Below are 115,343 nucleotides of genomic sequence, written 5' to 3' on the forward strand. Positions count from 1 at the left end.
TGCAAAGCTTAACAATTCAAGCATTCAAGCTGAGATCGTGGAATACGACAGAGGTTACTTGTCTTCTAATGTCACCACTCGTGTAACAGTGACGGATGAAAACCTGAAAGAGCAACTTGCGATTGATGGCTTACCCAGTGAGTTTGTCATTAATAGTGCGGTTAGCCATGGTTTAGTAAGCTTAAACGCGCTATCAACGTTTGAGAACGCTGACATTCTGCCTCTTACTCTAACTACCAGCACTGAACTAAACGGCAACACGGATTTCAACTTCGAGTTAAGCCAGTTCAATCATCAAGGTTCTGATGAGAATGGTACTTCGGTGTCTATCACGAAATCGAACCTGTCTGGCCACGCGACTGTGCTAGGCCAAGTGGATTACGAGCTTTCTATCCCATCGGTTCAAATTGATTTTGAAACGGGTGAAGAGGTAACACTGTCTAATCTGAAAGGCGTTGGTTCAGGCCAGCAAGCGAAAGGTTACTGGCTAGGTACACAGAACTTTACGATTGATAGCTTCCTGGTTACAGATTCAACAATGCAACCATTCATGACGATCGAAAACTCTAAGTATGATTTTGAATCGCACCTAGACGAAGCGACGAAGCGCCTGCGCAGTAACCTTAAACTGGATATCGCAAACATCGAAACCAACGAAGGCCAGCTGAATAACCTAAACGTTGATTTTGAAATGTCGAAACTGGACAGCCAATCGTTTGAGAAGATCTTTGAGATCTACCAATCGAATCCAGTTATGACTCAAGAAGACGTTGCTGAAATCATTCCATTCATCGACGTACTGTTTGCTAAAGGCTTCGACCTTTCAATGAACAACATGTCGTTAGAATTGGGCAAGGGTCAATTTGAATCTAAATGGTTGGTGAGCGTACCGGAAGGCACAGAAAACATCAGCAGCAACCCTTCAATGATTGTTCCTGCACTGACTGGTAATGTTCATTCTAGTTTCTCAAATGAGTTGGTTGAAGAATACCCATTCATTCGCGAAGGCATCGATGAGTTAATCGTGATGGAAATGATCAAAGAAACCGAAAGTGGTTATGAAATCAGTGCTGACCTAGAAAATGGAAACCTAGTGTTTGAAAATGGACAAGAAATTCCATTAATCGCGCTACTTATGCCTGCTTTTGTTCAATAAACAGAGCAAAGGTTAATACTGATAGGGTGATTTAGCGGATTAAGTTTAAACATTTTATACGGTACAAAACAAAAGAGGTCTTAAGACCTCTTTTGTTGTTTTTATGTTGGGTAAAACATGGTATTACTTGCATAGTTATTATTTAGCAGGAGCAATGATCCCCATGGAACTTACATTAGATAACGTATTCAACTTTAGTGCTGGCCCAGCGGCACTGCCTAAACCGGTAATGAAACAAGCACAAGCTGACTTCATTGATTGGAATGGTTTAGGTACTTCCGTTATGGAAATCAGCCATCGCAGCAAAGAATTTATTCAAGTTGCCGATGAGTCTGAGCAAGACCTACGTGATCTTCTGAACATCCCAGACAACTACAAAGTGCTTTTCTGTCAGGGGGGCGCTCGTGCTCAATTCGCTGCTGTTCCTCTAAACCTTCTAGGTGATGCAACAAAGGCGACTTACATTGATGCTGGTTACTGGGCTGAAAGTGCAGTAACTGAAGCAAGCAAGTACTGTGAAATCGACGTATTTAACGCTAAGACGTCAATTGACGGCAAAGCGGCTGTTGTTCCAGCTAAAGATTGGAAAATCGACCCAGAAGCGGCATACGTGCACTTTTGTCCAAATGAAACAATCGATGGTATTGAGATCAGTGAGCTTCCACAAACGGACAAACCAATCGTAGCGGATATGTCATCTAACATTCTGTCTCGCAAGATTGATGTCTCTCAGTACGGCGTTATCTACGCTGGCGCTCAAAAGAACATTGGCCCGGCGGGTATCTGTATTGCCATCGTACGTGATGATCTTTTGGAGCTTGCGAACGAAGTATTGCCAAGCATCCTGAATTACAAAGTGCTTGCTGAAAAAGACTCAATGTTTAACACGCCACCAACCTATGCTTGGTACCTATCTGGCTTAGTTTTCAAATGGTTGAAAGCTCAAGGTGGTGTAGAAGCGATGGAGCGTGTTAACCAAGAAAAAGCAGCGCTACTTTACAACGCCATTGATGATTCTGCTTTCTACAAGAACGACGTTCACACAGCAAACCGTTCAAGAATGAACGTGCCATTCCAACTAGCGAAACCAGAGCTAGACGGTAAATTCTTAGAGTTGGCGGACGCAGCGGGTCTTAAATCACTAAAAGGCCACAGAGCGGTGGGCGGCATGAGAGCTTCGCTTTACAACGCGATGTCTCTAGAAGGCGTTCAAGCTCTTGTAAGCTTCATGAAAGATTTCGAAGAGAAATACGCTTAATCAATGACAAGACTTTGATTGATACATCGCTTATTTGCTTTGTATCGTGTCGAATGTCCTAAACGAGATGAATGCCGCTTTTGCGGCATTTTTTTTTGCCTGAGAATATATAAAGGGTATGATGTGTTGCACTTTGTCGTTCAGAGTGAAGCGAATGACAAAGTGCTTAGTTGTTATCGGGGGAGAGCAACTTTGCATCCATAAAAATAACTAATAAAAATAGCCAATAGAAAGCGTGGTTTTTCTGTTTATTATTGACCTTTTACTATATAACGTCTTTCCCCAAAATAACGATGAACTCCAACAGCCAATACCGTCTCTACTCTTGATGGTTTCTGGCGTCACTTCAATAGATGATACTTTTCGCCAAGAGGAATTAGGTGTGAGATTTTTGAGTATATTAGCGGCTTTGTTCCCTGTGCTTACTTACGCTTCTACCCTCGAAATATGGGCTGGTATCAATTACGAAACGGCGGATTACGTCAAAGAACACATCGAGTCGATGACTGAGCATCGTGTTGAAATACGTCCATTCGACATCAATAGCATCCGCTCTGAGCTTCTTGTGGCTGACCCTCGAGACAATACCTTCCCTGATGTTATTTGGGTGCCTTCGGATTTCTTAGGGCTGACGGAATATATTGAACTGGCAACGTTACCTTCTGCATGGGTCGATACCTCGCGCTATGAGAATAAGGCTCTTGATGCCGTAATGATTAATGGTGAGCTTAAGGCGCTACCGGTAGGAATCGGCAACCAGTTGGTCCTGTATTCGAACAAGCCACAAGACCATGCCATCAGCTGGGAAGAGTTGATTCAACAGTCTTCTGAGTCGAAGCGTACCAGTGTTCTTTTCCCAAATCCGAACATGTACTTCTATCTGGCGTTCTTCCAATTGTTTTCACAAGACATGCTTTCATCAAGGAATATCAATGGAGAGGGTTTAGTCTCAATCTTTGAATTCATCGATAAACTTGAGGATACAAAAACAATTGAACCATCGTGCAATGAGATATGTGCAAGACAGCGTTTTATTGACGGCGAGGTCGAGTTTTTGATTGATGGGGATTGGGCTTTCGGCGAACTAGACCAAGCGTACGGCGAGCATTTACACGTCAACTCTTTGCCTACCTACCGTGGCAAAGCGATGTCTTCGTTCAGTGGCGCGAAGATTTTTGCAATCACCAAGAAAGGGATGAACAACCCAGAGAAAAGAGAAGCACTCAAAGAGGTGGTTCAGTATTTACAGTCGAACAGCTTTACCTATTTAGCACACTCAAACGCAATGATCTCGCCATTTAGAGAAGCGAATCAACGTCGTGTTGAAGAAGGAAATACCACCTTCTCTAACATGTACGATGAATTTCAATCATCACAAATGATGTCGAGTGATTACAACATGGCGATTGTCTGGGAAGCCTCCGCAAGAGCCTATGAGCGATATAAGTCGGGCATGCCGAAGCACGAGCTGCACAAATTTTACGATGACTTTGTGGAGTACTACTCAGCGAACATGAGGTCAAGCGATTGAAACTCTCTTTGAAATACACCATGGGTTTGGTGTTGCTGGCTTGCTCGTTATTCCCAGTTTATCTAGCGGGTCAACTGATACTGAATAAGCAGAATGAAAGCTCTCTTGAACAAAAAGAGATCAAGCTTGCCAATTCAACGGCAGGTATTCAGCAAACAGTGCAGGAGCAAATCAACCTTACGGCCAGCCTTACACAGTGGTATTCGCAAGATCGCTCATTGATTAAAGCGGGTGGCAATATCTTCTTCTCAAGTGTGGTCTGGGACAAGATGGATAGCTTTAACGCGCTAGCAGATAGTGTGTCGGCGACTTATATTCTGGATAGTCACTGGAAGCCTATTTATGACAGCAAAGGCAGCCTTTATCACTTTGAACAAAGTCAGTTACTTGAAGACTTGAAGCGCCCACAGGCTGCGTATAAGCAAGGCAAACTAGTTCATACCGAATTCACAGAGCCAGAGATCGCTGATAATGCGGATTCAGGTCTTGTTTTTGTTGCCCCAATTCTGCCGTATCGTTTGATCGAAGGTTCTAGCTATACACCGCAAGGCTATCTTGTGGTGTTAATGGGGTACGACCGATTAGAGTCTAAAGTAGCGCCTTTCCTATATGACAAAGAGTTTGTCGAGTTTGATTATTTGGCTGCCGCGAGTGAGCAACACGCGGAAACCGATGCTAAGTTAATCACTAATGACAATAAGCTGTTTTCAGAAGCGTTAACATTGACGCTGAAACATCATGTGTCGGACAGTGCTCGTTTACAAGAGATGCAGCAATCCCAAGTTGTGTTTGTTCGAATCCTATTTGTGACACTAGCCGTCGCGATCGTCTTTGCGCTGTTGTTGAATCGCGCCTTTTCAAGACAACTTAACCTACTGACTGGCTCGGTAGAGTCATACTCAAATAACCAGCCACCTACGCACAACGCAGATGAACATCGTTTTACCGAGTTCACTACATTCAGCCGTTTGTTGGAAAAAATGTGGTCTCGTATACAGCGTCAGCTAAGTGAACTGACAGTGCGAAATGATCAGCTGAGATCCGCTTACCAGCAGATCAAAGAGAACAACCTCAAGCTTGAAAGCTTTAACACACAGCTAGAGCAAACGGTTGAAGAGAAGACGAGTAGATTAACGCATTCACTGGCTCGTGAAGAGGCACAGAAAAACCGTATTCTGAAGATCGTTAAGTTCGCGTCCATGAGGCAAAGTGTTGAATACCGATTGATTCCAGAACACGTGAATCGACAACTGAAATCGTTACTTCCGGACTGCCTAATAGAGTTCAGTTTTAACTCCGTATCTTGTAGAGAGGTTGCTGATGGCGGCAATGCTGACAGTGATATTGCTGTCAGCGACATGACTAACAGCTGCAGGGTTTTAAAAGACTCGAAAGAGACAACGATTGGCTACTTCTATTCTCAGAATTTTACTTTGTTGAGCGAAGAAGACCTGTTGATTTTCGACTTATACCAAAAGCAGTTGGCTGGCTGGATAGAACTCGAAAACATGAATCGTATCAACATGTCGACAGGCTGTTACAACCGCAAAGCCTTCGATGAAGATTTAAACTTCTCTAAACAGCGCGCTACTGAGAACAAAGACAACTTGTCTCTGCTTATCATTGATATTAATGGATTAAAGGCCGCCAACGATCAGTATGGTCATGCGGTGGGTGATGAGCTGATAAAAGGTTGTACGGATGTCATTCGCAACCGGTTATGCGGTGCAAGCAACTTGTATCGACTAGGTGGTGATGAGTTTGCCATTCTTACTTTGATGCCTGCTGAACAACCAATGCAAGAGCCCCAGAAACTGGCTGAACGACTCTATGCTGATCAAATTGACCAAACAGTCGAAACGCAAGTTGGCGTGAGTATCCCGGTTCGATTTTCGATTGGTGTCGCGTCAACAGAGTCGACAGATATCGATGAGTTGTTCTCTCAAGCGGATGAAGATATGTACCGCCAAAAGCGTCGTTATTATCAAGATCTAACGGCAGTAGGCAAATAGTTGGCTCGCACTACCTTTGGCGACCATTAAAGCGAAACTGCTGTGGTGTGACATCAAACGTCGCCTTAAAGGCTTTGATGTAAGACGAGTCATTTTGATAGCCGACTTGGTCAGCAATACTCTGGATTGAGAGCTCTTCATCGAGTAAAGACAATGAGTAAATCAGTCGGATTTGTTGTCGCCAACGTTGGAATGACGTGTTGAATTCTTTTGAGAATAAACGCGACAAGGTTCGTTCCGATGCTCCGACTTTCTCTCCCCATTCCTTCAGCGATAAATCCAACGTTGGTGTCTCTGTCAATTCTTCAAATATAAGCTTCAAGCGTCTGTCTTCCGGTAGCAATAATTGAAAGGTCTGAACATTGTCTTTCATGATCTGGTCGTGCAATACCGAGAGTAAGCGCGACACCTCTCCATCACTCACTAACCCTTCACACTGCCTACGGATCTCCTGCAATAGCTCATTTAAAAATGGCGTCAATGTAATGGTTCGCACTAAAGGCTCATATTCTGTGCCGAAGGCAGGATTGAGATAGATGCCGACAAACGTCGTATGGCTTAAAGCAATAGATTCATGTTGAATACCCGCGGGTACAAACAAAGCAGAAGTTTGAGGAACAAGGTGCTGATAATGCTCGGTTTTCGTTTGTAATAGACCTTTGATTGGAAATATCACTTGATGCCACGTATGTTGGTGCATTGCATCGATATAGCCTTTGGGCATGTCGATGGTCTTCACCAATGCAGGTGATTCAGGATTAGCGACCATCATCTCATTTGAAGTCATTACTCCTGAGTGAGAATCTATTTGGCGGGTAGGCATGGTTAAGTGTCCTTATATCCCTATTCTGACGTGGCGCGACTAGGCTATCATGCTCGGTAATATGAATGAAGCCGAGCAGCAGTGTCGTACTATTTCATGCAGTTCAACAAGTATGTTTCAGTAAGAGAGTTTCCAGTAAGAAGGAAGGGATATGAAGAAATTAGGCGTAGTAAACAGTGTATTGGCAGGCAAGATCGTAGCTTTTGCACATGGAGCAAACAGTGCTATTGATAAGCAGGTTTTATCGGAGCGTCAGCACGCCACAGAGCTAGGTTTCACAAATGATGAGCAAGGCGACCCTCGCTTTCATGGTGGCATCCAAAAAGCGCTTCATATCTATCCAAGCGAGCACTACCCAATTTGGAAACAAGAACTGGGCGACAAAGCAATCTTCCAATCTGCTGGTGCATTCGGTGAGAACATCAGCTCAATGGGCGTAACCGAAGAGTCGATTTGCTTGAAAGATAAAATTCGTATCGGTTCAACATTGTTGGAAGTCTCACAGGGACGTATGCCTTGTTGGAAACTTAACGTACGATTCCAACAAAATGACATGGCGAGAAGGCTACAAGACACGCTTCGCACAGGTTGGTACTTCCGTGTATTAGAGGAAGGCGACATTGGTGAAGGCGACGAGATTACTCTGTGTGAAAGACCTTATCCAGATTGGTCGCTTGCTCGCATTATGGGCGCAGTTTTCACGGGAAGCTTAGATAAAGAACTGCTGAGTCAGATGACGGAATTGCCATTGGTTGAGTCTTGGGGCGTACTCGTTGCTCGTCGTCTTGAAACAGGTGAAGTTGAAGATTGGGAAATGCGATTAGTTGGGCCAACAGCAGAATAAGCTCGGACGGTAAAAATAATAAAGCCCACTAATGGAAGTTAATGGGCTTTGCGTTTAGGTCACTGATGTCTAGCTTACTTAACTCAATTAGAGCCAGAAACTCTTCAACGGCATCTCAGAGTCAAAGTGATGAGCGATCTGTGCTTGGAGTAGCTCTGCAGTCGCAATAGCATCGGTTAGTGCGTGGTGAGGTGTGTAGTCGGGTAGGTGGTAGCGACGACGGCTCTGACCAAGCCTCACAGATGCTGGCTTCTTACCTTTCAGTTTATTCCACAAGCCGCCCGCCAGTTTGTTCTGGATTTGAGATTCGATTTCTAACGTGTCGAGCACTGGAAATTCAATCCCTTCACCAAGTCGTACTTTTAAAGCGTTATCTAAGAAGTCGCGTTCGATACGACGATAGTGGACGACTGGGATGTGTCCCGCCATAGACTCAAGAATCTCGTCTAACACTTCGCTAAGATCGGGCGCGTCAATGATGTCATTGTGAGTAATACCATGAATCACCACGGACTCTTCTTCCAACTTCTGCTTTGGTCTAAGAGTCCAGTGTTTCGCTTGTCGCAAGTAGATGCGATTGAGCGTAAACGGCACTAAACCAATGGTAATGATGCCGTCTTTGTTTGGATTTAACCCCGTTGTTTCAAAGTCGACAGCCAAGAAGGTCACTTCTGAAATTGGCGTATCAGGCGCAGGAAGAGGCTGGCTATAAAAATGCTTTAAGCGTTCATCTCTCGCACGCTCAAGCTTTTGAGCAAACTTAAATGGCCAGTCAACCGCAGGTGATCTAAATAGTTTGTTCATAGGCCCTACTTAAACTTGTTGCTAGCTTGGTAACGGAACTTAAGGAAGTTCTGCGCATTACTTAAAATCTGGAATGCATCCTTCAAGTTACGTCGTTCAAAGTCAGACAAGTTCTCCGGTTCGATGTTGTTATCTGGCTCGACATTGTTATCAACATCGTGCGCTTGGTGACGAATACGAACCAAGGAGATGAATTCCATGGCATCTTTCAGATCTTGTGCTCTGCCTTTTGGCAAAATACCCGCGTCGATAATGTCATCCAAACGTTCAAAAGAGTTCTTTGAACGAGACGCGACAGCCAAAGAGTGAACACGAATCAGATCGGCTAGCGGTGCAGTTCCACGACGCTTAAGGTTGATCGAGTTGTTATGACGGCCATCTTTCTCCATCACGAAATCTTTGAAGAAGCCCAAAGGCGGAGTACGGTTGAGCGCGTTACGAGCAAGACACGCTAAGAAGCGGTTGTTCTTACGTGCACGTCTTACAATGAAGCTGTTCAGTTGCTCAGCCCATTTTAAGCGGCCATAGACACCATCTAAGTCAAAGAAGATAGATGCGTTCAACAAAGCTTTCGGGTTGGGATCATCAATCCAATCAGCAAAGCACTCTTCCCACTGTCGACGTGTCATACGCCAAGTTGGGTTAGTTGCCATGATGTCGCCAGTACAGTAAACATAACCACACTGGTCTAAGCCGTCACAAATAAACTTTGAAAGCTCTTCAAAGTACTTACCGTGTTTTGCTTCGTCGTATGTGTCATCAAGAATAATGGCGTTATCTTGGTCGGTAACCAGTAGCTGTTCGTCACGTCCCATCGAACCTAACGCAAGGAAACAGTATGGAATTGGCGATTTACCTAACTTCTCTTCGCCCAGTTCGATAATACGCTGTTTGAAACTACGGCCAATTACCGACATTGCGGTACCTACCATGTGAGCATTGGCATCTTCGTTAACCAAACGTACAAAGCTGTCTTTCACTTGTTCGGAAAGCACTTTCAGATCTTCAATACTTTGCTGTTGGAAGATACTACTTACCAGTAACAGTGAGTTTTGAGACTCATAACGGACGATGTCAGTCGCTTCGATAATACCGATTGGCTTTTTATCTTTGAGTACAGGCAAGTGGTGCACGTTGTAGCGAAGCATGGTCATCATGGCTTCGTAAACATAAGCATTGTGGTCAAGTGAGATAACCTCTGGTGTCATTACACTAGAGACTTCATCCGACGGGTCTAGGCCTTCAGCGAGTACACGAGTACATAAATCTCGGTCGGTGATGATGCCGATCACGGGTGTTGAGTCGTCTTCATCGTCTTCAACGATTTCTGGGTCAATGATCAGCAGGGAAGAGACGTTGTCTTCAGCCATCATGGTCGCGGCTTGTTGAATCGTACGAGTCTTCTCGATCATCGGTGCTTCGCTGGTCAGCAGCGTTTTTACCTTGGATGTCGTGAGATCGTTGGCATCGTTATTACTTGAGTTTGCTTGACGAAGACGCGCGTTATCTTCTACTTCTACGAAATCTGCAAAGGAGTCGTAGTTGTCATAGAGCTCTTGGAAAATTGGCTCAGGAATGCAGTAGAGCAGGGTATCTTCGGTCGCTTTGACTGGGAAACGAACCTTGTTGTTGGTTAGTAGACCCATTTGGCCGAATAAGTGGCCTTCATCGAGGCGGTTATAGAGTTCGCCTTTACGGCGATAGACTTCTACTTCGCCGCTTCGAACAATGTAGAGGTCATGAATTTGGTCACCAAAGTGAATGATAGGTGTGTCTTGGCGGTAATAAGAAATTTCCACGCTACTGGTCACTTTCGCCAACATCTCCTCAGGGAGTTCTGTGAAAGGGGGGTATTGTGCCAGAAAGTTTTGAATCTCTAATAACTCAGCATCCATAATGATCATCCATTAGTTTGTATGATTTCATGGTACAACATTTGATAATAATTTGCCGTCACAAATCAATCTGTGAGCTAAAACCTTTTTAAAGTCTTAGGGATAGACTAACCTTTCAATTAATGGAGTGACAGTTTAAGGATGATAGGAATGTCGAAGTGGAAGCTTAGTTTTGTATCTGCAGTTTTTATGTTTTCTCCAAGTTTGTGGGCAGCCACTGACGGTGTGGATATTCTCGATTATGACCATATATACGCAACCGCTCATTCGGGCAGTTTGAATGAAGATGCGGGTGGTAATAATAACGCCTCCTCGTTTGGTTTAGGGGTGAGTTACACCATGACGGATGATTGGTTGTTGCTCGGTGATTATAGCGCTCGCTTTATTCACCCTGATGAAAGCACGACTCGAATTGATACCTTAATGGCAGGGGCAGGGTATCGTTACAGTATTAAGAAAGACTTAGATATTGTGGCTTCTTACTTGTTGGGTGTTACCAAAGGTGAGGTTGAGCTTAACGGCAGCAATGAAACCTTAGAATCGGATACTGAATTTGTCCAAGGCGTTAAAGCAGAGCTTAACTATGGTTTTGCAAAGCGCTGGATTGCCAATGGTAGCGTTCAGGTAAACCGCAGTGATTTGTTCGACGAAGAGATTTATCACCTAGGTTTGCGTTATCTCGTGACCAACAAATTTGCAATTGGCGGCTCTTATCAGCACCGAGATGGCGAGGGCAGCAAAGGTGGAAGTGAGAGAACCAACGAATTGGGTGTTGAGTTTTTCCTAGAGTACTAACCTAGTTAAACCTAACACGTTATAGACAGGTACAAAAAAGCCAGCTTAATCGCTGGCTTTTGCATATCTATCGGTCTGCAAGTGCAGGTTCTTGTCTGCAAATACAGGTATAGCTTTACGATTAAAGAACCGCAGCGATACCTTTACATAGAGGACCCATGTTTGACTTAGTCATGCCCGCAACGCTGATGCGACCAGAGCCAACAATGTAGATAGCGAATTCATCTTTCAGACGAGTTACTTGCTCTTTGCTTAGGCCAGAGAAAGAGAACATGCCGTTTTGACGTTCGATGAATGTGAAGTCTGCATCAACACCTTCAGATTTCAGCGTTGTTACGAATAGCTCACGCATCTCTTGGATACGGTCGCGCATCTCTGCTACTTCCGCTTCCCATTCAGCACGTAGATCTGCATCGCCAAGGATGTGAGTTACTACAGCACTACCGTGCGCTGGTGGGTTAGAGTAGATAGAGCGGATGATGCTCTTAACTTGAGAGAATGCTGTTGTTGCTACGTCTGCAGATTCAGCAACCAGTGTGAATGCACCAACACGCTCGTTGTACAAGCCGAAGTTCTTAGAGAACGAGCTCGCTACTAGGATTTCTTTGTTGTACTTAGCAAAAACACGTAGGCCAGCAGCATCTTCTTCAACGCCTTTTGCAAAACCTTGGTAAGCAAAGTCGAATAGAGGAAGCAGTTTCTTCTCAGCAACAAGCTTAGCCAGTACTTCCCACTCTTCAGCTGTTGGGTCGATACCTGTTGGGTTATGACAGCAGCCGTGAAGAAGCACGATATCACCTTCAGAAGCTTTCTCTAGGTCAGCAACCATGCCTGCGAAGTCTTTGTCTTTTGTTTCAGCGTTGTAGTAGCTGTATTGAGCTGTTTCGATACCTGCAGCAGCGAAAACGCCGTTGTGGTTAGCCCAAGTTGGGTTACTGATCCAGATTTTTACGTCACCCAGTTGGCGCTTGATGAATTCACCCGCTACGCGAAGTGCACCTGTGCCACCTGGAGCTTGTGCTGTTTTAGCGCGTTGAGACGTTACGATCTCTGCTTCTGAACCGAAAAGCAGTTTCTGAACCGCTAGACCGTATTCAGCTGTACCTTCAATCGTTAGGTAAGATTTGGTTTTTTCGTTTTCAAGAAGTGCAGCTTCTGCTTTCTTTACTGTTTTAAGTACTGGTGTTTGACCATCTTCATTTTTGTAGATGCCAACACCAAGGTTGATTTTCTCTGCACGAGAGTCTTTTTTAAACTCTTCAGTAAGGCCGAGGATAGGATCGGCGGGAGCAGCTAACACTTTTTCAAACATAATCTTCATCCATGTCAATTGAGAGGGGATAGTATCTATGGGTAGTTATACCTGTATGGAATTTTTAAGACAATACGAAGTGAACAGAAAGACCAAAAAAAATCCATTTCAATCAGATTTATTGACTAAAGAGGGTATTTGATAACAAAACACCCTACGGATTAACCTATAGGGTGCAAGAAGTTAGTGGTTTTTGAAAGGATTATGCGGGCTGAGCAACAAGGCTTTCACGCTCGAGTTCGCTAGCGATGTTTTTGCCATCTTTATAGGTCGCGGCAATTGAAACAAATGCTTGTTCAACCGCTAGAAATGCGTCGACAACTTGCGGATCAAAATGCGTCCCATTGCCCTCTAAAATGATCTGTTTAGCTTGCTCATGAGTAAAGGCTGGTTTGTAGACTCGCTTCGAAATGAGTGCATCATAAACATCGGCTAATGCCATTAAACGACCCGATAGTGGAATATCTTCACCGGACAGCTGATTTGGATAGCCACTGCCATTCCATTTCTCATGGTGAGTCAGGGAAATCTCTTTTGCGACTCTCAAGAAAGAGCTGCTTCCTAGTTGCTTCTCTGCAATAGATAAGGCTTCTGCACCAATCGCAGGGTGACCTTTCATTATCTCAAACTCTTCGTCAGTCAATTTCCCCGGTTTTAATAGCACGCTATCAGGAACACCAACCTTACCGACATCATGCAGTGGTGCAGACTTATAAAGCAGTTCGATATAGTTTGGAGTTAATAAGGCTGAATGGCTTTCCGATTTGCTAAGTTCTTGTGCGAGTACCTTAACGTATTCTTGGGTTCTAAGGATGTGCGCGCCTGTTTCATTATCTCTCGATTCGGCAAGCGCAGATAGGCTGACAATCGCGACGTCGCGTGTGGTTTTTACTTCGTTTTGCGCCGTCTCTAGGCTATCGAGCATGGTGTTGGTCATTGAGGCCATTGAACCAAGTTCGTTGTAACCGAAAATAGGTAAACGAACACCTTGCTCGCCATTGGTTACCTTATTCAATGCGCACTCTTGGCTGAGGAGAATACGTTTAATCAGCTTACTCCACAGTGTCATGATGGTGATCGCGTATCCACCCAGTACCAGAGCCAGATAAATAAACTCTTTAATCACACTGATCTTGCCTGTGCCATCAAGCAAGCGATCTGGGTTGTGCTCGAGCCAGAAAATATCTTTAACGGCAATCATTGTTAACATGGTTGTGAGTGTGACTAAAAGCACCATCACCAAGCCAATCATCTGCTTTACCAGAGAGCTTCTTTCGCCAATCAGTTGGAAATCAAACTGACCCGTTGCTTCCATCTTATCCATTTGATTGAGCTTGGCGCTTAATTGAAGAATCGTTCCAGTAAAGAAACCAAATAAGCTCATACCGAACAACACTTTCAAATTGCTATCAATGGTGAATTCGTAGCTTAGGTTGTAATAGAGCGCGAAAGGGACACTTGCAGCAAAAAACAATAAGGTATCAAGCTGAGCAAACCGACCTTGTTTGACTAAAGTGTGTTGCGCTAATAGGTAATGACGGACCAGCCAAAGTAAGACGAAGACGATACTAACTTGAGTAAAAATCTCTAACGTCGTTAAGCTTTCGAGCATAGGGCATACCCGACTGCCATAAGTCCCAAATAGCACACCAGCAATGAGATATAACTTAGTCGTTAGCGATTGATTGTAGTTCGAATTATCCATCAATAAGCCTTTATTCTCAGGTTCAAAAATTTGTTTTTTAGATCTACATAACTGTTATAGATTCATGCAACTTTATAGATTCATACAATTTTACTGATTCACGATTTGTTGAATTACACGCAATTTGTATAGCTGACGTGAATAAGACCGGAAATTCTATCGATAGCTTTCGTGGATTGATACAAGAAAGTGGTTGATGTTGGGTTTTTGTTAGCTAGGTGAGGATTATTACAGCGTTATTATGAAGAGGTTTGAATAGCCTCGGTTGAGATACGAGGCTATTCCGTCGATGTGCTTACTGGAATCGCGAGTAGTTAACCTTGCGAGAGCCAGTACACAGAATCACTTTTTCAGATTAATCTCAGCTTCAATTGAGCCTGTTTCAATCTCAGGGTGCGATGCTAATTTATCAGCTGCCCATTGGTTAATGTGTTTTAGAATTGCAGACACCGCGTGCTTTTCTGTTGGTGCTTGGTCTTGGTCTTGGTCTACATCGAGTTTCTGTTTTGGATGTGAGCCCGTTGCGTCTTCCGCAATGTGTAGCCAGTCTGGATGCCAGTAGTATGGCTGGCCGCTCGGTGTTGTCCAACTATGAACACCGTTTGACTCTCCTTTATAACTTAATTGGTCTGCTTCTATTTTTTTCATTGTTATCTCGCATGTTTTTGGATTACATCAAATTATTGAGGCAGAAAGCCAACTTAGCTCCTGCCTTGGGTACAAACTTAGCAAAGCTTACAAAGTTATCTGTGAACTAATTCACACAATTATAGAAATTAGGTGCAATCATATGGATAGCAGCAATAGTTGATGGCGTTAGTGATAAAATCTCCGGCCAACAAAATTTCTCTAGGTAGTACAATTAGATGGCGCGTTATGAAGAGCTTGCAAAGGATATTCGAACTCAGATCGCTAATAACACATGGCGTTCAGGAGAGAAGATCCCTTCGGTACGCATGAGTTGTCGCAATTACAACGTCAGCAATAGTACTGTCTTACAAGCCTACCAACTGCTTGAAAGTGAAGGTTGGATCATCGCTAAACCGCAGTCGGGTTATTTCGTGGCGCCAAGAGTGGATGGTGTTGATTATGATCTGCCATCAGCTCTTGAAAAGAAAGCCATCAATGATCGCTTATTCGATTTCTTGAAATCTAGCTCTGCAGAGGGTGTGATTCCTTTTGGCTCGGCATTTCCTGACCCAGATTTGTTCCCTTTACCGACGTTGACTCGTAATCTAGCCAGTGCAGGCAGAAAGATGACTGGTGCCAGTGTGATTAATAATCTGCCACCGGGAAGTGAGTCCTTAAGAAGGCAGATAGCACAGCGTTATCTACAGCAAGGAATTACGGTTAATCATCAAGACATCGTGATTACGTCAGGCGCGATGGAAGCGCTGAACTTAAGCCTACAGACTGTCACTAAGTCAGGTGACAATGTGGTGATTGAGTCACCTGCGTTCTATGGAGCTTTGCAGGCTGTTGAGAGGTTAGGGCTTAACCCTATTGAAGTGGATGTTTGTCCTATTAACGGACTGAATATCGAACAGTTTGAAAGTGCCTTAAAAACACAAGACGTGAAAGCGTGCTGGCTAATGACGACCTTTCAAAACCCGACGGGAACCAGCCTTACTGAAGAAGCAAAGCGCCGCGTCGTGGAGATTGCTGAGCAATATAATACCTGCATTATTGAGGATGATGTCTATGGTGATCTTTATTACGAAGGGCATAAACCTAAGCCATTAAAGGCCTTTGATAAAACCGACTCTGTATTACTTTGTGGATCTTATTCAAAAAGCCTTTGCCCCGGTTATCGTGTCGGTTGGGTGGTGAACACACGTTTCAACGATGCCATTCAAAAGCTTCAGCTTCTTTCTACGCTATCAAGCAGTGCGCCTGTCCAGCTCGGGGTTGCACACTTTCTTACTCATGAAAGCTACGATAATCACCTTCGTAAACTGCGTAAAAACCTGTTGCTCAGAAAAGAGCGCTTTATTGGTGTGATTAAACAGTACTTCCCGCATTCCATTGAGATTGAAGAGCCCGCTGGTGGATACTTCGTTTGGGTTCGTTTTTCTGAAAAATTCGACAGTCAGCAATTGCATCAATTAGCGATTGCCGAAGGTATAAGTGTCGCGTCAGGAGACTTGTTTAGTGAGCAGGGCAGGGTAGAGAACGCGATTCGGTTGAACTTCTCTTACGAGCTTACCGAAGAGAAAGAGCAAGCCCTGATCTTACTAGGCAAGCTTGCACATCAACTTACGCACTCGTAAAACCTTAAGTCGCTCATAAAACAGAAAATGATTGCAACTGTACGGGTTGTTTGTGGCGTAACTGTACGCCTTATAGAGCAGAGAGTTGTGATTCAATAACGGTAGACTAAATATTGGAGATACCGTTATGTTGAAAATGACCATGGGAAACGAAGTTAAGCTAATCATCGTTGCTATTGTGTGTGCTCTTCTGCTTATCCTCGGCCATGTACTACTCGCAAAAGCTTTCGCTGATATGGCTTGGGCAGAATACACAACCGCAGCAATCCCATTCGTTATGATGGCAATTTGCGGTCTCGCGATAAAGTACGCTAGCGCTCAAGATGTTGATTGAGCTTTGCTATATCGACTAAGCACTGAAATGCCAATTAAGCTCTGAATAGCTAGTTTTTGTCAGCGTTATACCGTTAGCCTTAATCGTTTAATTTATCCCGAATATAAAAAAACCTCCGCAATTGCGGAGGTTTTTATTTGTTCTTAACTTTTAATTTCGACTAAGTATCGAATTAGAAGTTTGCAGAGCGTGGTGTACGTGGGAACGGGATAACGTCACGAACGTTGCCCATACCTGTTACGTAAGATACTAGACGCTCGAAGCCAAGACCGAAACCAGCGTGTGGCACTGTGCCGTATTTACGTAGGTCGCGGTACCAGCTCATGTGCTCAGGGTCGATACCCATAGCAACCATGCGCTCGTCTAGAATGTCTAGACGCTCTTCACGTTGTGCACCACCGATGATTTCACCGATGCCTGGTGCAAGTACGTCCATAGCTGCAACTGTTTTGCCGTCGTCGTTTAAGCGCATGTAGAAAGCTTTAATGTCTTTCGGGTAGTTCTTAACGATAACAGGAGCTTTGAAGTGCTCTTCAGCTAGGTAACGCTCATGCTCAGAAGACATGTCGATGCCCCACTCAACGTCAAACTCAAATTTCTTACCAGAGTCTAGTAGGATTTGGATTGCGTCAGTGTAGTCAACTTGTGCGAAATCAGCGTCTACGAATTGCTCTAGACGAGTGATTGCTTGCTTGTCGATGCGAGAAGCGAAGAACTCAAGGTCGTCGCGGCGCTCTTCAAGAACAGCAGCGAAAACGTACTTAAGCATGTCTTCAGCTAGTTTTGCTACATCGTTAAGGTCTGCAAACGCAACTTCAGGCTCAACCATCCAGAACTCAGCTAGGTGGCGGCTTGTGTTTGAGTTTTCAGCACGGAACGTAGGACCGAACGTGTAAACTTTGCTTAGTGCACAAGCGTAAGCTTCAGCATTAAGTTGGCCAGATACTGTTAGGAAAGTTTCTTTACCGAAGAAATCTTCGTTGAAATCAACTTTGCCTTCGTCAGTGCGAGGTAGGTTTTCCATGTCTAGCGTAGATACGCGGAACATTTCACCTGCGCCTTCAGCATCAGAAGCAGTAATAAGTGGAGCCGAAGTCCAGAAGAAACCTTGCTCGTGGTAGAAACGGTGAATCGCTTGCGATAGACAGTTACGTACACGTGCTACTGCGCCGATCACGTTAGTACGTGGACGTAGGTGAGCAACTTCACGAAGGTATTCGATAGAGTGACGTGTCTTAGCCATTGGGTAAGTGTCAGCATCTTCAACCCAGCCAACAACTTTAACGTCAGTTGCTGCTAGTTCGAAATCTTGACCTTTTGCAGGAGACTCAACAATCTTGCCAGTTACTTCAACAGAGCAGCCAGTGGTTAGCTTTAGTACTTCGTTTTCGTAATTATTAAGATTATTAGGGACCACGGCCTGAATCGGGTCGAAACAAGAGCCGTCATAAATGGCAAGGAAAGAGATTCCAGCTTTGGAATCACGACGTGAACGGATCCAGCCGCGAACAGTTACTTCACTGTCTACCGCTAGCTTGCCGCCAAGTACGTCTGTTACAGGCGCGTAAGTCATGTTGGTTTCATTCTCCATTGAGGGACAAATTCAACGCAATGTTTGCAACCGATTGTTTATAGTTCGCTAAATTCTGAACAAAAAACAGTCGAAACATTGGGTTGTATAAACTTTTTAAATCAATGGAACATATTACCTGTCATACAGAGAGCTTCAACCTTTATTCTTGCTTGTGGAAAGAAATATTTCGAATCAAAGCGAGAAAAATCATTAAGGGTTGGTTTTTTGTTCAATCTCACAAGGTTCTATCTCTGAAAACAGGGAATAGATATCAATACCCAGCGTGTTAAAGCAAGAGAACAAACAACGAATCAAGAGCTTATTAACGGCGAATCAATGCACACGAATCTACATTGAGCCACACTGGTGAATTGATACACAATCGCAATCTTTGTTTTCGATAATGACTGTGTGATTGGGCTCAGACTCGCTCTATATTGGCGCGGCTTTAGCCCACTTTGTTTAAGTTCCATCTCTTGGAGCTGAACCAATTAAGCGGTGAAGCCGATTTCCCATCACTGAGCTGGCTACCAGCTTATTTAGAAACTCAATGAACAACCCACTAGAGGAGTTTAATATTCACGTGTTAATTACGCCGCCTTAACCCCTGCATTCTCTCTACACCCGCACTTTTCGAGCGCTCGCTCATTCATGAAAAACAGTCGATCAAATTATGTCTGAACAAGGCAGGACTGGCTGTACAAGTAAAAGAGAATTACATGCTTAATTATTTAAAAAAACACTGGTTATCTAACGTTAAAGGAGATTCATTATCTGGGATTGTGGTTGCACTCGCATTGATCCCTGAAGCCATCGCATTTTCTATTATTGCAGGCGTCGACCCTAAGGTCGGCTTGTATGCTTCATTCTGTATTTGTGTGGTCACCGCCTTAGTTGGCAGTCGGCCGGGAATGATATCCGGAGCAACAGGCGCAATGGCGCTGCTTATGGTCACGCTAGTGAAAGACTACGGACTCGAATATCTACTCGCCGCTTCATTTTTAGCTGGTATTATTCAAATTGCAGCGGGTTATTTAAAGCTGGGCAACTTGATGAACTTTGTTTCGAAATCGGTGATCACTGGTTTTGTTAACGCACTCGCTATTCTTATCTTTATGGCTCAACTCCCTGAGTTAATTAACGTTCCTTCGAGTGTTTACCTATTAGTTGTTCTCGGCTTAGCCATTATTTATCTGCTTCCTTATCTTCCTAAATATGGCCGTGCGATACCTTCACCTCTGGTAGCGATTGTTGTGCTTACCATCATCAGCTTGATGCTTGGTCTAGATGTTAGAACGATTGGTGATATGGGTAAGCTCCCAGATTCAATGCCTGTGTTTTTAATCCCGAACATTCCATTCACGCTTGAGACATTCGAAATCATACTTCCTTACTCCATTGCTCTTTCTGTTGTTGGTATTCTGGAGTCTTTGATGACAGCAACGATTGTCGATGACCTGACTGATACCGAAAGCAACAAGAACAACGAATGTAAAGGGCAGGGCGTAGCCAATATTGTGGCTTCACTGTTTGGTGGTATGGCTGGCTGTGCCATGATCGGCCAATCGATTATCAACATTAAATCTGGCGGATTAACCCGACTATCAAGCATGATCGCCGGTGTGGTTTTGCTGCTGATGGTGGTGTTTGCGTCTGACTGGTTGAGATTGATTCCCATGGCGGCATTAGTGTCCGTGATGATTATGGTTTCAATCGGTACCTTCTCTTGGCGTTCTATTGTTGAACTTAAGGATCACACGCTTCCTACCAACGTGACTATGTTAGCGACGGTTGTTGTGGTGGTGTTTACCCATAACCTAGCGATTGGTGTTGCGGTGGGCGTGGTTCTGTCTGCATTATTTTATGCCCATGCAAGCAAATCGATGGTGTTTATATCGGATGAAGTGGTCACTAATAAGCTGCACACTATTCATCGAGTGAAAGGTCATGTGTTCTTTGCCTCTTCTGATGCGTTTGTTGACTTGTTTGATTACGACAATGCAACGTCGCTGGTGACAATCGATATTACCGATGCATCTTTCCTCGATAACACTTCGGTTGAAGCACTCGATAAGGTGGTGTTCAAGTTCCGTAAGAAAGGAGCCTATGTTGATGTCTCGGGAATGGATACTGTGAGTGCAAACCTCATCTTCAAACATGCGATGTACCATAAGCATAAAGACTTAACGGCGGTTTCAATTACGCACTAGTCACTGTTTGGTTTGAGTCCGATCTCTAACTCTCAGCAAAGACAGCTAAAGAAGACAAAGCGCTCATGAAGGAGCGCTTTTTTGTTGATTGGCAGTCACGTAACTCTATCAACTTAAGATTTGATAATTGTCTCCGAGATCGGTTTTGAGTTCATCTTTGATTGAGACAAGGTGAATTGATTGATCAGCGATTCAAGATGATCAGACAGCTCTTCTAGGTCATTGCTGATGTCACGGGTATCAGCCGCAGATTGTGATGTGTTATTCGCATGAGAAGTGATGGTTTCGACTTTATGCTGAACATCTTTAGTCGCCTGTGTAGTGGATTGCGTTTGTTGCTGAATGTTCTGTGCATGTGCCAATACTTGCTTCATCTCTTCCACCACACCATTCATTTCAACAGATAGAGCATCGATATCGCTTGAGCTTTGATGTGCTTGTTCGCAAACATGGTCAGCAGAGGTCAACGACTCTTCACTGCCTTGCTGGAACTGATGGATAATCGATTCAATACTGCCTGTTGCTTCTGCTGTGCGTGACGCAAGATGACGGACTTCATCTGCAACGACGGCAAAACCACGACCTTGTTCACCGGCACGTGCGGCTTCAATGGCTGCATTGAGTGCTAGAAGGTTGGTTTGATCGGCAATGCCACGAATCACACTCAATATTGAAGAAACTTCTCCGGTTTGCTCGTTGAGTGTCTGGATTTTATGCTTCACTTCTTCAATGCTGGTTACTAGGTTCTTGATTTCACTGCTTGCATCATGTGCTTGGGTGGCACTTTTGAATGCCACATCGGCGGTGTGATTGATGAGGTCGGATGCGGTTAACGTCGCTTGTTCTACATTAACCTGTTGAGCTTGTATCCCTTCAACATTGTTTTGTACTTCCGCTGTTTCATGTTGCTGATCGCTCGCCGCTTGTTCGGTAATTTGTGCAACGCTGGTCAGTTGGTTGGCAGACGCATTCAGTTTGTGCGAAGTATCTTGTACCTTCTCTAAACTCTCAGAAACTGTGCCCATGAAGGAGTTAATCGAATTGGCGAGTGTACCAATTTCATCTTTGCTTTGCGCTGGTAAGCGGGTTGACAGGTTTTTGTCGCTGCTAACTTGCGTCATAAAACGAGAAGTCTGTTGAAGAGGGCGAACGATGATCTTACGAATCAGCCCCATCGTCAGGACAAAACCTGCAAAGGAGATCACCGCCATAATGCCAATCGCGGCCATGGTTTGAGTGTTAATCAGCGAATTAACGTGGCTAAGGTTGTATTCCAAGCGAATAGCACCTAACACTTCACCTTCTGGCGCCATGTGGCATGCCACACAATTGGTGCCGCGATAGTTTTCGCTCGACTTCATTGGCAGGGCAATCACTAAGCCTTTACCCCAATCGGCAGAGAATGGTTCGATGACGGTTTCACCAGCTAGCGCGCGCTTATCAATATCATCAACGGGAGTTTGGTTGTCATTACCTGGGCCGTAGAGTTTGCTCACAGTATCGGCGCGTAATACACGAACGTCTTCAATACCTTCTTGTGCCAATGCTTTCTGACGCAGGGTTTCTTTCTGTGCCATGGTGCCAGTCAGCATCATCATATTGAGACTATCGAAATAGTTACTCGCTTTGTCGTGTAGCTGTTCACTCAGTACGGAATTAACCAGCTGTTTTTGCTGTGAATATTGAAAATAGGTCGATATTGCGAGCAAAAAAGTGAACACGATGGCGAGGGCCACTAGGATTTTAAAAGTGATTGTTGAGCGCATAAGGTGTTTGTTTTTATTAATTATAATGACGCGCATACTTTACGTGTAAGAGACCCTACTACCTATGGGGTATAGTGAATTGTGTGACCACACTCCGGTTGTGGTTATGTTTCTGTGATGTAGCGAGTTTGTGTTGTAATTGATTCTACATTTGATGTTTGAATTAGCTCGCGTCTACTTTTGGTCAATTACTAGGTCATTGACAGCGAATTGTTTTGGTAAGAAAGCCACTTTTGCGGCTGTCATGTGTTTTTGAATGTTCTTTGTACAGGCATTGTGGTTAATGGTGTCGGTGAATTTATCGTTCTGATTTTTATCAGTAATGATTATTGTTTTATGTGGTTTGGTGGTTGATTTATGTCCAAATGGCTTTTTTGTTCAATTTAATAGCAAAAAGTGTGGTTATAGCGTTGTGTTTCGAGTCCCATTCGATAAGATGAAACGACCTCTAATGCTAGAGGTAGGGCAGCAACGGATACGCTGCTTCAAATACTATGGAATGTGAATCAATTATTGGACACATACATGAAATTCAAGATTACATCGCCGATTATTGAACCTACGGAAGGTTCACCACATCAGTTAACGCTTACTCACGCTTCTCGTTTTACCTCTTTTAAGACAAGCTCCCCTTTGAACGCCCTGTTCGACAACGTCTCTGCACGCTTCTTTACCGCTTATCGCTCCTATTGTTATTCGTTTTATAACTTTATTTCTATCTGAATTCCTTTGTCATCCACTTGATGCACGAAGACTCACACCTATAAAAACTAAACAAATAAGTTAAAAATAATGAATATTAAAATGATGGGTAGCTCCCTAATTATCGCTGGTACCGCTCTCGGTGCTGGTATGCTCGCGATCCCAATGGTATTAGCTCAATTCGGATTGCTTTACGGCACGTTGCTTATGGTTCTGATCTGTTTCGGTACCACTTATGCAGCTCTATTACTTCTAGAAGCGACCATCAAAGCCGGTGGCGGTCTAGGGTTGAACTCTATTGCTCGAAAAACCTTGGGCAAACAAGGCCAGTTGCTTACCAACGGCCTGCTTTACGCGTTATTAATCTGCCTATTAATGGCTTACATTTTGGGCGCGGGTGACTTGCTGAGTAAGTTATTGTCTAACTTTGGTGTAGACATTACCGCAACGTCTAGCCAAATCACGTTTACCTTGCTTGCCGGTGCCGTTGTTGCAAGTGGCACAGGTATGATTGATAAACTGAACCGTGCATTGTTCTTCGTGATGTTAGCAAGCTTGTTTGCAACCATGGCGTTTTTGGCGCCAAGCATGACGCAAGAAAATTTGATGCAGGTAACCAGCCACAATCACGTTGATCTGATCAAAACTAGCGCAATTCTGTTCACCAGCTTTGGCTTTATGGTCGTGATTCCTACCTTGGTGTCTTACAACCACGAAGCGACAGACAAACAGCTGCGTAATATGGTGATTGTTGGTTCTATGATCCCACTAGTGTGTTACTTGTGTTGGTTGTTTGCGGTGGTAGGTAACCTGAGTGAAGAGCAATTCCGTAGCTTTAAGAATGTTTCTGATTTGATGGCGGCGTTTGAAGCTCAATCTCCTTGGGTGGGTAATGTGCTTTCTACCTTCACAGGTTTGGCGTTGTTGACTTCTTTCTTTGGTGTGGCGATGGCATTGTTCAACCAGAATAAAGACATGTTCAACCAAAACACGGCGGTGACTTACTGCATTAGCTTCATCCTGCCGCTAGCGGGTTCATTGCTTGCTGCAGACAAGTTCCTACAAGTGTTGAACTACGCAGGTATCATCTTAGTGTTTTTAGCGGTATTCGTTCCTCTAGTGATGGTTCATAAGCAACGCTTTATGAAAGTCGCGGAAGACAGATACAGCGCGGAAGGTGGCAAGCCGATGATGATTTTCTCATTGCTGTTTGGTTGCTTCTTGCTTATCTCGCAAGTGATTTAATACAACAATTTGGTCGGTTGAATAATTAGGGCGTGTTGACCTTTCGTGGTTAAATTTTGTTCGAGATAAAAGCGTTTTAATCGCGGCGAGGGGGAAGTAGCCTAGTCACTCTAAGCAAATCCCCCTCAACAAAGAGTAAAACGCTTTTTGCGGGGGCGCCCAGCTCGAACCCTTCGGGCAGCGTTTGCTGGTCATTTCTACTACGTTATCGGCTTCTCATGTAGGCTAGCTACACATCGACGCCTCTGCCTTGTATAAATACCCAGCAACTCGCTGCAAAAATCAGCTCGAAAGATCAACACGCCCTAGTCACCAAGCTTTAGCTCCAAAAGCTTCAGATACAAAAAAGGAACGCATCGGCGTTCCTTTTTTATTATCGGTTTATTAATTCAGAATGATTAACAAACAACCTTAACAGCCAAACCGCCTTGAGATGTCTCACGGTATTTAGCGTTCATGTCTTTACCTGTTTCTAGCATCGTTTCGATAACTTTATCGAGAGAAACAGTAGGAGCAGAAGAACGACGAAGTGCCATACGAGCAGAGTTGATCGCTTTCACTGCAGCAATACCGTTACGCTCGATACATGGTACTTGTACTTGGCCTGCAACTGGGTCACATGTAAGACCTAGGTTGTGTTCCATGCCAATTTCCGCAGCCATACATACTTGCTCAGGGCTACCACCCATAAGCTCAGCAAGACCAGCAGCAGCCATAGAACATGCCACACCAACTTCACCCTGACAGCCAACTTCAGCACCAGAGATAGAAGCGTTACGCTTGTAAAGACCACCGATCGCGCCAGAAGCTGCGAAGTAACGAGTGTAGTCTTTCTCTGTCACTGTTTGGATGAACTTATCGTAGTAAGCCAGTACAGCAGGGATGATGCCACATGCGCCGTTTGTTGGAGCCGTTACTACACGACCGCCCGCAGCGTTTTCTTCGTTTACTGCGAAAGCAAACATGTTCACCCAGTCAACAACCGTCATTGGATCGTTCGTTGTTTTTTCTGAAGTGATCAGCTGTTGGCGAAGTGCTGCAGCACGACGAGGTACACGTAGTGGACCAGGCAGGATACCTTCAGTATTCATACCGCGATCCATACACTCACGCATCGTTTTCCAGATGTTTGCGAAGTAAGTACGAGACTCTTCGTCTGAGTGGAAAGCCGCTTGGTTTTTCATAACCAGTGTACTGATAGAAAGACCGCTTTCTTTACACTGATTAACCAGCTCTTCAGCTGTTGTAAATTCGTAAGGTGCTTTGATTGGGTTTTCTTCTTCTTTGCCGAAGTTCTCTTCGTCAACGATGAAACCGCCACCAATTGAGTAGTAAGTTTTTGAGTATGCTACTTCGTCGTCAACCCAAGCGTGAATGCTCATGCCATTCTCGTGTAGAGAAAGGTTGCTAGTATGGAAGTTCATACCGCCATCGCGTGGGAACGATACTGTATGACAGTGCATGCCAACAGGAAGGCGTTCAGTTTCTTCTACGCGAGCAATGAAGCCAGCAATAGAATCGATATCAACACGCTCAGGAGTATTGCCTGCAAGACCCATGATGATTGCGATATCTGTGTGGTGACCTTTCCCTGTCAGTGATAGTGATCCATATACGTCCACGGTGATTTTAGTGATGTCGCGCAATTTTCCCATTGAACGTAGGTCATCAATAAATTCTTTACCCGCTTTCATTGGTCCAACTGTGTGTGAGCTCGATGGACCAACACCGATTTTATAGATATCAAATACACTAATCATAGCGATTACCTCAAAAAGAGAGCCTCCCAAGGGGAGTAGGGAGGCTCATTTATTATCATTATATTTTGTGTCTAATCTCGCGATATAAGATGAAAGCCATCTTATAAAAAGTGCTTAAGATTAAAGAGCGCCGTAGATTACAGAACTAATAGCCGCTAGACCACATAAAGCTGTAAAGATTTGTACAGGTGCTGAAGTTTTGTACTTAGCCATTGCTGGTACTTTTTGCATCGCAAATACAGGCATTAGGAACAGGATAGCTGCAATCATTGGAGCACCCATTGTTTCAATCATACCCAGGATGCTTGGGTTAACTACCGCAACAATCCAAGTTGTAACAACGATGAACGCTAGAGATGCTTTTTCGATAGTGCTTACTGAAGAACCAGAGCGAGACTTGATTAGACCAACAAGACCTTCGTGAGCACCTAGGAAGTGACCGAAGTAGCTTGAAGTAATCGCTGCGAACGCTACTAGAGGACCCATGTAAGAGATAAGTGGAGACTCATGTACGTTTGCTAGGTAAGAAAGAACAGAGATGTTCTGTGCTTGTGCTGTTGCTAGTTGCTCTGGAGATAGAGAAAGAACCACAGAGAATACGAAGAACATTACAAAACCCATCAGCATCATTGCTGCGCCGCCGGTGATAGCGTCAGTTTTCTTAACTGCGTTTTCACCGTATACACGACGTTGCTCTTTAGAGAACTGTGAAATGATTGGGCTGTGGTTGAAAGAGAACACGATGATTGGAATTGCAAGCCAGATGATAGAAGGCATTGTTGACCATTCTGGGCTTACGTCCATCATTGAAGTGTTCCAATCAGGAACTAGGTAGAAAGAAAGTGCTAGTAGGATGAATACTAGTGGGTAAACCATCGCTGACGTTGCTTTCAGCATTAGATCTTTACCGAATACAACACCTGCTGTCATAGCTAGGATAAGTGCACCAGAAAGAAGAGGACGTGGAATAGATTCCATACCCATTTGGTTTACTAGGAAAGAATCAACTGTGTTTGTGATACCAACACCGTAGATAAGAACGATTGGGTAGATAGCGAAGAAGTAAGCGAAAGTAATAATGTTTGCGCCAGTCTTACCGAAGTGTTCTTCAACTGTGTCTGTAATATCTGCTTCAGGGTTTTTAGCTGACAGTACGAAACGAGCTAGAGATTTGTGTGCGAACCAAGTCATTGGTGCCGCGATTAGAGCTAGGATAACTAATGGCCAAAAACCACCCGCACCTGCTTTGATTGGAAGAAATAGTACGCCAGCACCAACTGCTGTACCGAATAGTGATAAACACCAGGTAAAATCTTTATAGTTAAACTTGCTTGAATCTTTAACGGCATTTGCCGAAGAAGTTGTTGTGTTCATGTTAAATTACTCATTTTTTGGGAACAGGAAATAAGTCGGGGCTAATTCTGCAGAATTTTCGTCTGCAAAAAATAGATCTAAATCATGTAATGAAACGGCGTGTCACATGATATGCGAAAAACGGATTTTTGATCACGAAAATAGCGTGCCACAGGTGATTTATGTTTATGCTTGGCATTAGTTTTTTTTATGCGAAAGGGCGGGTTGTATAGATCTATAGCAGGTAAACGTTTGCGTAAAATTGCATTAATAATTCTGTTCCATACAAAGCTTGCGATTTGTTAACAGAGATTAAACAAAACGTAGTTGCTATGTAATTTGTTGCACTACATGCTGCTGCAGTGATTGGATGATTTGAGCCGTAACGCCCCAAATTAGGTGCTCTTGGAAGGGCATGGCAAAAACGCGATGCTTGATTTGTTTAAAGTTGACCATATGGCTGTGTAATTTCGCTTGGTCTAAAACATAAGTGGCAGGAACCTCAAAAATAGAGGCCACTTCGTTCTCATCGATGATGGGTTTATAGTCAGGATCAACTAATGCGACAATCGGCGTAACAGAAAATTTACTAATGGTACTCAAGGCGGGTAATTGCCCAACAATTTTAACCTGATCCGATCGAATTCCGACCTCTTCGTGCAGTTCTCTTAGTGCAGTAAATTGCATAGATGGGTCGGAAAGCTCATGTTTGCCACCCGGAAAACTGACTTGGCCAGGGTGGTGCTTAAGATGTGCTGCTCTTTTAGTAAAAATGACATGTAAACCATCCTCTCTTTCAACTAAACCTACTACGACTGCTGCCTTACGAAGTTCTTCTCCACTGATGTGAGAAACACGCTCGACAGACTCAGGATGGTAGCCAACGGCTGGGTTAAGTTGAAACTGTTGAAGGAAGTTATCTCGGTTCATATCATGCCAATATATTGATTATTATGCCTTTAAGTATAGGCATAACCCGTAAGCTAACGCCAATCTTGGTGTAAATCAGACCTAATTAGTTAACAAAGCGGGTCTGTTTGAGTATAAAACCTGTCTATCTTATAAGTTAACCGCTTATGAATCGGGCTTTTGTTTCAAATTCTCACTTTTTGCTATATTCAATATGGGCATATGAGTAGGTAACCGTTATCAATGTCATAAAATTGAGCAATAAAACGCATCTTTTTTGATTAAGAATTTGATAACAACAACTTAGTGGCTCATTCTAAAAAGAAATAGATCAAAAGGTATGAAATGAAAGGAATCATATTCACCGAATTCTTAGAGCTTGTTGAAGATAAGTTCGGCTTAGAGCTTTTGGAAGAAGTTTTAGAAATGTCGGAAGATGAGGGGATCTATACATCGGTTGGTAGTTACGACCACAAGGATCTCGTAAAACTCATCATTAACCTCAGTAAAAAAACAGATATTGATGCGGCCAGCCTCCAGCGTGTGTTTGGACAGTCAGTATTTAAGAACTTACTGGCCTCTTTACCGAATAAAGCGAGCCTTGCTCATAGCAATACCACCTTCCAATTTATTCAGCACGTAGAGCGCTACATTCACGTAGAAGTGAAGAAGCTCTATCCAGACGCTGAGCCACCAGAATTTAGCTTTATCACCACAACAGAAGCACAGCTTGTTTTTGACTACAAAAGCGCAAGATGTATGTCTCATGTTTGTTTAGGGCTTATCGAAGGGTGCGCTGAATACCACGGTGAATCTATTGCGGTGGAGATGACGCCACAAAATGATGACCAGAGCGTGGTTAGGTTTAATCTCAAAGTAGAAAAGTGATATGGATCCGGCCTCAGCCCTAGAGAAAAAACTTAAACGCCAAATTGCTGCGCGAAAAGCAGCAGAAGCTTTGTTGGAACAAAAGAGCCTTGAACTTTTTGAGGCCAACCAACAACTCGAGCTTGCACTGCGTCAGTTAGAGAAGCGTTCCAATGCAAACATACGTCGCATTGAATTCCAAGAACAAATCGACAACCTGTTGATTGATTTCGGACGCGCTTTTCTGAGTAATGATCTTGATGACGTCATGTTGTCACAATTGACGACAAGTGTGACCAACAGTTATCTGATTGAAGCCAGTCGTTTGATTTTGCCTCCCAAGCTGCTCCCTCAATTACACACTTATGACTATGGTGATGAAACCGTCGAGGTGATAGAGCAAGATATTCAAGAGCCTCATTGGCAAGGCAACCACCTTACCGTGCCATTAGAGGTTGAAAAAGTCATAGTCGGCGCGTTAATTGTGAAGGTCAGGGTGTTAGACCAAGATTTCGAATTCATCCAAAGCCAACTGTTGTTAGTTACCGACCTTATTTGTAGTGCCTTAACCCACCAGCTTGCTATCAATCGAAACATTGAATCACGTAAACGAGCAGAAGAATCTGAAAGAGCAACGCGTGACTTTGTCGCAATGATCAACCACGAATTAAGAACCCCGCTTAATGGCCTACTAGGTAGTGCCGAATTGATCAGCGATACCGAACTGAATAGCTCTCAACGTGAAATAGTGAACAACTTAAGTCAATCTGGAGAGTTTCTCAGAACCATCATTAATGACCTATTGGATTACAGTAAAATCAACGCGGGAATGTTGGAGTTAATACCGAAGAAGTTCGCGCTTCATGATTTGAGAAATACTATCGATAGTATCTTTACCAATCGAGCACTTGAAAAGCAGCTTAAGTTTGATGTTGATGTAGACAAAGGTGTACCGAGCCATTTCTATGGTGACTTAGAGCGTATTACTCAACTGTTCGTAAACTTGATTGGAAACGCCATCAAGTTCACGGATAAAGGACATGTGAGCGTTGAGATTAAATGGTTGAGAGACCAATTTATTTTTTCCGTAGAGGACACTGGAGTTGGGATCGCTCAATCCTCTCATAAGACACTGTTTGAACCTTTTACTCAGGCGGATAATTCAAGTAGTCGAAACTACGAAGGGACTGGGCTTGGTCTCGCCATCTGTCGTAAGCTAGTAGGTTTGATGCACGGTGATATTAGCGTGACCAGTGTTGTTGGCTCAGGCACGACTTTTACCATCTCGATTCCTCTTCAAGTTGTCGATGTGCCAGCAGAGAATGACAGTGTCACTAAAGGCTTTGAGTCAGAGGCGGAATTGTCACTGCTTAAAGTGCTGGTGGTTGATGATATTAAGATGAACCAGATCATCATCCAGCAAATGCTACGCAAATACGAGATAGAGCCTGCTATTGCCACTAATGGAATCGAAGGGCTAGAGCTTGCTTCAGACAACGAATACGACATCGTATTTATGGATTGCAGAATGCCCGTCATGGACGGCTTTGAAGCGACAGAAAAGCTCAGAGAGAAAGGTTACGCCAAATCGATTGTGGCACTGACTGCCGGAACCACGTTGGAAGAGCGAGAGCGTTGTATCAAGTGTGGGATGGATGACATTCTAAGTAAGCCATACACCGCAAATGATCTAAAAGAGATGCTTAAAAAATGGGGCATGACACCGTCCAATGCCGCCTGATCGTATCCATATATAATTTGAGATACTAAAAAGCCGAAGTGATCACTTAGATGACTTCGGCTTTCTTATGCTTTTAGCGTTTCCTTAACTTAGCACTCTTCAAGCACAGGTAGGATACGGCTTAGCTTGTCTAGCGTCTCTTGGTATTCAGAAGCGCTATCACTATCAAACACCACACCACCGCCAGCCCAAGCATAAAGCGTGTTGTTCTCTGCTACTAAGGTACGAATGGTGATGCTGGTGTCCATTCTGCCATTTCGGCTGATGTAACCAATACTACCGCAATAAGCAGAGCGACGATGAGGCTCTAACTCTTCAATGATCTGCATGGCGCGCACTTTAGGAGCGCCAGTAATCGAACCGCCAGGGAAACAAGCTCTCAATAGATCCGTCGCTGAGTACTGGTAATCTAGGTCTGCTCGTATTGTGCTCACTAGGTGATGGACAGCGGGAAAGCTTTCAATATCGAACAGTTTCGGTACATGAACTGTGCCCGGTTTTGCTACTCGGCCTATGTCATTACGAAGTAGGTCAACAATCATCAGATTTTCAGCCTGATCTTTATCGGCACTCGCTAAGTCTTGAGCGTTCGCATCATCAATCACGTGGTCGTTAGAACGAGGGCGTGTGCCTTTAATCGGCTTAGTCTCAATCACGTTGTCTTTAAGTTCTAAGAAACGCTCGGGTGAGACACTGATGATGGCACTGTCGGCCAAACGGATAAAACCGGAAAAAGGCGCCGAGTTATACTGCTCAAGCTTTTCATAGGCCAGCCATTCGCTGCCTTGATATTTGGCATTGAAGCGCTGAGCCAAATTGATCTGATAACAGTCGCCAGATAGTAGATATTCTTGAACGCTATCGAACTTGTCCGCATAGCTCTGTTCGCTCATGTTCGATAGCCATGGTGTCGTTAGGCGAAATTCAGCTGCGTGAGACTTGTCTTGCTGCTCAGATAACCAATTCCAGTGCGCTTCGATGTTCTGTCCAACAACACACGCTGTCTTAAGCTTGTGATCAACCACGATAGCCCATTCATAAAGACCCACCGCCATGTCGGGTGCTTCAATATCACGCTTTGCCAGAGACGGAAGTGTTTCTACTCTCCGGCCTAAATCGTAGCTAAAGTAGCCCAATGCGCCGCCAACGAATGGCAATTCAGGATGGTCTTTGGTTGCAGGCAATAATTGCTGCTGATATTGGTCGAGTAGTTCGAAAGGATCAGACTCTGAAACCTCGCACGTCTCATTAACATTAACGGTGGTTTTTGCACCGATCGTTTCAAAGGTGGCGATGGGTTGAGCAACTAAAATGTCGTATCGACTATCAACGTGGCTTTCTGAGGCAGAGCGTAATAGCATTGCCCACGGCAGGCTTTCAATATGAGAAAACAGCTGTTTAGCTAAAGTTGATTGATATTCAAGCGGCTTGATTTGGATAGAGCGAAATTCGTTGTTATTCATTTGTTTAATTTGTGACAAAGAGTTCGATCACTGCATGGCGTGTGAGAGGAAGCAAGAGTATCATAAATTGAAAATAAAATGGGTTCTTGATTAGAACGGAGTAATCCAAGTGGTTTAGTTTACAGCTATGCAAGCGATTGCTAAAGCAACTAAATACAGCTCAACACAATAAAAAGCTAAACCCACTAATTCGATTCGGCATAAAAAGCCAAACCGTGAACCCACATGGAACCAGAACAATAAAGAGGCATGCAATGACGGTTATTCGTAAGCAAGATGTGATCAGCAGTGTCGCTGACGCACTTCAGTACATTTCTTATTATCACCCTTTAGACTTTGTCCAAGCCCTAGAAAAAGCGTACGAGAAAGAAGAGAGCCAAGCAGCAAAAGATGCGATCGCTCAGATTCTTATCAACTCGCGTATGTCTGCGGAAGGCCATCGTCCAATTTGTCAGGATACGGGTATTGTTACTTGTTTCGTGAACATCGGTATGGATGTTAGGTGGGAAACGGATCAGACAGTACAACAGATGGTTGATGAAGGCGTTCGTCAAGCTTACAACAACCCAGATAACCCATTGCGTGCATCTGTCCTAATGGACCCTGCAGGTAAGCGTATTAATACTAAAGACAACACGCCAGCGGTTGTTCACATTAATATGGTTCCGGGTAACAAAGTTGAAATTCAAATCGCGGCAAAAGGCGGCGGTTCTGAGAACAAAACTAAGATGGTTATGCTAAACCCTTCTGACGATATTGCAGAATGGGTAGAGAAGACGCTACCTACGATGGGTGCGGGCTGGTGTCCACCGGGTATGCTAGGCATAGGTATCGGCGGTACAGCTGAGAAAGCAGCGGTACTTGCGAAAGAATCTTTGATGGAACACATCGATATCCAAGAGCTTATCGAGAAAGGTCCTGAGAACGCAGAAGAAGAGCTTCGTCTAGACATCTTCAACCGCGTAAACAAATTGGGTATTGGTGCACAAGGTCTTGGCGGTCTAACGACTGTGGTTGATGTGAAGATCAAAACAGCACCAACACACGCAGCATCTAAGCCAGTTTGCCTAATTCCGAACTGTGCAGCAACGCGTCACGTTCACTTCACACTAGATGGCAGCGGCCCAGCAGAGCTAACGCCACCTAAGTTAGAAGAATGGCCAGACATCACTTGGGAAGCGGGCGCAAACACACGCCGTGTTAACCTTGATGAAGTTACCAAAGAAGACGTACAAGAGTGGAAGACAGGCGAAACTGTTCTTCTATCAGGTAAGATCTTAACCGGCCGTGACGCAGCACATAAGCGTATTCAAGGCATGCTAGAAAGCGGCGAAGGCTTACCAGCTGGCGTTGATTTCAAAGGCAAGTTCATATACTACGTTGGTCCTGTTGATGCAGTTGGCGATGAAGCGGTAGGTCCTGCAGGTCCAACAACGTCAACACGTATGGATAAGTTCACAGACATGATGCTAAACGAAACAGGCATCATGGGCATGATCGGTAAAGCCGAGCGTGGTCCTGCAACGGTTGAGTCAATCAAAGAACACAAAGCGGTTTACTTGATGGCAGTCGGCGGCGCAGCTTACCTAGTAGCGAAAGCAATCAAAAAAGCACGTGTGGTAGCGTTTGAAGATCTTGGTATGGAAGCGATTTACGAGTTTGAAGTTGAAGACATGCCAGTAACGGTTGCGGTTGATTCAACGGGTGCTAACGCACACCAGATCGGCCCTGACACGTGGAAAGTGAAAATTGCTGAAGCTGAAAAAGCTTAATTGAACGAAGCCAAAAAATCGTAATTGATGTTGGCTTCACTGTTTGAATTGCAAATTTTGACAGAAAGTTAAAGACAAAAGTGCAGCATTATCTGCACTTTTGTCTTATTATCAATGATATAGTGATAAACACATCGTTTGATATAAGAACATAGGAGAGAGGAATGCCTCGTTTTATTCAGATCCTACAGATTATCTTGGCAGTGGTGATTGGTAGTTTCATTGGTTACGATTTGATCTTGCACGGAATCAGCATCTTTAACGAAAAATACGTAACTATCACATGTGTATTGTGGTTGATTTCTGAGATAACACTGTTTGTTATCTACAAGCTGATAGAAGACGATTAGTCCGACATCAACGAAAAAATTCAAAGCCCCTGATTATGAATGTAGTCAGGGGCTTTTATTCATCTAGCATTAAGAATGGGTATGGCATACTCACCAACATAAGCAAAAGAAAAGCAAAAGCATACAAACAATCCCAACAGGGAAAGAACATAGGCTTGCCTCTCTATTATCATAATCAGCTAGCCTATTTATCACGGAGTCGTTCAAATGAAACACCTAACTCAAGAAATGAGTGACTTTATAAGCAGAGGAACAGATTCTCACATTCGAGTAGCGGTCACGGGTTTGTCTCGTGCCGGAAAAACAGCTTTTATTACCTCGTTGGTTAACCAGCTTCTTCATACCTCTACTCACAAAAATTTACCGCTTCTTTCATCAGCGAGAGATGGAAGGATTATTGGGGCAAAGCGTATCCCTCAGCACAACATGATGATTCCCCGTTTCTCGTATGATGAAGCGATGGAGTCACTCACTTCTCAGCCACCAGAATGGCCAGTGCCGACGCGTGATGTCAGTGAAATTCGATTAGCGATCAAATACAAGCCGGCTAAAGGTGCAAAGAAGCTACTGAGCAAAAACAGCACACTTTATCTCGATATCGTTGATTATCCGGGCGAATGGTTACTCGATTTGCCACTGCTAGATATGGATTTCGATACTTGGAGTCAGTCCCAGTTCGCAGCATTGAAAGGCGAAAGAGAAACCTATTCGCAAGAGTGGAATACTCTGCGTGGTGATATCGACTTGTTAGCCGAAGCCGATGAAAAGAAACTGGTCGCGATTGCCGATAGCTACACTCAGTACCTTCATACTTGTAAAAGTAACGGACTGCACTGGGTACAACCGGGTCGATTCGTCTTGCCGGGTGAGCTTGAAGGCGCGCCTGTGTTGCAGTTTTTCCCGTGTGCTGCACCGGAAGGTAAGCTCTCGAAAACAAGTAATTATGCCGTGCTAAAAGCGCGTTATGAAGAGTACCAACAGAAGGTCGTAAAGGCGTTCTATAAGAATCACTTTGCGACGTTCGATAGACAAATCGTGCTGGTGGACTGTTTGCAGCCACTCAATGCAGGTTATGACTCTTTCATGGATATGCGTGGCGCACTTGAGCAGTTATTGAAGAGCTTTAAGTATGGTCGAAGCAATATCTTAAGACGCTTGTTTGCGCCGAAGATCGACAAGATCTTGTTTGCAGCGACCAAAGCCGACCATGTAACACCAGATCAGCATCCAAACTTGGTGTCACTGTTACAACAGATGGTACACCCTGCGTGGCAACAGGCAGCGTTTGAACATATCGATATGAGCTGTATGAGCATCGCGTCTATTCAAGCGACCAGTGCAGGTTATATCTCTTCAGGTTCAGATAATGTGCCTGCGCTGCAAGGTGTCACCTTGGATAACGTGCCTCAAACCATGTATCCGGGTGAGGTGCCACGTAAGCTGCCGAACAAACAGTATTGGGAAACCAACCAGTTTGATTTCACGAGCTTTAGGCCAATGGAACAACACTCTGATGAGCCTTGCCAGCATTTAAGAGTCGACAAGGTTTTAGAGTATCTCATTGGCGACAAGTTGAAGTAATTGAGGCAATTTAAATGAGTGAATTAAAAACAAAGCAGGTCTTTAATGAACCGTTGAAGACCTCTTTTGATGAGCAAGATAAGAGCGAAGTTGGTCCTGATTTAGGCGCTCAACAACTGTTTACAGAGCAAGAGAAATTTGTTCCCGTAGCACCGCAAGTGGAAGACGATCTTGATGGTGAAGCTGAGCAACAATTGGAACAAGTGATTCGACCGAGCAAAAAGAAAAAGTGGTTGGGCTCAGGCTTACTGGTTGCGTTTTCTGGCTTAGTCGGCTGGCAAGCGATTGATTCTGTCATCACAGCTATTCAATCAGCTGACTGGCTTGCTCTAGGTTGGGCGGGTTTCATCGCTGCTATTGCTTCGTTGGGCTTAGGCGCAATAGGCAAAGAATTGTGGAAACTGCGCTCGCTGAAAGATCACTTCAGTGTGCAAGTGCAGAGTGAAGAGCTACTGCAAAGCCAAAGTGTTGGTAAAGGCAAAGCATTTTGTGAAAACATCGCTAAGCAGGGCGGCATTATTGCCGAGTCTCCAGCTTACGATAAATGGCGAAACAGCATTAACCCTGCACACAGTGATGCTGAAGTATTGGATATGTACGATGCACTCGTCGTGAGCCAACAAGATAAGGTGGCGACTCAAATCGTGACTAAGTTCTCGACGGAATCTGCGGCCTTGGTTGCGGTGAGCCCTTTAGCGGCGGCAGATATGTTGCTGGTGGCATGGCGTAACTTCACCATGATAGACAAGCTCGCTGATGTGTACGGCATTGAGCTTGGTTACTGGTCGCGCATTAAGTTGTTCAAGTTGGTGTTAATCAACATGGCGGCAGCGGGCGCGAGTGAACTGGCTATTGATGCGAGTATGGACTTAGTTTCGATGGATCTTGCAGGTAAAGTCTCAGCACGAGCAGGGCAGGGGCTAGGGGTTGGTATTCTGACTGCACGACTGGGTTTAAAAGCCATGACACTGCTTCGCCCAATGCCTTGGCATAACGAGCGCAAAGTAAAACTGGCCGATATGCGAAAAGCCGTCCTTTCTGAAATAAAACGAATCACGCTGAAATAGCACATACCACTTTGAAACAAAATGTATGACATTGAGTGGTTTGCGAGCGAAGAGTAAACATATGTTTACTCTTCTTCTTGACTGAACTCAGACCTTAATTCACACTACTGTCAACTTATCCTGACACCTATAATAGGACTATTTGTGCGTCTTGAAGTATTGTGTGAAGACAGACTCGGCTTAACGCGTGAGTTGCTCGATATCTTGGCCTCAAAAAGCATTGATTTAAGAGGAATCGAAATTGATGTTAAAGGCATTATTTACCTAAACTGCCCTGATATCGATTTTGATGCTTTTAGTGAACTTATGGCTGAAATTCGCCGAATTTCAGGTGTAAAGGATGTACGTAAAATCCAATTTATGCCAAGCGAAAGGCATAACACAGAGCTGATTGCTCTGCTGGCTAACCTACCTGATCCTGTGATTGCGATTGACCTTAAAGGCTCAGTCGACATGGCGAACCACGCTGCATTAAATCTATTCAACAAGCAAGAAGACGAAGTGATCGGTGAACCGCTATCGACATTCGTGCCTAGCTTTAACTTTGCTCGTTGGATCGAAGGCGATGTGACTCGTCATCGTGAAGTTGTGGTGTTGGATGGTTTAGATTTCTCGATTGAGATCCTACCTATTTATCTTGGTGGCGACGTTAACGAAGCAGTGCTAGCTAGTGCCGTAATGACGATTCGTTCTTGTAATCAAGAGATGAACACGCCAGATGCTATCCCAGAACAGAACAACCTTGGTTTTGAACACTTTGTTGGTGTCTCTAATCGCCATAAGGCCTTGATCAGCCAAGCTAAGAAATTGGCGATGCTGGATCAACCGCTATTAATTGAAGGCGATACAGGTACGGGTAAAGAGATGCTAGCTAAAGCGTGCCACAACCGCTCAAACCGATCGTCTTTCCCATTCTTGATTCTAAGCTGTGCATCGATGCCAGATGACGTAGCAGAAACTGAATTGTTTGGTCATGCTCCGGGTTCATTCAACCATGAACAAGGTCATAAAGGTATTTTCGAGCAAGCGAACGGCGGCACGGTATTTTTAGATGAGATTGGCGAAATGAGCCCGCATCTACAAATTAAACTGCTGCGTTTCTTACAAGATGGTTCATTCCGCCGTGTCGGTGAAGAAGAAGAGATGCACGCTGATGTTCGTATTATCGCATCAACGCGTCACCGCCTTTCTGAACTTGCCGATTCTGGTTCATTCCGTGAAGACTTGTTCTACCGCTTGAATGTACTGACTCTGTCTATTCCAGCATTGCGTGAACGTTCTAACGACGTAGCACCATTATTGGAGCTGTTTGTTGCTAAGTACGCACAACAGTTAGGCATGTTAAAACCGAAGCTTACTCAAGAGCTGATCGACCAGCTTGGTAACTACCAATGGCCGGGTAACATTCGTCAATTAGACAACATGGTTCTACGCGCGCTAACAGAGTTGGATTCAGATACCTTAACGGTTGAGCAATTCCACTTGCCTCAGTTAGAAACTATGACGGCAGGAATGGCGAACCTAAGCTTAGATGGTTCTCTAGACGAGATCATGAAAGACTATGAATCTCAGATTCTAGAGAAGCTTTACCAGTCGTTCCCATCAAGCCGTAAACTAGCAAAACGCTTGAATGTTTCTCACACCTCAATTGCCAACAAACTGCGCGATTACGGTATTAGAAAGAACTGATCGAATAAGAACAAGATTATGGAAGATTTGAGCACACCAGAACGCATTTATAAGCGCGATGGAAACCTGATTCTACGCACCGCTGAGATAGACGATGCGAACATGATCAGCGAGTACTTTCAAACTAACCGAGAGTACCTTAAGCCTTGGGAACCGATTCGCGAAGATGCGTTTTTTGATAGGACGGGTTGGGCGCAGCGCCTAATTAAGTTAAACGAGCTTCATAAAATGGGGCTTGGCTACTACTGTTTATTGATTAATGCAGACTCTAACGAAATGTTAGGGACGATTTCGTTCAGTAACTTGTCCCGTTTCCCGTTCTACGCGTGTAACGTTGGTTATTCACTTGCAGAGCGCGCTCAGGGCCACGGTTACATGCGCAGAGGCTTAAACATGGCGAAGGACTACATGTTTGATGTGCAGAACATGCATCGCTTAATGGCGGGTTATATGCCTCACAATGAGCGAAGTGCTGGTGTGTTGGAACATCTTGGTTTTGTTCGCGAAGGTTTTGCGAAAGACTACCTACAGATTAACGGTAAATGGGAAGACCATATACTGACCGCGTTAGTTAACCCGAACTGGGAAGACAGACGTAATACTTAGATGTCGTTGTATTTACGAATAAGCGCACTTAAGTAAAAAAGCTAATAACGAATTTAAAGGCAGCGAATATCAAGCGAACTCTAATCGCCGCTGCATCAAAAAGAACATATAGGCATGGTAATCCATAAGCCTGAGAAGAAATTTGAGGAATTTTGATGTCATACACAACTTTGGACGAATACCAAAGAAAATGGATTTTCACTCACCAGTCGATGCCACTACCCGCTGAGGACTTGGAAAAGATTAAGCCAATGACACAGGCAAGAGCATCTCAGTTCTGGAAAGAGAACGTAAGCCCTCAAAGCCCAGATGCAGAAAGACTAAGCTCGCAAGACTGGCCGAGCAAAGCATCGAACTGGAATGAAGAGATCAGCTGGATGGCACATTGGGAAGCAGATGAGCCAGAAATGCCAGAAGAAATTTTGAACTTCATTGATTGGCAAGATGACGTAACTGTTTATTTTTGCTACGAAAAATACAATGTACTTGAGACCAAGTGGGCGATTTTCAAGAAGCATTGGAAGAACTTTTTGTTCTACGATGATGGCCCGATTTTACTAGGTCGTCGTCGTTCAGAAGCACTGTGGTTTGCAACAAACGGGACCGTGAAAATCGGTAACCGAGCATAATCTGACAACGAATTTTAAGCTGAAAAAAGCGAGCATCGAGCTCGCTTTTTTTGTGCCTGTGGATCTTTGAAGATCGTTGCGAAATACCCACTGTTTTAACCTGAAAATTGAATCGAGTTGCTACTCGTTTAAAAACGGAAATTTACGAAATTGAGATCGCTATCTCATTGGCTTAGTTGAAGTTTTATGCCATTGGACTATCTTTATAGTACTGCCTTAGTGGAGGTGAAGTATTATGATTTGGGATACTCTCGAACGTGTAAATAAACTTCGCAAGGAAGCAATGGAGGATCCAGATTTTTTGGATTCAGCGAAAATGCATGAGGAATGGCTTTTAAGCGAAACTCATAATCAATCTCAGAAAGGAGTCAAAGAGAAGAAACCGAAAAAATTGTCCGATATTTATGAAAACACGGATTTTCCTATCAACCCAACTGGAACGAAACATTAACAATGATTAACTGCAACGCGGCTGAGGCTCTTAACCCGAAAGCTGATGATCAACGACACATACCAGCCTTAAGCCACCAATAAAAAAGCCACTTTCAACGAATCGAAAGTGGCTTTTTCTTTTAAAGTGGCTTTTTCTTTTCTTGTTAGCTTCTTTACCATTAACAACGAAAGCTAATCGTTTCTAAACCTAGTTATTGATTAGGCTTAAGCCGCTTGGTAATGCATCACCAAACACACGCTTAGACTCACTTTCAGAAAGCTCAGTTACTTCACTGACGAGTGTTAACCAAGACTCTGGCACCTTGCTTTGCTTCAGCTTCTCAACAACTTGATTACGGTAATCGTCAGAGATATCAAACTGTCGGTCGCCGGTCTTACGACAAATCATCACAGCAGCGAAGGCAATCATCTGCTCTTTCTGCCAGTTCTGCTCAAGCAGTTTGGGTAACCATTGTTCTGCTTGCTCGCGAGGAATCACGCTGTGTTGGCTGCCATACAAAGGCGTTCTTGAAGCCAATCGACCCAGAGCCCACCAGTGCGCTTGCTCAAACTGATTATGGTTAATCGCTTTGCTTAAGAACCATGTTGCTAGCAGTACCTTGTCTTCCACTTCCAGTTGCTCAAGCGATGCAGCCAATCGCACCATGGCTTCATAGCCATTGTCTTGTGCATCTTTGGCCGTTTTAGGATTCTTCATTGCTCCGGGATGAAGGTACTTCGCAATGTCGGCCAAGATAGTCTCTTGCTGCTCTTGGTTTAAACCGCCTGCAACACGACGCCAGAATACCCACCAGTCCGTCCAACCTTGGTGATTCTTAAACTGGATGTTTTGTTGGTAAAGGCCCCAAATCTGCTCAATCCGCCATGAGTCCGTTGGATCACCAAAGCCAGGACGCAGCGAGTAACCCGCCAAACGTAGCCAGTTCTTCTCGTGTGCCTCTGAGCGGCGGCGGCGCTTGCGACCTAATGAGAAGCTATCGAACAGGTGACGAAGGGTCGTGAAGTCCCATTCATCGCGTTTACCGAGTCGTTTCTCAAGATCTTTAGACAGAGTCTTGATCTCTTTCGATTCAGCACTCTTTTTATTGCCGCTGTACAGGCGAGAAATCAGTTCCTTACACTCATCCAATCTCGGATGAAGTTTAGAGCTATCGGATTCATCACCTTGCTTGTTTCGTACTTCAAATTCTAACAACCAACGTTTAGAGTCATCTTCTGTGCTCACACACTCCATTTTCAGTGTGCCGACTTCGGTTAACTGACAGGCGAGTAGCACTTCAACACGTTCTTTTTGGTTAGCTTGAAGAGCTGCTGTACCTGAGCCTTCCAGCGTCGAGATGTAAGGTGGAAGAGGGGAGAACAGATCGGCATCCACATCCACCATCACACCGTTTTGGATTGCAGTATCATGGGCAATTTGATCGTGTGTTGAAGTCAGTAGGTTAAAACGAACCGGTTCGCCCAGCGTCAGTGAGAAACGTCGGCTGTTCAAACGGATTTCTTGACCTTCTTCAGTACCTTTGGCAAGCAGACACAGTGCCTTACCCATCTTGTTCTTTTCTTGAAGATGTAAGAAGTAAGAACGAGCAGCACCACCACCGATTTTAAGTTGTGCACCACGGCGTGCCTTACCAAACGCAACCGCACCTAATGCTACAGACCAATCTGGGTGAGGGTTATCTAGTACTGTGATTGGAGCGCCGTTCCAGTTACCTAGGAGCTGAGTAATACGCTCTGTAACAAGTTCACTGTTAAACACACCACCGTTAAGCAGTACACCGACAGGGATAGCAGGCTTGGTGTCATCGAACTCAATAGAGTCAGAGTTTTCCAGTGCAGCTTTAGACACTTGTTGGTGTGTCGTTAGGAACTCTGCAACGTGCTTGCTGACCGCAGGATCAGCAACGTAAGGCAGGCCGAATTCAACCACGGCGCTGCGACGTTTGTCTGGTGTTTCCGTAAATTCAGAAAGAGGGAAGAAGCCTTCCAAAGCGATTTGATGAACTTCTTGCTTGGTTAAGCCAATACTTTTGGTGCCACCTAACAGCTTAGAGCCACTACCGAGCATGGTGATCTTTACATCGTCAGGCGCATTAGCAGAAAGTAGGCTCTCTTTTGCAGCGCGAGTTTGTTGAATCAGCTTGGTGAGGCTAGAGGCATTCAGCTTCTTGTTTTGATTGAAGCGCTGTTCAGCTAGATGAGCGAGGGCTAAATCTAGGTTATCACCACCCAGCATTAAGTGTTCGCCAACGCCGATACGGTCGAGTGCTAGCTCGTTATGACCAGCGTTACTCGCATCGTTATTTGCATCGAACTTGGCTTCAATTAAGCTCAAGTCGGTGGTACCACCGCCGACATCACACACTAAGATCAATGGGATCTGTTGTAGCTCTTCCGCAGCCGTTTGTTGGTGACGAGCATACCAGTCGTAACAAACCGCTTGAGGCTCTTCGAGTAATAGAATTTTACCTAAGCCAGCAAGTTCTGCGGCTTCAAGTGTCAGCTTACGTGCTGTCTCATCGAATGATGCAGGAACCGTTACAACAACATCTTGGTCTTCAAGTTTGTTGCTTGGATTACGATAGTTCCATGCTTGGCGAATGTGGTTCAGGTAGCTCGCGCTCGCGACAACCGGCGATACTTTATCGACATCCGCTGCGCCAGCCCAAGGGAGAATATCTGAGCTACGATCCACCGCTTGGTGAGATAACCAACTCTTGGCACTCGATACTTGGCGGCCTTCTACCTTAGCGCCTAGTTCACGTGCCCATTCACCGACGATAACGTTTTTGATATCGCCTTTTACTGGGCTTGGTTCCCACGGCATCGTCAGGTCAGAAGGGGAGATTTGACCTTGTGCTGGGTGGTAACGAAATGATGGAAGTAGGGGCTTACGAACCACTTCACCGGGGCCGATGAGCTGATCGATATCGAAAAGAGAGACGGGAGCGTGTTGTAGGTCGTCGTTGATTTCACAGTAGGCAACCACAGTGTTGGTTGTGCCTAAGTCAATGCCGACTAAAAAACGAGGAGTTGCCATACAAAACCTTATTCTTCCAGAGTGATGACCAGTTTGCTGATGCTTTGGTCTTATTGTTGTTATTCGTAAACGTCATTCCTGAGATACAGGCAGGACTAGGTTGGGAACGGTACTGATAAAGTAACGGCACCCGCTAAGGTGCCGTTGATTCATTATGCTTCTTCGCTTGAGTCGTTGTTCGAATCTTCACGAACGTCGAACTCAACGTGCCATTTCTGACCATTGTCAGTGGCAATCGCTTCTAGGTATAGAGTACCTAGCTCAGTAACGCGAGAAGCCAAAGTAACCGGAACCACTTCACCTTCGCGACGACCTTCAGAAACAGGCAGCGTCACTTGGATTTCCGGAAGCTCGTCTAGTTCTTCTGGTGCCCAGTGATCAAGGTGAGTACCGGCTTCATCTTCACGGCGTGTCGTTGAACCGAAGAATTGGAAGTGAACTGGCTGACCAATCACTAGACCGAACTCTTGGCTAGGCACTTGCACGCTTGAACCTTCTTCCATACCAAACGGAGCAACACACAGTGCTTCCATAGGCGGAGCCATACCTGGGATTGCTGGCATCGCGCTCTCGATTCCTACGTAGTAAGAAGATGCGATACCACCGCGGATACGAACGCCTTGACCACGACGTACAGCGCCGTAGTAAGAAGCACCACTTGCAACCGCTAGGTCTAGGTCTAAACCTGAAAGCTGTTTAGCAAATTCTGCATCAGCATTGATCAACCACTCGTTGATAGTGTCAGAAAGACGATCTGCAAGTAGGTTAGATTTTAGAACACCACCGTTGAACAGGATTGCTGTTGGCTTGATGAAGTCAGCTGCAGGCGCTTCTGCACCTGGCATACCAGGCATGTTTGCAAACGGGTTGAAATCTTGTTGAGCGGCTTCGCTATTTCCAGAAAGCGCGTTTGCTTGCTTAGAAAGGAATGCAGCAATGTGACGAGTGATGCCCGCATCTTGAGCGTAAGGCAGACCCATTTGAGTCAGTGCGCCACGCGTCTTTTGTACAGGGTGCTCAGTCACAGCAACTTTAGGGAAGAAGCCGTCCACTAATGTTTGTTGAACTTCTTGCTGAGTCAGTTCTGTTTTCAGTGTCGCGCCAAGCAGTTTAGAGCCACGGCTTGGTACAACGATTGGCACAGATTGCAGTTCAGCATCGTTAAGTAGCGCTTCTTTAGCATCGCGACACGCGTGAGTCATCGCTTGAACTTGCCAAGGTGCCAGTTCCTTGCCGTCTTGCGCCAGTTTCATCTTCAAGCGGTAAGCAAGAGCTAAGTCCATGTTGTCGCCGCCCAGTAGGATGTGTTCACCTACTGCGATACGGTTCAGGCTTAGGTTGCCGTCGTCTTGCGTTACTTCAACTAACGAAAGGTCGGTAGTACCACCACCGATATCAATAACAAGCACGATGTCGCCAACGTCAACTTCGTCGCGCCATTTGTCATCGCTGTTATCGATCCAGCTGTAAAGAGCAGCTTGAGGCTCTTCAAGAAGCGTTAGATGAGTGAAACCAACATTACGTGCAGCTTCTGCGGTTAGGTCGCGAGCGGCTGGATCAAACGAAGCTGGAACCGTGATTGTTACGTCTTGGTCTGCCAGTTTGTGTTCTGGGTTCGCGTGGTTCCAAGCATCTTTAAGGTGCTCAAGGTACAGTTCAGTGGTCTTAAGCGGAGATACTTTTTCCACTTCTTCGGGGCTACCTGCAGGAAGGAATGCATCACGACGGTTAACACCACCGTGGCATAGCCAAGATTTTGCACTTGCTACCAAACGAATAGGGGTTTTTGAACCAAGGTTACGAGCAATCGCACCAACTAGGGCTTTTGGCTCAGAAGACCAAGGAAGAACGCGAGAACCCGCATTCATTTCATGTTCGTGTGGCTGGTATAGGAACGAGCCAAGTTGGCTGCGAGTTTCTACTGTACCTGGAGCCGTCAGTTGAGGGATTGGCATCACCTCAACGCGAGCGTCTTCATTGGTTGTGTCGATGAAAGACAAAACGCAGTGTGTAGTACCTAAATCGATACCAACACTGAACTTAGGTGCCTGAATTTGCTCTTGAGAAGATAGCTCTTGAGCTGAATGACTTTGGTGTTCCATTATAGCTCCACCTCTGCCGGTGCAATCACAGATGCATCGTAGTTCTCAGCAAGTTTTGGAAGGTTCATGTCAGTTGCTTTCCAACCTTTGTGAACAAGTGTGCCGTTGAATGGTGCATTACCCGTTACATTGCCTGTTAGGCGGATTTCTTGCGGGTTGAAACCTTCAGCTACCGTGATACGAGTCTCTTCATCTTCACTGCGGATGTGAGAAAGCGTTACGTAGTCTGCTAATACTTTTTGGCCGCCAGTGTGAATAACACGTGCTGCTGCGCCAACTTCTTCGTCAGAGAATGACGTTAGGTCTTCTTTTAGGAAGTCGATTAAGCGCGCTTCTTGCTGCATGATAGACAGAAGTTGCATTGCAGAATCTGTTGGTGCTGTAGCCAGTTTAGATTCAACTTCGACTACTTTTTCGATCACTTTTTCAACTTCAACAACTTTCTCTACTTCGACAATTTTTTCAACTGGCTTTTCAACTTCAACGATCTTCTCTACTGGTTTTTCTACGACTTTCTCAACCACTTTGGATTTACGAGAAACGGCAATAAGCAGTAGTAAAACGCTTGATGCAGTTAAGCCTGCGTGAAGCATATCAAACGTTTGTGGGATTAGGTTCAAATCAACGATCATAGTGATTTCTCTTTAAAATTGATTTAACGGTATATTCGTCGGTTCAAAGGAATATACAGGTTGGAAAGGAACGCAATGGCACAAGGCCGAAATGGTCACTTTCAAGCTATAAATATGGATGGATACTAGCATATTCAAGGCTTAAGAGTGGTATTTAATGTTTTCAATCAAGTGTGTTTTTGGTGTGTTAGCTTGAAATTTAGTCGAGATTTGCCTGAATATTGGCCGCTGATGTAAGCGAGAGGTAAACAATGCCCGTTATATGTCAGTTTTAAGACGAAACAGAAATGGAGCATGAATCCCTTCCGTTATATACTTTTAGCTCATTAACGCCTAATTGGAACATCTATGCCGCACACTACCGACCCTCTAACAGGGTTGAAGAGACGAACTCTCCCATTGGTCGTATTTTCGGTCAGCTTTTTGATTACTGTGTTGTGTTTTATATTAGTCGCGCTGAACCAAAACCGCGCCCTGAATATGAATTTGAATAGCTTTGCTACTCACCAGACTCTGAGCTTGGAAGCGTTTATCGATAATGATGTGGCTTACATAGGTTCCGGCGCCAATTTCTTCTATTCGAATGATCCTGAGAACTGGGATAAATTCGACCGTTTTGCTCAGCAAACCATTAATGATTCAAAGAGCCTAATCGGTTTGCAGTGGATGCAAAAAGTGGAGCCGGATGAGATTGCTGAACACACGGCTCAGATGAAAGAAAAGTATCCATCCTATAAGCTGTTTACCATCCCGAAGCATGAAGCAAAAACCTATGGCTACATCTTAGACGGTGAGCCGGCTTTTATTGCGACTGACTTGTATCCCAATACTGCTGCTAACGACAAGGTACTTGGCTTTTACTCTTCTCGTGAGCGATTCAAACGTGTTCTAGAAAACATTAAACAGACCCGCGAAGCGAATATTTCAGACAAGGTGCGTCTGATACAAGACGGCCTAGATCAAGATACCCCAAAGAGCGGCATGTTGGTTTACCACCCAGTATTTGAAGGCGAAAGTGACAACTTACTCGGTGTTGTAATTGGTGTGGTGCGCACCACTTATTATTTTGAAAACCTTTTGGCGTCAGCGGTGGGTGATATGGATGTGTATATTCGTGTTACCGATACCGGGTTCGAGGCAGAGGATTCGCCAATCTTATTTGAAACCGAAGGTTATGAAGCGGTATCTGGGCACCATATTACTAAAACGATCGCACTGACTAATCGTGACTGGAAGATCGACTACAAGATCGATTCATGCATCTCTTTTTATGGTTACCTTGTATTAACCGGAATCGCTTTGGTTGGCACAACCATCTCTTTACTGTTGGCGTATATCGTTAACATGCAAATCAGAGAAAAAGAGCGCCTGTATGCAATGTTGGATAAAAGGACAGAGGAGCTTCGCTTCTTAGCTGACCACGACAGCCTGACTGAAATTTATAACCGACGCGCTTTCAATAAGAAGCTCGATAAGGCGATTGAACGAAACCAGCCTTTTAGCTTGATTGGGTTTGATATCGACAAGTTCAAAGGCATTAACGATGAGTTTGGGCACCCGGCAGGCGATGCTTTGTTGATTCATGTCATCAAGTTGATTTCTGTGAACCTTAAACAAGGGGACGACCTGTTCCGTTTAGGTGGTGATGAGTTCTGTATTATCTCTAGCATTTCAAATCATGAAGCTTTAAATCGTTATTTAGAGTGCGTCCTGAATACCGTGAGTCACTCTCATTGTGAACACAAAGGTCGACAACTTAGTTGTACCCTGAGTATTGGTGCTGCCATTCGTAGCGTTGAGGACTCTGAAGAGATCATGCAAAAAGCGGACAGCATGCTCTACCAAAGTAAGTCAAATGGCCGAAATCGAGTCACAATTGCAGGCTAAATGAGCACTTGATACAACTGGGGTCGAGTTCTTTATTGGGCTCATGTACAATTTCACGAAATTTTTGACGAGAGAATTAGGCGACGTATGAATCACAATCGAGTGGTGTGTTTCGATTTGGAAATGTGCTGTTGGAGCGAAGACGGTGTAGGGACAACAGGGGAGATCATTGAAGTTGGTCTTGCTGAGATTGATCTCGCATCCGGTACTATCGTGAAGCGCGCACAATATTACGTTAAGCCAGAGAAAGACGAAGTCTCTCTGTTCTGCGCCGAACTCACGGGCATTACACCGCGCAAGATCGAAAAGCAAGGTCGCCCGCTAGAGTCTGTCATCAAGTCGATGATCAAGAACTTTGGTGGTCCAAACAAGATCTATGCAGCCTGGGGACGTGATGACCTTATATTACACAAAGAGTGTATAGAAAAAGGCATTGAACCTCCGTTTAGCGAGTTCTTAAACATCGCAACGCTTTACCGTGTCCAGAATCGCTTGAAAGACAAACGCATTGGCCATCGTGCCGCTCAAGAAGCCAAAAACATTGAGTGGGAAGGTCGTCAGCACTCGGGTTATGTCGATGCCTATAACCTTGCGAAACTCACATTGACCATGCTTTAGCAATAAGCTGATATTAATATTTGCTCCGAATTATAAAAAGCCACCTAAACAAGGTGGCTTTTTTTAACCTTCTGGCCGAATGTTGTCAGAATTAAATAAATCATCACCGTTCGCGTATTAAGGGATTTATTTCCCTAACATCACCTTGAGCTTATCGCCTTTATCAAAAAAGTGATGCTTCACTGCCCCTAGTATATGTAATGTTACCAACGATATAAAAACTTTAATCGCAGTAGCGTGAATCAAAAACAGCAGAGAAAATACTTCTCTAGAGGTTGCACTATCGCTAAATGCCCATGAGTACACGCTAAATAATGGTGTATTAATCAGTGCCATGCTTAAACCTGATATAGCGATAAAGGTTAATGTCACTGCTTGAACAAATTGAACCACTTTAGGCAAGGTGAACTTGCGTTGCTCTGGCTTAACTAACATTCTTGCAATCAATATATTGATGAGAACAAGGACAATTGAGCCGAGTATCTGATGAATTAAAATCGTTGGATACTTGTCAGAGAAAGGCAGAATTCGGCTTGATATAATGCCGAGAGTTAACGTTAGCATTACCCCACCAAACATCCCCCAGTGAAGAAAATCGACTTTATTAGTGAGGTTATTTTTTTCTCTATTATTTGATAGTTTTTTTAACATCATGAGTTCCATTATTAGCGTGTGAAAAATCTATTATATTTCTCATCGCTTTGTTATGGATGTGTTTGTCCAATGTTTAATATTAATAATCGGATAGCCATTTAATTAATATTAAATCGTTAGCTTGGCTCTTGATGACTCTTTTATCTCTGTTAGCGTGTGCAACATCTAACCAACGGAGGTCCTATGAAGCGGTTTATTAAAAGTTCCATCGCATTGAGCTTATTAAGTATTAGTTCACTAGCGTTTGCACAGCCCGTTGTGCTTATCAACACATTTTCAGTTGAAGCAAGCAAAGACGCCGAAACGTTAGCGTATTGGGAAAGTGCTAGAGATGTACTTGTAGAGCAACCAGGATACATCTCAACCACATTGCATCGTTCGCTGAGTGCAGATGCGACCTATCGATACGTGAATGTTGCCAATTGGGAGAGCCAGAAGCACTTCTTAGATGCGATCTCTGTGATGAGGAATCAGCTGCCAGCACTCGATATTGAGGGTGTGACTGCCGATCCTAATCTTTACGAAGTTATCCGCCATTAATTGAGAGTCTGTTCAAATGAAAGATGTACCACGATTGTTTTTAGTTCTTTTTAGCTTTTTATTCTCCGTCAGCAGTTATTCTGCGGCTTATGGTGTTTCCGTTGCGTGGAAAACACAGGATGCCCAAGCGGTATTTGATGCGATGCCGAATCAAAAAAAGGCGTTCGCCAATTTGATTGATGCAGGGTTAATTCACGACATGTTTGTTTCTGAAAGCTTTATTGGCGACCAAGCATTTCCAATCATTAAATTTGTTATGGAAGCAGACAGTGAAGAAGAAGTAATACGTGTTATTGGCAACCTTCCTTTGCAATTTAAAGAGTTAGCTGAAATAACAGAAGTGAGAGACATTGGTAGTAAGTGGTTGGATACGGAAGTCGTGTTTACCAATTATGCGATTGAGTTGTGTTGGAAAGAGCCAGAAGACCAATTAATTGCAGACAAAATAATCAGTGTGGATTTACAAAAAGTGGTCGATTGGAGTGCTCAAGGCGTTATTACTTCGGCTTATTTAAAGAACCAAGCGATTGCTGAATCTCAACCAAATCAAACCGCTATGATCAGGCCAATATATTCTATTGCTGTGTTAGCTCGAAATGAAAAACACGCACTCGAAATTGCTAACGATCTTAATGCCGTTAAGCTAGGCTTCGCTACTGTAAATATCAGCGAATTAGGTTTTAAACTCGCGCTGTGATTTTGAAATAAAGTAAATTCTCATGCTATTCTAAGGTGAGTTATTTAACACTTTTAACTCGCCTTATGAATAATAAAATACAAGAATATAACTTGGTTATTGACCTTGATAACCGCCAATTGCTTAATCTTTCTGTTAATAAGCACATCACTTTATCACCGTCAGAATGTTTGCTTTTAAAGCACTTGATGGACAACTGCGCACAAACCATAGGACGAGAGTTTCTGCTGACACATTGTTGGCCGGGAAGGGTGGTAACCAATAGCTCACTCAATGTAGCGGTTAAGAATGTTCGTACTGCGCTTCGAACTGTTGGTTCTGATTGTAAGGTGATTACTGTCCAGAAGGAGGGATACTGCTTTGTCGCGCCTGAAAACGACGTGGCTAATGTGGATGAGCTTATAGATAGCTCAAGTGACGGTACGACAGAAACCGTAATCGATGTCTCTGAGCCCCCAATCACTAACGACTTGAAGACTGATCACGATGCGATTGAGGTGTCTGATTCTAAGCATCACTCATTGCTTGGTTTTTTCAATGGCAAAGGTAAACCTCATCTAGTACCGCTAACGGCAGGTATCGTTGTGAGTGCTTTGTTAGTCGTCGTGCTCTCTTACCTCGGTTTATTCATGGAAAGAACGTCCATCAATGGAATTGCGGTGTACCACGATAGCGTCAACTTAGATTCGATGCTGGTGGAAGACTTAACATCGATTGCTGAACCTGGAGTCGAAGCAATATACCTGCATCGCATGGGGATTGATTGCGGCGCCATACAAGTGGTGATACTGAACCAAAGTGGCTGGAAAGACATCAGCTCAAGCTTTGAATTAACGCACTGTAACGACGCGCAAGCCGGGCTCTTCGAGATCGAACCCATTAATAGACTGGGACTAAACCAAGCAACAGAAGGAACGGTCGATGAAGCGTAAGTTTTGGCTACCTATCGTGGTTACCTTGTCCGCTATTTTACTGTTTGGTGTCATTTCCGGTGTGATGACCCGTGGTGCTTATCAGTTTGAGGGCATTTATGAAAACGTCGGTTATGAAGTGCTGACGCTAGATCTGAAGAATGGCCGTTCCAAGATGCGTTATGTTGGCTATGATATCAACGGTCAAGTCGTGCAGACCAAGCAGTTTTTTGGCGTGTTCTTACGTTGGGGCAATCACTACTATTTCTATCAGATTGAACAAGACCAAGCTCACGGGCAGCAGACCTTTAATGTGAAGAATTTTTTCATTCAGCATCACAACAACAGGCGTAGCGTAATGGTGTCGGATCAGCGTGGCGCTTACGTGACCAAAGATGGGAAAATTCTGGAACTGAAAGGGATTCTATATGGACGAGCACTTCGCTAAATTGTACTAGGTTGTAAGCTCTCTGAGTTATCCAGTCTTATTTGATATAAAAGCGACGGCCTATTGAGCCGTCGCTTTTTCGCTTTTTCGCTTTGTCGTTTGTTCGTTTAGTCAGAGTCTAATCTTCGCCTAGAACGCTCAATTTACTTTTGATGAAATCTTTGTGGTCAACGTAAAGCAGTTCAGCAGTTTTGCGGATAACGGAATCTTCAAGTGGATCAATCTCTCCATCGGCATGCGCGACTTCCCACATAGCTTTAATCAAATCTATGCGAACTGGCTGCGACAGCTCTCGCAGTTGAGAAGTGAAGTCATACAGAGAAACAGATTGTTCAACTTGAGGCTCAGCTTGTGCCAATAAGTCTTTTGATTCTTCTTCGGTTATGCTCAACAAACGTTGTAGCAAGTGAAGCTTGGCTTCTTGCTCTGATTCGTTGATCGCGTGGTCTGCACCAGCGACTTCACATAACAAGCTGGCGATAGCTAAGTTAGGTGAGGCAATGGGTGTTTTACCTAAATCAGAGCCTTCAACTAATTGTTTAAATAACGAGGTCAGTGAGTTAAACATAAGAGCATTCCAGTTATGGTGAATATTATTACTATTGGGCCTACAGAGTGTGATCGCAAGCGTCTTTACTTAAAACTGACATTACGAAGACGCGAGCAATAAGGAACAGTTGTCAGGGCGTGTTGACCTTTCGCGGTTAAATTTTGTTCGGATGGGGACGCCTAGTCAAAAGCGTTTTAATCGCGCGAGGGGGAAGTAGCCTAGTCATTCTAAGCAAATCTCCCTCAACAAAGAGTAAAACGCTTTTTGCGGGGGCGCCCAGCTCGAACTCTTCGGGCAGCGTTTGCTGGTCATTTCTACTGCGTTATCGGCTTCTCATGTAGGCTAGCTACACATCGACGCCTCTGCCTTGTATAAATCCCCAGCAATTCGCTGCAAAAATCAGCTCGAAAGATCAACACGCCCTAATCCGGCTCTGGAAAACGCGTGACTTTGCCATCGCCACTTAGCGTTGTGATGGCTTGTGGTTTTCCTTCGCTATCCAACCTGAGCTCACCAATCGCACTGCGGTTTGAAAGGCGATAGAAGGTTTGGTTGTCTGGGCTACGTTTCTCGATTCTTAAGCGCTTACGTTTAGTGAAGTAGTTGAGCACCGAGCGCGGGCTATACAATAATCGGTCACATACATCGCAGAATTTCAGCAATGGAGCAGGGAACTGATTCTTGATGCCACTACAAGTAATTTGGTAGATGTTCGGACTGTTTCGGCGATACCTAAGCTTTATGTCGTAGGCGAAGGAGTAATGCACATCACCTGAAAGCACCACGAAGTTGGTTGGCGTTTTGGTGTGAGTAAAGATGCTGATGAGGGTATTAGCACTGCCTGGGTGCGCCATCCAGTTCTCGGCATCAATCACCAGTGGTTTACCTAGGGTGGTCATCATCTTCTGCAGCGTTTCAATGAACTTAACGCCGAACATTGGTGCGGCAGACACAATCACCACTTTCTCCTGATTGATTAACTGGTGCTGAAATTCAGTCAGGGCTTCCCAGTCCATCAAACCCGATGGTTTATTCATGCGTGACTCAGAACGCCAACGACGAGTGCGTGTATCCAACACAATCACTTTTGGTGACGTGTTGATGGTGTAGTGCCACTCTTCGAAGCGATCCAGCATCTCAATGTATTGTTTATGTCGTGTTGGCTCTAGCTGCTCAATGACCGTTTCAGTAGTTTCTGCCAGTTCAACCGTTTGTTCGCTTGAGTCTCCCAGACCAACATCTTGGCTTACTAATTCCGAGAAAAGCTGTTTGGTTTGTTCCATGAAATCGCGGTTGAAGTTCTCTGGTGCGTTACCCCAGCCCTGGCACATCCAATAAGCCGCAAGACCGTTACCAATAACTTGTGTCGCGAACTGGTTTTGATCGACCGCGTGCTCCCAGCCAACTGTAAGGTTCCAATCATCCGTGACATCGTGGTCATCGAAGATCATGTAAGTTGGGATATGAGCGAACAGACGCTGTACTTGTGGCAGGCCAGCGATGAAGTCATCAATAATGATGCTCTCATCACGCCACTGTTGCTGCTCGGAAGGCGTTAATTGTCGGCCACCGTGCATGAAGTCGTTTTCGATTAATCGTTCGCGGTTGATGCATTGCCACAAAGTTGGAGACCAAACCAGCAAGTACATCGCGATGAATTCAGACAGCGTGACTAAATGGTTCTCACAATCTGTCGAACTGAAGATAGGGATCCCACGTTTAGGGAATAACTTATCGAGCAGCGAATCTGATGTGTTGTGGTGTGGCAGTAAGTGATCACGTTGGTAAAGGTGATAGTCGCTGTTAAACAGGGCTTCACTACTGCTGATTTTGCTGTCCAGTGAGTCTGTCGGCAAGCTTTCACCGACTAACCCAAGCAGTTGAATCACTTGCTGAATCGCATCTAATGTTGGACCCGCCACGTGATCGGCGTAGATTTGGTCACCGCTCATCATCAACATATCCGGTCGCTCAACAACAGCTTGGGTGGCGATCTTGTTATCTGCCGCTACGAGGCTGTCTTTGCTTGGATGGTGAGGGTTACGACAAGAGCCATGCAAGATGTAGTCAGCCGTTGTCGATATCTTAAATTCGATTCGAGCGTTGTCACTGTTGGTTCGCTTGTCAGCGTAAACCAAGTGCGGCGCCAGTTCCGTTAATGAACCTTGGTCGGTCTCTATTTGATACTGCAACGGAACGTTGGTTGGAAACTCTCCCTGCAAATGAATCAAAGTTACCCAAGCGTGTGCACCCACTTGAATCGATTCTTGTTCACCCAGTGGCGACGTAAAGAAAGGCGTTTCTTGCTCTGCATTGAATAATTCAGTTGTACCCGAAAGTGGGGCACTGGTGACTACCCAAAGTACCACCTCAGTTGCGGTGGTTTTTCGTAGAATTGGGCCTGCGAGCAATAAGGGAAGAGTTGATGTCGTCGAGCGTTTCAATACGGTTCCTAAATCGTTGGAGGTGTGTCGTTGAGTTGTTGTGTTTCGAGCGCAGAGGTGTCGAGTTCCGATGTGTCAGGCTCGTGAGTTTCAACAGCTGTTGTTCCCAGCTCTGGAGTTTCAGGCACTGTTGTCTCTAGCTCTGTCATCTCACCTTCTGTCGTTTCATCTTCCGTCATCTCAAGGACTTCGATAACTTCGGAGCTAGAAAGTTCATGACCCATCAGAAATATCGCCAATAAGGCATCGGCTTTGGTTTTAGTATCGGAAGGATCGTCTAATACTTGTTCAAGCTTTTCTCGGATCATGGCAATTTCGTGCTCTACAAAGCCACGGCCTTCGTCATCCCCTTGGTTTTCTTCAGGGGCATTATCGAACTCCATAAACAGCAACTCACCGTCTAACTTTGTGTTAACCAGTCGCTCTGGCAACCATTCCTCACCCATAACGATATCTGGGTCGGAATCATTGGGTAAGTGGTCTATAATGTTTTGTAATTCTGAGACTTTCACAATACTTTCATTTAACCGAGAATATCCTTCATTGTAACGGTCAATTCCAATCAAACCTAAAACTAGTTGGCTGGAATGGTCAATAAATGTCTATTCAGTTACACAATATTTATTACAAAGAGTAATTACACAAGAATGAAGCACAAATTTTCACCGAAGCTCATCTCGTATGGGGCGGTTTTATTAAGTAACGCTTTTTTAGGTAACTGCGTGGCGTGGGCTGCGGAAGAGCAGGAGTGGGGCGTTGCAGCGATGTTCCGAACTGCGAGCATTCCTTACGACACCTCTGGTGGTGACCAGTCGGTTAACACATTTGTCCCGATGTTATTCTTCAAGAACGATTACGTGTTTATCGACGGTACAGAAATGGGCGCTTACCTGTATCAAACCGAAGATGAAAAATGGTCATTTAACGCTATTTCTCGTATGCGTTTTATTGATATTCCAGCTTCAGAACAAAATGCCATTGAGGGCGATACCGCCGATTTCGGTGCTCAACTGACTTACCAACTTGATGACCAATGGGCTGCCGAGACGGAAATTATGAGTGACAGTGAGTACAACTTCCACGGTAACCTGCGCGCCAAAGCCAAGTATGAAACTGGTGATTGGGAGTTTTCTCCAAGCGCGACGCTGCGTTATAAGAGTGCCGATTTCAACAGCGAATACTATTCAGCATCCAATGAAACCATTGGTGCAGGCGTTGACCTAAATGTCGGCGTAGAAGCGCGTTATCACGTATTTTCAAACCTTTATCTATTGGGGTCGACCAGCGTAACCCGCTTGGATGACAATGCTTACGATTCTGCGATTGTGGAAGACCGCTATCAAGGTGAACTCTACCTTGGCTTTGGTTTCTTCAATGATAAAGAGAAAGCACCTAAACCTAAGTTAAGTAACGCACCTTACCTGCGTGTTGCACACGGTTGGGCAACGCCATCGAATATTGGCGACATCATGAAGTTCAACGCGGAGAAAGACGAGTACAACAACCAACTCACATCGTTCTTTTATGGTCACCCTTTAACTGATGAGATCTTTGGTTTCCCGTTGGATATCTACCTAACGCCGGGTATTGCGCATCACTGGAGTTCAGACGTTCAATCGAGCAGCACGGAATACATCATTGCAATCAAGGCTTACTACACGTTCAACTGGCCGACACAGTGGCGATTCGGTGTCGCAGAAGGTATGTCGTACATTGATTCGATTACCTATATCGAAGGCTCTGAGATGGACCGTAAAGGCTACACCGCAAGCCACTTGTTGAACTACCTAGACTTCTCATTCGATGTGAATGTGGGCGACTTGATTGGTAAGAATGACCTGAACAACTTGTGGTTCGGTTACTCTTTACACCACCGTTCGGCAATCTTTGAAAACGCCTCTCAGTTTGGTCGTATCAAAGGCGGCAGTAACTACAACACCGTTTATTTCCAATATGAGTTTTAACAACTGATTTAGGTGCTGATTGAACCTGAGATAAGAAGCCTGATAGCCATTGTGGAATTGCTGAGTTTTTAAACGTTAGCGCAGTTTTCACATAGCTCTCAGGCTTTTTTATTGAATACTTGTGGTACAATCGCGCGAGTTTATATAAGAGAAAGAATAGGACACGCTGTGACTTCGTCTCCGGAAAAAGCAGACCCAAATAAGCATACTGCGAATAAGCAGAACCATGACGCGAATTCAAACGCGACATCTGACTCCTCTGCTAATCAAGCTAAGCAAAACCCAAAACAAAACCAAAAATCAAAGCAGCAAGCTCCCAAGACTAGCGCATCTCAAAATAGCCCAGCCTCTCTTCGTAAGGCCTTAAATGAGTGCATGATGCGCGACCGCTTCCGTTTAAGTAAGCGTATCTCTGGTGCAAGCCGCATTAAGAACGAACAATCTAAGCATGCTGTTTTCGATGAAATCGCATTAGATATTGCCAAGTCGATGATGACGGCAACCCAGCGTGCTGCGCAAAAACCAACGATTGAATACCCTGAAATTCTACCTGTTAGCCAAAAGCGCGACGACATCGCGAAAGCCATTGCTGAAAACCAAGTGGTTATCGTGGCGGGTGAAACGGGCTCGGGTAAAACCACTCAATTACCAAAAATCTGTTCTGAGCTTGGCCGTGGCCGCTTTGGCCTAATTGGTCACACTCAGCCACGTCGTCTTGCTGCGCGTTCGGTTGCGAACCGTATCGCTGAAGAGATGGAAACACAGCTGGGTGAGTTTGTTGGTTATAAGGTTCGATTCAACGACCAGATTTCTGACAACACACAAATCAAATTGATGACTGACGGTATTCTACTGGCGGAGATTCAACACGACCGTTTCTTAAACCAGTACGACACCATCATTATCGATGAAGCGCACGAACGTAGCCTGAACATCGATTTCATCATGGGTTATCTGAAAGAGTTGCTGCCAAAGCGTCCTGATCTGAAAGTGATCATCACGTCTGCAACCATCGACCCAGAGCGTTTCTCTAAGCACTTCAACAATGCACCAATCATTGAAGTGTCTGGTCGTACTTACCCAGTTGATACGCGTTATCGCCCGCTAGGTGGTGATGAAAGTGATTCAGACCGTGACCAAATCGAAGGCATCTTTGAAGCGGTGGATGAGCTGTGTGATGAAGGCCTTGGCGATATCTTGATCTTCATGAACGGTGAACGAGAAATTCGTGATACCGCAGATGCACTGAGTAAACGTAACCTACGTGATACTGAGATCGTTCCGTTATACGCTCGTTTATCGGCGGGTGAGCAAAACCGAATCTTCCAGTCTCACACTGGTCGACGTATCGTTCTGGCGACTAACGTGGCTGAAACCTCGTTAACTGTTCCGGGCATCAAGTATGTAATCGACCCGGGTACGGCGCGTATCAGCCGCTACAGCTACCGAACTAAAGTACAACGCCTACCGATTGAGCCTGTGTCTCAAGCGAGTGCAAACCAGCGTAAGGGTCGTTGTGGTCGTGTTGCGGAAGGTATCTGTATTCGTCTGTACTCTGAGGAAGATTTCGAGTCACGCCCAGAGTTTACTGATCCAGAGATCCTGCGTACTAACCTAGCGTCGGTTATCCTTCAGATGACAGCGCTTGGCCTAGGCGACATTCAAGCATTCCCATTTGTTGAAGCGCCAGATAAGCGCAACATTCAAGATGGTGTAAGGTTACTTGAAGAGCTTGGTGCGATCGCGACCGTTGAACCGTCGGCGAACAAAAACAAGAACCAAGGTGACGATAAGAAGAAGCTCACGGCGATTGGTCGTAAGCTAGCGAAGCTGCCTATCGATCCACGTTTAGCGCGTATGGTGATTGAAGCGCCACGTAATCGCTGTTTGCATGAAGTGATGGTTATTGCGTCTGCACTATCGATTCAAGACCCGCGAGAGCGCCCATCAGACAAGCAACAATCGTCTGACGACAAGCACAAGCGCTTCTTCGATAAAGAATCTGATTTCATCACGTTTGTGAACTTATGGGATTACATCAAGCAGCAGCAAAAATCGCTGTCGAGTAACCAGTTCCGCAAACAGTGTAAGCAGGATTACCTGAACTATTTACGTATTCGTGAATGGCAAGATGTGTACTTCCAAATTCACCAAGCGATGCGCGAATTGGATACCAAGCTGAACACTGAACCGGGTAGCTACGATGGCATTCACATGTCTCTACTATCAGGTCTGCTTTCGCACATCGGTATGAAAGACCAAGAGAAGAATGAGTATCAAGGTGCACGTAATGCGCGCTTCCATATCTTCCCTGCGTCTGGCCTATTTAAGAAACAGCCTAAGTGGATCATGTCTGCTGAGCTGGTGGAAACCTCAAAGCTGTGGGGCCGTGTTATCGCTAAGATTCAACCGGAATGGATTGAACCGCTAGCGAAACACCTGATTAAGCGCAGCTACAGCGAACCACATTGGTCGAAGAAGCAAGCGGCTGTAATGGCACACGAAAAAGTGATGCTTTACGGAATTCCAATTGTACCTAAGCGTCTTGTGAACTACGGAGCGATTGACCCAACAGTCAGCCGTGAGTTGTTTGTGCGCAGCGCGTTGGTAGAAGGTGAGTGGGAAACCAAGCACACCTTCTTCAAGCAAAACCGCAAGCTACTACAAGAAGTGGAAGAGCTTGAGCACAAGTCTCGTCGTCGTGACATCTTGATCGATGATGATGAGCTGTTCGATTTCTATGATCAGCGTGTGGGTGAAGAAGCGGTTTCAGGCCGTCACTTCGATACATGGTGGAAGAAGACCAGCCAGAAAACACCAGAGCTGCTTAACTTTGAAAAGTCGATGCTATTCAGAGGTGATGCTAGCCACGTTACTGATTTGGATTACCCGAACTTCTGGCACCAAAACGGCATTAAGCTGAAGCTCAGCTACCAATTTGAGCCGGGCGACGACAACGATGGTGTAACGGTACACATTCCGCTGCCTATCTTGAACCAAATCGATCAGAACGGTTTTGATTGGCAGATCCCAGGCCTACGTCAGGAATTGGTGATTAGCTTAATTAAGTCGCTACCTAAAACGCTACGCCGTAACTTTGTACCTGCGCCAAACTACGCAGATGCGTTCTTGGCTCGTGTTACACCGTTAGAAGCGCCGCTGTTGGATTCTCTTGAGAAAGAGCTGCGCCGCATGACAGGTGTGGAAGTAGTTCGTGATGACTGGAAGTTAGACCAGATTCCAGAGCACTTAAAGGTAACATTCCGTGCCGTGGATCATCGTAAGCGTAAGCTGAAAGAGCAGAAAGACCTGCATGAACTGAAAGAGAGCCTGAAAGACAAGGTTCAAGAAACACTTTCTAAAGTTGCAGACGATGATATCGAACAGCAGAACCTGCATACGTGGAGCTTTGGTGAGTTACCAAAAGTCTACCAACAGAAACGTGGTGGCTACGATGTAAAAGCCTTCCCAGCGCTGGTGGATACCAAAGACAGCGTAGAGATCAAACTGTTCGAAACCGAGCAAGAGCAGATCTCGGCAATGAAATCGGGTCAGCGCCGTTTGATCTTGTTGAACGTGCCATCGCCGATCAAATACTTGCACTCTAACTTGCCGAACAAATCGAAACTTGGCTTGTACTTCAACCCATACGGACAGGTTCTCGATCTTATCGATGACTGTATCGCTTGTGGTATTGATAAGCTGATTGAAGAGAAGGGTGGTTTGGTTTGGGAACCAGAGCAGTTTGAAGCACTGAAAGAACACGTGCGTGCAGAGCTGGGTGATACCGTGGTTGAGATTGCTCAACAGGTTGAAACCATCTTGACCACGGCATTCAGCATCAGTAAGAAGCTGAAAGGGCGCGTTGATCTTTCTATGGCATTCGCACTTTCTGACATAAAAGCTCAAGTAGAAGGTTTGATTTTTAAGGGTTTTGCCACAGAATGTGGATGGAAACGCTTGCCAGATATTCTACGCTATATGAAGGCGATAGAACGTCGCATGGAGAAGCTGCCTATTGACCCGAACAAAGATCGATTACACATGATCAAAGTTGAGTCAGTAATGAATGATTACAAAGAGCTGTTGAATAAGATTCCAAAAGGGATCGCGGTTCCAGAAAACGTAAAAGAGGTGCGTTGGATGATAGAGGAGCTTCGTGTAAGCTTCTTCGCACAGCAGCTCGGTACGCCTTATCCGGTGTCAGATAAGCGTGTTAAAAACGCGATTGATGCTTGCTAAAGGAATATAGTTAGACGCAATGGCAAGATTTAGGTATAAATCTTGCTTGTTGCATGAGTAATTGAATAGTTATTACATACAAGGCGACTTGGTGGCAATTTATTACCACTCAAGGCCTGCCACTAGGACGAAAAGGTCGAATATGAAAAAAACGTTATTGGCACTAGCACTGCTAGGTGCATCTTCAACAGCTATGGCTGATTCTTGGTTGTACGGCGGCGTAATGGGTGGTCAAAACTCATTCGGTAGCGAAGAAGAAACGGCGATGGGTATCCACGTGGGTACAGGCATCCTGCCATTAATCGGTGTTGAAGCGGGTTACTGGGATCTAGGTTCTTTCGATAGCATTAAATACGGCAATCGTGACCTAACTAACATGGATGCAAGCACTGCTTACCTAGCAATCAAACCAAGCATCGACTTCGGTCCTCTACATGTATACGCGAAGGGTGGTCTTCACTCATACGAGCTTAAAGCTGATAACTTTAAGCAAGACGATGTAGACGTAATGTTTGCAGTTGGCGCAGAATACTTCATCTTTGGTCCACTATCTGTAGGCGCTAGCTACCAAAACTTCAAAATGAAAGATGACGACTCAGGCGTTTTCTCTCTAAACGCAACTATCCACCTACTGTAATTAATCAGTAAGGCGATCGTAAATAACGGTCGATTAGTCGCTAAAGAGTTCGTAAGAATTCATAAAAAATGCCAGCTTAAGAGCTGGCATTTTTGTATCTGTTAACCGTGTTGTCTTTGTTCTGTTTTCTTATAACAGATAGCGCTAGAAGGCTACTTCTTACTGTTAAGAATCTGTTGGATACGCGGGTTCAGTGCTTTGCCATGTTGGCTTTCGTACTCTTCGCGTTTCAAATCGTTCAAGTTCTTCACTGAGTTAGCGGCAAGAAGGAATTGCGGCAATTCCGTTTCTAACATGCCTTTCTCGTCTAAACGTTTTGCTTCCAAGTAGTACTTCTTAAACAGGCCATCAAGCTTGTTTTCCGCAGTGCGCTTCAAATCGTACAGCTTATTTTGAATCAGCCATTTTTCAATCTTGTTCACGGCAGTACGAGACAACACTCGAATACGGCTGTCTAGCAGTTCTTCTTCCGTCAAAGAATCCTTTAGAATCCAAAGCTCACCCATTTGCGGCGGCCAGCTGTTGCCAAGCTGAATACGTTCATGACAGTGCATTAGCACGCGGTTAAGGCCATCAGAATCAACAGAGTTAGCAAACTCAATGAACTTACCACTTGGCTCACTACCGTATTGGTATTCCCACTGTGTTTCGTACACGCTCAAGAAAGAGCCGAACACGTGAATACACCAGTCTGTTAGCTCAAGTTCTGCTGGATCTTGATCAACAACAGGCACTTGCTGAGACACACCACTGCTAGCAGCGTTTGGTGTCGCTACTTCAGTGTTCTGCGATTCAATAACGTCAGGTACTACGGGATCTTTAGGCAGCACTTCCGGAACAACAGGTGAAGCTGGCTCAGAAGGTTGGCTTTTTGCCTTTTTGAATGAGCTGCTGCCTGAAGCGTTCAGATGGGCTAAGCTTTTGTCGATACCCATTTCCTTGAGCTTGTCCTGCATTTCCTGAATATTGAGAGGTCTTCTGCTGTTGTTGTCTTTCATTTTGCTTCTCGTTAACTAACCAGTACTGCAACTTAGATTCGATGCGAGAGATTGGCATGAGTTCATTGGCTTTGGCTTTATACCAGAGGACAAATTTTTTCCATATTAAGCTATGGTCACCAGCAAGGCCGGAGAATTTAAACGCACGTTCCGCCCAAGTTGGAATGATCTCTTCATCCAAATCATGAGTTGAAACGGTGTTGCTGGTCATTGAGCCTCGGCTTTGTGGGCGAGGGGCTTGCTGCATGTTTTGCATCGGTGCCGGAGCTGGCTGAAACTTAGGTGCAGGTGCAGGTGCAGGTGCAGGTGCAGGTGCAGGTGCCGTAGAGTAGACCGGAATACTATTGGTCGGTTGAGCTTCAACCTGAACCGCAGCTTGCTGTTGCTCAATGAGCATTTTGAAAACGTGGATCTCTTTCTGATCTCGATAATCTACTTTCACCTTATCGAGAAAACCCTGGTCGACTAAACACTTAAGGCAGTCGGCTAAACCAAACGTAGAGAGAGCACAAAGTTGACCTGCTGATTGTAGGCACACATTGGTGTAGCCGAATTCGTCAGCACCGTCTGCAAGCATCAATAAAACAAGCTTTTCTGCTGGGCTAGAAGTATTCACTTGCCAAGCTAAATAAGAATATTTGGCGCTCAATATCGTGTTCTCAAAAAAGGTAGGTCGTTGACTCTATTGTAAGTCACCGCTTACTGAATTTATAGCAACTTAACAGAAAACGACATTAGTGAGACAAATATTAACCATAAGGAGAGGTCTGACCCAGAAAGGCAGCATGACTCGCCAATTTTTTCGTAGCATGTTCACACAGTCATCACTTTTCAAGTACTCCTACTTTCCCATTTTTATTGAGCAGTCATCACTGCTATGACTATTGATAACTCTCACACCCATTCACCCAATTATTCACAAAACGCATTAAATTTATAAAACACCTTGATATGATCAATATTTACGCTATTATGACGATAAGTCAGAAATGACGAAGCGTCACAAAATGGTTAACTACATGAATTTACTATTCGTGTTAATATATTGGATAGGAGTGTTTTAAATACTGGCGAAGCTTAGATGATAGCTAAGCTAAAATACGGACTGAGAAATTATGTTTGGCTTTGGTTGTAAAGGCGATAAACAAGGTATCTTTGGTTGCAAAGGCGTGTTGTCTAAAAAGCAGCAGTCTATCGCAGACCGAGAAGTAGAGTTGATGTTGTTAGCAAAAGATCTGGTTCGAGAACAAGGGTTCGGAAACCTCACGATGGATAAGCTAACGGCCGCGAGCTCTTATTCGAAAGGTACAATATACAATCACTTTTGCAGCAAAGAAGACGTGGTTTTAGCCTTGTGCATTCACTCTTTAAAGGCCGAAGCATTAATGTTTGCTCGTTCTGGAGAGTTTGAAGGCAACACGCGCGAAATGGTGGTTGCATTACACGTTGCTTACCGAATCTATGTTCGCATGGAGCCGGTGTTATCAACGTGTGCGATCATGGCAAAAAGCCCGTGGGTACTAGAGAAAGCGTCTAGTGCACGCGTAACCGAGATGAATGAACTGGAAGAATTGGTGATTGAACAAGCCGATTTAATGGTTAACCGAGCAGTTGATGCCGGTGACCTAAAGTTCCCATCTGGTATGGGCTCAGATGCCATCGTGTTTGCTAACTGGTCAATCGCATTTGGTTCAAATGCCTTGTCACAGAACGCATCAAACAGTCATTGTATTAAGCGGTTACAAGACCCGTATTCAGTATTATACAACGCGAACATGCTACTAGACGGCCTCAACTGGCAACCCCTTTCTACCGATTGGGATTACCGTAAAACTTGGCGTCGTGTAGAACAAGAGCTGTTCAGTGAAGAGATCGCTTACTTAGAATCTGTAGGTCGATAGCTTCCATTAAGCCCACTCATGTGGGTTTATTAATAACCACTTGTGACGATTCGTCATAAACTTAAGTTTAGCCCAGTGTTGTTTGGGTTTTCTTGAGTGTATGACTAAGCATTGTGTTTTTGTCAGCTTCGGCTGGCTTTTTATGACACAACTATGACGAATCGTCACAAATGGAGACTGTGATGGAACATGACAGCCAGAAGCCTGCTTTCGATCACCCAAATCGAGATAATCGTAACGTCGAAAACGCTGATCTAAATAACAGTTGGCACTCAATACCTACCAAGCGTTCGTTTATCGTTCTGCTGGTGGCTTTTTCAATCATCATGCTCTCTGCATTAGGGGCAAAGAACCTCTACTTTAGAGGGGATTACAACATCTTCTTCGAAGGCACCAACAAACAGTTGATGGCATTCGACGAAATCGAAACCACCTTTGCAAAAACCGACAACCTCGCGATTGTCGTTGCGCCTGAATATGGCAATGTCTTCACGCCGGAAACCCTCACCTTAATTCAAAACCTCACGGTCGATGCGTGGCAAATCCCGTACTCAAGCCGTGTTGATTCCCTTGCCAATTATCAGCATACGGAAGCCGTTGAAGATGACCTCTTGGTAGAAGACCTGCTGTATGAAGAGTACGAGCACACGCCAGAGCGCATCGCCAAAGTAAAACAGATCGCCCTAAACGAACCTCTGCTTAAGAATGCCTTGGTGTCGTCTTCTGGTGATGTGACGATTGTGAACGTGACCGTGCAATTGCCAGAAGTGGATAAAACCGCGGAAGTGCAAGAGGTGATTGCAGCAATCAACACCATGATCGCCAAGTATCAAGCCGATTACCCTAATGTCGAATTCCATAAAGCGGGCATCATTGCCATGAACAACGCCTTTATGATGTCGGCTCAAGAAGACAGCTCAACGTTGGTGCCATTAATGCTGTTGGTGGTTCTGGTGTTCCTAACCTTTATGCTGCGCTCGTTCTTTAGTGTGGTCGCCACGTTGGTTGTAATTATCTCTTCGATTGTTGCCACCATGGGATTGTCTGGTTGGGCAGGGATGTTCCTCAGTACTCCAACGGTTAACGTTCCAACCTTAGTGCTAACCCTTGCCGTTGCCGATTGTGTTCACGTGATTGTGACCATGAGACAAGCTATGCAACGTGGCATGGAGAAAGCACAAGCCATTCAATACAGCATCAAGCTTAATGCGATGCCGATTTTGATTACCTCGGTGACGACTGCGATTGGTTTCTTGATGATGAATATGTCGGACTCTCCGGTATTACGAGATTTCGGTAACTTGTCAGCATTGGGCGTGATCATCGCGTGTATCCTATCTGTGACTATGCTTCCTGCGCTGTTAAAACTGTTGCCAGTTAAGCGCTTGCCAGCAAATCCAACAGCGGCAGGTAAAGTGACCTTCATGGATAAACTGGGTGACTTTGTGGTAACCAACCGTAAAGCACTGCTGCCTGTTTCAACGCTTGTGATTGTCGGCGCTGCCGCATTAATTCCACTTAACAAAGTAAACGATGAATCGGTGAAGTATTTCGATACCTCAAGTGAATTCAGACAAGCTGCGGACTTCATGGAAGAGACCGTAAGCGGCATGACGACCCTCAGCATCGCAGTGAAAACCAACGAGTCTCAAGCGATTGCCGATCCTGTGTTCTTGCAAACGATTGGCGACTTTACTGAGTGGCTACGCGTTCAACCAGAAACTGACCATGTGGCAACGCTTTCCGATGTTTACATGCGTTTGAATAAGAACATGCATGGCGACGATGAGAGTTACTACAAGCTGCCGCTTAACCGTGAACTTGCCGCGCAATATCTGCTGCTTTATGAGATGTCTCTGCCGTACGGCTTGGATTTGAACAACCAGATCAACGTCGATAAGTCATCGATCAAAATGGTACTTACCGTCGACAACCTTGGCAGCGTTGAGCTAGTGGAACTCGAAGAGCGCATTTACTCATGGTTTACGGCTAATGCGCCTCAGTATGAAGTGGTCGCGTCGAGCCCATCATTGATGTTTGCTCACATTGGCGAAACCAACATGGCGAGCATGCTATCAACTCTGCCTATTACCTTAGTGCTTATCTCTGGCTTGATGATCTTTGCATTGCGCTCATTTCGCTTAGGCATGATCAGCCTAGTGCCAAACATTGCGCCTGCAATTATTGGCTTTGGTTTATGGGCGCTTATCTCTGGTGAAATCAACCTTGGTTTGTCAGTGGTGGTTACGCTCACTCTGGGTATCGTGGTTGATGATGCGGTGCACTTCTTAAGTAAATACCAGCGCGCAAGATTAGAAGGGAAATCAGCAGAAGAAGCGGTTCGTTACGCCTTCCACACTGTTGGACGCGCATTGTGGATCACCACAGTCGTGCTCGTGGCGGGTTTCTCTGTATTGGCGATGTCGAGCTTCAGACTCAATTCCGACATGGGCTTACTCAGCGCGATAGTGATTTTCATTGCGCTGGTGGTCGACTTCATCTTGCTACCGAGCTTACTGATGATCTTCGACAAACAGACTCACTATTCAGATAAACCTCAGCACGAATCAAAGCCTTCTAAAGCTGAGTTAACTACAGCAGAGCAATCTAGTCCAGTTGGCGAACTGACTACATCGACCAAATAAGGAATCGTCAGTCTACTGCGGTGGGCTGACTCAAGGAGATATTTATGAAAAGCGTTAAACAAACTCTCGTTACGACATTATTTGCTTTCAGTTCATTAACCGTGGGTGCGGTATTAGCTTTCCCAGCGTTAGCAGACCCAGCGAAAGGCTTAGAAATTGCCGAGCAACGTAAAGCCGTTGATGTCGGGTGGGGCGACTCTGTCGCGACCATGGAAATGCTACTTCGCAACAAACAGGGTGAAAGCAGCACACGACTAATGCGATTGAAATCATTAGAAGTCGATGACGATGGCGACAAAGGCTTAACCATTTTTGATGAGCCACGCGATGTAAAAGGCACAGCTTTCCTAAACCATTCACACATCACCAAATCGGATGACCAATGGTTGTATCTGCCTGCATTAAAACGTGTAAAGCGCATCTCTTCACGTAACAAATCAGGCCCGTTCATGGGCAGTGAATTTGCTTACGAAGACTTAAGCTCGTTTGAGCTAGAAAAGTACACCTTCAACTACATTGAAGACGCGAAGCTGGAAGGCGTAGACACCTTTGTTTTAGAACAAGTACCGACCGACAAAAACTCTGGTTACACCATGCAAAAAGTATGGCTAGACCAACAATATTACCGCCCAATTCAGGTTGAGTTTTACGATCGCAAAGGCGCACTGTTGAAGACTCTATCGTTCCAAGACTACAAACAATATCTGAACCAATACTGGCGTGCTCACACCATGGCAATGCAGAACCATCAAACAGGCAAGAGCACCGTATTGACCACAACAGATTTAGCGTTCCAGACGGGTCTTAAAGACAAGGACTTCCAAAAAAACACACTGAAACGTGCTAAGTAAGGCAAGAATATGAAAAGGATTGTGGCAACAGGAACCCAGTTATCCTTAACCTTGGCAGCGACAGTCGGGCTTATGCAGGTGTCGTTGCCTTGTGTGGCAGCTGGCTTTAGTCCTGATATCGCAGGGCAGGTTAACCTCGAACATAGGCAGTTCTTTAGTGATGGCTTACAAGGGCAAGACAAAGGACAAAGCTCACTGGTGTTGCAGCCAGAGTTTTACTGGGAACAAGAAGAGGGCAATGGCAGCTTTACCTTCACGCCGTTTTATCGCCTAGACAGCGAGGACGATGAGCGAACTCATGGAGACATTCGAGAAGCCTTATACCTAACCTATTGGGATGATTACGAACTGCGAGCCGGTGTCGGCAAGGTGTTTTGGGGCGTAACCGAATCGGCGCACTTGGTCGATGTGGTAAACCAAACCGATGCGATTGAATCGGTCGATGGCGAGTCTAAGTTAGGTCAGCCTATGGTTCACTTCACCTCGATAAAGGAGTGGGGAACCATAGACGCCATGTTACTGCCGTATTTTCGTGAGCGTACCTTTGCGGGCGAAGACGGACGCTTAAGACCAACGGTACCTGTTTCGGACGATGCGCTTTACGAATCTTCGAGAGAAGAAAAGCATGTAGACGTAGCACTACGCTATAGCCAAATGTACGGCGATTGGGATGTCGGTTTAAGTTACTTAGGAGGCACAAACCGCGACCCTTATTACCGTGTAGAAGGCAATGAACTCAAGCCGTATTACGCGCAAATGCAACACTTCGGACTCGATGTACAAGGCATTATTGGTGATTGGTTATGGAAGCTGGAAAGCATTTATCGCGACAGTTACGACAACCACACAGGCGTAGCAACAGGTTTTGAATACACATGGGTTGGGGCGCTTGAATCATACTGGGACATCGGCTTCATCGCTGAATATCTGTATGACAGCCGAGGCAATAACGCCCAAACCATCGGTCAAAACGATGTGTTCCTTGGAGCGCGTTTCGCCTTGAATGATGAAGACGGCACCGAAGTGCTTACAGGCATAACTCAAGACTTGGACAATAGCGATGTCTACAGCGCAAAACTAGAAGCCTCAAGCCGCATCAATAACAACCTCAAGTGGCGACTCAACGCTTGGTTGTTTGAGAACGAAACTCCAGAAGACTTGCTGTTCTTTGCTCGTAAGGATGATTTTGTCGAAGTCGCGTTGGAGTACTATTTTTAGTCTCTACAAAAACTGAGTCTTTACAAAAAATAAGCGTTTCCAACAAGTTAATGTTGGTTTTGTGAGGCGTCCTCGTTAGGGGGCGTCTCAAATTTAAGATGACTTATATTTAGAATGTTCAAAGTCGCCTTTTTATAAAACGGATCAAACAATCGAATAGACCCACAGGTAGAATGGTTATATTTTTCGAATATCTATAGCCTCCGAATATGCATGTAAATTGTGCTGGCGGTATCGACCCTAAGGGATTTATGAACTCATTTAATTGGGATAAAAACTTTGAGACAGGCATTGGTGTTGTCGATGAACAGCATCAATACCTTGTTGGTTTTATCAACCATTACGGAAACTTGTTGTCGGAGAATACGATCTCTATCGACGACATGAGCGCTGCTTTACTTGACCTCACACGTTATGCCGAATTTCATTTTAAAGAAGAAGAATCTTTGATGAGAGAGCGTGGCGTTTATGGCTTACACATTGACGAACACATCAAAGTGCATCGCGTGTTTATGCAAGACATCTACAGCATGCAAGCCTTCATCTTGGAAGAAGATCAAGCGTCAGCACGTCAGCTACTGGACTTCCTCATCCATTGGCTTGCTTATCACATCCTTGGCATCGACCAAAACATGGCGCGACAAGTGGCCGCGATAGAAGAGGGCGCAACACCTCAACAAGCCTTTGAAGCAGAAGAAAAGCAGCAAGACTCTTCAACCATCCCTTTACTGGCCGCGCTTAAAGGTTTATTCGAACAAGTCTCTGAACGAAACAAACAGTTGTTACGCTTCAATCAGGTACTCGAAGACAAAGTCGAAGAACGTACCGCAGAATTGAAACGAGCGAACAAGAAGCTCGAAGAACTCTCGTTAACCGATTCACTCACTAAATTACCTAACCGTCGTTGTGCCTTTAAACAGTTAGCTTTGCATTGGCAAGAGTCGAAAGAACTTGGCATGCCTTTGGTTTGCATTATGATCGATGCCGATCACTTCAAGCGCATTAATGACACTTGTGGACATGATGCTGGTGACTTGGTGTTAAAAACCCTTGCGAACGAGCTGAAAAACAGATTTCGTAACGATGACATTGTGTGTCGATTAGGGGGCGATGAGTTCTTGGTTATTTGCCCCGATACCGATCTTAATGGGGGCATGCACATCGCAGAAACTACTCGACAGAAAGTGTCTGAATTAGAGGTCGAAACCGGCAACCAAGCTTGGATTGGTAGTATCAGTGTCGGTGTGGCTGAAATGACCCAAGAATTCGAAACCATGAACGAATTGATTAAAGCGGCGGATGAGTCCGTTTATCTAGCGAAAGATGCGGGTAAGAACAGCGTTTGTTCTATTCAGATCTAGCCTTCAGGTCATTTCCAAATTAAGAAGTGGAACCTGTAATTGTTCCACTTCTTCCTACTCCTCATTAATATCCTGTTAAATTTGCCGTGTTTTTAGTCAATAACTTGTTCTTTTAGCGATTCAATTTGGCATTGGATGCGTGTTTGATTACTATGTGTAGCTATCTAAAAAAACTAATCATCCGATACGGACACTACCAACTGGTAGATGAGGAAATGATGCAACATCTAGAAGAGATCATTGCTAATGCAACGACTGCTATTGATACAGCAGATTCGTTAGTCGCACTTGATGAAGTGCGAGTTCAGTATTTAGGTAAGAAGGGTGAACTAACTCTTCAACTACAAAGCCTAGGTAAACTTCCACCTGAAGAGCGTCGCACTGCTGGTCAAGAGATCAACAAAGCGAAAGGTGCTGTTCAACAAGCGATCGCAGCTCGCAAAGACGCACTACAACGTGCAGAGCTTGAAGCGAAACTAGCTGAAGAAACTATCGATGTGAGCCTACCAGGTCGTCGCATTGAGAACGGTGGTCTTCACCCAGTTACACGCACAGTTGAGCGTATCGAACAGTTCTTTGGTGAGCTTGGCTTTAGCACTGAGTCTGGCCCTGAGATCGAAGATGCATTCCACAACTTTGATGCACTAAACATCGCAGACGATCACCCAGCTCGTACTGATCACGATACTTTCTTCTTCAACCCTGATCTAATGCTACGTACGCACACTTCTGGTGTTCAAATCCGTACGATGGAAAACGGCAAACCGCCATTCCGCTTCATTGCTCCGGGTCGTGTTTACCGTAACGACTACGATCAAACTCACACGCCAATGTTCCACCAAGTGGAAGGTATGTTAGTTGATGAGAACGTAAACTTCGCACAACTTAAAGGCATTCTTAACGATTTCCTTTGTAACTTCTTTGAAGAAGAAGTTGAAGTGCGTTTCCGTCCTTCATTCTTCCCGTTCACAGAGCCTTCAGCTGAAGTTGACGTGAAACGTAAAGATGGCAAATGGCTAGAAGTTTTAGGCTGTGGCATGGTTCACCCTAACGTACTTCGCTCTGTTGGCATCGACCCTGAGAAATACTCTGGTTTTGCATTCGGTATGGGTGTAGAGCGTCTAACGATGCTTCGTTACGGCGTAAATGACCTTCGTGCGTTCTTCGAGAACGACCTTCGTTTCCTTAAACAATTCAAGTAATCCGGGGCAGTCAAAACTATGAAATTCAGTGAATCTTGGCTACGCGAGTGGGTTAAACCTGCAATTAACAGCGAAGAGCTAGCTCACCAAATCACTATGGCTGGTTTGGAAGTTGACGATGTAGAACCTGTTGCTGGTGAATTCACCGGCGTTAAAGTAGGTAAAGTGGTTGAGTGCGGTCAGCACCCAGACGCAGACAAACTACAAGTTACAAAGATCGACATTGGTGAAGAAGAGCTTTTAGACATCGTATGTGGTGCATCTAACTGTCGTCTTGGCCTAACTGTAGCAGTAGCAACAGTTGGCGCAGTACTTCCTGGTGACTTCAAAATCAAGAAAGCAAAACTACGTGGCGTTCCATCGCACGGCATGCTTTGTTCTTTCTCTGAGCTAGGTATCGACGTAGAATCTGACGGCATCCTTGAGCTGCCAGAAGGCACAACGCTAGGTATGGACGTACGTGAGCTTCTTGAGCTTAACGACGTAACTATCGACGTAGACCTAACAGCAAACCGCGCAGACTGCTTCAGCATCCGTGGCCTTGCTCGTGAAGTTGGTGTACTAAACCGCGCAGACGTTACAGAGCCAACAGTTGAAACTGTTGCAACAAGCATTGAAGACACAGTATCTGTTGAAATTAAAGCTACTGATGCTTGTCCACGTTACCTTGGCCGTGTGGTTAAGAACGTAAACGTGAAAGCGGAATCTCCAATCTGGATGCAAGAAAAACTGCGCCGTTGTGGTATCCGTTCAATCGACCCAGTTGTAGACATCACAAACTACGTGATGCTAGAGCAAGGCCAACCAATGCACGCATTTGATCTAGCTAAGATCGAAGGCGGTATCGTGGTTCGTCTAGCAGAGCAGGGCGAAAAGCTAACACTTCTAGATGGCAACGAAGCTGAACTAAACAGCAACACGCTTGTTATCGCTGACCACAACAAAGCACTAGCAATCGCTGGTATCTTTGGCGGTCAAGATTCAGGTGTGACTACTGAAACAACAGACGTACTTCTAGAAGCAGCATTCTTCGCACCGGATCACATCCGTGGTCGCGCACGTGCTTACGGCCTTCACACAGATTCTTCTCTACGTTTCGAACGTGGTGTTGATTCAACACTTCAAGCAGCAGCAATGGAGCGTGCAACACAGCTTCTAGTTGAAATCTGCGGTGGTGAAGTTGCGCCAGTAAATGGCAGCGAATCTGAAGCTGATCTTCCTAAAGCAAACGTAGTTGCTCTACGTCGCGCTAAGCTAGACAGCCTACTAGGTCACGAAATCCCATCTACCGACGTAGTGGAAATTCTTACTCGCCTAGGTTGTGAAGTTGAAAGCACTGATGCTGGTTGGACGGCAACGTCTCCATCTTGGCGTTTTGATATCGCAATCGAGCAAGACCTAATTGAAGAAGTAGGTCGTATCTACGGTTACGATAACATTCCAAACCAAGCGCCTAAAGCGGCACTTAAAATGAATGACCACAAAGAAGCTGACCAACCGCTTAAGCGCGTTCGTGACCTTCTTGTAGACCGTGGCTACCACGAAGCAATCACATACAGCTTCGTAGAACCAGAACAGCAAAAACTTGTTGTACCTGGTGTTGAGCCGCTAATCCTGCCATTCCCAATCTCTGCGGACATGTCAGCAATGCGTCTTGGCCTAATCCAAGGTCTTCTAAACACAGTTGTTCACAACCAGAAGCGTCAACAGTCTCGCGTTCGTCTATTCGAATCAGGCCTACGTTTCATCCCTGAAGCAACGGCTGAAAACGGCATGCGCCAAGAAATGATGCTTGCGGGCGTTATCTCTGGTACTCGTGGCGAAGAGCACTGGGACATTGCAACTAACACTGTAGATTTCTTCGATCTTAAAGGTGACCTAGAAGCCGTTCTTGAGCTTTCAGCAAACGAAATCGCATACAGCTTCAAAGCAGCTAAGCACCCAGCACTTCACCCAGGTCAAACTGCGGCTATCGTAGTAGACGGCAAAGAAGTGGGTATCATTGGTACTGTTCACCCAGAACTAGAGCGTAAGTTTGGTCTTAACGGCCGTACTATCGTATTCGAAATCGAATGGGCAGCTATCAACACTCGCGTGCTTCCAGAAGCAGTAGCCGTATCTAAGTTCCCTGCAAACCGTCGTGATATCGCAGTAGTTGTTGACGAAGCAGTAGCTTCTGGCGACATCGTCGAAGCGTGTATCGCAGCTGGTGGCGAATTCCTAACAGGCGCTAAACTGTTCGACGTATACGTTGGTCAAGGCGTTGAGGAAGGTAAGAAGAGCCTAGCTATCGCACTTAGCCTACAGTCTGTAGAGCGCACTCTTGAAGATGCAGACATCGCTGGTTCAGTAGATGCTATCGTAGCTTCAATCTCAGAGAAATTCGGCGCAGCACTTCGCGACTAATCTCTTCTGATAGATAGAAAAACCAAAGGCCTCGCATTGCGAGGCCTTTTTTGTTGTGTATCGATTGTATTGGCCAACATATTGTGAATGAAATCATGCCTTTTTCCTGTCGCGTCTTCAATATTTCTACATTAAGAAATAGTTATAGTGTTCTATTTGTGCAACGAAGCTAAGTATTAAATTCCCCCTTATTTGCTTCATGATTGCTACAACTGCATTGTTTTGAAAATTGAAGAAATAAGAATTACTTAGATATTATGATAAGTTTCTGCTTGGGTATAAATTGCAAATTGTCATGTTGCATATCTTTACATTGCATTTCAACCGATTACTGCGCCTACAGCAAATATAAAGGTATGATTTTTGTGTTATTAAACACTTTGAAACAAAAAATCTATCTTTTAAGATACGTCTATCTGAAATGGTTTTTCTTATTAGTTAAAATAGCCATAACTCCGAATTTAAGTACAAGAGTAGAGCTGTTTATTTATGATAAAAATAATTTTTATATTTTGTTCGTTCATTAGTTTCAATGTTTTTGCCTCATTACCATGGACTGAAGCACCTGATAGTTATTGGTCAAGGGGGAGTGACAATGTTTACTTTTGACGAGCAAAGTGAATCTGGTAAGGTTAGTGTTGCCGAAATAAGTCGAGATAGTAGCGGAAATCTGACAATGTTCTTTAATTACTTTATTATTAATGATGGAATGAGACCAGTTTGTAATTATAACAAAACAAAAGATTTTAATAATGAAGGACAGCATGTGATTGAAGGGACTTCAGTTCATAAGTTTAATAATCAACCTGTGAAAATGACGGGTTTTTGTGTTGGTGAAACGGAACAAACTCCTCCTTTAGTTTACTTCAGACCTCAAACCGATGAAGGTCTAGAGTTTATAGTCCAGCAATTTAAAGATAGAAATTCTGTGACCATTGAGACTAGTTTGGGAGGGGAGTTTAAGAAAATTAAGTTTACAGCCAAAGGATTCACAAAGTATTGGGATAGCAACAACATAGAAGCTCTTTAGATATTATATGCTTAGTTAATGAGAAATTATTTGTTAATAACCATAAAGTGTATTTTTATTAGACTTGCAGGAATTTATATAAGAGGTCCCTTTTTACTGAGCAACTTGTCTATTTGGCTGAGATTAGTGAGAAAAAGTCGAACTAGAATAGTTCGACTTCTGTAGTCGATTTGTATTTACAATAAATATACTTGTTGGCTAAGAAACTACCGGTGTCGGCTTTTTGTAATCCAAAATCTCAGATTCTAATGCTTCGAGTTGTTTCAGTAGAGCAGCGGCTTGATGCTCATCAAACTCTTCATTTCTATCTTCTTCGTGCGTACCTTTATTTAACAATTGCCAAGTTACATTGTGCTTTTGGCTGATTCCCTGAATATCCATCAAGATTTGTTTGATAGGAACATATCCAAAGAATCCAGGTTTTTTCTCAAATTCTTTTAGTGACTTTATCAACCCAGAAACAATTCCATAAAGATCAGGGGAGCCTCCGGGCTGGCGAAGCTGAACTGAAACACTCGAGTCTAGCCTTTGTTTTCCAATATGTTTCCATAGTTCGTTAGTTAAACCTTCTAAACTTCTTCTACTTTCCATCAGTGCATCTTTGGTTTTTCCTTCCATTAGTGCTAACTGAGCTTTAACTATGTATTGTCGAAAATCATTAGAACTTATTAAGATTGTTCTCTGATCCAAGTTGCGTTTGAAGTCATAACGATTCAACTTAACCTTTACATCCTTCGATGGGATTCGATTCTCTAATCGTTTGAGGAAATCTTCACCATGTGTAGTGATTACTAATTGTTTTTGGCTTAAGTCAGGGTCGGAAAATATTGCTTCTAAAACACCTGAACGGTGTTCATCGTCAATGGCATTTACCACATCATCGAAAACTATTAGGTTGTGCCCATCATGTATGTTTTTTGCCAATAAGATCGATAACCCTAAGCAACGTAAATGCCCTTCGCTTAGAATTCGAAGGGCGTCATCTTTGTTCCCATCATAAAATTCTATATTTATCTTCTCACTAGAATTTCTAGGTAGAGACAAACTTTTAAGTATTTCATGGTCGTAAGGGTGGTTATTAATTAAGTTGTAAATTTTCAGTACACGTTCACTTAAAGATTCCGATAGAACAGACGGGAGTTCTAAGTTGTACTTTTTAAGCTTACCAATAAAGGTGCAGTAATCTGCAATAAAGGTACTATTTTTTGCTAGACGCTTTTCTTCAAGTTGTAGTTTGTTCTCTAACATAGATTTTTCTTTTTCGATAACAACTATTTGCTCGCGAATATCTTTGATATCTTTTATGTGAAGCTTAAATAACGCTGATAATTGATTTGCAACACCTAAGTCATGGTTGAGTTTTTTTAACTCCAATGTCATTGCTGAAACACTATCAACCAAAGGTTTATTTATAAGGTTCTGATTTTCTAACTCTTCTATTTTCTTCTGGACCAATAATCTTGCATTTTTCAATGAGGTTTGGGTGTTTTGAAAAACAATCCCTTGCTCAGTAGCTGTAAGGTCGTAATCGATGGTTGACTGTATATTGTGAGTTAAAAGTTTCTGGTTAGATACATTGCAAGCTGACTCTATTCTTTTTCGCAAAGACAACATTAGTGATTGTTTCTCAGAAAGATCTTTAAGTAAAACAAGTTGTTTTATGGATTTAAGGAAAGGGTCGTTTTTAACTTGGTGCAAAGGAGTATCACAAGCTGGGCAACAATCGTGCTCAGTATCCTTGGATGAAGCGATGGTTTTTATAGCGGTGTACAAATTTAGGAATTCGACTTTAGATGAACTATTTTCAATGTCGTTTCTTGTTCGTTCATAGTTTAACAAGTCATTATCAATATTTTTTAGTTCAGTAAGTAGGCTCTCAAGAGGCTTAACGTTATGAAGCTTAATGTTGTTATATTTATAAATTGAGTCCTGTTTTTCTTTTATTAAGCCATTATCGGGGCTTAAGTACGCAATAAGGTCTGATGCCAGTTCACACATAGGGTAACCGGATAACAGACCAATTTTTTTGTTATTAAGCTCTTGTCGCTCTTGCTCTTTTCTGCTGATAGCTTGTTGAGCTTGTGCTATTTTGAGGACTGTTTCTTTATACTTGTCTAAGACAGGAGTTTTGAGGTCGATATAATTGATTATCGAATCGCTAAAGCCATTACAGAAATTGTTGAATGTTTCAAGGCCAAACAATAGAGACAATCTTTGTTGTTGTGCTGATGCAGTATAAGAGGAAACACGAGCAAAACCCTCAATACGGTTTCGTTCTATAAACATAAACTCGTGTCCACTCTTTGGTTCAGTCAAATCTACGACGTCCCCTTGAGGATTGATGACTTTAAGTGTGACTGCTGAGGATTTACAGTACATGTTTTTGACATACGGTTTGATCTTAAACCCTTTACTCTCTGCTTCGTTAATCTTCCCTGTCAGAGAGAACTCTAAAGCTTCGCAAAAACTTGATTTGCCAGTACCGTTAGGTCCGTAAAAGAAGTTGTACTTTTTCGATAAGTCGAAGGTTTCATTGTTCACAAAACCACGAAATCCTTGGATATCTATAGAGGAGAGTCTCTGGATATTGTTGTTTTGATTGTCTTCAAAAGCTGTTTCTTTGGTCGCAGGAGGCCATGCTATTTTATCGTAAATTGAAGATATATATTTTGCTCTTTTTCCTGCTGCTGTGCCGATTTTTTCCACTTCTTCAAAGTTATTCAGAATAAGGTTTGCAAATTTCAATTCACCTTCACTTAACTCTTCATAAGAGTTGTGGATGAATTCTTTAAAGCGATACAAGCTTGATTGCATTTGTATGAGTCCTAATTAATAAACTAGTAGCATTGTAATTAGTAACATATAAATCAACCATTAAAAGATTCTATTGTTATGATAACTCAATCGATTTTTTAGCTCATACACAAGGAGTTAGTTAGGAATATTCTCGATAATTGATTGATGTTATCGAATCTTTTAAGCGAAACAGCTAGCAGTGTAACCAAAGCTGGTGAATCATTTTAGATCCAAGCTTATTTATACTTTTCTTCAAGCTATCATTGACTCGTCTACAACTTCACACTTTATAGTGACTATATTGATTGAGAGGGGCGCTTTCTGTGTTCCCTCCAAAGTAAGTAGAGAGACACTATGAAACGTTTAATTCTAAACATCACATTCTTGGTATTCATGGCGCTTGGTAGCATGAATGCCATGGCTCATGATTCAACGGTTAAGTACGGTATTGCGATATCTCACGATGGTGAGCAAATTGCGTATGGCAAAAGTGGGAGTGGGGATACAGTACTGATCTTCATTCACGGTTGGAGCTTAGACAGCAGGCTATGGCACAACCAAGTGGGTGAGTTTTCAGAGCAGTACCAAGTTATCACTATGGACTTAGCAGGGCACGGTAACTCATCGTTTAATCGTGAAGAGTACACCATGGTGGCATTCGCTGAAGACATCAAAGCCGTCATCGAGAAAGAGCAACTCGAATCCGTCATCTTAGTCGGTCATTCCATGGCGGGTGGTGTTATTGCAGAAGCCGCTAAACTGATGCCGAAAAGAGTGAAGGGTATTATTGGTGTCGATACATCGCAAAATGTCGCCCTAGCGGTTTCACAAAGCGACTTAGACGCAATGACCAAACCATTTGAAGCAGATTTCCAAGCGGGCATTACTATGTTCGTGAAAGACTCGCTACCAAAAGACGTAGACGCGGATTTACTTTACTGGGTAACGCAAGACATGGCATCAGCACCGCCAACTATCGCGATAAACCAGTTCCGTCATTACCTAGGCCAATATGTGACAGGCGAAGCTCACCGCGTCTATGAGAACGTGAATGTGCCAGTAATATTGGTTAACGCTCGTCTATGGCCAACGGATTCAGAAGCGAACAAGATACACATTAAGGATTACAGCATTTACTACATTGAAGACTCAGGCCACTTCCCAATGCTTGAGCAACCACAGCAGTTCAACGCAACGTTGATGAAATCGGTGCAGTCAGTGAAGTAGGGCGGTTGCACGTAAGAGTAGGCTGATAATCCCCTCCTAACCTCCCCTTGGTTTACATCTCCAATCTCTTGTTGGTAATGGAAAGGGGAGGAACTGAATACCGAGCGCTGCATGTGCTGCTATATGTTCAACGGCAAAGAATGTTCTCCCCCTCAATCTTATATCTCAAGAGATCGGGTCACTCCATTCGAGGGGGAGCTAGAGGGGGAGGCTTTGGCTTACCAGAACCATTCACACAATGTTGATGAAAGCGGTGGAGTCAGTGAAGTAGGGCGCTGTAGTTGATAAAGGGGGGATGTAATCATTCTATAGATAAAACTAAGGCCTCGCGTGTGTGAGGCCTTTTTGTTTGTTTGAGGTTTTGCTAGCTACATTCATTTCAATTTGCGAGTGATGATCGCATCGTTCACTCGTTTATGGTCCTTAAACTTGTGCCTCATAGTTATATAAATGCTCTATCAACCACCTCTAGATACGTCATTAGCGCTGCTGTTCTTGGTAAGGGCTGACCAAATCTAGGGGTGCTTTCTACTGATAATCACTTTAACTATGTGTTTAGGACGTCCTGCTATGGCTAAGAAAATTATATTCATTCATGGTCGCGCTCAAAAAACCGATAAAGATTCCCTTCAATCACTTTGGTACGAGGCTATAGAACATGGCTTGCAGCGAGATTTTGGAGCCTCAAGTTCATTACAAGCTTTTAAAGATGTCGATAAACGGTTTGTCTATTACGGTGAACTATCAAACACATTGTTAGAGAAACCAACGGAAGACCCTGCAAGTCGACAGCAAGCGCTGTCTGAGCTCAAAAAGTACAAGACAAGCCAGTTCAATAAAACAACGTATAACAAGGTATCCAAAATTGGTTTTCTGAAAGAGGCGTTAGCCGATACTTTTTCATCGCTATTTGGAAAGCTGGGTGTTGCTGAGACACTCATAACGAAGGTCGCGCCGGATATGGCACATTATTGGAATGAAGATACCTATTTTGGCAGCGATGTCAGGCATAGGCTAATGGTTGAACTGAAGGAAGCGCTTGATAATCAAGATGATGTGATGATTGTATCGCACAGTCTCGGGTCGATGATTAGCTATGACGTGTTATGGAAGCTGTCTCATTACGGAGAGTATAGACACGACTATGGTGCGGACAAGAAGGTCAACTTATTGCTGACGCTCGGGTCACCGTTAGGCGATGAAAACGTAAAAGATAGGCTGAAAGGAAGTCGTTTGAAAGATGAGAAGAAGTACCCTTTAAACATTCAGCAATGGATAAACATATCGGCAGAAGATGACTTTATCTCTCATGACAGCAAAATTAGAAATGACTTTAAGGATATGCTCAAACTGGATCTGATACCCGGTGGAATGAAAGACATCCACCCAGTCTACAATCTCAATATTCGTAACGGAAAGAGCAATCCGCACGCTTCCATCGGTTATCTCATTAACCCTAAATTCATCAAAGTACTGGATGAATGGCTCTCGAGTTGATTTGGTTTGCCATCGTAAATGGCTTCTCTGCTCGTTCGTTGAAACTCAGTAAAACAAGGCCTCGCGTGTGCGAGGCCTTTGGGTTTGTATCGAGTTAGGACTAGCACAAGCCTCTTAAGGTTTTATCTCTTTAAATTGTGCTTAATTGTTTGAACCATCACATCATCTATCGTCAAGTACAGGGAATACTACTTAACTCTTGGATGGTCTATATAGGTAGCTCACAAGCGAACAGATAAAGCATCATGAGTACCCCAGTCGTGATTAAATCACCAAGTTTTACAGTTAGAGCACCTAAAATTTACCTTGGCTGAGTATACGTCGCTTATTAGCATCGACGCCGATAATTCCCCCTTAGTATAAATGGGGTTCATACATAAAATCTGAATATAGATCCTGCTGTTAGTCTCATGATTTCAGATATGTTCTTGTGTAAAAGTCGGCCATTTCCGACTCTTCCAATTTTGCAACAACCGAAACATGCGAACTAAAAATAAGAATAATGGTCGATAACGTCATAATTACTGCCGTCACAAAGCAGAACGTCACCATTCCCAAAGAGTCAATAATTTGGCCGCCAAAGAGGAGTCCAACAGGTATTAATAGACCAGAAACAGATGCAGAAAAAGCAATTATAGAAGAAAGTGAAATCTTCGGTGATGCATAGGCTCTGACAATTGAAATACCATTATTGATTAGAAATAAGCTAGCTCCACCAAGAGCTAAAGGAATCGCCATCAAAAATACGACAAGTGGAATACTATCTATCTGCTTATGGTAGAGAACAATAGTTGCAACTATCGAAAAAGTGATTGATATACCAACAAACCCCATGATTGCTCTTTTAAGTGGGGGCACCTTGTACTTCGTCTTTCCAACAATAAATGAAGCGCATACAAACAGCCCAATTGAAAAGGCTCCATCAAGAGCTCCCATAATCCATGCGCCATCTTCCATCATATTACTTGCAAAATAAGGCACGAACACAGAAAAAAAAGTGAACATTACGCCATTAAGCAAAGCACAGACTACAGCGAAGGTCACCTCTAGCCTAATTTTTAGGAAATCGCCCCAACTTTCACGATGCATTGATATGAAAGACTGAATTCTAACTTCGATAGGCTCTAGTTTATAGTTGATAAATTTCAGAAAGGCTATTGATAATACAGATGATAAAATTGAAATCGCTAATCCCATTTTTACGCCTAGCAATGAGATCATTCCGCTAGACAATATGGGCACCACCATAGTACCAAAATTATTTACTGCTTGATTAAGAGAAATAGCACGAGATAAAAAAGACTCCGGCACAATGAAACGCAATAAGCTGGCATTCACCGGCATACGTATAGAGTTACATACTGACAATAGAATAATTGGGGGCCATATCAACATGTAATTTGTATCCGACCCTAACAGTCCAAAGATGGCAAGTGAAGCTATTCCTGTAGCTAGAGAAGTAAGCATGACTACATGTTTCTTGTTAAAGGCATCCCCTATATTTGCAAATAAAAAACGACATGCGACTTCAACCAGAAGTGCCGTCGCCATCATTTGAGCTAAGCCTGAAGCATTACCCGTATCTTCAACCATCCACCAAGACGTTGCAAACAAAGTCAACCGAGACGCGATCAGAACACACAGGCTATTCGCGGTGAAAAATACAAAGTCTTTATTCATAGCGCGATAACACCATCAAAAATGATCACTACAATATTCCCTATTAACTTTTCAGAAAATATAAATTTATCGATGGTTGTTTTTGTAGCGGTTATAATTTTCATATACATATCACTCACCTAACGCCAACTTTTTTATCAGAACATTGACGAAATAAATCTGGAAAACGTATTCATTAATTATTTTTTTCACCCTTGCAATTACAAAGGTAGATTTATTTGAATATTATTATTTGTTAATATTTCCGATTTTTCAGAAAATTATAATGAAAAATTTATTAATCTCCATAGGAAACACCATTTTTCAGTTCAGAAGAAAAAATGATTTTTTGTCGACGTATACATGAAATAAAAAGATATAGTATTGGAGGTGTTTGGCCTACGAAAAACAAAAGGTATTGCTCTAAGATTAACGAAAGAATGAATGTGCACCATAAATTAGTTAAGGTGGAATGTAGCACTTGCTCTACGATATTCCACCTTATACACCTGCTATAATCTTTTTTCCATATGTAGAAGGCTCCATTCTTCGCTTACACCTACTTCATATGAGGTAACAACAAAACCTAAGGACTCGTAGCAATTCTTAGCTACTGTATTTTTATTAAATACTACAAGCGATAATACGCTAGCACTGTATTTTTCTTTCGCTAGTTCAAGTAATTGACCTAGCATTTTCTTAGAAATCCCCTGACCACGAAAATCATTTGATACAAATACTCTACAAATTCGAAATTGGGACTCGGATACTTTGAAAAGTTCAACATAACCAGCATTTATCCCAGAAACAACAAAGATAAACGGAAGCACTTCAGTTTGTGAACAGTGCTGGCTAATTTGCTCGGAATCTAATGGAAAATCGAACGTTGGCCCCCCCCAAAGATAATTTAACTTTTTCGAGTCTATCCAGCCAACAAGCAACTCATAATCTTTCTTTTCAAATGCTCTAAGTACCATTTTTACCTCAAAGATTTAACACCCTGTTAAGTGGTCAGCAGCGCAATATTTAAGTCACTGCATACCACACTAAAAAACACATGGTTAAGACTTCATGCGTTACGAATCAATCCCAAAAGCTTTGTTATGCGAATTTTCCATCTCTGCTGTTTGAATCGTGTTTACAATTAGCTCTTCAAAAAGCTCTAGCTGTCCAGCAGGAATTAATTGATTTTGTATAATTTTTCGTTTGTCCGAGTCAAATAATCGCTCTGCTAACCAACCAATGAGATACATAAGTGAAAGACAACCTCCGGCAGTGGCTACGTTTCCTTCTATCACGAGTGGTAGATCCTGAACGTTTCCTCCCATACTTTGCAGCACAGCCTTAGCATCTGGGTTTGTCGTTAACCTCTTACCTTTCAGTAAACCAAGTTCATGAAGAATGAATGACCCCGCACAAATAGAACCAATTAGCTGCTTATTTGGATCAAGACGTAATGCCGACATAAACTCAACATCTTTCATAGCGGCTGGCACACCACGTTTACCACTGGTGATAAGAACGACATCTTGATTTACCACCTCTGAAATATGCCCATCTGTTTTCACTTTCATGCCAAGGTGAGAATGATGTTCAGATTTAGTCCCTAGTATACTAACAGTCCAACTATCAGTGGTTCTGCCAAGCAAGTCATACATGAGAAAGAAGTCTATATCTGTGAAATTATCGAACAAGATAACGCCAACGTTATACATAATATTTTTATCCTTTTAGCTGAAATTATAAATCATAGAATTCGGGATTAAGAAGTAAACAACTCGACCAGCTTAAGCAATAAAATCAACGCATAGTTAAAATAACATGCGTTACAGTTAGCTTCAGTCATTGCTTGCTTATCTAGTTAAATGTCTTAGCGATGACTTAATCGAGAACCAATACGACTTTGAACGAGTTTGCTGCATAATTTGCCTAAAATACTTCTGCCCCAAAGTGCGTTACGCCTGTAAATTCGAATTTAGATAATCAATAATTTCAGACGTACGACAATCTAATCTTGTTATTCAGATAGAATTTTTCAACACTGGTAACAATGATACAAACGTTACCGCTGCTAGGCTGATATGAAATAAACGTTGTTTTAATGCGGTATTTAGGTAAATCCGGACTTTTTGACCGCCCCAGGCCCAAGTTATATTCGCTACAAGCCCGCATGTCGTAAACACGAGTGTAATCAATGCCACAGATAACCAATAGCTAGAGGGTAGGCTATAGCTTGTGACCAACGCAATTGATGCCATCCAAGCTTTCATATTCCCCAGTTGCAACAACGTAGCTTGAGTGACATTAATTGGCTGTTTCCTGCACGATCTACCCGAAAAAGAGTTGGTACACATCAGCTTTATCATCAACCAAAACATGTAAGCTAGACCGACGTATTTTATTGCAAGGTGCCAATTGGGATGGGTTTGAAGAGCGACACCGACACCACTCGCACAAAGTAATATTAATCCGATCATACCAATACGGATACCAATCAGGTGACGCCATGATTTTCGGATACCAAATTGTGCTCCCGAGCTGGCAAGCAATAAGTTATTCGGCCCCGGAGTTATAGCCGTAACAAACGCGAATAAACTCATGGTTGGTACTAAGTCCCAGAATGTTGTCATTTCCTTTCCTCTTAAATTAATGCGAGCGAGTCAAGAGTAAAGGTAAGAAGTGAGAGAAACCTACAGTTAATGCGTCATGGTGACAATTCTTTAATTTCCTTTTATTCGGGCCTTCTTTATCCTCAGTACAAGAGTTAATTGCCCCCTTTAGGAGAGATACAATGTTAGTCCCTGATCTAACCGGTCGTTCCGGGCCTAAATTTATGGCACTGGCTAATGCGATTGCTGAGATGATAGAAAGTGGAGAGCTCGAACCGGACACTAAATTACTCCCTCAACGTATTTTATCTTATCGGTTGAATGTGACGGTTGGTACGGTGACAAGAGCTTATAGGGAGCTCGAGCGAAGAGGGTTAACGGAGCCAAAAGTAGGAAGTGGTACTTATGTTCGAAACATAGAAACTGAACTGAGCCATTTTTATCATCCAGTATCAGAAGAAAAAGGAATTAATCTAGCGCGTTGTAGGCCTTTGCTATTGTCGCAACCCAAATTTCTTGCAAACGCGTTGAAAGAATTATCTCACGAGAAAATCGCGCAGACAGCGGTGTTAGATTACTACTCCGCTGATGGCATTCATGGCCATAACGAGACTCTTCGACAATGGTTGATGACCAAATTTCAGATCGATATTGATGCCCGGCGTTTAGTGTGGACACATGGAGGGCAGCACGGAATATCGTTGATTATTCAAGCGTTAAGCCGCCCTAAAGATACCATCCTTACCGAAGGTCTGTGTTATCCCGAATTTACCTATGCATGTCAGCAATCCGAACGAAAATTAGTGCCAGTAAAAGTCGATGTGTATGGATTAGATCCTGAAGATCTGGCTTTGCATTGTAAGAGGCATAGCCCCAAGTTGCTTTACCTTACTCCAGGAATACAAAATCCGACTGGAGCTCAGTTAACAGATGACCGAAGGCTGAAAGTCATTGAGATATGCCGTCGCTATAATGTGCTAATTATTGAGGACGATGCTCCATACTGCCCACCACCTCATCGAAAGAGTCCTTTAGTAGCTATCGCTCCGGATATTACCGTATACGTGGGAAGTTTTTCTAAATACTTTGCGGGTGGATTGCGGCTGGGCTTTATCATTCTACCAATATTCTTCAAAGATTTATTACAACGTGCGCTAAGAGCCAGTTGTATGTATGTAAGCCCTCTAATCATCGACCTGGTATGTCGTTGGCTAACTAGTGGAGCTATGCAAGCAGTAGACAAAGAGATCGCGATGGAACTAAGTGCCCGCCATAGGATCTGGAAGGCCGTATTTCCCGAAGTCCAAATCGGCGTTCCTGGCTACAATGTGTGGCTACCCTTACCTGAGCAGGTGACAGGACATCATTTTAGCCAAGCTTTGCTAAAGCAGGGAGTCAGAGTGATAGAAGCAGATATGTTTGCTGTCGGTCGGTATGACGCACCGAAAGCTGTGAGGATATCACTGGTTGGCCCATCAAGCCGCCAACAATTGCAATCGGCTTTAGATGTCATAAGAGAACAAATCGTACGGTCCACTTAAATTTCATTGTTAATGTGACTCACTAACGGCCTAACTAAACAACTACTAAGCGAGATAGGTAAGGATCTGTGGGTTGGATTAAAAAAGGAAAAAAGTGCTCAGATACATGAAAGGCTACTTGAGCTCTTTCGTTGAAATTTCCACTTGTCATTGAGAACGTTCATAAATCTTGTTAACCAAGACCTATGGTGATGTTTGATAAACTATTGCTTTTATTGCTATTAATTAAATTTGCTAGGTGGTGGCTAATTCGCAGAACCACTACGACGGTGACTATGTGGCTTTTGTCGATGACGAACAACCCTTTATTACCTGAATGGACTAACACTAGTGAAGTAGGGTGGTTTCAATCCGTAATAGAAAACAAGGCCTCGCGATTGCGAGGCCTTTTTGTGTTCCGACTAAAACTAAATATTAATCGAGCCTAACGAAAACTCGGGATAATCGCTGGAATCCCCGGTAGAAGACCAACCAATGCCATTACGCCACTTAGCACAATAAACATAATGCCAGGCAATACCCAACGGCTCATTTTACTCAGTTCACTGCTGCGTTCTTTACAACCGACTAAGCCTAAGTTATCTAACAGCATGGTGAGAGCCCAACCAAATGCAGGGTTAACCAGTGCTGAAGAAAATACAACAATCGCTGCCGACTGCGTGGTTTTCCCTTCACGTGTCATTTCCATTCCAGCTTCTAGCAATGGAACAAATACCCCAACAATCAGCGCAACACAAAGTACAGGTTGCCAGATAGCGAGATCCATCGGGTAACCCCAAACTGCGGCGATGATACAGAACAGAGCTGTAAGCAATGCACCAGCAGGAATAGGGCGTTTAGCAATCGCCGCCGGTACGATATAAGTACCCCATGAAGACGTAAAGTTAGTACCACCGAGCAGAGAGCCGAACGTTTGACGAATTGAAGCCGTGGTCATGGTGTCGTCAATGTTCATGTGCACTTTTTCGGTACGTTCTGGGTAGCTGATCTTTTGGAATACTTGATGTCCTAAGAAATCTGGCGACCACATTGCCACGGCTAGAATTGCAAACGGCAATACCACCATGAAATGTTCAATCGTCGGTAGGCCTAGCATCCAACCTGTATCTTCTCCCCACCAATACATAGGGTTCATGTTAGGCAAGCCTGGCTCTGTGTGGAAAGCAAATGGCGCACCCATGGCAAATGCAATCGTACCACCCAGTAAGCAACTAAGAGGTACTGCTAACCAACGTTTGCGGAAGTGTTCCAATAGCGCGTACAAGATAATGGTGCAAAAGATCACGACAAACGCGATATGGCTCATGCCGATTCCTTCAGCCCAAGCGAATAGCTTTTTAACTTGAGAGGCGGTTCCAACAAAGCCGAGGTAGAGTAATAAGCCGCCACACACGCCTTTACTGGTGAGGTTGGCCAACATGCTGCCACCTTTACTGATGGCTAAGATGAGGCCAAAAGCGCCAATCAGCAATCCAAAGGCCATAGGGTGTCCGCCTGCTGCAACCACAATAGGAATCAAGGGGATAAGTGGGCCGTGTGTACCTGCGAGGTTCGCGGTCGGCAATAGGAAGCCAGAGAAAATAATAATGAAAACAGAGGCGATGAGGAGTTCATAACGAACGTTTTCTAGAATGAAGTCTTCATTTAATCCGAGAGCCCCCGCAAAGGTGGCAGCAATCGCGCCCACCATCACAACTTTACCAATGGTCGCGGCCATCGCTGGGATGGTGTCTTCTATCTCGAATCGATAATCTTTAAACGGCAAATTGGGACGCCAGCGTTTAGGCGCCATGATTTGTAATTCATGTTCTAAATATTGTTCGCGGGAATCAAATTCTGATCTTGGTTTGTGTTGTTGTTCATAAGTGAGTTCATCCTCATTGGCTTGAGGCTTATCTGCTTGTATATGTACGGACTCTAAAGTACTGCTCATGTTGATTCCTTTCGTTCACACTCTAAGGTGTGTTATTCCAACAAACGTTATTGACTCACGCAAAGGCGTAAACAATGTGTCAACTTATAATTAAAAATTCATTAACATTTAGTTGTTAGTACCTTATACCAAACCCAAAAAAACAAATAGTCTCAGTCGGTTAGACATTAGTCGTAGAGCAAGCCGACGAGTATTAGACACTGTAGATTGTATGTGTCTGTTTATTTGTAGGCTCTTAATCTCAGGAACAACAAAGTCACTTTCAACAACGAACTGCCACGTTAACCTGTTCTGAAATCGAGCTTGAAAATCAAAACCAAAAATTAATTTAGAAAAGTGTGCATCCTTTCGCGACCTCAAACGTGTTAGAAGTAAATCGTTTAGAGGGTGCCACTATGTTGGACGTTTTTACCTACTTTTCCGACTGGCTGACATATTCCATTTTTAACTTGGAAGCCAGTACTTCGATGGCAACAGGCGTTCATTTCTTTATTGAAGACACAAGTAAGATCTTAGTCTTATTGGTCGTGTTGATTTACGCTATCTCCGCACTGAGAGCCAGTTTGAGTGTGGACAGAGTTCGCCAATATCTACAAGGCAAGCGCCGTGGTGTAGGTTACTTCTTGGGTTCTGTATTTGGTGCGATTACACCGTTTTGCTCGTGCAGTTCTATTCCGCTGTTCATGGGTTTTGTCTCGGCACGTATTCCTATTGGTGTAACCATCGCATTTCTTATTACCTCGCCTCTGATCAATGAGGTGGTGATCATCATGCTTGGCAGTGTCCTCGGGCTGAAATTCACCATCATGTACGTTGTGATTGGTATGTCACTTGGCATTTTTGCAGGCTTTGTTTTAGATGCTTTTAAAGCCCACCGTTGGTTACAACCTTTCCTCGCCGACGCGTATCAAAAAGCCAATGAGTTAGATGAATTGCCTCAAACGCCGGTTGAATCAACCTCTATGACCTTTAAACAGCGCCATGAGTTTGCCGTGAACGAGACCAGTACCATCTTCAAGCGCATTTGGATTTGGGTCTTTGTTGGTGTCGGTATTGGAGCGTTTATTCATGGTTTTGTTCCGGCGGATTGGTTCGAGCAAAACCTCGCACACGGCCAGTGGTGGACGGTGCCACTCGCAACACTCAGTGCCATTCCGATTTACACCAACGCAACGGGCATCGTGCCAATCATGGCGTCGTTGATAGACAAAGGTATGCCACTGGGCACCACGCTGGCGTTTTGTATGGGAGCGGTCGCGGTGAGCTTGCCAGAGTTCATGATGCTCAAACAAGTCATGCAATACCGGTTGCTTGGTGTAATCGCGGGTTACTTGCTGGTGGCGATCTCCATCACGGGTTGGTTGTTCAATTTCTTTTATTAATCAAAGTAGAGCACATGCTCACAGGAGTCTGATATGAAAAGCATTCAAGTTTATGGTTCAGGTTGTAAGAACTGCCTCGTCACCGCAGAACGGTTTGCCGAGATCGCACAAGAGTTAGGGCAGCAAATCGACATTGAAAAGGTCACCAGTTTAGAAGCCATAATGAAAGCTGGCATTATGAGCACACCGGGTGTTGCGATTAATGGTGAGTTAAAACACACGGGATCGGTGCCATCTGTTGATCTGGTTCGTGATTTACTCAAAGAAGATGTTGTAGCGTAAAGGAAAGGAAGGATCGTCGCACGTGCCGTTTTTTGAATGAGCACGCGCGACGGATAATCGAGATTCAAGAATGAAATGTTTGATGGATGCGTGGAATCATGCCGAACCTAGCCTTTATGGCTGGCTACTAAAACAGACCCAAAATCCGCACGAAGCGGAAGACATCATGCAAGAAGTGTTTCTGAAAGCCATGGGAAACAGCGAGCGTTTCTGTACATTGCAGGACGGCAAATCATGGCTGTTTAAGATGACCAGAAACCACCTAGTTGACCAGCTAAGACGGAAAATACACTCGGTAGACATCGAAGAGTTTGTGATGCCCACAGACATTTCCCCTGCGATGGTTCAGCTTCAACGTTGCCTTCCAAAAGTATTGGTAAAACTCACCGAGCAAGAGCGTGATGTTATAGAGCAATGTGACCTCAACGGCATGGCACAAAAAGACTACGCAGAGAAACACCAGCTCAGCCTACCAGCCGTGAAGGCACGTTTACGTCGCGCCCGCATAGAACTCAAAACTATTTTGGTGAGTGAATGCAAGGTGACTCAAGACCAAACGGGCGTCTGTTGTTTTAAGTCCTTTCAAGCAGATCCTTAGTCTTTTCAAGTAGAGCTTTAAGCCGTTTCAATCCTGAACCTTAAATCCTTCAGGAAGTAACGTTTCCGATTCAAATTTATTGATAATAATTCTCATTACGTTATGTTGTGGTCTCAAACACACTCATTGTTTCGGAGACCAACATGGAACACACGGATATTACTCAACTGCTTATTCCAAAGAGTGATTGGGCATCGCCTGATCTCTTTCTCTATGAAGGCGAAGACAAACTTCGACTCAGCCTAGAGGGAGCAATTCAATACAGTGGGTTGAACAGCATTGGCGGCGTGGTGCTCGGCTTTAGGATTATCCAGTATGCGGTTAAATTAGCGGCGGGTGACCAGTCTTTGCAACGTGATGGCATTAGTATTTATACCGCTTTCCCTGGGCGTGGTGCTCAAGATGTTTTTGAATACACATGCCGCGCATTACGTGATAAGCGCTATTGCTGTGATAGCACATTACACCACCCAGCTGCGCAAACCGGGCAGCGTGGTCAGTTCCTATTTACGATTCGTTTGAACGAACAATCCATGGTGATGACGCCAGCAAACGGGCTACCAAGACAAAGCTACTTTGAAGCCGACCGACATTCGCAAGACAGCAGAGAAGCGGCATTGAAATGGCGAGATGAGAAGATCAACTTCGCCAATACACTCTTGAGTTTGCCGCCAGAAGAGTGCTTACGTGTGTTATAGCTCTCGAATCTAGAACTAATAGAACGAACACAGAAAGGTCGCTCGCTTACAAGTGAGCGACCTTTTTTATATCAAGCGTTCGTGGAAACCAGATTCCTAGTCGCGCTTAGGCTTGCTGGAATGACGCGCTTTTCTACTGACACAATTAAGTGTACAGGTTGGACAATTTTCAAAGCATTACACTGCTTACGGTGACACGAAGTGATATGATTTTGCTGAAAGAACTAAAGAACTAATGAATTAAAGGATGAGTACGATGGCAAAAACGATCTCATTGGTACTGGGTAGTGGTGGCGCAAGAGGTTTGGTTCACGTTGGAATCATCCGCTGGCTAATTGAGCATGGCTATGAGATAAAATCCATCTCTGGCTGTTCAATTGGCGCGCTTATCGGCGGTGTCTACGCGGCGGGTAAGTTGGATGAATTTGAAGAGTGGGTCACCAGTATTGACCAAGGTGATATGGCGATGTTGTTGGACTTTTCATGGCAATCGAGTGGCATGTTCAAAGGCGATAAGATCATCGACACACTGCGCGGGCTGATCGGTGAGACTTCAATTGAAGATCTGCCTATCCCTTATACCGCAGTTGCTGCCAACGTCGCCGATGAAAAAGAGGTTTGGCTGCAGTCAGGCTCTCTGTTTGATGCTATTCGGGCCTCTATCTCTTTGCCATTGTTCTTTACGCCTCATGTTATTAATGGCGAAGCGCTGATTGATGGTGGAGTACTCAATCCCGTACCGATTGCGCCTACCTTCGGAGATAAGACAGACTTTACTCTGGCTGTGAACTTAGGGGGTGAACCTGAAATGGTTAAGCAGGAAGTGACACCTATTTCCCTACCAACAAAAGAGAGTAATCTGCATGAGAAGGTGGTTCATTTTATCGATAATCTCGGTAGCAGTGTAAAAAGCAAAATGAGCTTTAATTTTGCGGCTTACGACATTGCCAACCAAGCGTTTGATGCGATGCAATCGACCATTGCTCGCCAAAAATTAGCCGCTTACCCTGCCGATATTACGCTTGAGCTTCCACGCAATGCTTGTGGCACCTTAGAGTTCGATCGTTCACAAGAGATGATAGACAGAGGCTACCACTTGGCACAGGCTAAGCTGGGCAATCGTCTTTAATGTATTTGCTGCTGAATGAGAGTATTTATGGAAACTGAACTAAAAAATCTGGTCACAAGCAAAGATGTCATCGTACTCACCAGCGTAGACGCGCCTGCCGTATCTTGGCTGATAAATGGTTATCAAGAGAACGCCGATATCCAGATTATCGAGAACGCACACCAGTTAGATACTGAAGCGATTTTGGCGCAATGCCGAGACAGCCTGAGTGAAAATAAAAAGGTCATACTTACTGCGCAGTTTCGCAGCCAACTGCCTATCATCAATATCGCTTCATTGTGTAATGAGAAGCGCAAGTCATTGATCAATATTGAGTTGTTAGGCTGGGATGAAGAAAAACGCCTTCCTTATTCTTATAGTAGTTTCTAAGTTATAGCAGTTTCTAGTTAACAGTAATTTATAGCTTATAGCCGTATCCAAGTAACACCAGTCGCTAGTCTTTTATGTTTCTATGTTGAGTAAGCCCACAATATGTGGGCTTCACTTCAAATGCCTGCCGCCATCTAGGTGCAAGGTTCTTCCTGTCATGTAGTGGCTAGCCAACACGAACTTGATGCCATCTACTATTTCCTCAAAGCCAGCTTCTGCGGGGATCAGAGCTTTTTGCAGCGCTTTGGTTTTGTATGCCTCATCGTCATGATCATTGAACTTAATCATGGCTGGAGAGATGGTATTGACTTTCACTTTGGGAGCTAACATTGCTGAGAACGACAGCGTCAGGTTGTTGAGCGCAGCTTTACTGGCGGCGTAAGCGATGTGTTTTTTACTGCCTTTTTCCGCAACGTAATCACTGATGTGGATGATGTCTGAAGTTTGCTCGCCAGAGATCAGTTGGTCTTTGAGTGTTAAGTTGACGAGATAAGGCACAGTAGCGTGTATCGTCATCATCTGGTGCATGATGTGTGAGGCATTTTCGCTTGGATTATTCTTGTTCTCAGGCTTCCAATCCGAAGCGTTGTGTATGACCGCTCTGAGTGTCTTATATTCTTGGCTAACGTAATGAAGAAATTCCTCTAGGCTGCTTTGTTGATAAAAGTCGACCTGTTGCAAGTCGGCGCCACTGTCGCGCAACAATTGCAGTTGAGGATAGTCGCTGCGGTAGGTGCCAACCACGTTGTGTCCATCCGCTAGAAGTTGCTGCGCCAGTGCGAAGCCGAGTCGCTTTCCCACGCCGGTTATTAGTATCGTTTCACTCATCGTAAAAACTCAGCTCTGGTTTGAGGGTTAGTTTTAAAAATACCACCAAGCGCGGTTGTTGAGGTCTCAGAGTTTGCATCCATAACGCCTCTGGATTTAACGCAGTAGTGGGTTGCTTTAATCGTCACGGCCACATTTTCTGTTTCAACCAGAGTTTGAATCGCAACTAAGATCTGTTGGGTAAGACGTTCTTGTACCTGAGGGCGCTGAGCAAAGAATCGAACAATACGGTTTATTTTGGATAACCCAAGAATCTTGTTTTCTGGGATGTAGGCTACTTCCGCTAAACCATCGATGGTGATGAAGTGATGTTCGCACGTCGAGGTTAGGTCGATATCCGATACCTTCACCATTTCATCAACCGACATTTTGTTGTCTATAACGCTGATCTTTGGAAAGTTGTTGTAATCGAGCCCTGAAAAGATCTCGTGTACGTACATCTTCGCAATGCGATGAGGTGTTTCTGCAAGGCTGTCATCGGTTAAATCCAATCCAAGGGTACTGACCACTTCCGTTAAGAGTCCTTTGATGCGGTTGTACTTTTGGTCGGGGTTCATTTCGCTCGCTGTCATTGGGGTTTCAAGTCCTTTTGCGAGCAAAGCTTCTCTTACTTTTTCGGCTTCTGTGTTCAGCATGACTCTCTCCTTATGAATTCTTGTCGTTGTCTGCTTCGTAGCTCAGAGTGAGCGAAACAGAGTCGGCAAAACGTAGCGCATGAGGCTTGTCGATTCTCACTTGAGCGTATTTCACCCATGGATGATCGATACAGATGCCGAGTACGTCGCTGGTCAGCTTTTCCAAAAGCAGAAACCTTCCTGATTCAACGTGTTGAATGATCTTCTTGCAGATATTTTTGTAGTTGAGCGCGTTGTCTACATCATCAGAAAGGCAAAGGTTGTTAGCGGGATAGTGGATTTCTGCATTGATAACGATATCTTGCTGCTTCGACTTTTCTTCTTCGTTGAAACCGATGAAGGTTCTTAGTCTCAGGTTTGTAATGGTGATAATGGCGTTGTGGTTCATAACAGTGTCCATTCCTTAGAAAGTGAAGTCAGTTACGTGCTTGTTTTAAGAAAAGATCATTAAAGCTCAGTCGATTAAGAGTTCAGTCGGTCCCTTTGTAGCCGAGCAAGCGCTAAGTGAGGCTAAGCTCGAAAGGGATAGGATCGGTTTTCTGGCTCAGCTGATCGAAGTTTTCCCATAGCTGCTGATAGGGAATGTCTAAAGTGGGGTGGCGTTCTTGCGCGGCGATATCAACTAACGGCCTGAGTACAAATGCGTATTCGGTGATTTCGCCTCTAGGTAGCTCTACACCATCGATAACACCCACTTGATTGCCATAAAGAAGGATGTCGATATCCATAGTGCGTGAAGCGTAGGCTTTGGTCTGGCGCTTGCGATCGTTCTCTGATTCGATTTGATGCAGAATCTTAACTAGCTCTGCGACAGGCAGATCACATTCGAAACCAACGACTAGGTTGAGGAAGTTATCTCCTTCAAACCCAACAGGCTCGCAATCGTAGAAGTTAGAAATGTGCAGGGGAGCAAAGTGGTCATTCAGTGCTTTGAGAGATTGTGAGACGTGGTGTTCGCGGTTAATGTTGCTTCCGATGCTGACATAGACGTTGGCCATAGTATTTCCTTTTTGTTTAAGGAACCTATACGTCCAACTCGCGATGAAGATCAGCTATGCGTCCTCTTAAAAGTAAGAAGACAAAATAAAATACGTTTCTGCCGTAAATCTTGTCTGCCTTTGAGGCCGCATAAGGGCACTTTGGAGCTAGAAAGTACCATGAGTAAAAATTCAGCTGATGAGGGCTGAGGGCAAAAACGTGTTTAAAGATGATCGGGTGAATGCCCGAAATATCTCAGGATTACCATCTTGGGTAATTCAATTTCTACAACGTTCTGTCTTTGATGGTGATAGAATCCCCGCATCAGAATTATCGAGAATCTAGGTATTTATAAACAATGTTTATCCATCACGTTAACGGCATAGACTGGCTGGTGATTACAGCTTTTGAAGAACTAAAACCGATGTTTATCGAAGATGCTGGTCCAATTCCATCGTACTTCTCGACTACCAGTGAATTGAGCCTGATTGATCAAGCTAAGCTTAGCTATGGATTTTTGCCGACTCTCCGCGGTGTGATTACCGATACCGGCACCTATCAAAGCAAAGATCTTGAAGAAGATTTGAACCCACAGCTAGCGTGTCTAGTTGAAGGGCGTGGCCGAGTGTTTATCTATCACGGCGACTACGTGGCATTCGTGGATGACGAGCAAACCTTCATTACTCGAATGGACTAAACATCACTCAGTATTTTTAGAGCGGTGGATTGATTAATTGGCTAATAGGTTAATTAGTTATGGATAAACTGCTTTGTAGATAAAGCTAAGGCCTCGCGTGTGCGAGGCCTTTTTGTAATCACTGTTTGTGAGGATATATCGTACACAAGTCGCTAGCTCTTTACTTACCATCAATGGCTTGGTTGAGTAATACTAGTTGCATCGGGTTGTTTTCTATCTCCAATCTAGTCTTAATCCGTCAGCCCTCTTATATTTTGGAGCATCATAGAATTTGGTCGTCAGCCACGTTGGTAGATCAAGTAAGTCCACTTCGGTCTGAACCTAATTAATGATTCTGCCAAATTAGCATCCAACGGATTAATACCGGTGATGCAAACATCCAATCAGATGACCAAATTTACTGATTTGTCTCCGTATATTTATTGTCAATAGCCGTTGGTATAGGAAGCTTATAACTGCCATCGATTACATCTGCTTTAGCACGGTATACACGCATACCTAGATACCAGTTATTCGTTGGGGTATCTAGACGATTGGTTACATCCCCGCAAAGTTCCTTTGAACCGAAATAGAGCGTAAACGTTCCATCTTCATTTTTTTGAATCGTACGATCGTTTAAGTTAGACGCACCGTGATGTAAATACTTATCTGAACCGTACATTGTAAATGAGTAGAATCCTAAGTCGTTAAACCCTGGTTCATTATAGGTAGCGCTATAACACATGTCATTTGATAAGCTGTAATCACGGTATAAATACATAGCATCTTGAGGTGGCAAAAGCCCTAATGCTACCGAGACTCCCATTTTTTGCTTTTCTGGGTCAAGAGTGCCGTGAGCACCTGATGTTTCGTTGAAGTTAGGTAACTGTGCTGCTTTAACTTGATATTCTGCTCTGATTGAGTCAACGCTATTCATATCCCAATGACGCGGCTCATATTCCTTAACCTCTGTACCTTCAGGAAAAGAAACTTTGATCTGATCTTGCAAGGTATTGACGTAATTAATGTCGGCTGGGTCAGAGGCATCAATCTGGGTGCGAATTACGATAGCTGCAAATTCTGTTTGTGATTCAATCTCATGATTTCCAGCACCATAGAAGACCTGATCGATATAATGATCACTTTGTAAGATCATTGCAGACTGATAACGATTGTCTTTCGATTCTGGCATTGAAATGACCGTTCCCTTAGGAACATAAAAAATGCCAAATGAGTAGACGGTATCAAGGTTCATCGTTACTGCTGGCTGCTGCTCCAGATCAATTAGGTTTCGATCATGTCTAAACTCGTTTGCGCCAGCGGTTTTAAAAATGTTTGCAAAAGAAATATCGACTTCGGCCTCGACATAGTTACTTGTTGTGACAGGGGTGATGGCTTGATCTTGCGCATGGACCACGATGCTACTTAGGGCTGTTGATGCCACTAGCAACGACAAAAGTGTTTTTTTACCGATCATATCCTTCTCCACGTATTCTTAAGATTTACAATTAATCCACTCTGTAAGAGCAGGTGATTTTTATAACTTTTGATTCGTAGGTGATATAGTAACTGGAATTTTAAGACTTAGAGGATAGGTCTACTTGAATGATATTCAACTTGCAAAGGAGTGGTTGTGCGTATTGATCTCGACTTGAACTTGTTAAAAACACTGATTGTACTGACAGAAAAGCAAAATCTTAACAAGGCTGGAGTTGTTTTAGGGTTGACAGAAAGTGCAGTTAGCAAACAATTGAATCGCTTGCGAGAACAACTCAATGATGACTTATTTGTTAGGATGTCAGGGAAATTTGAACCTACTGATTACACTGTATCGATTCTGCCAAAAATCAAAATGGCACTGACAGATATAGAAGAAACTGTCGTTCCCTCGATTTTTGAACCCTCCAAATATGTAGAACCTATACATATTGCATTACCCGATTTAGTGATGGAAAAGTTTGGAATTGGATTTTATGAGCGGCTATTAATGGCCTTTCCTAATGCGCCGATTACTATCCATTCATGGGGAGATGATACGGAGACAAAGATTATTGCTGGGGATGTAAATTTAGGGATACATTTATTCAACCCCGATAGGTCAATGAGTATCTATCAACAGAAATTATCTGATGACAAACTCGTGATAGCGGTAGCAAAGCAACACGGTCATTGCACTTGGGATGATGTAAAAGATTGGCCGTTTATTAAACAAAGAGCAATCGGATGGAATGAGCAAAAGTTCCAATTCATCTACCACCTACATAATAAAGGTATCGATCTAAATTATTCTCACGATATCGATACCGCTTCTTTTGCTCTCAAACTTATGCAACGTCAAAAGGTTGCAAACGTTCTGCCGCACTTGTTGTTAAGTGAAGATCTTATTCAAGTCGAAGGCTCGGAGTTTGTAAGTTACGACACGATTTGGGCTACTAACACTCGTCTTACAGACAGGAAGTCACCTCTTTATCAGTACTTGCATCGATTATTTTTTGAATTGATAAGTTAGTCTCTTCATTCCAATATCTCACTGTATGAAAGTGAATTATTTAGAGTCGATATCTTTTACATTAAGAAACTCTAGGGTACTTAGAGGGTGGTTAGCATGGCAAACTCGATTCTATAGAGGCAATATTGGGCTGGTGGTTAATTGCTTACGGATAAACTGCTTTGTAGATAAAGCTAAGGTCTCGCATGTGCGAGGCCTTTTTTGTTTGTATCGAGTCAGGAGAAAAGTCCCTTGAGGTGTTACTTTTCTAAATTGTGCTTAATGATTTGTTCGACCACACCATCCATCGTTCTGCAGCTAATCTCCGGCTTCAAATACAAGGGATGATATTCCATTCCAGTGCGGGCTATATAGGCTGCTTGTAAGCCAGCAGATAACGCACCATGAGTGTCCCAATCGTGAGTAACCACAAGACGAATGTTTTCAACAGGCTCTTTTAACGTTTCTGCTGCAAATTTATACACATCTGAGCTTGGTTTGAAACTGCCTGTTTCTTCAACGGAAATGACGGTGTCGAAATAATCTTCTAAGCCCGAGTTCTTGATTTGAGAAGTGATTAGGTCGAGGGATGAATTAGAAAAAGCGACGGTTTTAAAGCCGTTCTCTCGCAATTTAAGCAAAGACTCTTTGATATCAGTGTGCGGTGGTAGATTGGCAAAGGAAGTTAACAAGGCATCTTTGCTTTCCGCCGTTAAATCACACTTGTACCTTTGTGCAATGGCGTCGAGCGCTGCATTCGCTAATTCAGAAAAAGTAGACTTTACGTTTGTTGCGATGCAAACCGTTGAAGAGTGCAAAAGCTTTGAGAACCAAAGCGACAGTGCATCCTCACTGCCGAATGCCGCTTTAAATTTAGGTTGTAATGACTCCAAATTTAAAACCGTTTCGTTTATATCAAACAGTATCACTTCTTTTTTCATGCCAAGAACCCAGATTTAATTGAATTTCATACTTACATAATCCGCTCTGATGATACGGTTTTCAACCTCGATTTAAGTAACTTAAGCTTTGTTCCCTAACTAGAAAAGAGGGTTGGGATGAGTCATCGATGAACACGTCACTTAAATCTGGCGCTGTTTAATGAGTAACATGCAACGCCAAATCTAAGGTGACTTTCTTGGTCTAATTTGCGGCTTCTATGGTGCCTTTGAAAGTGCTGTTTAAAAAGTCATTGATCTCTTGTGAGTGGTAAATTGAGATGATCTTTTTATACGTTTCGTTATTTTTGTCTTCTTCTCGCGCCGCCACAACCATCACTGCTAAAGGTGCGTCTTTTTTCTCTAAGTAAATGCCTTGTTTCTTAGGGTCGAGTCCAGCCGACATTACGTAGTTCATGGTGATTGCTGCTGCATCTACATCGTCAAGAGAGCGGGGTAGCTGAGCGGCATCCACTTCAACAAATCGAATGTTCTTCGGGTTGTTAACAATATCGTTTAAAGATGCGTTGAAACCAGCGTTGTCTTTTAATGAAATCAGCCCTGCATCTTCAAGTAGCAATAGTCCGCGCCCGCCATTCGTTGGGTCGTTTGGAATCGCGATTCGTGCGTTATCGGGGATAGAGTCAAGCGAAGTGTACTTGTTCGAGTAAACGCCCATTCGCATCAAAATTGAACGTCCGATAGAAACTAACTTGCTATCGTGATTATCATTAAAGTTATCGAGAAATGGCTGATGTTGGTAACTGTTCAGTTGGATACTTCCATCGTCGAGTGCTGCGTTAGGGGTGATGTAGTCTGAGAATTCGACGAGTTCAATGTTTATCCCTTGCTTTGCTGCTTCTTTGGCAACAGCTTGTACAACTTGTGCATGTGGGCCAACTGTCGCCCCAATCTTGATAACAGTCTCGTCTTTTTTTCCACATCCTGTCACGCCGAATACGAATGCCAATGCCAACAGGGATGCTGTGATTTTTTTGTAGCGGTTCATGATAACTCCATTTAATTAACCAAAAGACGTTTAGGTGTCTAGAAGTCTATATTATCTATTTATAAAGTTGGGTCAATAGGTTTGTTAGAAGCAAAGTTAGATAGAGAAAACAAAGGCCTCGCACGTATGAGGCCTTTTTGTTTTGTTGAGTAAGTTATAGGGTAGTCACTTGGAACTTAAAGAAAACGGGTTCGGCCATCTCGCCTATTAAGAAAGCTTTTGATTAAAGAACTCAAGCGTACGTGTCCATGCTAATTCTGCTTCTTCTTCGGCATATCGACCTGTTGAATCGTTATGGAAGCCATGATTCACGCCGTCATAGATGTAAGCGGTGTAGTCTGCCCCAATCTCTTTGAGTTCAGCTTCATAGTCTGGCCAAGTTGCATTCACACGTTTATCGATTCCAGCGAATTGGATCAGTAATGGCCCTTTAACGTTCTTTCTTAAATCAGGAGCGGCAGGAGTGCCGTAAAATGGAACGCCCGCATCCAGCTGATCTGGCATTACCGCCGCCAACATATTCACGATATAGCCACCGAAGCAAAATCCTACAGCGCCTAGTTTTCCGTTACTTTTTTCATGAGATTTCAAGAAGTTTGCAGCGGCGATAAAGTCTTCTTCGATTTTCTCTCTGGATAGAGATTTCTGCATTGCTCGACCTTCATCATCATTACCTGGATACCCGCCAAGCGAATAGAGTGCATCAGGTGCAAACGCAATAAACCCAGCTGCCGCGAGTCGTCTTGCCACATCCTTTACGTAGGGATTTAAGCCTCTATTTTCATGAATGACCAATACAACAGGCGCATTACCCTCTAGTTTTTTTGGTACCACCAAGTAGCCATAGCCTTCTCCGTGTCCTTTAGGCGAAGGAAATTTCTCGTAGGTTGCTTTGATTGAAGGATCGTTGAAAGAGACTTGCTCTGCCTTCGCATAATTAGGAATCAATGCAGAAGTTAATGTTGTCATGGTTAAGCCAAGTACAGCTAACCCAGATAAACGAGCCATAAACTCTCTGCGATCAATCAGGCCGTGTGCATATTCGTCGTACCAATCAAATGCTTCTTGGGGGATGGATCGAGTTGGATCTGATTGAGGTTCGGTACTTTTATTCATAACTTTTCCTTGTTGTGAGTTGTTTGACCAATCAACTATAGTGGAAATGTTAAGATATTTGAACGATCGCTCAATATCTTTTTGGCTATTTGTTATATCAAAGTACAAAAATTAGATGACAGTCAGATAAAACGATCACTTCGGAATCGATTCCCATGTCTTAGTTTTGTTTTTTTATTGGGGGGAGGGTCTAGCTCTAAATTGGCATTTAAGAGTTAGGCATATTTACGGCCAATACGGCAGTATGTTTCAATACAAAGCGCTTGATTTTACTCTGGTATAATCTTTCCCCATAAGGGAAGCCATAGCGTTATTAGAACCGTTTTTATGAGAGATAAAGATTAGATGTTGAAACTTTTGCGTCAGATAAAAAAATGGAAACTTGCAGCGTTTAGTTTGCTCATGCTTATTACCGCATTTTTTTATCTACAACCAGTTTGGCAACCGTATGTCCCGTGTCGACGAGGCAAACTTTTTGATCGGGCAACTGAATACAGTCTTGGATGCCGCTGAGCAATATTCTCGTGACAATGCTTCTTTGCCTCCAACTACTTCCGATACCGACACCAAATACGGCTACTTGAATATCAATCACTTAATTGAAAATCCGGGCTTATCAACATGGAAAGGACCGTACCTATCTTTTGACGATACCTGGATAGGTGGCGATCAGTACATTGACCATCCAGACTACATAGCAACGCAACTACTGCTTAAGGAAAAGGGCAGCCAATGGGGGCGAGGAAGCACCGAGACAGGTTGTGAATCGTCGTCATCCACTTGCTCTCTAGCAGCTTGTATCTGGTTGGTACCAACAAAAGTGGCACAAGAAATTAATCAGATGGTTGATGGCAATACGAGCCTCGAAAGTTCTAATACAACCGGAAAAGTACGTTACGACAAAGCTTTTGGTGGCGCACTTATCTGTTTGATTGGAGATGACTATCCAATGCCTTCTGAACCGTTAAACTAAGTCGTTTCTAATTATCTCACTGGCAGCTTAGTCTTTGTTTTTACCTGACCAAATGCGAAGCTGGATTCAATAGAAGCAATATTGGGCAGGCGGGTTAACTGTTTGCGGATGAACTGCTCATAGCTTTTGAGTGACTCGCTCACCACATGTAATAGGTAATCGTGATTGCCTGTCATTAAAAAGCACTCTAATACTTCTTCAATCGCTTCAATGTGCTGCTCAAAGTCTCGCATGTTCTCTTCTGTCGGCTTTTCAAGCTTCACCAACACAAACACATTCACAGGCAAGCCACACGCTTCTTGATCAACGCTGGCGTGATAGCCGCGAATAATCCCTTGTTTCTCCAGTGCTCGAACTCGGCGTAAGCAGGGAGAGGGTGATAGCGCTACGCGATCGGCCAATTCTTGATTGGTGAGCCGAGCGTTGCTTTGCAGTTCAGCCAGTATTTTCTTATCGATCTCATCCATTAGCATATCCCATCAATATTGGGTCTAGTTTGGCAATATTATTGCTCAAAGTGTATGTCTTACTTCGCAAATGGCAATTTTTAACATCTGCACAAAACTAAAATTAAAGGAGGAACAACAAGCATGGAATGACTTAGGAATTATGAATACGTCAACTCAACTTAGCCCGCTGCGTAAAACCACTAAACATGAACAAGCGGAAGCCCTTGCCATTGAGCAAGCAAAGCATTTTGGTATCGACCCAAATAGTGATTACGGCGTCACGCTGATTGAACTGGCGACGACCCTGTACAAAGCCAATACCAAGACACACGATCTTTGGGCAATAACGGTTGATGGACTTTCAGAACTCGATAAGAGTGACCGAATCGCTTGGTTTAACGCTAAACGCTTTTTGTCATTCCAGATCGCAAAGATCCTCGATAACCTGCAAAACCCGATGCGTGCCACTTACCAATCCATTGCCACCAACAATGGTAATTTTGCCTCTAAAGGTGCGTATCCGATTTTCGATAATGTGGCGGCTATTTTCTCGGCAAGCCCTGTGATTACGCGCACGGCGACTTATCTGTTTGCCTGTACTGAATGGATTGAGGATGCGTTCAACGGTAAAGAGCCACTGCACGATATTTACTCTAGGCTGCTTAACCCAACATCGATCTCACTGGCTAATCACATGGTTGATATTGAGGCCGGTTCGAGAGCCAACGAGTACCTCGCGTGGAACTTTAACTCGGGGATGGCGGCTATTGATGGGTTGTTGAGCCATTTACTTGGGCATGAAGACATTGTGTTGGCCTCACGCAACATCTACGGCGGTTCGTACCAACTGTTGGAAGATTGGTTTGGCAAGCCTTCTAACTTGCATGTCGCGGTAGAGTGGGTGGATGGTTACTCCGGAGATGAGTTTGCGACTCGCCTTGATGAGGTTGCTGACAAATATGCGGATCGCCTCGCTGCTGGTAAAAAAATCTATGTTTACCTTGAATCACCGTGTAACCCGCATGGCTACGTGTTAGATGTCGCCAGTATCAGTAAAGCTGGTCACTCTCGTGGTTGGGATGTGATTGTCGACTCAACAGTGGGTACGCCATTGCTTCATCCTGTACTCAAACGTGATGATGTGATGGAAAGGCCAGATTATGTGATTCACTCTTACACCAAAGAGCTTGCAGGTTCAGGTACCACAACGGCTGGGGTCGTCATTGGACGCAATGAGACCATGTTTGTCCCTAAAGGGGAGGAGGTAGCTTTCACCAAACCCAATGGCGATGAGGCAACCATTCCATGGAACGAAACCCTGTTTTGGAATGTGTACTACATTAAGGGTGCATTCTTAGACGCAGACAAAGCGTTTGAAGTGCTCAATGGCATGAAGACCTATGAGATGCGTGTGGTGCAAAAGACCATCAACACACTGACTCTGGCGAAGATCTTTGATGCTCACCCAGACATCAACGTTTCGTGCTCGGCTTTGCCTGACAGCGATAACTATGAACACTGCCAGAACAACATGTACTTGGGGCTACCAGCCGCGCTGTTTACTATCGATATGGAAGGCAACGGTAATCGTGTGCCAATCAATCGAGATGGGTTTAAACAGTTCTTCGATATGCTTGAGCCCGCAATTGGCATGCAAGTGAGCCTAGGGCAAACCAATACGGTCGCGCTGTGCCCAGCACTAACCACGCACTCTGAGCTCAGCGACGAGGCTCTCAATGAAGCGGGTATTAAACCGACCACAATGCGTATTTCGATTGGGTTGGAAGATCCTCGGATGTTCATTGCTCATATTATCGAGGCAGCCAAGTTATCGATTGATCGTAAACACTCAGACTTCTCATCGAGCTTCCCGAGTAACGACCGTATCGACGAAATCTATATGCAAACCTATATGGATGTGCACCAGAGGTTTGTGAAGAGCTTGCCGAAGTTTAGTCAACTTACTCAGTAACTCTGGTTAGTAAGCCATGTCAGTGAAGTAGGGAGCTGTAATCGTTAGAGAATAGCTGCATCGCTAGATAGAAAAACTAACGTCTCGCGTTTGCGAAGCCTTTTGAGTGTCAGATAATGACTATAGAGCAATCCCGAATAGACGCTTTTCGATTAGCTTTCTTTCTCAAAAAACACGCGAACAAAACCAAAATCAGGATCCGACTCCTTACGAGAAATCGTCCATCTATTTTTAAGGTAAAAGTTCATTGCTTGAGTATTGCTCTCGAAGGTTTCAAGTGTTGGTTTGAGGTGGTTACTGAGGATTTCCGCCTCAGCAAACGACAGTAACATTGCACCAATACCTTTACGCTGCTGTGTTGGAGATACCATCATAATGTGTATTAGGTCATCAATAACGACGACGTAACCAATGGCAGATTCGCTGTCATCGAAGGCTACAAAGGTATTGCCAATATGTTTGTCAATTTCATCGTCACTAGCACCACTTGATAAGTAGCCATTGACCATTTCCTCACCCATAAAACTTGTGTAGCACGCGCTAATTGCATGCTTGGATAGCTCTTTCAGAGAGTGAGCATCACTCAAATCTGCTTGTCTAATTCTCATTTTTATAACTCGTTAGTCACCATAAGGCTAATCTACACTTTGTGGTTCTGGAAAAATTGAACAAATGCGACAAGATCAATTACTGAAGTCACCAAACAGGTCTATAGAAAGGTGCTTCTCGATTAAGTAACGTTTGGGTGTTACGCCAATCGCTTTTTTTAATTGTCGTATGAGGTGGGGCTGGTCACTGAAACCGAAGCGGTAGGCGAGGTCGCTCCAATCTATTTTCTCGTCTTGCTCTTGGTAGATAGCCCATATAAGACGATCCATTCTCACCATTTGCTCATATTGTTTGAGCGACAAACCAGTGACTAGTACAAATTGTCGTTCCAATGTGCGTCTAGACATTGGCAACAAATCGAGGCTTTTGCCTTCGTTGATGTGCAAGCGAGCCTCATGAACACTTTTCCATATTCGTTGATCATCAATGGGTGGAAGAGAGAGTAACTGTGACTCTATGATGTGGGCTGCTGTGTCCGGACAAGTGATATCCATTTCATCTTGCCATTGAAAACATGAAGGGAGAGGTTGAATGAGCTTCTGATTAGCGCTCTCCGCTCGCATCAAACCTAAGCCAAAAGCACCATCAGGAAAGAACTTCACACCTAATAGCTGGCGTGGATGCAAGTCATCAACATAAAGTTCTTCAGTGTATGCAGAGAGCCAGTGTCCACCTTGAACCTCTAATTCGAATCCGCTTTTTCGGTAAACATGTTTGTCTGCAGAAGGGGACAGAATGGCATTAGCTGAGGGATTAGGAAGCAGCAAAGCAGACTGTTGGCTTGGCTCAGTGACTTGCAACGCCCAGATATACTCAACATATGGCGCGAGAAGGTCTGATGTGGGCTTGATTTTCCATGTATTCATTCGTTGATTATTTCGGCTGGTGGCCTGTCTTTTTCGCAAGCTCTTGCATCGCTTCGGCAAAGGTTGTTGTTCCGCCTTTCGCTTTAACTTGAACGACTTTATAGCCGAGTTTTTCCAGTGCTTGGCGCTCTGCTAAAACCGCTTTATCGTCTGGCAGACTACCCTGTACAGGCTGATGAATGTAACACCCTTCTAGTTGACCATCTTCGACCAGTTGGTGGTGTTTCAGTGCATTGATATCAAAATTCATAGTCAGTCTTTTCGTTTAAATGGAGAGTCTCTGTGGCAAAGGCCGCGAGTCTTTATATTTGATTGTTTGTACCATACGGCATTTTAACCACAAGAAGCTAGTGTGAATACAGTAATTAGATACCAAGAAGTCAATCTCATTCTTTTGCTTAACCGAACGTGATCGCGTGTCATCAAATGGCAATTAACGCTTTCTACTGGCGGGTAATATGGCGTCAGATTTCAGAGCACCACTACTAACTAAGAGAGTATTTTATGTTCAAGAAAACACTGATTGCCGCTTCTTTAGCTATGACAGCTACTTACTCAATCGCTGCCCCAGCGCCCGTTAAAGAAACGGCACCAGTCGCTGCAGAAGCGCCTCAAGTTGTTGTCTTTAAGAACGTTAATGTTTTCAACGGAACTGAAAATAAACTGTACAAGAACCACTCGGTTGTCGTCACAGATAATAAGATCACCGCTATTACTAAAGGCGAGGCAGACATTCCAGCTGACGCTCAAGTGATTGATGGTGAAGGTCGTACACTGATGCCAGCCTTAATTGATGCGCACATGCACTTAACCATTCCAAAAGGTTTGCTAGGTACTGATGATATGCGCTGGACAGAGATAGCTATCCACGGCCAAGAGTTCGCAGAAATGTATCTAGATATGGGCTTCGGTACGATTCGTGATGTAGGTGGTGCTGATGGTTCATGGACTGATATGGAACGTGATGGCCGCTTAAAAGAAGTACCGCGTATTTACGCATCGGGCGCCCCAATTGCACCTATCGGTTCGCATGCCGATGTTGGTTTACAGTCTCGTCGTCTTACTGATTCACCACAGAACCTGGAAATCCTCAATATAATGAGTAACGCGAATGGTGTTGAAGAGATTAAAGAGCAAGCTCGATACAACTATCGTCAGGGGGCACAGTTCACTAAGGTGTTCCAATCGGGTGGTGTGTCTTCGAAGTTTGACCCATGGCAGTACAACTCTTATCTAGACGATGAGATGAAAGCCGCGGTCGCGATTGCAGAATCTTATGGTTCTTACGTTGCAACGCACGTGTATTCTGAGCAAGCGATGCATCAAGCGCTCGACCTAGGTGTGAAAACTTTAGAGCATGGCTTTATGTTCAAAGCGGAAATGGTGGATAAGTTCAATAAAGAGGGAGCGTTCATTGCCACGAACCTCACCGCATTTTCGCCGGATCTCGCGACCATTCCAGTGGTACAAGATCCTCTGATTCAGAAGAAGCTAGCTTCGGCACAAGCGGCGTTTGGTAGCTACCAGAAGGAGATGAAAGCCGCGGAAGACGCTGGGTTTGATCGCCGTGCCTTCAACGTAGACTGTGTAGGCGTTGCAGATACGTGTGCTAAGCAGATTGCTCACGAGATTTGGTTGAACGCAGATATGTTCGGTAACTTCTCTGCGCTGCGTGCAATGACATCGACGTCGGGTCGTATCTCTGCCGAGCTAATGCAACCATGGATTGATCCATACTCGGATGCAAAATTGGGTGTGATTGAAGTGGGCGCATACGCGGACATCCTACTTATCGACGGTAATCCACTGGAAGACATTACACTGGTTGGTGGTCGTGATACTTGGTTTGGTGAAGCGAACAATGCCAAGAAAGATGGTTCTCACCTAACGGAAATGGATCTCATCATGAAAGACGGTAAGATCTTCAAGAACACGCTTTAAGATTGAACACCAAAAAGTCCGACGAATCCGCCGGACTTTTTTGTTTTTGTGGATCGCTACCCTGAAAGTTGGGGGTAAGTCCCTTGGGTTAACAGCCTTGAGTGGAATAGTAGTATTGGGGTTCGATCGAAGCGTCAGTCAAAGAGTAATGGAATATGCAATAAGTAGGGATCTCTCCAGGTATATTTGCGGTGCCTCTGGGAGTGAAGTAGAGAATTTTTTGCCTTCGTTAGTAGGCTTCCGGTCATAGACGCCCCATTCCTCTTGAGGTATATCAGAGTAATTGTTTAATTGCTCCGAAGAAAAATCAATCACTTTAACAATGTCTTCGTAGGTAGGTTTGATATAGCCCCATTGAGTTTTGACCTCTGTGCCATTAAAGGTCACACTACCTGCGGATAATTTTTCTTGCCCTTCAATAACCGCTTGAGAATAAACCAGTTGGTTGGCTTCTTTTACACTTCCGCCTAATCCATGTAACGACGCTATTTTAGCTTCGGAACTGAGATTTAAGAACCTCGGCGCAGCGATGGCTGCAAGCACGCCCAAAACAACGATAACCACAACCAGTTCAATAACTGTAAACCCGTTACGACTCTTCAACACTGCTTCGATCCTGCCCAAATTTACGAACCAAGAGATCATACCGTGTGTCGCATATCCCTTTGAGAATATAAACAACTTATGAATGGATCCTGATTCGGAATATTCAGAGATGGGACTTTTAAGTCAATAACGCGGAAATCTATGGCTTTAAGTTACGCCTAACTAAGTCGTGCATTTGCTTTATAGTCATTAGTGCTAACCAGATGATCTCTTCCACTGATTGCTGACCGGCTTTTGAAGTTGGGTGGTCGGCATCGGTTTTATTGGTTAGTGCAGGTAGTTCATGGACGCGATTATCACGAATGGTATTGATCAACGCGTCCATCGCATCATGAATTAAGCGTTCGACTTGTTGAGTCCCTTGGTATTGCGTGCCTGTTCTGATAAGTGGAATCAGCAAGCAGAGGTAATGGCTCAATAATCGATAGTGGCTCAACATATCTTCGTAATAGTGAGGGTCAGCGCGAGTGTGTCTTGGTTCTTGCTGCATCTCATTGTAAATCAGCTCAAGGTCGCTTTCTGCTGTGAGCATTGCAGCACGTTGCTTGGTTAAGTCCATGTGGTCGCGTTGTTCGGGGGCGACTTGCAGTTGTTCATAGCAATACACAAACAAGCTTTTTGAACTATTCAATGCTGTTAATGCTTGATTATGGATCTCTTTTCCTCGCCATTGCGGCCACAACAAACCATAACCGAGCAACACAATAGCGCCACCGACGATGTTGTCGATCAAACGTGGCGCTGCGAAATCGAGCCCTTGGTGCGCCATGGCTTGATAAATCAAAATCAATAGCGCGGTGATACAACCAATGGCGAGCGAGTAATTTCGCATGATGTTAAGCATCGCGACGGGCAAGAGCATGACAATTAACGTATACATCGCGGTTGTTGGTACGCCTAATTGAATCAAAGAAGTTGCGAACAACACGCCAAGCGCCGTACCCAAACAGCGTTGCCAAGTTTTACTGCGTGTCGCCAAGAAGCTTGGCTGAATCACCATGAGCATTGAAATCAACACCCAGTCCGGTCGAATCAAATCAAAGTATTCGGCAATCCCTGCGCCAAGCGCGAACATCAAACCAACACGGGTAACATGACGCCAAATTGGATTGCCTCGGCCTGGCAGACGGAATGACAATTCGAATGGTTGCACTTCAAAAGAGCGTTCATAAGCGGGTTCATTAAGCTCAATGCGACGAGAAATGTGCTTCACAGCGTAGGCCCAATAACGAAAACGAGGTTGGTCTTCAAGCTTCACCGCTTCAATCAAGTCATTGGCTTCTTGCTCTAATGAGCTTAAGTGCTTCATCTCTTCGCTAGTGTTGTGCAACAGCTGTTTGGCTTTGTGTCTTAATCGTTGCTGGCAATGTTGGCTCCAAACCAATAACAAATCTCGCTTTTGTTTACTGGATTGAAATTGGCTTAATAGGTCTGGATTCGTGGTGTGACTGCTGAGTATTACTTCAAAAGTATCAAGAGCAAGGAACAAGGCTTGTCGGAGCGAGTTTGCATCTTCGTGTTTAGAGCGAAAAGATTCGGATTGAAGCGCCTGTTGGAACAACTCGATGAGCTGGTATTTGATGCGTCTTTTGGGCGCTTCATTTTCGCCACCTAACAAGAAAGCTTGGCGATATTGGATGTAGTCTGCCAACGTCTCGTAAATTGCAGATAAACATACACGCAACGCATAGTGTTTCCATAGGGCAAACCAAAGCCAGCTAAACAGTGCAAAAGTAAGAGGGCCCAGTACCAGCATAGGGTACAAGCTTAGCGCTGTGTTGGAATTATGAAGTGATAGGGTAACGACAGCAATCAGGAGGCTAGACATGCCGAGTCGTGCCCAAAATGGACCGTTGACCGCCGCACTGGCAAGTAAGGCACCCAGTGCGCCATAGGTTAACCATATAGGCAGCCCACTGATCAGCAGAGCGTAACTGACGGCGAGAGTGACTCCCCAAGCGGTTGCGGTAATCGTAAAACGTGTCCATCGCCTTGGGCCTGCCGCATCAAGCCCACTAATCAAAGCGGCGGGCATGGTCATGAGTGCGGTCATGGCAATATTGATGTGATTCGACAGCAACCCTAAGCCGAAAAATAGCACAATGGCACTGGTGGCACGAAGCCCTAGGTTAATCGAAGGGGAGTACCAGATTTTACGCAGAATGGCAGGAGAAAACGTCATAGACCCTCTTTACTTGCTATGTCTCATTCAGTGTAACGCCAAACTTCTACATTGTGCTGGTTTCAATCACAGATTGATAAATTGAAGCGCTGTTGCAAGTTTAGCGATAAGTCAGAAAATAGGAGAAATCTGGTTGTGAATGGATAAACTAATTGAGTAAAACAATATCGCCACACCAATTTAGCTTTTATTAAACTGAGCTCTGTCCTACTTACAACTTCACCGTAATAGTAAATATAATGATAGAGAGGAATGTGTAATGTGTATTTTTAGTTACTAGATTTATGACAACATATTCAGATAAAGAAAGCCCAGTTGGCCAACTGGGCTTTCTCGTTTTCAAAAATCTTACTTCAAATGTTAGTCTTTAGTATTGTTTTATGATGATTTGACTCTTTACCAGCGGCTTTCAGCAACTGAAGCGAGATCGTATTCAGAGTCATTATCTATAAATTTTAATCTTCCAAAGTCTGCGCAAATGGTATCCAGCGCAATATTACTTTCTAACATAGTATGTTGAGGTATCGGAAGGATTTCATCAGCAGAAAATTTCGCTAAACTCATGCCATAACGTTCAAACGAATCACGTTCTTCATCACTTAGAGATGCTTTAGTTTTATGTTGGAAAACACGTCCGTAAAGCCAACATTTGATATTCCCAAGAGAAAATTCAATAAGCGGCTCTCCGAAACATTGTCCATCTTTTCTATCATTTGCTTTGAGCATAGAGTGGAGTGTTAAAATTAAAGCAACACTGTATGATTTCCCTGCAACCTCAATTTCTGGGCATCCTATTTCACAATTGTGGTCGGCACTAGACAACTGATAAAACTTAAGCGCTCTAATTTGAGCAGCATTTGAGACTTCTTGCCTAGAATATGGATGAGAATGGGCTGTACCGATATACTGGTATTGCTCTCCGAATACTTTTGCGATGTCTTTTTTGATTAGGAGTGACTTTTGATTAAATGAAACGGAGGATGGTTTTCGATTCGCCGAGGTCTCTACTGATAAGTGGTTGATTGTACATTTAAATGGATGATTCTTGTTGATGCTCCCCCAAAGGTGGGCGCCTGTTTCTATAGATATTTTCTTACTAGCTTGATGTTTCACTGCGTATGCTTCGAATCCAGCCATTATTAACTCAAACATCGCACTTTTACTGATTGAAATTGTTGCTGTCATTTCTTAAATTTGCCTTTAGTTTATTGTTTACTCATAAACGTTACAGGGAAAAAATATCAATTTATTTGTGGTTTTAGAGTGCTAGTCCATTTGTTTCGGTATCGTTCGTAAAGTGACTCCCATACTTCCTCACAAACCATATTTAATGGTACATACTCCTCAAAAATCAGCCCATTATCATCCGGATAAGCCAATTCTGTGTACAAATATTTTGGACCATCTGTAAGAAGTGCTGTCCAGCACGCAATACTCTCATCTTTAAACAATTCAATTGTTATTAGTTCTAGGTTGTTTTCTAGTAAGAACCGTAAGTCAGGCAAGTGGAAGAAAGGATGGTATTCATTTTTTGGGTCGAAAAGTAAACTAGAAAACAAGGATACGGCTCGGCCATCCCATATTTTGTATTTGTGATAATTTTCGGTATAACGTTTTTCAACATGATCAAGAAGGTAGAACTCGGAGAAGGCGAGCAGCTGGTTGTTCCTTGACAAAGGAACTTTTGGAACAGCTTCAATATCATCAAAGCTCAAGTGAGAGAATAAATAACGTAACACTAATTTTTCCGCAATTGATGCCGTTGATCCCCTCAAACTAAAGTCTTCGCAAAGAAGTTTCTGAGAAGAGTCTGCTATTTGGATTGCGAGGTTTTGGACCGTTTTTGTTGCGGTTGATTTGACTATCTCAACTAATTTTGATCTTAAATATACGCTTAGAGGTGTCTTTAAAATTTCGCAACGGTTTGATTGGTAATGTGGAAAGAAGATAGCTGAATTAGTTTGTGAGTTAAGTGATTGAAAAATTGACTGTTGATCTAAGTTTACATAGAGATGTTCGCAAAATACAGCGAGTTGTTCTTTAAAATCATTTAACAGCTCTAGACGGTCTTGTTCTAGAGCTTCAATTTCATCTTTTGAAGCATAATAATAATTATAAACTGACATCATGAAAGTCCTATGGAGTATTGATTTGAAAGTTTATACACCATTTAGATTCAAAAATCGGACGAATTTGACGCTAACTCAAGTCACCTAAACTGCAACGTTATGTAGTTAGTTTATGCTTTATATATCGTATTAAATTGGAATGATAATGTTTAACCGTTCACAAGCTAATCTTGATTTTTTGAACTCAGTTAAATGTTAAAAATACACAGCCTGATAATCGATTGAACTAGCCGACAAACGAATTCGACTCAATCCTACCTTTTCGCTGCGATTGTATTCATTGATAGAGTGGTCAAACCCATAGGCGGTTGAAGGTGCCATATATTGGGTTATTCCTTGTTGCGTGGCTGTTATCCCATCATGGCCGTGACCACAAATAACGTCACGCACACGATACTTGCGAAGTACCTTCATTACCTCGGCATCGTTTTCTAGACGGATGGCTTTCATCCACTCAGAACCGACGGGAATGATAGGGTGGTGGACAACAACGATGGGATCATCGGCTTTTCTTAGTTGCTCTTTTAGACGAGCCATCCCACGGTTATTAATACGCCCTGAACCTAATGGATGACGGCTATCAAGCGGCTTGTCGCTAGAGTCCAGAAATACGAATTCTCGTCCATTGATAATCGCTTTATCGGTGACGACAATCGTTGAGCCTTTTAGCTCAGTACGCATTAAGGCAGAGTCGTCATGGTTGCCCGCAATCGCGTAAATAGGCTTGGCGTTAATGTGTTGCCTAATGAACGCTTCTAATCGAACGTAGTCACCCCGTTTGGGATTACAACAAATATCACCGGTCAGGAAAATGTTCTCACAGGTTGGGTCGTTAGCGACGTGTTCCAAGGCTTTACGTAGGTTTTCATAGCTGGATTCATCTGAAAGGTGACAGTCACTGATTTGGTATACGGTAGTCATTGGTGTTATCCGGTTATCCCATTCACTTTTCATAGATGATAGAAAAATGCCTGCCAAATTGGCAGGCATTTATTGATGTTAGTTTGCTTAGGGTTCTTTAGGAGCGTTGGAAGCTTCGTGTTGCTCAATCATGAAGGCAATGGCTTCATCAGTTAAACAAGATTTGCTCACATATTGGCGCTGTTTACCAATATGAAGGATAAAGCCGAGGTCGGTCTGCTCGAGTTGGTCGATGTCAGTCCACGCGATAGTGTTGGTCGCTTTGTGGTTTTTGTAACTCACGCCGTTAACATCACCTTGAAAGACTATTTTGCTGCCAGCGCCTGAGCTGATTTTTTGTCTCCACAACCACCAGGTTCTTTTGCAGTACACACTGAACGCTTCAATCACACTCAAAACGATAAAGAACCAACCAACATAGCCGTTAGGTAATAGTTCAAACTCTAATAGAACCACACCAAAAATAAGAAACAATATTCCCTTTAAATAGGCTTTTGGAAACTGAGTCGGAAGGCTAGTTTGATCATAACACTCTGCAAAAAACGTCTTGTCGAGAGTGTATTCTGTGGTGAAACCGGGTTCTTTAGACATGTGTGACTACTTTAAGGTTCTCTATAAATGGGCTTTCTATGAATGGTATCCATGCTGCGCTATCGCAACTTGAGCATTGTATCGCTTCTCGATGCTTTTCTTTAGCGGTTTTGATCCTCTTTTGTAAATCAATAATACCGCAGTGTTTGTTGAAGTTAGAGCGATGCACAACAGGTTAGATGTATTCTAGTGTTTCGCCATCGGCCGGAATGGCAACTTTGCTTGCAAGGTCATGTTGCTCTAGTGATTTCAAGAGTGTGCCA

General features: G+C 43.9%; 96 protein-coding genes and 4 pseudogenes (2 of these 100 cut by a window edge). 52 read left to right on the top strand and 48 right to left on the bottom strand.

Annotated features, from left to right (window positions below; translation table 11 throughout):
• The 4 genes from FLM53_RS14420 to FLM53_RS14435 all read left to right on the top strand — a co-directional run.
• Positions 1–1,156, top strand: partial view of a DUF945 family protein gene (locus FLM53_RS14420; protein WP_017630373.1) — the 3' portion only. It extends 107 nt beyond the left edge of the window; the window shows 1,156 of its 1,263 coding nt (coding positions 108–1,263); its start codon lies beyond the left edge, outside the window; the stop codon is at positions 1,154–1,156.
• Positions 1,157–1,319: 163 nt separating this feature from the next.
• On the top strand, positions 1,320–2,414 hold the full coding sequence (gene serC / locus FLM53_RS14425) for a 3-phosphoserine/phosphohydroxythreonine transaminase (protein WP_176681521.1): 1,095 nt from the start codon (positions 1,320–1,322) through the stop codon (positions 2,412–2,414).
• A 382-nt stretch (positions 2,415–2,796) separates the two neighbouring features.
• Positions 2,797–3,945, top strand: coding sequence for an extracellular solute-binding protein (locus FLM53_RS14430; protein WP_176681520.1), 1,149 nt, complete (start codon positions 2,797–2,799; stop codon positions 3,943–3,945).
• A 20-nt stretch (positions 3,946–3,965) separates the two neighbouring features.
• The gene (locus FLM53_RS14435; RefSeq protein WP_176681969.1) at positions 3,966–5,957 is read left to right on the top strand and encodes a GGDEF domain-containing protein; all 1,992 of its coding nucleotides are present in this window, start codon (positions 3,966–3,968) and stop codon (positions 5,955–5,957) included.
• A gap of 10 nt (positions 5,958–5,967) precedes the next feature.
• Here the strand turns inward: FLM53_RS14435 and FLM53_RS14440 are convergent, their stop codons facing one another.
• On the bottom strand, positions 5,968–6,780 hold the full coding sequence (locus FLM53_RS14440) for a helix-turn-helix domain-containing protein (RefSeq protein WP_176681519.1): 813 nt from the start codon (positions 6,778–6,780) through the stop codon (positions 5,968–5,970).
• 151 nt (positions 6,781–6,931) lie between these two features.
• On the opposite strand from FLM53_RS14440, the gene FLM53_RS14445 reads away from it, so the two are divergent.
• Complete coding sequence (locus tag FLM53_RS14445) at positions 6,932–7,624, top strand: MOSC domain-containing protein (RefSeq protein WP_176681518.1); 693 nt, start codon at positions 6,932–6,934, stop codon at positions 7,622–7,624.
• A gap of 87 nt (positions 7,625–7,711) precedes the next feature.
• Here FLM53_RS14445 and FLM53_RS14450 read toward each other — a convergent pair whose 3' ends face one another.
• Both FLM53_RS14450 and FLM53_RS14455 read right to left on the bottom strand, forming a co-directional pair.
• Positions 7,712–8,428, bottom strand: a complete 717-nt coding sequence (locus FLM53_RS14450) for a 3'-5' exonuclease (protein WP_176681517.1) — start codon at positions 8,426–8,428, stop codon at positions 7,712–7,714.
• Positions 8,429–8,433: 5 nt separating this feature from the next.
• A complete protein-coding gene (locus FLM53_RS14455; RefSeq protein WP_176681516.1) occupies positions 8,434–10,323 on the bottom strand; it encodes a DUF294 nucleotidyltransferase-like domain-containing protein in 1,890 nt (629 codons plus the stop codon).
• Between the two features lie 150 nt (positions 10,324–10,473).
• On the opposite strand from FLM53_RS14455, the gene FLM53_RS14460 reads away from it, so the two are divergent.
• Positions 10,474–11,118: an outer membrane beta-barrel protein gene (locus FLM53_RS14460; RefSeq protein ID WP_176681515.1), complete on the top strand. Its 645-nt coding sequence runs from the start codon at positions 10,474–10,476 to the stop codon at positions 11,116–11,118.
• A gap of 121 nt (positions 11,119–11,239) precedes the next feature.
• Here the strand turns inward: FLM53_RS14460 and FLM53_RS14465 are convergent, their stop codons facing one another.
• The 3 genes from FLM53_RS14465 to FLM53_RS14475 form a co-directional block, all read right to left on the bottom strand.
• Positions 11,240–12,430 (bottom strand): amino acid aminotransferase, encoded by a 1,191-nt coding sequence (locus tag FLM53_RS14465; protein WP_176681514.1) that lies wholly within the window; start codon positions 12,428–12,430, stop codon positions 11,240–11,242.
• A 202-nt stretch (positions 12,431–12,632) separates the two neighbouring features.
• On the bottom strand, positions 12,633–14,135 hold the full coding sequence (locus tag FLM53_RS14470; protein WP_176681513.1) for an HD-GYP domain-containing protein: 1,503 nt from the start codon (positions 14,133–14,135) through the stop codon (positions 12,633–12,635).
• A gap of 342 nt (positions 14,136–14,477) precedes the next feature.
• Positions 14,478–14,783, bottom strand: coding sequence for a hypothetical protein (locus tag FLM53_RS14475; protein ID WP_176681512.1), 306 nt, complete (start codon positions 14,781–14,783; stop codon positions 14,478–14,480).
• Between the two features lie 218 nt (positions 14,784–15,001).
• Here FLM53_RS14475 and FLM53_RS14480 point away from each other — a divergent pair, with 218 nt between their 5' ends.
• Together FLM53_RS14480 and FLM53_RS14485 are read left to right on the top strand one after the other, a co-directional pair.
• On the top strand, positions 15,002–16,405 hold the full coding sequence (locus tag FLM53_RS14480) for a PLP-dependent aminotransferase family protein (protein ID WP_176681511.1): 1,404 nt from the start codon (positions 15,002–15,004) through the stop codon (positions 16,403–16,405).
• Between the two features lie 127 nt (positions 16,406–16,532).
• On the top strand, positions 16,533–16,739 hold the full coding sequence (locus FLM53_RS14485) for a hypothetical protein (protein WP_176681510.1): 207 nt from the start codon (positions 16,533–16,535) through the stop codon (positions 16,737–16,739).
• A gap of 172 nt (positions 16,740–16,911) precedes the next feature.
• On the opposite strand, the gene asnS is transcribed toward FLM53_RS14485, so the two are convergent.
• Positions 16,912–18,312: an asparagine--tRNA ligase gene (gene asnS, locus FLM53_RS14490; RefSeq protein ID WP_176681509.1), complete on the bottom strand. Its 1,401-nt coding sequence runs from the start codon at positions 18,310–18,312 to the stop codon at positions 16,912–16,914.
• A gap of 719 nt (positions 18,313–19,031) precedes the next feature.
• Between asnS and FLM53_RS14495 the strand changes: the two genes are divergently transcribed.
• Positions 19,032–20,522, top strand: a complete 1,491-nt coding sequence (locus FLM53_RS14495) for a SulP family inorganic anion transporter (protein ID WP_176681508.1) — start codon at positions 19,032–19,034, stop codon at positions 20,520–20,522.
• A gap of 113 nt (positions 20,523–20,635) precedes the next feature.
• Here the strand turns inward: FLM53_RS14495 and FLM53_RS14500 are convergent, their stop codons facing one another.
• Positions 20,636–22,288 (bottom strand): methyl-accepting chemotaxis protein, encoded by a 1,653-nt coding sequence (locus FLM53_RS14500; protein WP_176681507.1) that lies wholly within the window; start codon positions 22,286–22,288, stop codon positions 20,636–20,638.
• 525 nt (positions 22,289–22,813) lie between these two features.
• On the opposite strand from FLM53_RS14500, the gene FLM53_RS14505 reads away from it, so the two are divergent.
• Together FLM53_RS14505 and FLM53_RS14510 are read left to right on the top strand one after the other, a co-directional pair.
• A complete protein-coding gene (locus FLM53_RS14505) occupies positions 22,814–23,011 on the top strand; it encodes a hypothetical protein (protein WP_143691566.1) in 198 nt (65 codons plus the stop codon).
• A gap of 81 nt (positions 23,012–23,092) precedes the next feature.
• Complete coding sequence (locus FLM53_RS14510) at positions 23,093–24,235, top strand: amino acid permease (protein ID WP_176681968.1); 1,143 nt, start codon at positions 23,093–23,095, stop codon at positions 24,233–24,235.
• A 398-nt stretch (positions 24,236–24,633) separates the two neighbouring features.
• Here the strand turns inward: FLM53_RS14510 and FLM53_RS14515 are convergent, their stop codons facing one another.
• From FLM53_RS14515 to FLM53_RS14525, 3 genes are all read right to left on the bottom strand, one after another.
• Positions 24,634–25,995, bottom strand: coding sequence for an L-serine ammonia-lyase (locus FLM53_RS14515; protein ID WP_176681506.1), 1,362 nt, complete (start codon positions 25,993–25,995; stop codon positions 24,634–24,636).
• A gap of 120 nt (positions 25,996–26,115) precedes the next feature.
• On the bottom strand, positions 26,116–27,369 hold the full coding sequence (locus tag FLM53_RS14520; RefSeq protein WP_176681505.1) for an aromatic amino acid transport family protein: 1,254 nt from the start codon (positions 27,367–27,369) through the stop codon (positions 26,116–26,118).
• Between the two features lie 309 nt (positions 27,370–27,678).
• A complete protein-coding gene (locus tag FLM53_RS14525; protein WP_176681504.1) occupies positions 27,679–28,278 on the bottom strand; it encodes a CoA pyrophosphatase in 600 nt (199 codons plus the stop codon).
• Positions 28,279–28,602: 324 nt separating this feature from the next.
• On the opposite strand from FLM53_RS14525, the gene FLM53_RS14530 reads away from it, so the two are divergent.
• Both FLM53_RS14530 and FLM53_RS14535 read left to right on the top strand, forming a co-directional pair.
• Entirely contained in the window at positions 28,603–29,145 is a 543-nt protein-coding gene (locus FLM53_RS14530; protein ID WP_017065424.1) for a heme NO-binding domain-containing protein, read from the top strand.
• 1 nt (position 29,146) lies between these two features.
• Positions 29,147–30,865, top strand: a complete 1,719-nt coding sequence (locus FLM53_RS14535; RefSeq protein WP_176681503.1) for an ATP-binding protein — start codon at positions 29,147–29,149, stop codon at positions 30,863–30,865.
• Positions 30,866–30,954: 89 nt separating this feature from the next.
• On the opposite strand, the gene pabB is transcribed toward FLM53_RS14535, so the two are convergent.
• Positions 30,955–32,328, bottom strand: coding sequence for an aminodeoxychorismate synthase component I (gene pabB, locus FLM53_RS14540; RefSeq protein ID WP_176681502.1), 1,374 nt, complete (start codon positions 32,326–32,328; stop codon positions 30,955–30,957).
• Positions 32,329–32,582: 254 nt separating this feature from the next.
• On the opposite strand from pabB, the gene FLM53_RS14545 reads away from it, so the two are divergent.
• The 8 genes from FLM53_RS14545 (at position 32,583) to FLM53_RS14580 (ending at position 40,473) form a co-directional block, all read left to right on the top strand.
• Positions 32,583–34,100 carry a fumarate hydratase gene (locus FLM53_RS14545; RefSeq protein WP_176681501.1) on the top strand — a complete coding sequence of 506 codons (1,518 nt, stop codon included), beginning with the start codon at positions 32,583–32,585 and terminating at the stop codon, positions 34,098–34,100.
• 164 nt (positions 34,101–34,264) lie between these two features.
• Positions 34,265–34,450: a hypothetical protein gene (locus tag FLM53_RS14550; RefSeq protein WP_010441392.1), complete on the top strand. Its 186-nt coding sequence runs from the start codon at positions 34,265–34,267 to the stop codon at positions 34,448–34,450.
• Positions 34,451–34,657: 207 nt separating this feature from the next.
• Positions 34,658–36,031 (top strand): YcjX family protein, encoded by a 1,374-nt coding sequence (locus FLM53_RS14555; RefSeq protein WP_176681500.1) that lies wholly within the window; start codon positions 34,658–34,660, stop codon positions 36,029–36,031.
• A 14-nt stretch (positions 36,032–36,045) separates the two neighbouring features.
• A complete protein-coding gene (locus tag FLM53_RS14560) occupies positions 36,046–37,098 on the top strand; it encodes a YcjF family protein (RefSeq protein WP_176681499.1) in 1,053 nt (350 codons plus the stop codon).
• A 144-nt stretch (positions 37,099–37,242) separates the two neighbouring features.
• Positions 37,243–38,787, top strand: coding sequence for a transcriptional regulator TyrR (gene tyrR, locus FLM53_RS14565; RefSeq protein WP_161672638.1), 1,545 nt, complete (start codon positions 37,243–37,245; stop codon positions 38,785–38,787).
• 18 nt (positions 38,788–38,805) lie between these two features.
• Positions 38,806–39,393, top strand: coding sequence for a ribosomal protein S5-alanine N-acetyltransferase (rimJ, locus tag FLM53_RS14570; RefSeq protein ID WP_176681498.1), 588 nt, complete (start codon positions 38,806–38,808; stop codon positions 39,391–39,393).
• Between the two features lie 155 nt (positions 39,394–39,548).
• Entirely contained in the window at positions 39,549–40,022 is a 474-nt protein-coding gene (locus FLM53_RS14575; RefSeq protein ID WP_048664809.1) for a DUF2947 domain-containing protein, read from the top strand.
• Between the two features lie 235 nt (positions 40,023–40,257).
• Positions 40,258–40,473 (top strand): hypothetical protein, encoded by a 216-nt coding sequence (locus tag FLM53_RS14580; protein ID WP_176681497.1) that lies wholly within the window; start codon positions 40,258–40,260, stop codon positions 40,471–40,473.
• A gap of 189 nt (positions 40,474–40,662) precedes the next feature.
• Here FLM53_RS14580 and FLM53_RS14585 read toward each other — a convergent pair whose 3' ends face one another.
• From FLM53_RS14585 to FLM53_RS14595, 3 genes are all read right to left on the bottom strand, one after another.
• Positions 40,663–43,515: an Hsp70 family protein gene (locus FLM53_RS14585; protein ID WP_176681496.1), complete on the bottom strand. Its 2,853-nt coding sequence runs from the start codon at positions 43,513–43,515 to the stop codon at positions 40,663–40,665.
• Between the two features lie 152 nt (positions 43,516–43,667).
• The gene (locus tag FLM53_RS14590; protein WP_176681495.1) at positions 43,668–45,617 is read right to left on the bottom strand and encodes an Hsp70 family protein; all 1,950 of its coding nucleotides are present in this window, start codon (positions 45,615–45,617) and stop codon (positions 43,668–43,670) included.
• A complete protein-coding gene (locus tag FLM53_RS14595; protein ID WP_176681494.1) occupies positions 45,617–46,249 on the bottom strand; it encodes a DUF2760 domain-containing protein in 633 nt (210 codons plus the stop codon). The genes FLM53_RS14590 and FLM53_RS14595 overlap by 1 nt, the downstream gene beginning before the upstream one ends.
• 348 nt (positions 46,250–46,597) lie before the next feature.
• On the opposite strand from FLM53_RS14595, the gene FLM53_RS14600 reads away from it, so the two are divergent.
• Together FLM53_RS14600 and FLM53_RS14605 are read left to right on the top strand one after the other, a co-directional pair.
• Positions 46,598–48,136, top strand: coding sequence for a sensor domain-containing diguanylate cyclase (locus tag FLM53_RS14600; RefSeq protein ID WP_176681493.1), 1,539 nt, complete (start codon positions 46,598–46,600; stop codon positions 48,134–48,136).
• An 87-nt stretch (positions 48,137–48,223) separates the two neighbouring features.
• On the top strand, positions 48,224–48,754 hold the full coding sequence (locus FLM53_RS14605) for a 3'-5' exonuclease (RefSeq protein ID WP_123283105.1): 531 nt from the start codon (positions 48,224–48,226) through the stop codon (positions 48,752–48,754).
• Between the two features lie 126 nt (positions 48,755–48,880).
• Here the strand turns inward: FLM53_RS14605 and FLM53_RS14610 are convergent, their stop codons facing one another.
• A complete protein-coding gene (locus tag FLM53_RS14610) occupies positions 48,881–49,405 on the bottom strand; it encodes a cytochrome b/b6 domain-containing protein (protein ID WP_176681492.1) in 525 nt (174 codons plus the stop codon).
• Positions 49,406–49,591: 186 nt separating this feature from the next.
• Here FLM53_RS14610 and FLM53_RS14615 point away from each other — a divergent pair, with 186 nt between their 5' ends.
• From FLM53_RS14615 to FLM53_RS14630, 4 genes are all read left to right on the top strand, one after another.
• Positions 49,592–49,948, top strand: a complete 357-nt coding sequence (locus tag FLM53_RS14615; protein ID WP_176681491.1) for an antibiotic biosynthesis monooxygenase — start codon at positions 49,592–49,594, stop codon at positions 49,946–49,948.
• Positions 49,949–49,964: 16 nt separating this feature from the next.
• Positions 49,965–50,645, top strand: coding sequence for a hypothetical protein (locus FLM53_RS14620; protein WP_176681490.1), 681 nt, complete (start codon positions 49,965–49,967; stop codon positions 50,643–50,645).
• A 65-nt stretch (positions 50,646–50,710) separates the two neighbouring features.
• Positions 50,711–51,577, top strand: a complete 867-nt coding sequence (locus FLM53_RS14625) for a winged helix-turn-helix domain-containing protein (protein ID WP_176681489.1) — start codon at positions 50,711–50,713, stop codon at positions 51,575–51,577.
• Complete coding sequence (locus FLM53_RS14630; RefSeq protein WP_176681488.1) at positions 51,567–52,004, top strand: hypothetical protein; 438 nt, start codon at positions 51,567–51,569, stop codon at positions 52,002–52,004. Before FLM53_RS14625 ends, FLM53_RS14630 begins: the two co-directional genes overlap by 11 nt.
• A 118-nt stretch (positions 52,005–52,122) precedes the next feature.
• Here FLM53_RS14630 and FLM53_RS14635 read toward each other — a convergent pair whose 3' ends face one another.
• The 4 genes and pseudogenes from FLM53_RS14635 to FLM53_RS14645 form a co-directional block, all read right to left on the bottom strand.
• The gene (locus tag FLM53_RS14635) at positions 52,123–52,572 is read right to left on the bottom strand and encodes a TerB family tellurite resistance protein (protein WP_176681487.1); all 450 of its coding nucleotides are present in this window, start codon (positions 52,570–52,572) and stop codon (positions 52,123–52,125) included.
• Positions 52,573–52,976: 404 nt separating this feature from the next.
• Positions 52,977–53,702: pseudogene (locus FLM53_RS24185) on the bottom strand (alkaline phosphatase D family protein); the annotation flags it as partial.
• Between the two features lie 107 nt (positions 53,703–53,809).
• A pseudogene (locus tag FLM53_RS24190) lies at positions 53,810–54,998 on the bottom strand (alkaline phosphatase family protein); the annotation flags it as partial.
• 8 nt (positions 54,999–55,006) lie between these two features.
• The gene (locus FLM53_RS14645) at positions 55,007–55,510 is read right to left on the bottom strand and encodes a hypothetical protein (protein ID WP_176681485.1); all 504 of its coding nucleotides are present in this window, start codon (positions 55,508–55,510) and stop codon (positions 55,007–55,009) included.
• Between the two features lie 135 nt (positions 55,511–55,645).
• Between FLM53_RS14645 and FLM53_RS14650 the strand changes: the two genes are divergently transcribed.
• The 3 genes from FLM53_RS14650 to FLM53_RS14660 all read left to right on the top strand — a co-directional run bounded on the left by FLM53_RS14650 (position 55,646) and on the right by FLM53_RS14660 (position 61,841).
• Positions 55,646–56,962 carry a MipA/OmpV family protein gene (locus tag FLM53_RS14650; RefSeq protein ID WP_176681484.1) on the top strand — a complete coding sequence of 439 codons (1,317 nt, stop codon included), beginning with the start codon at positions 55,646–55,648 and terminating at the stop codon, positions 56,960–56,962.
• A gap of 168 nt (positions 56,963–57,130) precedes the next feature.
• Positions 57,131–61,204, top strand: coding sequence for an ATP-dependent RNA helicase HrpA (gene hrpA / locus FLM53_RS14655; RefSeq protein ID WP_176681483.1), 4,074 nt, complete (start codon positions 57,131–57,133; stop codon positions 61,202–61,204).
• Between the two features lie 142 nt (positions 61,205–61,346).
• A complete protein-coding gene (locus tag FLM53_RS14660) occupies positions 61,347–61,841 on the top strand; it encodes an outer membrane beta-barrel protein (RefSeq protein ID WP_176681482.1) in 495 nt (164 codons plus the stop codon).
• 152 nt (positions 61,842–61,993) lie between these two features.
• Here the strand turns inward: FLM53_RS14660 and FLM53_RS14665 are convergent, their stop codons facing one another.
• The gene (locus tag FLM53_RS14665) at positions 61,994–62,776 is read right to left on the bottom strand and encodes a hypothetical protein (RefSeq protein WP_176681967.1); all 783 of its coding nucleotides are present in this window, start codon (positions 62,774–62,776) and stop codon (positions 61,994–61,996) included.
• Positions 62,697–63,488, bottom strand: a complete 792-nt coding sequence (locus tag FLM53_RS14670; RefSeq protein WP_176681481.1) for a hypothetical protein — start codon at positions 63,486–63,488, stop codon at positions 62,697–62,699. The genes FLM53_RS14665 and FLM53_RS14670 overlap by 80 nt, the downstream gene beginning before the upstream one ends.
• 466 nt (positions 63,489–63,954) lie before the next feature.
• Here FLM53_RS14670 and FLM53_RS14675 point away from each other — a divergent pair, with 466 nt between their 5' ends.
• The 8 genes from FLM53_RS14675 to FLM53_RS14710 all read left to right on the top strand — a co-directional run bounded on the left by FLM53_RS14675 (position 63,955) and on the right by FLM53_RS14710 (position 75,453).
• Positions 63,955–64,740, top strand: a complete 786-nt coding sequence (locus FLM53_RS14675; RefSeq protein ID WP_176681480.1) for a TetR/AcrR family transcriptional regulator — start codon at positions 63,955–63,957, stop codon at positions 64,738–64,740.
• Positions 64,741–64,910: 170 nt separating this feature from the next.
• Positions 64,911–67,385: an RND family transporter gene (locus FLM53_RS14680; protein ID WP_256099371.1), complete on the top strand. Its 2,475-nt coding sequence runs from the start codon at positions 64,911–64,913 to the stop codon at positions 67,383–67,385.
• 44 nt (positions 67,386–67,429) lie between these two features.
• On the top strand, positions 67,430–68,236 hold the full coding sequence (locus tag FLM53_RS14685; RefSeq protein ID WP_176681478.1) for an outer membrane lipoprotein-sorting protein: 807 nt from the start codon (positions 67,430–67,432) through the stop codon (positions 68,234–68,236).
• Positions 68,237–68,245: 9 nt separating this feature from the next.
• Positions 68,246–69,454, top strand: a complete 1,209-nt coding sequence (locus FLM53_RS14690; protein ID WP_176681477.1) for a hypothetical protein — start codon at positions 68,246–68,248, stop codon at positions 69,452–69,454.
• A 251-nt stretch (positions 69,455–69,705) separates the two neighbouring features.
• A complete protein-coding gene (locus FLM53_RS14695) occupies positions 69,706–70,815 on the top strand; it encodes a GGDEF domain-containing protein (protein WP_176681476.1) in 1,110 nt (369 codons plus the stop codon).
• A gap of 218 nt (positions 70,816–71,033) precedes the next feature.
• Complete coding sequence (gene pheS, locus FLM53_RS14700; protein ID WP_004734764.1) at positions 71,034–72,017, top strand: phenylalanine--tRNA ligase subunit alpha; 984 nt, start codon at positions 71,034–71,036, stop codon at positions 72,015–72,017.
• 18 nt (positions 72,018–72,035) lie between these two features.
• Positions 72,036–74,423, top strand: a complete 2,388-nt coding sequence (pheT, locus tag FLM53_RS14705; protein WP_176681475.1) for a phenylalanine--tRNA ligase subunit beta — start codon at positions 72,036–72,038, stop codon at positions 74,421–74,423.
• A 595-nt stretch (positions 74,424–75,018) separates the two neighbouring features.
• A complete protein-coding gene (locus tag FLM53_RS14710) occupies positions 75,019–75,453 on the top strand; it encodes a hypothetical protein (RefSeq protein ID WP_176681474.1) in 435 nt (144 codons plus the stop codon).
• Positions 75,454–75,651: 198 nt separating this feature from the next.
• Here FLM53_RS14710 and FLM53_RS14715 read toward each other — a convergent pair whose 3' ends face one another.
• A complete protein-coding gene (locus tag FLM53_RS14715; protein ID WP_176681473.1) occupies positions 75,652–78,267 on the bottom strand; it encodes an ATP-binding protein in 2,616 nt (871 codons plus the stop codon).
• A gap of 336 nt (positions 78,268–78,603) precedes the next feature.
• On the opposite strand from FLM53_RS14715, the gene FLM53_RS14720 reads away from it, so the two are divergent.
• On the top strand, positions 78,604–79,476 hold the full coding sequence (locus tag FLM53_RS14720; protein ID WP_176681472.1) for an alpha/beta fold hydrolase: 873 nt from the start codon (positions 78,604–78,606) through the stop codon (positions 79,474–79,476).
• 570 nt (positions 79,477–80,046) lie between these two features.
• The gene (locus tag FLM53_RS14725; protein ID WP_176681471.1) at positions 80,047–80,973 is read left to right on the top strand and encodes a hypothetical protein; all 927 of its coding nucleotides are present in this window, start codon (positions 80,047–80,049) and stop codon (positions 80,971–80,973) included.
• A gap of 408 nt (positions 80,974–81,381) precedes the next feature.
• Here FLM53_RS14725 and FLM53_RS14730 read toward each other — a convergent pair whose 3' ends face one another.
• The 4 genes from FLM53_RS14730 to FLM53_RS14745 all read right to left on the bottom strand — a co-directional run bounded on the left by FLM53_RS14730 (position 81,382) and on the right by FLM53_RS14745 (position 85,262).
• Positions 81,382–82,653 carry an MFS transporter gene (locus FLM53_RS14730; RefSeq protein WP_176681470.1) on the bottom strand — a complete coding sequence of 424 codons (1,272 nt, stop codon included), beginning with the start codon at positions 82,651–82,653 and terminating at the stop codon, positions 81,382–81,384.
• Between the two features lie 491 nt (positions 82,654–83,144).
• Entirely contained in the window at positions 83,145–83,609 is a 465-nt protein-coding gene (locus tag FLM53_RS14735; RefSeq protein WP_176681469.1) for a GNAT family N-acetyltransferase, read from the bottom strand.
• A gap of 99 nt (positions 83,610–83,708) precedes the next feature.
• Positions 83,709–84,347, bottom strand: coding sequence for a DJ-1/PfpI family protein (locus FLM53_RS14740; RefSeq protein WP_176681468.1), 639 nt, complete (start codon positions 84,345–84,347; stop codon positions 83,709–83,711).
• Positions 84,348–84,653: 306 nt separating this feature from the next.
• On the bottom strand, positions 84,654–85,262 hold the full coding sequence (locus FLM53_RS14745) for a LysE family translocator (RefSeq protein WP_176681467.1): 609 nt from the start codon (positions 85,260–85,262) through the stop codon (positions 84,654–84,656).
• Between the two features lie 161 nt (positions 85,263–85,423).
• Here FLM53_RS14745 and FLM53_RS14750 point away from each other — a divergent pair, with 161 nt between their 5' ends.
• The gene (locus FLM53_RS14750) at positions 85,424–86,782 is read left to right on the top strand and encodes a PLP-dependent aminotransferase family protein (RefSeq protein ID WP_176681466.1); all 1,359 of its coding nucleotides are present in this window, start codon (positions 85,424–85,426) and stop codon (positions 86,780–86,782) included.
• Positions 86,783–87,206: 424 nt separating this feature from the next.
• Here FLM53_RS14750 and FLM53_RS14755 read toward each other — a convergent pair whose 3' ends face one another.
• Positions 87,207–88,715: a DUF3360 domain-containing protein gene (locus FLM53_RS14755; RefSeq protein ID WP_102314247.1), complete on the bottom strand. Its 1,509-nt coding sequence runs from the start codon at positions 88,713–88,715 to the stop codon at positions 87,207–87,209.
• Positions 88,716–89,110: 395 nt separating this feature from the next.
• On the opposite strand from FLM53_RS14755, the gene FLM53_RS14760 reads away from it, so the two are divergent.
• The 6 genes from FLM53_RS14760 to FLM53_RS14785 all read left to right on the top strand — a co-directional run bounded on the left by FLM53_RS14760 (position 89,111) and on the right by FLM53_RS14785 (position 93,173).
• On the top strand, positions 89,111–90,097 hold the full coding sequence (locus FLM53_RS14760; RefSeq protein WP_176681465.1) for a permease: 987 nt from the start codon (positions 89,111–89,113) through the stop codon (positions 90,095–90,097).
• Between the two features lie 33 nt (positions 90,098–90,130).
• Positions 90,131–90,379: a thioredoxin family protein gene (locus tag FLM53_RS14765; RefSeq protein WP_176681464.1), complete on the top strand. Its 249-nt coding sequence runs from the start codon at positions 90,131–90,133 to the stop codon at positions 90,377–90,379.
• An 82-nt stretch (positions 90,380–90,461) separates the two neighbouring features.
• Positions 90,462–90,977: an RNA polymerase sigma factor gene (locus FLM53_RS14770; RefSeq protein WP_176681966.1), complete on the top strand. Its 516-nt coding sequence runs from the start codon at positions 90,462–90,464 to the stop codon at positions 90,975–90,977.
• 143 nt (positions 90,978–91,120) lie between these two features.
• The gene (locus tag FLM53_RS14775; protein ID WP_176681463.1) at positions 91,121–91,675 is read left to right on the top strand and encodes a hypothetical protein; all 555 of its coding nucleotides are present in this window, start codon (positions 91,121–91,123) and stop codon (positions 91,673–91,675) included.
• Between the two features lie 256 nt (positions 91,676–91,931).
• Entirely contained in the window at positions 91,932–92,804 is an 873-nt protein-coding gene (locus tag FLM53_RS14780; protein ID WP_176681462.1) for a patatin-like phospholipase family protein, read from the top strand.
• Positions 92,805–92,831: 27 nt separating this feature from the next.
• Positions 92,832–93,173 (top strand): hypothetical protein, encoded by a 342-nt coding sequence (locus tag FLM53_RS14785; protein WP_176681461.1) that lies wholly within the window; start codon positions 92,832–92,834, stop codon positions 93,171–93,173.
• A 111-nt stretch (positions 93,174–93,284) separates the two neighbouring features.
• Here FLM53_RS14785 and folM read toward each other — a convergent pair whose 3' ends face one another.
• The 4 genes from folM to folK all read right to left on the bottom strand — a co-directional run bounded on the left by folM (position 93,285) and on the right by folK (position 95,634).
• The gene (folM, locus tag FLM53_RS14790; RefSeq protein WP_176681460.1) at positions 93,285–94,001 is read right to left on the bottom strand and encodes a dihydromonapterin reductase; all 717 of its coding nucleotides are present in this window, start codon (positions 93,999–94,001) and stop codon (positions 93,285–93,287) included.
• Positions 93,998–94,636: a GTP cyclohydrolase I FolE gene (gene folE, locus FLM53_RS14795; protein ID WP_102431301.1), complete on the bottom strand. Its 639-nt coding sequence runs from the start codon at positions 94,634–94,636 to the stop codon at positions 93,998–94,000. The genes folM and folE overlap by 4 nt, the downstream gene beginning before the upstream one ends.
• A 10-nt stretch (positions 94,637–94,646) precedes the next feature.
• The gene (gene folX, locus FLM53_RS14800; RefSeq protein WP_017632787.1) at positions 94,647–95,024 is read right to left on the bottom strand and encodes a dihydroneopterin triphosphate 2'-epimerase; all 378 of its coding nucleotides are present in this window, start codon (positions 95,022–95,024) and stop codon (positions 94,647–94,649) included.
• A gap of 112 nt (positions 95,025–95,136) precedes the next feature.
• Positions 95,137–95,634, bottom strand: a complete 498-nt coding sequence (gene folK / locus FLM53_RS14805; RefSeq protein WP_176681459.1) for a 2-amino-4-hydroxy-6-hydroxymethyldihydropteridine diphosphokinase — start codon at positions 95,632–95,634, stop codon at positions 95,137–95,139.
• A 338-nt stretch (positions 95,635–95,972) separates the two neighbouring features.
• Between folK and FLM53_RS14810 the strand changes: the two genes are divergently transcribed.
• Positions 95,973–96,311, top strand: coding sequence for a cytosolic protein (locus FLM53_RS14810; RefSeq protein ID WP_176681458.1), 339 nt, complete (start codon positions 95,973–95,975; stop codon positions 96,309–96,311).
• A gap of 163 nt (positions 96,312–96,474) precedes the next feature.
• Here the strand turns inward: FLM53_RS14810 and FLM53_RS24030 are convergent.
• Together FLM53_RS24030 and FLM53_RS14815 are read right to left on the bottom strand one after the other, a co-directional pair.
• A pseudogene (locus FLM53_RS24030) lies at positions 96,475–96,549 on the bottom strand (integrase); the annotation flags it as partial.
• Between the two features lie 159 nt (positions 96,550–96,708).
• Positions 96,709–97,767: a DUF1254 domain-containing protein gene (locus tag FLM53_RS14815; protein WP_176681457.1), complete on the bottom strand. Its 1,059-nt coding sequence runs from the start codon at positions 97,765–97,767 to the stop codon at positions 96,709–96,711.
• Between the two features lie 156 nt (positions 97,768–97,923).
• On the opposite strand from FLM53_RS14815, the gene FLM53_RS14820 reads away from it, so the two are divergent.
• Positions 97,924–98,799, top strand: coding sequence for a LysR family transcriptional regulator (locus tag FLM53_RS14820; RefSeq protein ID WP_176681456.1), 876 nt, complete (start codon positions 97,924–97,926; stop codon positions 98,797–98,799).
• 239 nt (positions 98,800–99,038) lie between these two features.
• Here the strand turns inward: FLM53_RS14820 and FLM53_RS14825 are convergent, their stop codons facing one another.
• The 3 genes from FLM53_RS14825 to FLM53_RS14835 all read right to left on the bottom strand — a co-directional run bounded on the left by FLM53_RS14825 (position 99,039) and on the right by FLM53_RS14835 (position 101,841).
• Positions 99,039–99,719, bottom strand: coding sequence for a haloacid dehalogenase type II (locus tag FLM53_RS14825; RefSeq protein ID WP_176681455.1), 681 nt, complete (start codon positions 99,717–99,719; stop codon positions 99,039–99,041).
• Between the two features lie 202 nt (positions 99,720–99,921).
• Positions 99,922–100,725: a MetQ/NlpA family ABC transporter substrate-binding protein gene (locus FLM53_RS14830; protein WP_176681454.1), complete on the bottom strand. Its 804-nt coding sequence runs from the start codon at positions 100,723–100,725 to the stop codon at positions 99,922–99,924.
• Between the two features lie 207 nt (positions 100,726–100,932).
• Entirely contained in the window at positions 100,933–101,841 is a 909-nt protein-coding gene (locus FLM53_RS14835; protein WP_176681453.1) for a dienelactone hydrolase family protein, read from the bottom strand.
• A gap of 345 nt (positions 101,842–102,186) precedes the next feature.
• On the opposite strand from FLM53_RS14835, the pseudogene FLM53_RS14840 reads away from it, so the two are divergent.
• A pseudogene (locus FLM53_RS14840) lies at positions 102,187–102,814 on the top strand (type II secretion system protein).
• A gap of 11 nt (positions 102,815–102,825) precedes the next feature.
• On the opposite strand, the gene FLM53_RS14845 reads toward FLM53_RS14840, so the two are convergent.
• The gene (locus FLM53_RS14845) at positions 102,826–103,281 is read right to left on the bottom strand and encodes an Lrp/AsnC family transcriptional regulator (RefSeq protein ID WP_176681452.1); all 456 of its coding nucleotides are present in this window, start codon (positions 103,279–103,281) and stop codon (positions 102,826–102,828) included.
• Between the two features lie 142 nt (positions 103,282–103,423).
• On the opposite strand from FLM53_RS14845, the gene FLM53_RS14850 reads away from it, so the two are divergent.
• Positions 103,424–105,235, top strand: coding sequence for a PLP-dependent transferase (locus tag FLM53_RS14850; RefSeq protein ID WP_176681451.1), 1,812 nt, complete (start codon positions 103,424–103,426; stop codon positions 105,233–105,235).
• A gap of 152 nt (positions 105,236–105,387) precedes the next feature.
• Here the strand turns inward: FLM53_RS14850 and FLM53_RS14855 are convergent, their stop codons facing one another.
• The 3 genes from FLM53_RS14855 to FLM53_RS14865 all read right to left on the bottom strand — a co-directional run bounded on the left by FLM53_RS14855 (position 105,388) and on the right by FLM53_RS14865 (position 106,960).
• A complete protein-coding gene (locus tag FLM53_RS14855; protein ID WP_176681450.1) occupies positions 105,388–105,843 on the bottom strand; it encodes a GNAT family N-acetyltransferase in 456 nt (151 codons plus the stop codon).
• Between the two features lie 75 nt (positions 105,844–105,918).
• The gene (locus FLM53_RS14860) at positions 105,919–106,710 is read right to left on the bottom strand and encodes an AraC family transcriptional regulator (RefSeq protein WP_176681449.1); all 792 of its coding nucleotides are present in this window, start codon (positions 106,708–106,710) and stop codon (positions 105,919–105,921) included.
• Between the two features lie 7 nt (positions 106,711–106,717).
• On the bottom strand, positions 106,718–106,960 hold the full coding sequence (locus FLM53_RS14865; RefSeq protein ID WP_176681448.1) for a hypothetical protein: 243 nt from the start codon (positions 106,958–106,960) through the stop codon (positions 106,718–106,720).
• A gap of 254 nt (positions 106,961–107,214) precedes the next feature.
• Here FLM53_RS14865 and FLM53_RS14870 point away from each other — a divergent pair, with 254 nt between their 5' ends.
• Positions 107,215–108,651, top strand: a complete 1,437-nt coding sequence (locus tag FLM53_RS14870; RefSeq protein ID WP_176681447.1) for an amidohydrolase family protein — start codon at positions 107,215–107,217, stop codon at positions 108,649–108,651.
• A gap of 138 nt (positions 108,652–108,789) precedes the next feature.
• On the opposite strand, the gene FLM53_RS24145 is transcribed toward FLM53_RS14870, so the two are convergent.
• The 7 genes from FLM53_RS24145 to FLM53_RS14905 all read right to left on the bottom strand — a co-directional run.
• Positions 108,790–109,257 carry a prepilin-type N-terminal cleavage/methylation domain-containing protein gene (locus tag FLM53_RS24145; RefSeq protein WP_306293726.1) on the bottom strand — a complete coding sequence of 156 codons (468 nt, stop codon included), beginning with the start codon at positions 109,255–109,257 and terminating at the stop codon, positions 108,790–108,792.
• A 139-nt stretch (positions 109,258–109,396) separates the two neighbouring features.
• Positions 109,397–111,439, bottom strand: coding sequence for an FUSC family protein (locus FLM53_RS14880; protein ID WP_176681446.1), 2,043 nt, complete (start codon positions 111,437–111,439; stop codon positions 109,397–109,399).
• Between the two features lie 396 nt (positions 111,440–111,835).
• A complete protein-coding gene (locus FLM53_RS14885) occupies positions 111,836–112,624 on the bottom strand; it encodes a hypothetical protein (protein ID WP_176681445.1) in 789 nt (262 codons plus the stop codon).
• A gap of 56 nt (positions 112,625–112,680) precedes the next feature.
• Positions 112,681–113,568, bottom strand: coding sequence for a hypothetical protein (locus FLM53_RS14890; RefSeq protein ID WP_256099369.1), 888 nt, complete (start codon positions 113,566–113,568; stop codon positions 112,681–112,683).
• A 195-nt stretch (positions 113,569–113,763) separates the two neighbouring features.
• On the bottom strand, positions 113,764–114,489 hold the full coding sequence (locus FLM53_RS14895; RefSeq protein WP_176681444.1) for a metallophosphoesterase: 726 nt from the start codon (positions 114,487–114,489) through the stop codon (positions 113,764–113,766).
• 87 nt (positions 114,490–114,576) lie between these two features.
• Positions 114,577–115,080 (bottom strand): YcxB family protein, encoded by a 504-nt coding sequence (locus FLM53_RS14900; RefSeq protein ID WP_176681443.1) that lies wholly within the window; start codon positions 115,078–115,080, stop codon positions 114,577–114,579.
• A gap of 175 nt (positions 115,081–115,255) precedes the next feature.
• On the bottom strand, positions 115,256–115,343 hold the final stretch of the coding sequence (locus tag FLM53_RS14905; protein WP_176681442.1) for an MBL fold metallo-hydrolase. It continues 707 nt past the right edge of the window; only the last 88 of its 795 coding nucleotides appear in the window; its start codon lies off the right edge, out of view; it ends in the stop codon at positions 115,256–115,258.

It is taken from the genome of Vibrio sp. Scap24, from assembly GCF_013394185.1.
GTDB lineage: Bacteria > Pseudomonadota > Gammaproteobacteria > Enterobacterales > Vibrionaceae > Vibrio > Vibrio pomeroyi.

What these genes read in the sequence shown, in the direction of transcription:
- FLM53_RS14630 (WP_176681488.1), top strand. Translation starts at nt 51,567, where the DNA reads ATGAAGCGTAAGTTTTGGCTACCTATCGTGGTTACCTTGTCCGCTATT.
- FLM53_RS14520 (WP_176681505.1), bottom strand. Translation starts at nt 27,369, where the DNA reads ATGAACACAACAACTTCTTCGGCAAATGCCGTTAAAGATTCAAGCAAG.
- FLM53_RS14465 (WP_176681514.1), bottom strand. Translation starts at nt 12,430, where the DNA reads ATGTTTGAAAAAGTGTTAGCTGCTCCCGCCGATCCTATCCTCGGCCTT.
- FLM53_RS14675 (WP_176681480.1), top strand. Translation starts at nt 63,955, where the DNA reads ATGTTTGGCTTTGGTTGTAAAGGCGATAAACAAGGTATCTTTGGTTGC.
- FLM53_RS14460 (WP_176681515.1), top strand. Translation starts at nt 10,474, where the DNA reads ATGTCGAAGTGGAAGCTTAGTTTTGTATCTGCAGTTTTTATGTTTTCT.
- FLM53_RS14590 (WP_176681495.1), bottom strand. Translation starts at nt 45,617, where the DNA reads ATGGAACACCAAAGTCATTCAGCTCAAGAGCTATCTTCTCAAGAGCAA.
- FLM53_RS14765 (WP_176681464.1), top strand. Translation starts at nt 90,131, where the DNA reads ATGAAAAGCATTCAAGTTTATGGTTCAGGTTGTAAGAACTGCCTCGTC.
- folM (WP_176681460.1), bottom strand. Translation starts at nt 94,001, where the DNA reads ATGAGTGAAACGATACTAATAACCGGCGTGGGAAAGCGACTCGGCTTC.
- FLM53_RS14890 (WP_256099369.1), bottom strand. Translation starts at nt 113,568, where the DNA reads ATGATGTCAGTTTATAATTATTATTATGCTTCAAAAGATGAAATTGAA.
- folK (WP_176681459.1), bottom strand. Translation starts at nt 95,634, where the DNA reads ATGGCCAACGTCTATGTCAGCATCGGAAGCAACATTAACCGCGAACAC.
- FLM53_RS14885 (WP_176681445.1), bottom strand. Translation starts at nt 112,624, where the DNA reads ATGACAGCAACAATTTCAATCAGTAAAAGTGCGATGTTTGAGTTAATA.
- FLM53_RS14475 (WP_176681512.1), bottom strand. Translation starts at nt 14,783, where the DNA reads ATGAAAAAAATAGAAGCAGACCAATTAAGTTATAAAGGAGAGTCAAAC.
- FLM53_RS14435 (WP_176681969.1), top strand. Translation starts at nt 3,966, where the DNA reads ATGGGTTTGGTGTTGCTGGCTTGCTCGTTATTCCCAGTTTATCTAGCG.
- FLM53_RS14725 (WP_176681471.1), top strand. Translation starts at nt 80,047, where the DNA reads ATGGCTAAGAAAATTATATTCATTCATGGTCGCGCTCAAAAAACCGAT.
- FLM53_RS14825 (WP_176681455.1), bottom strand. Translation starts at nt 99,719, where the DNA reads ATGAAAAAAGAAGTGATACTGTTTGATATAAACGAAACGGTTTTAAAT.
- serC (WP_176681521.1), top strand. Translation starts at nt 1,320, where the DNA reads ATGGAACTTACATTAGATAACGTATTCAACTTTAGTGCTGGCCCAGCG.
- FLM53_RS14855 (WP_176681450.1), bottom strand. Translation starts at nt 105,843, where the DNA reads ATGAGAATTAGACAAGCAGATTTGAGTGATGCTCACTCTCTGAAAGAG.
- FLM53_RS14810 (WP_176681458.1), top strand. Translation starts at nt 95,973, where the DNA reads ATGTTTATCCATCACGTTAACGGCATAGACTGGCTGGTGATTACAGCT.
- rimJ (WP_176681498.1), top strand. Translation starts at nt 38,806, where the DNA reads ATGGAAGATTTGAGCACACCAGAACGCATTTATAAGCGCGATGGAAAC.
- FLM53_RS14450 (WP_176681517.1), bottom strand. Translation starts at nt 8,428, where the DNA reads ATGAACAAACTATTTAGATCACCTGCGGTTGACTGGCCATTTAAGTTT.
- FLM53_RS14900 (WP_176681443.1), bottom strand. Translation starts at nt 115,080, where the DNA reads ATGTCTAAAGAACCCGGTTTCACCACAGAATACACTCTCGACAAGACG.
- FLM53_RS14620 (WP_176681490.1), top strand. Translation starts at nt 49,965, where the DNA reads ATGAAAGATGTACCACGATTGTTTTTAGTTCTTTTTAGCTTTTTATTC.
- FLM53_RS14515 (WP_176681506.1), bottom strand. Translation starts at nt 25,995, where the DNA reads ATGATTAGTGTATTTGATATCTATAAAATCGGTGTTGGTCCATCGAGC.
- FLM53_RS14680 (WP_256099371.1), top strand. Translation starts at nt 64,911, where the DNA reads ATGGAGACTGTGATGGAACATGACAGCCAGAAGCCTGCTTTCGATCAC.
- FLM53_RS14440 (WP_176681519.1), bottom strand. Translation starts at nt 6,780, where the DNA reads ATGCCTACCCGCCAAATAGATTCTCACTCAGGAGTAATGACTTCAAAT.
- FLM53_RS14735 (WP_176681469.1), bottom strand. Translation starts at nt 83,609, where the DNA reads ATGGTACTTAGAGCATTTGAAAAGAAAGATTATGAGTTGCTTGTTGGC.
- FLM53_RS14610 (WP_176681492.1), bottom strand. Translation starts at nt 49,405, where the DNA reads ATGTTAAAAAAACTATCAAATAATAGAGAAAAAAATAACCTCACTAAT.
- FLM53_RS14495 (WP_176681508.1), top strand. Translation starts at nt 19,032, where the DNA reads ATGCTTAATTATTTAAAAAAACACTGGTTATCTAACGTTAAAGGAGAT.
- FLM53_RS14830 (WP_176681454.1), bottom strand. Translation starts at nt 100,725, where the DNA reads ATGAACCGCTACAAAAAAATCACAGCATCCCTGTTGGCATTGGCATTC.
- FLM53_RS14600 (WP_176681493.1), top strand. Translation starts at nt 46,598, where the DNA reads ATGCCGCACACTACCGACCCTCTAACAGGGTTGAAGAGACGAACTCTC.
- FLM53_RS14850 (WP_176681451.1), top strand. Translation starts at nt 103,424, where the DNA reads ATGAATACGTCAACTCAACTTAGCCCGCTGCGTAAAACCACTAAACAT.
- FLM53_RS14740 (WP_176681468.1), bottom strand. Translation starts at nt 84,347, where the DNA reads ATGTATAACGTTGGCGTTATCTTGTTCGATAATTTCACAGATATAGAC.
- FLM53_RS14485 (WP_176681510.1), top strand. Translation starts at nt 16,533, where the DNA reads ATGTTGAAAATGACCATGGGAAACGAAGTTAAGCTAATCATCGTTGCT.
- FLM53_RS14755 (WP_102314247.1), bottom strand. Translation starts at nt 88,715, where the DNA reads ATGAGCAGTACTTTAGAGTCCGTACATATACAAGCAGATAAGCCTCAA.
- FLM53_RS14625 (WP_176681489.1), top strand. Translation starts at nt 50,711, where the DNA reads ATGAATAATAAAATACAAGAATATAACTTGGTTATTGACCTTGATAAC.
- FLM53_RS14525 (WP_176681504.1), bottom strand. Translation starts at nt 28,278, where the DNA reads ATGAACCGAGATAACTTCCTTCAACAGTTTCAACTTAACCCAGCCGTT.
- FLM53_RS14530 (WP_017065424.1), top strand. Translation starts at nt 28,603, where the DNA reads ATGAAAGGAATCATATTCACCGAATTCTTAGAGCTTGTTGAAGATAAG.
- FLM53_RS14835 (WP_176681453.1), bottom strand. Translation starts at nt 101,841, where the DNA reads ATGAATAAAAGTACCGAACCTCAATCAGATCCAACTCGATCCATCCCC.
- asnS (WP_176681509.1), bottom strand. Translation starts at nt 18,312, where the DNA reads ATGACTTACGCGCCTGTAACAGACGTACTTGGCGGCAAGCTAGCGGTA.
- FLM53_RS14895 (WP_176681444.1), bottom strand. Translation starts at nt 114,489, where the DNA reads ATGACTACCGTATACCAAATCAGTGACTGTCACCTTTCAGATGAATCC.
- FLM53_RS14720 (WP_176681472.1), top strand. Translation starts at nt 78,604, where the DNA reads ATGAAACGTTTAATTCTAAACATCACATTCTTGGTATTCATGGCGCTT.
- FLM53_RS14505 (WP_143691566.1), top strand. Translation starts at nt 22,814, where the DNA reads ATGAAATTCAAGATTACATCGCCGATTATTGAACCTACGGAAGGTTCA.
- FLM53_RS14880 (WP_176681446.1), bottom strand. Translation starts at nt 111,439, where the DNA reads ATGACGTTTTCTCCTGCCATTCTGCGTAAAATCTGGTACTCCCCTTCG.
- FLM53_RS14470 (WP_176681513.1), bottom strand. Translation starts at nt 14,135, where the DNA reads ATGGATAATTCGAACTACAATCAATCGCTAACGACTAAGTTATATCTC.
- FLM53_RS14500 (WP_176681507.1), bottom strand. Translation starts at nt 22,288, where the DNA reads ATGCGCTCAACAATCACTTTTAAAATCCTAGTGGCCCTCGCCATCGTG.
- pheT (WP_176681475.1), top strand. Translation starts at nt 72,036, where the DNA reads ATGAAATTCAGTGAATCTTGGCTACGCGAGTGGGTTAAACCTGCAATT.
- FLM53_RS14585 (WP_176681496.1), bottom strand. Translation starts at nt 43,515, where the DNA reads ATGGCAACTCCTCGTTTTTTAGTCGGCATTGACTTAGGCACAACCAAC.
- FLM53_RS14690 (WP_176681477.1), top strand. Translation starts at nt 68,246, where the DNA reads ATGAAAAGGATTGTGGCAACAGGAACCCAGTTATCCTTAACCTTGGCA.
- FLM53_RS14870 (WP_176681447.1), top strand. Translation starts at nt 107,215, where the DNA reads ATGTTCAAGAAAACACTGATTGCCGCTTCTTTAGCTATGACAGCTACT.
- FLM53_RS14650 (WP_176681484.1), top strand. Translation starts at nt 55,646, where the DNA reads ATGAAGCACAAATTTTCACCGAAGCTCATCTCGTATGGGGCGGTTTTA.
- FLM53_RS14665 (WP_176681967.1), bottom strand. Translation starts at nt 62,776, where the DNA reads ATGGGTATCGACAAAAGCTTAGCCCATCTGAACGCTTCAGGCAGCAGC.
- FLM53_RS14560 (WP_176681499.1), top strand. Translation starts at nt 36,046, where the DNA reads ATGAGTGAATTAAAAACAAAGCAGGTCTTTAATGAACCGTTGAAGACC.
- folX (WP_017632787.1), bottom strand. Translation starts at nt 95,024, where the DNA reads ATGAACCACAACGCCATTATCACCATTACAAACCTGAGACTAAGAACC.
- FLM53_RS14510 (WP_176681968.1), top strand. Translation starts at nt 23,093, where the DNA reads ATGATGGGTAGCTCCCTAATTATCGCTGGTACCGCTCTCGGTGCTGGT.
- FLM53_RS14635 (WP_176681487.1), bottom strand. Translation starts at nt 52,572, where the DNA reads ATGTTTAACTCACTGACCTCGTTATTTAAACAATTAGTTGAAGGCTCT.
- FLM53_RS14775 (WP_176681463.1), top strand. Translation starts at nt 91,121, where the DNA reads ATGGAACACACGGATATTACTCAACTGCTTATTCCAAAGAGTGATTGG.
- FLM53_RS14865 (WP_176681448.1), bottom strand. Translation starts at nt 106,960, where the DNA reads ATGAATTTTGATATCAATGCACTGAAACACCACCAACTGGTCGAAGAT.
- FLM53_RS14445 (WP_176681518.1), top strand. Translation starts at nt 6,932, where the DNA reads ATGAAGAAATTAGGCGTAGTAAACAGTGTATTGGCAGGCAAGATCGTA.
- FLM53_RS14595 (WP_176681494.1), bottom strand. Translation starts at nt 46,249, where the DNA reads ATGATCGTTGATTTGAACCTAATCCCACAAACGTTTGATATGCTTCAC.
- FLM53_RS14730 (WP_176681470.1), bottom strand. Translation starts at nt 82,653, where the DNA reads ATGAATAAAGACTTTGTATTTTTCACCGCGAATAGCCTGTGTGTTCTG.
- FLM53_RS14695 (WP_176681476.1), top strand. Translation starts at nt 69,706, where the DNA reads ATGAACTCATTTAATTGGGATAAAAACTTTGAGACAGGCATTGGTGTT.
- FLM53_RS14710 (WP_176681474.1), top strand. Translation starts at nt 75,019, where the DNA reads ATGTTTACTTTTGACGAGCAAAGTGAATCTGGTAAGGTTAGTGTTGCC.
- FLM53_RS14750 (WP_176681466.1), top strand. Translation starts at nt 85,424, where the DNA reads ATGTTAGTCCCTGATCTAACCGGTCGTTCCGGGCCTAAATTTATGGCA.
- FLM53_RS14715 (WP_176681473.1), bottom strand. Translation starts at nt 78,267, where the DNA reads ATGCAATCAAGCTTGTATCGCTTTAAAGAATTCATCCACAACTCTTAT.
- FLM53_RS14660 (WP_176681482.1), top strand. Translation starts at nt 61,347, where the DNA reads ATGAAAAAAACGTTATTGGCACTAGCACTGCTAGGTGCATCTTCAACA.
- pheS (WP_004734764.1), top strand. Translation starts at nt 71,034, where the DNA reads ATGCAACATCTAGAAGAGATCATTGCTAATGCAACGACTGCTATTGAT.
- FLM53_RS14480 (WP_176681511.1), top strand. Translation starts at nt 15,002, where the DNA reads ATGGCGCGTTATGAAGAGCTTGCAAAGGATATTCGAACTCAGATCGCT.
- FLM53_RS14545 (WP_176681501.1), top strand. Translation starts at nt 32,583, where the DNA reads ATGACGGTTATTCGTAAGCAAGATGTGATCAGCAGTGTCGCTGACGCA.
- FLM53_RS14745 (WP_176681467.1), bottom strand. Translation starts at nt 85,262, where the DNA reads ATGACAACATTCTGGGACTTAGTACCAACCATGAGTTTATTCGCGTTT.
- folE (WP_102431301.1), bottom strand. Translation starts at nt 94,636, where the DNA reads ATGCTGAACACAGAAGCCGAAAAAGTAAGAGAAGCTTTGCTCGCAAAA.
- pabB (WP_176681502.1), bottom strand. Translation starts at nt 32,328, where the DNA reads ATGAATAACAACGAATTTCGCTCTATCCAAATCAAGCCGCTTGAATAT.
- FLM53_RS14580 (WP_176681497.1), top strand. Translation starts at nt 40,258, where the DNA reads ATGATTTGGGATACTCTCGAACGTGTAAATAAACTTCGCAAGGAAGCA.
- FLM53_RS14555 (WP_176681500.1), top strand. Translation starts at nt 34,658, where the DNA reads ATGAAACACCTAACTCAAGAAATGAGTGACTTTATAAGCAGAGGAACA.
- FLM53_RS14760 (WP_176681465.1), top strand. Translation starts at nt 89,111, where the DNA reads ATGTTGGACGTTTTTACCTACTTTTCCGACTGGCTGACATATTCCATT.
- FLM53_RS14770 (WP_176681966.1), top strand. Translation starts at nt 90,462, where the DNA reads ATGGATGCGTGGAATCATGCCGAACCTAGCCTTTATGGCTGGCTACTA.
- FLM53_RS14860 (WP_176681449.1), bottom strand. Translation starts at nt 106,710, where the DNA reads ATGAATACATGGAAAATCAAGCCCACATCAGACCTTCTCGCGCCATAT.
- FLM53_RS14780 (WP_176681462.1), top strand. Translation starts at nt 91,932, where the DNA reads ATGGCAAAAACGATCTCATTGGTACTGGGTAGTGGTGGCGCAAGAGGT.
- FLM53_RS14605 (WP_123283105.1), top strand. Translation starts at nt 48,224, where the DNA reads ATGAATCACAATCGAGTGGTGTGTTTCGATTTGGAAATGTGCTGTTGG.
- FLM53_RS14845 (WP_176681452.1), bottom strand. Translation starts at nt 103,281, where the DNA reads ATGGATGAGATCGATAAGAAAATACTGGCTGAACTGCAAAGCAACGCT.
- FLM53_RS14615 (WP_176681491.1), top strand. Translation starts at nt 49,592, where the DNA reads ATGAAGCGGTTTATTAAAAGTTCCATCGCATTGAGCTTATTAAGTATT.
- FLM53_RS14815 (WP_176681457.1), bottom strand. Translation starts at nt 97,767, where the DNA reads ATGATCGGTAAAAAAACACTTTTGTCGTTGCTAGTGGCATCAACAGCC.
- FLM53_RS14575 (WP_048664809.1), top strand. Translation starts at nt 39,549, where the DNA reads ATGTCATACACAACTTTGGACGAATACCAAAGAAAATGGATTTTCACT.
- FLM53_RS14535 (WP_176681503.1), top strand. Translation starts at nt 29,147, where the DNA reads ATGGATCCGGCCTCAGCCCTAGAGAAAAAACTTAAACGCCAAATTGCT.
- FLM53_RS14550 (WP_010441392.1), top strand. Translation starts at nt 34,265, where the DNA reads ATGCCTCGTTTTATTCAGATCCTACAGATTATCTTGGCAGTGGTGATT.
- FLM53_RS14785 (WP_176681461.1), top strand. Translation starts at nt 92,832, where the DNA reads ATGGAAACTGAACTAAAAAATCTGGTCACAAGCAAAGATGTCATCGTA.
- FLM53_RS14685 (WP_176681478.1), top strand. Translation starts at nt 67,430, where the DNA reads ATGAAAAGCGTTAAACAAACTCTCGTTACGACATTATTTGCTTTCAGT.
- FLM53_RS14455 (WP_176681516.1), bottom strand. Translation starts at nt 10,323, where the DNA reads ATGGATGCTGAGTTATTAGAGATTCAAAACTTTCTGGCACAATACCCC.